Annotated in this window: 97 protein-coding genes, 3 tRNA genes and 1 pseudogene (2 of these 101 running past the window's edge); 55 read left to right on the top strand and 46 right to left on the bottom strand. The window is 67.1% G+C overall.

Features of this window, described 5'->3' with window-relative positions; all coding sequences use genetic code 11:
* A protein-coding gene (locus M9979_RS02440) for a TonB-dependent receptor (protein WP_254287742.1) crosses the window boundary here: on the top strand, positions 1-1,101 show its end. 1,809 nt of this gene lie to the left of the window's left edge; only the last 1,101 of its 2,910 coding nucleotides appear in the window; its start codon lies beyond the left edge, outside the window; it ends in the stop codon at positions 1,099-1,101.
* Between the two features lie 73 nt (positions 1,102-1,174).
* Positions 1,175-2,677: a tryptophan halogenase family protein gene (locus M9979_RS02435; RefSeq protein ID WP_254287741.1), complete on the top strand. Its 1,503-nt coding sequence runs from the start codon at positions 1,175-1,177 to the stop codon at positions 2,675-2,677.
* A gap of 109 nt (positions 2,678-2,786) precedes the next feature.
* Here the strand turns inward: M9979_RS02435 and M9979_RS02430 are convergent, their stop codons facing one another.
* The gene (locus tag M9979_RS02430; protein WP_254287740.1) at positions 2,787-3,839 is read right to left on the bottom strand and encodes a LacI family DNA-binding transcriptional regulator; all 1,053 of its coding nucleotides are present in this window, start codon (positions 3,837-3,839) and stop codon (positions 2,787-2,789) included.
* Positions 3,840-3,985: 146 nt separating this feature from the next.
* Between M9979_RS02430 and M9979_RS02425 the strand changes: the two genes are divergently transcribed.
* From M9979_RS02425 to M9979_RS02395, 7 genes are all read left to right on the top strand, one after another.
* A complete protein-coding gene (locus tag M9979_RS02425) occupies positions 3,986-5,821 on the top strand; it encodes an alpha-amylase family glycosyl hydrolase (protein WP_254287739.1) in 1,836 nt (611 codons plus the stop codon).
* Complete coding sequence (locus M9979_RS02420; RefSeq protein ID WP_254287738.1) at positions 5,818-7,425, top strand: alpha-amylase family glycosyl hydrolase; 1,608 nt, start codon at positions 5,818-5,820, stop codon at positions 7,423-7,425. The genes M9979_RS02425 and M9979_RS02420 overlap by 4 nt, the downstream gene beginning before the upstream one ends.
* The gene (locus M9979_RS02415) at positions 7,422-9,515 is read left to right on the top strand and encodes a glycoside hydrolase family 97 protein (protein WP_254287737.1); all 2,094 of its coding nucleotides are present in this window, start codon (positions 7,422-7,424) and stop codon (positions 9,513-9,515) included. Before M9979_RS02420 ends, M9979_RS02415 begins: the two co-directional genes overlap by 4 nt.
* Before the next feature lie 140 nt (positions 9,516-9,655).
* On the top strand, positions 9,656-11,137 hold the full coding sequence (locus M9979_RS02410) for a tryptophan halogenase family protein (RefSeq protein ID WP_254287736.1): 1,482 nt from the start codon (positions 9,656-9,658) through the stop codon (positions 11,135-11,137).
* A complete protein-coding gene (locus M9979_RS02405) occupies positions 11,134-12,645 on the top strand; it encodes an MFS transporter (protein WP_254287735.1) in 1,512 nt (503 codons plus the stop codon). The genes M9979_RS02410 and M9979_RS02405 overlap by 4 nt, the downstream gene beginning before the upstream one ends.
* A 35-nt stretch (positions 12,646-12,680) precedes the next feature.
* Positions 12,681-13,682 carry an NAD-dependent epimerase/dehydratase family protein gene (locus tag M9979_RS02400; RefSeq protein ID WP_254287776.1) on the top strand — a complete coding sequence of 334 codons (1,002 nt, stop codon included), beginning with the start codon at positions 12,681-12,683 and terminating at the stop codon, positions 13,680-13,682.
* Positions 13,683-13,804: 122 nt separating this feature from the next.
* Positions 13,805-14,503, top strand: a complete 699-nt coding sequence (locus tag M9979_RS02395; protein WP_254287734.1) for a pirin family protein — start codon at positions 13,805-13,807, stop codon at positions 14,501-14,503.
* A 97-nt stretch (positions 14,504-14,600) separates the two neighbouring features.
* On the opposite strand, the gene M9979_RS02390 is transcribed toward M9979_RS02395, so the two are convergent.
* On the bottom strand, positions 14,601-16,691 hold the full coding sequence (locus M9979_RS02390; RefSeq protein WP_254287733.1) for a malate synthase G: 2,091 nt from the start codon (positions 16,689-16,691) through the stop codon (positions 14,601-14,603).
* Positions 16,692-16,787: 96 nt separating this feature from the next.
* Here M9979_RS02390 and M9979_RS02385 point away from each other — a divergent pair, with 96 nt between their 5' ends.
* Positions 16,788-17,678: a LysR family transcriptional regulator gene (locus tag M9979_RS02385; protein WP_254287732.1), complete on the top strand. Its 891-nt coding sequence runs from the start codon at positions 16,788-16,790 to the stop codon at positions 17,676-17,678.
* Positions 17,679-17,704: 26 nt separating this feature from the next.
* Positions 17,705-18,043 (top strand): annotated as a pseudogene (locus M9979_RS02380) (PAS domain S-box protein); the annotation flags it as partial.
* Positions 18,044-18,423: 380 nt separating this feature from the next.
* On the opposite strand, the gene M9979_RS02375 reads toward M9979_RS02380, so the two are convergent.
* A complete protein-coding gene (locus tag M9979_RS02375) occupies positions 18,424-19,788 on the bottom strand; it encodes a cryptochrome/photolyase family protein (protein WP_254287731.1) in 1,365 nt (454 codons plus the stop codon).
* A gap of 426 nt (positions 19,789-20,214) precedes the next feature.
* On the opposite strand from M9979_RS02375, the gene M9979_RS02370 reads away from it, so the two are divergent.
* The gene (locus M9979_RS02370; protein ID WP_254287730.1) at positions 20,215-20,562 is read left to right on the top strand and encodes a hypothetical protein; all 348 of its coding nucleotides are present in this window, start codon (positions 20,215-20,217) and stop codon (positions 20,560-20,562) included.
* Positions 20,563-20,815: 253 nt separating this feature from the next.
* On the opposite strand, the gene paoC is transcribed toward M9979_RS02370, so the two are convergent.
* From paoC to M9979_RS02335, 7 genes are all read right to left on the bottom strand, one after another.
* Positions 20,816-23,023: an aldehyde oxidoreductase molybdenum-binding subunit PaoC gene (gene paoC / locus M9979_RS02365; RefSeq protein ID WP_254287729.1), complete on the bottom strand. Its 2,208-nt coding sequence runs from the start codon at positions 23,021-23,023 to the stop codon at positions 20,816-20,818.
* Positions 23,020-23,976, bottom strand: coding sequence for an FAD binding domain-containing protein (locus tag M9979_RS02360; RefSeq protein ID WP_254287728.1), 957 nt, complete (start codon positions 23,974-23,976; stop codon positions 23,020-23,022). Before M9979_RS02360 ends, paoC begins: the two co-directional genes overlap by 4 nt.
* Entirely contained in the window at positions 23,973-24,608 is a 636-nt protein-coding gene (gene paoA / locus M9979_RS02355; RefSeq protein WP_254287727.1) for an aldehyde dehydrogenase iron-sulfur subunit PaoA, read from the bottom strand. Before paoA ends, M9979_RS02360 begins: the two co-directional genes overlap by 4 nt.
* A 171-nt stretch (positions 24,609-24,779) precedes the next feature.
* A complete protein-coding gene (locus M9979_RS02350; RefSeq protein ID WP_254287726.1) occupies positions 24,780-26,081 on the bottom strand; it encodes an OmpP1/FadL family transporter in 1,302 nt (433 codons plus the stop codon).
* 147 nt (positions 26,082-26,228) lie between these two features.
* Positions 26,229-26,639 carry a DUF2147 domain-containing protein gene (locus M9979_RS02345; RefSeq protein WP_254287725.1) on the bottom strand — a complete coding sequence of 137 codons (411 nt, stop codon included), beginning with the start codon at positions 26,637-26,639 and terminating at the stop codon, positions 26,229-26,231.
* Positions 26,640-27,069: 430 nt separating this feature from the next.
* The gene (locus M9979_RS02340; RefSeq protein WP_254287724.1) at positions 27,070-29,388 is read right to left on the bottom strand and encodes a 3-hydroxyacyl-CoA dehydrogenase/enoyl-CoA hydratase family protein; all 2,319 of its coding nucleotides are present in this window, start codon (positions 29,386-29,388) and stop codon (positions 27,070-27,072) included.
* A gap of 1 nt (position 29,389) precedes the next feature.
* Positions 29,390-30,526, bottom strand: a complete 1,137-nt coding sequence (locus tag M9979_RS02335) for a thiolase family protein (protein ID WP_254287723.1) — start codon at positions 30,524-30,526, stop codon at positions 29,390-29,392.
* A 125-nt stretch (positions 30,527-30,651) separates the two neighbouring features.
* On the opposite strand from M9979_RS02335, the gene M9979_RS02330 reads away from it, so the two are divergent.
* The 10 genes from M9979_RS02330 (at position 30,652) to M9979_RS02285 (ending at position 39,166) form a co-directional block, all read left to right on the top strand.
* On the top strand, positions 30,652-32,337 hold the full coding sequence (locus tag M9979_RS02330; RefSeq protein WP_254287722.1) for a long-chain-fatty-acid--CoA ligase: 1,686 nt from the start codon (positions 30,652-30,654) through the stop codon (positions 32,335-32,337).
* Positions 32,338-32,356: 19 nt separating this feature from the next.
* Complete coding sequence (locus tag M9979_RS02325; protein ID WP_277998353.1) at positions 32,357-32,779, top strand: MerR family transcriptional regulator; 423 nt, start codon at positions 32,357-32,359, stop codon at positions 32,777-32,779.
* Positions 32,780-32,983: 204 nt separating this feature from the next.
* Positions 32,984-33,274, top strand: a complete 291-nt coding sequence (locus M9979_RS02320; RefSeq protein WP_254287721.1) for a glycosyltransferase — start codon at positions 32,984-32,986, stop codon at positions 33,272-33,274.
* A gap of 80 nt (positions 33,275-33,354) precedes the next feature.
* A complete protein-coding gene (locus M9979_RS02315; protein ID WP_254287720.1) occupies positions 33,355-34,095 on the top strand; it encodes a hypothetical protein in 741 nt (246 codons plus the stop codon).
* Between the two features lie 24 nt (positions 34,096-34,119).
* Positions 34,120-34,944: a hypothetical protein gene (locus M9979_RS02310; RefSeq protein WP_254287719.1), complete on the top strand. Its 825-nt coding sequence runs from the start codon at positions 34,120-34,122 to the stop codon at positions 34,942-34,944.
* Between the two features lie 333 nt (positions 34,945-35,277).
* A complete protein-coding gene (locus M9979_RS02305) occupies positions 35,278-35,727 on the top strand; it encodes a hypothetical protein (RefSeq protein WP_254287718.1) in 450 nt (149 codons plus the stop codon).
* A gap of 302 nt (positions 35,728-36,029) precedes the next feature.
* Positions 36,030-36,389 (top strand): phosphoribosyl-AMP cyclohydrolase, encoded by a 360-nt coding sequence (gene hisI / locus M9979_RS02300; protein ID WP_254287717.1) that lies wholly within the window; start codon positions 36,030-36,032, stop codon positions 36,387-36,389.
* The gene (locus M9979_RS02295; RefSeq protein ID WP_254287716.1) at positions 36,386-36,883 is read left to right on the top strand and encodes a hypothetical protein; all 498 of its coding nucleotides are present in this window, start codon (positions 36,386-36,388) and stop codon (positions 36,881-36,883) included. Before hisI ends, M9979_RS02295 begins: the two co-directional genes overlap by 4 nt.
* A gap of 36 nt (positions 36,884-36,919) precedes the next feature.
* Positions 36,920-37,345, top strand: coding sequence for a MerR family transcriptional regulator (locus M9979_RS02290; RefSeq protein WP_254287715.1), 426 nt, complete (start codon positions 36,920-36,922; stop codon positions 37,343-37,345).
* A gap of 18 nt (positions 37,346-37,363) precedes the next feature.
* Positions 37,364-39,166, top strand: a complete 1,803-nt coding sequence (locus tag M9979_RS02285; protein ID WP_254287714.1) for an acyl-CoA dehydrogenase C-terminal domain-containing protein — start codon at positions 37,364-37,366, stop codon at positions 39,164-39,166.
* Positions 39,167-39,403: 237 nt separating this feature from the next.
* On the opposite strand, the gene M9979_RS02280 is transcribed toward M9979_RS02285, so the two are convergent.
* Genes M9979_RS02280 through M9979_RS02270 form a run of 3 tightly spaced genes read right to left on the bottom strand, consistent with a single transcriptional unit; the run spans position 39,404 to position 40,938 of the window.
* Complete coding sequence (locus M9979_RS02280) at positions 39,404-39,637, bottom strand: hypothetical protein (RefSeq protein ID WP_254287713.1); 234 nt, start codon at positions 39,635-39,637, stop codon at positions 39,404-39,406.
* Complete coding sequence (locus tag M9979_RS02275; RefSeq protein WP_254287712.1) at positions 39,634-39,903, bottom strand: hypothetical protein; 270 nt, start codon at positions 39,901-39,903, stop codon at positions 39,634-39,636. The genes M9979_RS02280 and M9979_RS02275 overlap by 4 nt, the downstream gene beginning before the upstream one ends.
* A 27-nt stretch (positions 39,904-39,930) precedes the next feature.
* Positions 39,931-40,938, bottom strand: a complete 1,008-nt coding sequence (locus M9979_RS02270; RefSeq protein WP_254287711.1) for an SDR family oxidoreductase — start codon at positions 40,936-40,938, stop codon at positions 39,931-39,933.
* A gap of 115 nt (positions 40,939-41,053) precedes the next feature.
* On the opposite strand from M9979_RS02270, the gene M9979_RS02265 reads away from it, so the two are divergent.
* The 10 genes from M9979_RS02265 to lpdA all read left to right on the top strand — a co-directional run bounded on the left by M9979_RS02265 (position 41,054) and on the right by lpdA (position 52,530).
* Positions 41,054-41,635 carry a ClpP family protease gene (locus M9979_RS02265; RefSeq protein ID WP_254287710.1) on the top strand — a complete coding sequence of 194 codons (582 nt, stop codon included), beginning with the start codon at positions 41,054-41,056 and terminating at the stop codon, positions 41,633-41,635.
* 73 nt (positions 41,636-41,708) lie between these two features.
* Entirely contained in the window at positions 41,709-42,494 is a 786-nt protein-coding gene (locus M9979_RS02260; RefSeq protein ID WP_254287709.1) for a succinate dehydrogenase iron-sulfur subunit, read from the top strand.
* Positions 42,495-42,500: 6 nt separating this feature from the next.
* The gene (locus M9979_RS02255; protein ID WP_254287708.1) at positions 42,501-42,962 is read left to right on the top strand and encodes a PaaI family thioesterase; all 462 of its coding nucleotides are present in this window, start codon (positions 42,501-42,503) and stop codon (positions 42,960-42,962) included.
* 158 nt (positions 42,963-43,120) lie between these two features.
* Entirely contained in the window at positions 43,121-44,221 is a 1,101-nt protein-coding gene (zapE, locus tag M9979_RS02250) for a cell division protein ZapE (RefSeq protein WP_254287707.1), read from the top strand.
* A gap of 121 nt (positions 44,222-44,342) precedes the next feature.
* Complete coding sequence (gene mdh / locus M9979_RS02245) at positions 44,343-45,305, top strand: malate dehydrogenase (RefSeq protein WP_254287706.1); 963 nt, start codon at positions 44,343-44,345, stop codon at positions 45,303-45,305.
* 54 nt (positions 45,306-45,359) lie between these two features.
* Positions 45,360-45,656, top strand: coding sequence for a GIY-YIG nuclease family protein (locus tag M9979_RS02240; protein WP_254287774.1), 297 nt, complete (start codon positions 45,360-45,362; stop codon positions 45,654-45,656).
* Between the two features lie 55 nt (positions 45,657-45,711).
* Positions 45,712-46,596: a succinate--CoA ligase subunit alpha gene (gene sucD, locus M9979_RS02235; protein WP_254287705.1), complete on the top strand. Its 885-nt coding sequence runs from the start codon at positions 45,712-45,714 to the stop codon at positions 46,594-46,596.
* A gap of 147 nt (positions 46,597-46,743) precedes the next feature.
* The gene (locus M9979_RS02230) at positions 46,744-49,719 is read left to right on the top strand and encodes a 2-oxoglutarate dehydrogenase E1 component (RefSeq protein WP_254287704.1); all 2,976 of its coding nucleotides are present in this window, start codon (positions 46,744-46,746) and stop codon (positions 49,717-49,719) included.
* Between the two features lie 47 nt (positions 49,720-49,766).
* Positions 49,767-51,005 carry a 2-oxoglutarate dehydrogenase complex dihydrolipoyllysine-residue succinyltransferase gene (gene odhB, locus M9979_RS02225; protein WP_254287703.1) on the top strand — a complete coding sequence of 413 codons (1,239 nt, stop codon included), beginning with the start codon at positions 49,767-49,769 and terminating at the stop codon, positions 51,003-51,005.
* Between the two features lie 130 nt (positions 51,006-51,135).
* Positions 51,136-52,530: a dihydrolipoyl dehydrogenase gene (gene lpdA / locus M9979_RS02220; RefSeq protein ID WP_254287702.1), complete on the top strand. Its 1,395-nt coding sequence runs from the start codon at positions 51,136-51,138 to the stop codon at positions 52,528-52,530.
* 152 nt (positions 52,531-52,682) lie between these two features.
* Here lpdA and M9979_RS02215 read toward each other — a convergent pair whose 3' ends face one another.
* The 11 genes from M9979_RS02215 to M9979_RS02165 form a co-directional block, all read right to left on the bottom strand.
* Complete coding sequence (locus tag M9979_RS02215) at positions 52,683-54,296, bottom strand: choline dehydrogenase (protein ID WP_254287701.1); 1,614 nt, start codon at positions 54,294-54,296, stop codon at positions 52,683-52,685.
* Entirely contained in the window at positions 54,263-54,898 is a 636-nt protein-coding gene (locus tag M9979_RS02210; RefSeq protein ID WP_254287700.1) for a TetR/AcrR family transcriptional regulator, read from the bottom strand. The genes M9979_RS02215 and M9979_RS02210 overlap by 34 nt, the downstream gene beginning before the upstream one ends.
* Positions 54,879-56,453, bottom strand: coding sequence for an alpha,alpha-trehalase TreA (gene treA, locus M9979_RS02205; RefSeq protein ID WP_254287699.1), 1,575 nt, complete (start codon positions 56,451-56,453; stop codon positions 54,879-54,881). The genes M9979_RS02210 and treA overlap by 20 nt, the downstream gene beginning before the upstream one ends.
* Complete coding sequence (locus M9979_RS02200; protein WP_254287698.1) at positions 56,450-58,393, bottom strand: glycogen debranching protein; 1,944 nt, start codon at positions 58,391-58,393, stop codon at positions 56,450-56,452. The genes treA and M9979_RS02200 overlap by 4 nt, the downstream gene beginning before the upstream one ends.
* Positions 58,390-60,009, bottom strand: coding sequence for an alpha-D-glucose phosphate-specific phosphoglucomutase (locus tag M9979_RS02195; RefSeq protein ID WP_254287697.1), 1,620 nt, complete (start codon positions 60,007-60,009; stop codon positions 58,390-58,392). Before M9979_RS02195 ends, M9979_RS02200 begins: the two co-directional genes overlap by 4 nt.
* Entirely contained in the window at positions 60,006-61,439 is a 1,434-nt protein-coding gene (glgA, locus tag M9979_RS02190) for a glycogen synthase GlgA (RefSeq protein WP_254287773.1), read from the bottom strand. The genes M9979_RS02195 and glgA overlap by 4 nt, the downstream gene beginning before the upstream one ends.
* A gap of 8 nt (positions 61,440-61,447) precedes the next feature.
* Positions 61,448-62,710 carry a glucose-1-phosphate adenylyltransferase gene (gene glgC, locus M9979_RS02185; protein WP_254287696.1) on the bottom strand — a complete coding sequence of 421 codons (1,263 nt, stop codon included), beginning with the start codon at positions 62,708-62,710 and terminating at the stop codon, positions 61,448-61,450.
* Positions 62,711-62,755: 45 nt separating this feature from the next.
* The gene (gene glgB, locus M9979_RS02180; protein ID WP_254287695.1) at positions 62,756-64,921 is read right to left on the bottom strand and encodes a 1,4-alpha-glucan branching protein GlgB; all 2,166 of its coding nucleotides are present in this window, start codon (positions 64,919-64,921) and stop codon (positions 62,756-62,758) included.
* Positions 64,918-67,341 (bottom strand): glycogen/starch/alpha-glucan phosphorylase, encoded by a 2,424-nt coding sequence (locus tag M9979_RS02175; protein WP_254287694.1) that lies wholly within the window; start codon positions 67,339-67,341, stop codon positions 64,918-64,920. Before M9979_RS02175 ends, glgB begins: the two co-directional genes overlap by 4 nt.
* An 85-nt stretch (positions 67,342-67,426) precedes the next feature.
* Positions 67,427-68,758: an Nramp family divalent metal transporter gene (locus M9979_RS02170; protein ID WP_254287693.1), complete on the bottom strand. Its 1,332-nt coding sequence runs from the start codon at positions 68,756-68,758 to the stop codon at positions 67,427-67,429.
* 583 nt (positions 68,759-69,341) lie between these two features.
* Entirely contained in the window at positions 69,342-69,986 is a 645-nt protein-coding gene (locus tag M9979_RS02165; RefSeq protein ID WP_254287692.1) for a DNA-3-methyladenine glycosylase family protein, read from the bottom strand.
* 72 nt (positions 69,987-70,058) lie between these two features.
* Between M9979_RS02165 and M9979_RS02160 the strand changes: the two genes are divergently transcribed.
* Complete coding sequence (locus tag M9979_RS02160; protein ID WP_254287691.1) at positions 70,059-70,376, top strand: 2Fe-2S iron-sulfur cluster-binding protein; 318 nt, start codon at positions 70,059-70,061, stop codon at positions 70,374-70,376.
* Between the two features lie 202 nt (positions 70,377-70,578).
* Here M9979_RS02160 and rlmB read toward each other — a convergent pair whose 3' ends face one another.
* Positions 70,579-71,322 carry a 23S rRNA (guanosine(2251)-2'-O)-methyltransferase RlmB gene (gene rlmB / locus M9979_RS02155; protein WP_254287690.1) on the bottom strand — a complete coding sequence of 248 codons (744 nt, stop codon included), beginning with the start codon at positions 71,320-71,322 and terminating at the stop codon, positions 70,579-70,581.
* 165 nt (positions 71,323-71,487) lie between these two features.
* Between rlmB and M9979_RS02150 the strand changes: the two genes are divergently transcribed.
* From M9979_RS02150 to M9979_RS02135, 4 genes are all read left to right on the top strand, one after another.
* Positions 71,488-71,573, top strand: a tRNA-Tyr gene (locus tag M9979_RS02150).
* Positions 71,574-71,750: 177 nt separating this feature from the next.
* Positions 71,751-72,326 (top strand): SRPBCC family protein, encoded by a 576-nt coding sequence (locus tag M9979_RS02145; RefSeq protein WP_254287689.1) that lies wholly within the window; start codon positions 71,751-71,753, stop codon positions 72,324-72,326.
* Positions 72,323-73,507, top strand: coding sequence for a zinc-dependent alcohol dehydrogenase (locus M9979_RS02140; RefSeq protein ID WP_254287688.1), 1,185 nt, complete (start codon positions 72,323-72,325; stop codon positions 73,505-73,507). Before M9979_RS02145 ends, M9979_RS02140 begins: the two co-directional genes overlap by 4 nt.
* 11 nt (positions 73,508-73,518) lie before the next feature.
* The gene (locus M9979_RS02135) at positions 73,519-74,304 is read left to right on the top strand and encodes an SDR family NAD(P)-dependent oxidoreductase (protein ID WP_254287687.1); all 786 of its coding nucleotides are present in this window, start codon (positions 73,519-73,521) and stop codon (positions 74,302-74,304) included.
* Positions 74,305-74,346: 42 nt separating this feature from the next.
* On the opposite strand, the gene M9979_RS02130 is transcribed toward M9979_RS02135, so the two are convergent.
* A complete protein-coding gene (locus M9979_RS02130) occupies positions 74,347-74,538 on the bottom strand; it encodes a hypothetical protein (RefSeq protein WP_254287686.1) in 192 nt (63 codons plus the stop codon).
* Between the two features lie 62 nt (positions 74,539-74,600).
* Positions 74,601-74,674 (bottom strand) — tRNA-Gly (locus M9979_RS02125).
* 106 nt (positions 74,675-74,780) lie between these two features.
* On the opposite strand from M9979_RS02125, the gene M9979_RS02120 reads away from it, so the two are divergent.
* Positions 74,781-76,055: a methyltransferase family protein gene (locus tag M9979_RS02120; protein WP_254287685.1), complete on the top strand. Its 1,275-nt coding sequence runs from the start codon at positions 74,781-74,783 to the stop codon at positions 76,053-76,055.
* Positions 76,056-76,155: 100 nt separating this feature from the next.
* Here M9979_RS02120 and M9979_RS02115 read toward each other — a convergent pair whose 3' ends face one another.
* From M9979_RS02115 to purM, 4 genes are read right to left on the bottom strand one after another with little or no spacing between them, the layout of a single operon-like run.
* The gene (locus M9979_RS02115) at positions 76,156-76,746 is read right to left on the bottom strand and encodes a hypothetical protein (protein WP_254287684.1); all 591 of its coding nucleotides are present in this window, start codon (positions 76,744-76,746) and stop codon (positions 76,156-76,158) included.
* Positions 76,743-77,102, bottom strand: coding sequence for an MmcQ/YjbR family DNA-binding protein (locus tag M9979_RS02110; protein ID WP_254287683.1), 360 nt, complete (start codon positions 77,100-77,102; stop codon positions 76,743-76,745). Before M9979_RS02110 ends, M9979_RS02115 begins: the two co-directional genes overlap by 4 nt.
* Positions 77,099-77,644 (bottom strand): phosphoribosylglycinamide formyltransferase, encoded by a 546-nt coding sequence (gene purN / locus M9979_RS02105; RefSeq protein ID WP_254287682.1) that lies wholly within the window; start codon positions 77,642-77,644, stop codon positions 77,099-77,101. The genes M9979_RS02110 and purN overlap by 4 nt, the downstream gene beginning before the upstream one ends.
* Before the next feature lie 6 nt (positions 77,645-77,650).
* Positions 77,651-78,763 carry a phosphoribosylformylglycinamidine cyclo-ligase gene (gene purM, locus M9979_RS02100; RefSeq protein ID WP_254287681.1) on the bottom strand — a complete coding sequence of 371 codons (1,113 nt, stop codon included), beginning with the start codon at positions 78,761-78,763 and terminating at the stop codon, positions 77,651-77,653.
* Positions 78,764-79,025: 262 nt separating this feature from the next.
* Here purM and M9979_RS02095 point away from each other — a divergent pair, with 262 nt between their 5' ends.
* The 4 genes from M9979_RS02095 to M9979_RS02080 all read left to right on the top strand — a co-directional run bounded on the left by M9979_RS02095 (position 79,026) and on the right by M9979_RS02080 (position 84,754).
* A complete protein-coding gene (locus M9979_RS02095) occupies positions 79,026-80,279 on the top strand; it encodes a heavy-metal-associated domain-containing protein (protein ID WP_254287680.1) in 1,254 nt (417 codons plus the stop codon).
* 3 nt (positions 80,280-80,282) lie between these two features.
* The gene (locus M9979_RS02090; RefSeq protein WP_254287679.1) at positions 80,283-80,915 is read left to right on the top strand and encodes a P-loop NTPase family protein; all 633 of its coding nucleotides are present in this window, start codon (positions 80,283-80,285) and stop codon (positions 80,913-80,915) included.
* 2 nt (positions 80,916-80,917) lie between these two features.
* Positions 80,918-83,083: an RNA degradosome polyphosphate kinase gene (locus M9979_RS02085; RefSeq protein WP_254287678.1), complete on the top strand. Its 2,166-nt coding sequence runs from the start codon at positions 80,918-80,920 to the stop codon at positions 83,081-83,083.
* 213 nt (positions 83,084-83,296) lie between these two features.
* The gene (locus tag M9979_RS02080; RefSeq protein WP_254287677.1) at positions 83,297-84,754 is read left to right on the top strand and encodes a Ppx/GppA family phosphatase; all 1,458 of its coding nucleotides are present in this window, start codon (positions 83,297-83,299) and stop codon (positions 84,752-84,754) included.
* A 142-nt stretch (positions 84,755-84,896) separates the two neighbouring features.
* Here the strand turns inward: M9979_RS02080 and M9979_RS02075 are convergent, their stop codons facing one another.
* Both M9979_RS02075 and rnd read right to left on the bottom strand, forming a co-directional pair.
* Positions 84,897-85,187, bottom strand: coding sequence for an I78 family peptidase inhibitor (locus M9979_RS02075; RefSeq protein WP_254287676.1), 291 nt, complete (start codon positions 85,185-85,187; stop codon positions 84,897-84,899).
* A complete protein-coding gene (gene rnd / locus M9979_RS02070; RefSeq protein ID WP_254287675.1) occupies positions 85,184-86,359 on the bottom strand; it encodes a ribonuclease D in 1,176 nt (391 codons plus the stop codon). Before rnd ends, M9979_RS02075 begins: the two co-directional genes overlap by 4 nt.
* 172 nt (positions 86,360-86,531) lie before the next feature.
* Between rnd and aspS the strand changes: the two genes are divergently transcribed.
* From aspS to M9979_RS02055, 3 genes are all read left to right on the top strand, one after another.
* On the top strand, positions 86,532-88,355 hold the full coding sequence (gene aspS, locus M9979_RS02065; protein WP_254287674.1) for an aspartate--tRNA ligase: 1,824 nt from the start codon (positions 86,532-86,534) through the stop codon (positions 88,353-88,355).
* Positions 88,356-88,698: 343 nt separating this feature from the next.
* Positions 88,699-90,090: an APC family permease gene (locus M9979_RS02060; RefSeq protein WP_254287673.1), complete on the top strand. Its 1,392-nt coding sequence runs from the start codon at positions 88,699-88,701 to the stop codon at positions 90,088-90,090.
* Positions 90,091-90,101: 11 nt separating this feature from the next.
* The gene (locus tag M9979_RS02055; RefSeq protein ID WP_254287672.1) at positions 90,102-90,875 is read left to right on the top strand and encodes a polyphosphate kinase 2 family protein; all 774 of its coding nucleotides are present in this window, start codon (positions 90,102-90,104) and stop codon (positions 90,873-90,875) included.
* 105 nt (positions 90,876-90,980) lie between these two features.
* Here the strand turns inward: M9979_RS02055 and M9979_RS02050 are convergent, their stop codons facing one another.
* The 3 genes from M9979_RS02050 to M9979_RS02040 are packed head-to-tail and all read right to left on the bottom strand — an operon-like array spanning position 90,981 to position 93,314.
* Entirely contained in the window at positions 90,981-92,354 is a 1,374-nt protein-coding gene (locus M9979_RS02050; RefSeq protein ID WP_254287671.1) for a glutamate--cysteine ligase, read from the bottom strand.
* 46 nt (positions 92,355-92,400) lie between these two features.
* On the bottom strand, positions 92,401-93,141 hold the full coding sequence (locus M9979_RS02045) for a 16S rRNA (uracil(1498)-N(3))-methyltransferase (protein ID WP_254287670.1): 741 nt from the start codon (positions 93,139-93,141) through the stop codon (positions 92,401-92,403).
* On the bottom strand, positions 93,138-93,314 hold the full coding sequence (locus tag M9979_RS02040; protein ID WP_254287669.1) for a hypothetical protein: 177 nt from the start codon (positions 93,312-93,314) through the stop codon (positions 93,138-93,140). The genes M9979_RS02045 and M9979_RS02040 overlap by 4 nt, the downstream gene beginning before the upstream one ends.
* Positions 93,315-93,422: 108 nt before the next feature.
* Here M9979_RS02040 and ubiA point away from each other — a divergent pair, with 108 nt between their 5' ends.
* The 5 genes from ubiA (at position 93,423) to M9979_RS02015 (ending at position 97,751) form a co-directional block, all read left to right on the top strand.
* The gene (gene ubiA / locus M9979_RS02035) at positions 93,423-94,334 is read left to right on the top strand and encodes a 4-hydroxybenzoate octaprenyltransferase (RefSeq protein ID WP_254287668.1); all 912 of its coding nucleotides are present in this window, start codon (positions 93,423-93,425) and stop codon (positions 94,332-94,334) included.
* An 8-nt stretch (positions 94,335-94,342) separates the two neighbouring features.
* On the top strand, positions 94,343-95,008 hold the full coding sequence (locus M9979_RS02030) for a hypothetical protein (protein ID WP_254287667.1): 666 nt from the start codon (positions 94,343-94,345) through the stop codon (positions 95,006-95,008).
* A 365-nt stretch (positions 95,009-95,373) separates the two neighbouring features.
* Positions 95,374-96,723 (top strand): TldD/PmbA family protein, encoded by a 1,350-nt coding sequence (locus tag M9979_RS02025; protein ID WP_254287666.1) that lies wholly within the window; start codon positions 95,374-95,376, stop codon positions 96,721-96,723.
* Entirely contained in the window at positions 96,716-97,504 is a 789-nt protein-coding gene (locus M9979_RS02020) for a 3'(2'),5'-bisphosphate nucleotidase CysQ (protein WP_340689038.1), read from the top strand. The genes M9979_RS02025 and M9979_RS02020 overlap by 8 nt, the downstream gene beginning before the upstream one ends.
* A 100-nt stretch (positions 97,505-97,604) precedes the next feature.
* Entirely contained in the window at positions 97,605-97,751 is a 147-nt protein-coding gene (locus M9979_RS02015; RefSeq protein ID WP_198352245.1) for a lmo0937 family membrane protein, read from the top strand.
* A gap of 36 nt (positions 97,752-97,787) precedes the next feature.
* On the opposite strand, the gene M9979_RS02010 is transcribed toward M9979_RS02015, so the two are convergent.
* From M9979_RS02010 to ligA, 4 genes are all read right to left on the bottom strand, one after another.
* A complete protein-coding gene (locus tag M9979_RS02010) occupies positions 97,788-98,594 on the bottom strand; it encodes a LytR/AlgR family response regulator transcription factor (RefSeq protein WP_254287665.1) in 807 nt (268 codons plus the stop codon).
* A complete protein-coding gene (locus tag M9979_RS02005) occupies positions 98,591-99,703 on the bottom strand; it encodes a sensor histidine kinase (protein ID WP_254287664.1) in 1,113 nt (370 codons plus the stop codon). The genes M9979_RS02010 and M9979_RS02005 overlap by 4 nt, the downstream gene beginning before the upstream one ends.
* 100 nt (positions 99,704-99,803) lie before the next feature.
* Entirely contained in the window at positions 99,804-102,581 is a 2,778-nt protein-coding gene (locus tag M9979_RS02000) for a TonB-dependent receptor (RefSeq protein WP_422921418.1), read from the bottom strand.
* A 174-nt stretch (positions 102,582-102,755) separates the two neighbouring features.
* On the bottom strand, positions 102,756-104,885 hold the full coding sequence (gene ligA / locus M9979_RS01995; RefSeq protein WP_254287662.1) for an NAD-dependent DNA ligase LigA: 2,130 nt from the start codon (positions 104,883-104,885) through the stop codon (positions 102,756-102,758).
* 262 nt (positions 104,886-105,147) lie between these two features.
* On the opposite strand from ligA, the gene M9979_RS01990 reads away from it, so the two are divergent.
* Entirely contained in the window at positions 105,148-106,128 is a 981-nt protein-coding gene (locus M9979_RS01990) for an SDR family oxidoreductase (RefSeq protein WP_254287661.1), read from the top strand.
* 19 nt (positions 106,129-106,147) lie between these two features.
* Here the strand turns inward: M9979_RS01990 and recN are convergent, their stop codons facing one another.
* Entirely contained in the window at positions 106,148-107,806 is a 1,659-nt protein-coding gene (gene recN / locus M9979_RS01985; RefSeq protein WP_254287660.1) for a DNA repair protein RecN, read from the bottom strand.
* Between the two features lie 70 nt (positions 107,807-107,876).
* The gene (locus tag M9979_RS01980) at positions 107,877-108,845 is read right to left on the bottom strand and encodes an outer membrane protein assembly factor BamD (protein WP_254287659.1); all 969 of its coding nucleotides are present in this window, start codon (positions 108,843-108,845) and stop codon (positions 107,877-107,879) included.
* Between the two features lie 91 nt (positions 108,846-108,936).
* Here M9979_RS01980 and M9979_RS01975 point away from each other — a divergent pair, with 91 nt between their 5' ends.
* Together M9979_RS01975 and M9979_RS01970 are read left to right on the top strand one after the other, a co-directional pair.
* Complete coding sequence (locus M9979_RS01975; protein WP_254287658.1) at positions 108,937-109,761, top strand: class I mannose-6-phosphate isomerase; 825 nt, start codon at positions 108,937-108,939, stop codon at positions 109,759-109,761.
* A 66-nt stretch (positions 109,762-109,827) separates the two neighbouring features.
* Positions 109,828-111,033, top strand: a complete 1,206-nt coding sequence (locus tag M9979_RS01970) for a glycosyltransferase (RefSeq protein WP_254287657.1) — start codon at positions 109,828-109,830, stop codon at positions 111,031-111,033.
* Here M9979_RS01970 and M9979_RS01965 read toward each other — a convergent pair.
* The 4 genes from M9979_RS01965 to yajC all read right to left on the bottom strand — a co-directional run bounded on the left by M9979_RS01965 (position 111,015) and on the right by yajC (position 114,389).
* Positions 111,015-111,380 carry an Mth938-like domain-containing protein gene (locus M9979_RS01965; RefSeq protein ID WP_254287656.1) on the bottom strand — a complete coding sequence of 122 codons (366 nt, stop codon included), beginning with the start codon at positions 111,378-111,380 and terminating at the stop codon, positions 111,015-111,017. The genes M9979_RS01970 and M9979_RS01965 overlap by 19 nt on opposite strands.
* Positions 111,381-111,389: 9 nt before the next feature.
* A complete protein-coding gene (gene secF, locus M9979_RS01960; RefSeq protein ID WP_254287655.1) occupies positions 111,390-112,364 on the bottom strand; it encodes a protein translocase subunit SecF in 975 nt (324 codons plus the stop codon).
* A gap of 85 nt (positions 112,365-112,449) precedes the next feature.
* On the bottom strand, positions 112,450-114,051 hold the full coding sequence (gene secD / locus M9979_RS01955) for a protein translocase subunit SecD (protein ID WP_254287654.1): 1,602 nt from the start codon (positions 114,049-114,051) through the stop codon (positions 112,450-112,452).
* Positions 114,051-114,389 carry a preprotein translocase subunit YajC gene (gene yajC / locus M9979_RS01950; protein ID WP_254287653.1) on the bottom strand — a complete coding sequence of 113 codons (339 nt, stop codon included), beginning with the start codon at positions 114,387-114,389 and terminating at the stop codon, positions 114,051-114,053. The genes secD and yajC overlap by 1 nt, the downstream gene beginning before the upstream one ends.
* Positions 114,390-114,593: 204 nt before the next feature.
* Here yajC and M9979_RS01945 point away from each other — a divergent pair.
* Both M9979_RS01945 and M9979_RS01940 read left to right on the top strand, forming a co-directional pair.
* A tRNA-Pro gene (locus tag M9979_RS01945) sits at positions 114,594-114,670 on the top strand.
* A gap of 132 nt (positions 114,671-114,802) precedes the next feature.
* Positions 114,803-115,343 carry the 5' portion of a spore coat protein U domain-containing protein gene (locus tag M9979_RS01940; protein WP_254287652.1) on the top strand. 503 nt of this gene lie beyond the right edge of the window, so 541 of the gene's 1,044 nt are visible here — the first part of the coding sequence; the start codon lies at positions 114,803-114,805; its stop codon lies beyond the right edge, outside the window.

Genomic DNA, 115,343 nt, shown 5'->3' with positions numbered 1-115,343 from the left:
ATCGAGAACGTCTACACCGGCTACGCCAAGCTCAACATCGACGGCGAGCTCGGCGGCAAGGCGATCAAGGGCGCGCTCGGCGTGCAGGTCATCCGTTCGGAACAGCGTTCGGTCGGCCAGATCGCCAGCCTCGTCGGTTCGACCGTCGTCGTCGCGCCGGCCGACCAGACCGAAAAGTACACCAACGTCCTGCCGTCGGCGACCTTCTCGGTCGAGCTCGTCGACAACGGCTACGTCAAGATGGGCGCATCGCAGACGATGGTCCGCCCGCGTCTCGACCAGGAGCGCGTGACGCAGGACGTGTCGGTCAACCCGGCCAATATCGGCATCCGTCCGATCGCCAGCAACCCGGTCTTCACCTCGACCGGTGGCAACGTCGCGCTGCGTCCGTACCAGTCGACCAACATCGATCTGTCGTTCGAAAAGTATTTCGACGGCGGCGGCTATGTCGCGCTGTCGGGCTATTTCAAAAACCTGACCGACTTCGTCGATCCCAACAACAGCCTGCCGTACGACTTCAGCGGCCTGCTCGCCACGCTCACCCCGGCGCAGCAGCAGGCGGTGATCGCCAACGGCCAGCAGATCGGCGTCGTCAGCACGCCGGCGAACACCGGCCGCGGCAACATCCTGGGCGTCGAGGCGACGATCTCGCTGCCGTTCAAGGCGATCACCAGCGCGCTCGACGGCTTCGGCATCTTCGCGAGCGGCAACTACACCGACTCGACGATCCGCTATGCCAACAGCCCTGCGGCGATCACGCTCCCCGGCCTGTCCGACTGGACCGGCAGCGGCACGATCTACTTCGAAAAGTGGGGCTTTCAGGCGCGCGCCAACTACCGCTACCGCTCGTCGTTCCTCGCCGAGATCGCCGGCCTGTCGGCCAACCCGGAATATCGCACCTCGAAGGCCGAAGGCATCCTCGATGCGCAGGTCGGCTACGAATTCCAGGAAGGCTTCCTGCAGGGCCTGTCGATCCTCGCGCAGGCGAAGAACCTGACCGACCGTCCGTTCATCACCTACCAGAACGGCGACGAACGCCAGATCCGCGACTATCAGCGCTACGGCCGCGACTATTACATCGGCGTCACCTACAAGTTCTAAGACCGGTTCCTTACCGGGACCTTGCGGGCTGTCGTCCTGTGACGGCAGCCCGTTTTGTTGATAGGCGACAGGCATGTCCGACCAACGCGTTACCACGATCGTCATCGCCGGCGGCGGCACCGCGGGCTGGATGGCGGCGGCGACCTTCGGCCGCTTCCTCGAAAGCGGCTATCGCATCCGCCTGATCGAATCGGAGGAGATCGGCACGGTCGGCGTCGGCGAGGCGACGATCCCGCAGATCCGCCTGTTCAACCAGGCATTGGGGCTCGACGAGGACGCCTTCCTCCGCGCCACCGGCGGCACGTTCAAGCTCGGCATCGCCTTCGACGGCTGGCGTGAGCCCGGCCACAGCTACATGCACGCCTTCGGCGACGTCGGCCGCGACGTCGGGCTGATCGCCTTCCAGCATTACTGGCTGCGCGCGAAAGCGCTGGGGCTGGCCAAGCCGCTCGACGCCTATGCGCTCAACGAGGTCGCCGCGCGCGCCGGTCGCATGCATCGTGGCGGGCCGCTCACCGCGGCGACGATCCCGGCGATGCCCTACGCCTTTCACTTCGACGCAGGATTGTATGCGGCGTACCTCCGCCGTTTCGCGGTCAACCGCGGCGTCGAACGCACCGAAGGCCGCATCGACCGCATCGAGCGCGACGGCGAGAGCGGCGACCTCGCCGCGCTGGTCCTCGCGTCCGGCGAACGGATCGAAGGCGACCTGTTCCTCGACTGCACCGGCTTTCGCGGCCTGCTGATCGAGGGCGCGCTGGAGACGGGCTACGAGGACTGGACCCACTGGCTCCCCTGCGACCGCGCGATCGCGGTGCCGAGCGCCAACGTCGGCGCGCCGCTGCCCTATACCCGCGCGATCGCACGCGAGGCGGGGTGGCAGTGGCGCATCCCGCTCCAGCACCGCACCGGCAATGGCCATGTCTATTGCAGCGCCTTCACCAGCGACGATGCCGCCACCGACACCTTGCTCTCGAACATCGAGGGCGAGCCGCAGGCCGAGCCCCGCCGCCTGCGCTTCGTCACCGGCCGCCGCAAGCGCGCATGGAACCGCAACGTCGTCGCGATGGGGCTGGCCAGCGGCTTCCTAGAACCGCTCGAATCGACCAGCATCCACCTCATCCAGGCAGCGATCGCCCGCCTCATCAAGCTGCTCCCGACGCTTCCCGTGGCGGCGGCGGTGCGCGACGAATACAACCGCCAGACCGATTTCGAGATCGAGCGCATCCGCGACTTCCTGATCCTCCATTACTGGGCGAACGGGCGGCCGGAGCCCTTCTGGCAGTCCTGCCGCGCGATGGAACTGCCCGACACGCTCAAGGCCAAGATCGAACTCTGGCAACAGGCCGGCACGATCGTCCGCGAGCACGAGGAACTGTTCACCGAGGACGGCTGGCTACAGGTGCTGGCCGGGCAGGGGGTCGAGGCGCACGCGCACCATCCCCTCGCCGACCAGATCGCGACCGGCGACCTCGCCGAGTATATGGAAACGCTCGAGCTGCTCTACCGGCGCGAGGCGAACGCGATGCCGACGCATGCGGCGTTCATCGCGCAGCATTGCGCCGCGCGGAGTTAAGGCGCGCTACCTTTCCACCGTTCGTGCTGAGCCTGTCGAAGTACGATGAGACTCAGGGTCCTTCGACAAGCTCAGGGCGAACGGCGGTGGGTCGATCGCGGTCCATTGCTCAACTCGACCCCCGCACGATCAGCCGCGGCTGCAGCAACGCCGTATCCGTCGGTTCCTCGGCGATCCGGCGCAGCAGCGTATCGACCAGCACCTCGCCCGCCTTGCGGTAATCCTGCGCGATCGTCGTCAGCGGCGGCTGCGTCGTCGCCGCGGCGGGGATGTCGTCGAAGCCGATGATCGCGACGTCCTGCGGCACGCGGAGCTGCGCCTCGGTCAACGCCCGCGCCGCGCCGAGCGCGATGACGTCGGATGCGGCGAACAGCGCGTCGAAGGGCAGGTCGCGCGCGATCAGCCGCCGCGTCGCGTCATAGCCGGATTGCTCGACGCTCAGCGCATCGACGTGCAGCCCGGGATGCACCGGCAACCCCGCCTCGCGCAGCGTCGCGCACAGGCCGCAATAACGGTCGCGGAATTCGGGATAATGGTCGTTGGCCTCGCCGACGAACGCGATGCGCTTCGCCCCGCGCGCGATCAGATGTTCCCCCGCCATCCGCCCGCCCGCGACATTGTCGCAGCCGATGGTGACGCCCAGATTGTCGGGATCGACCGATCCCCAGCGGACGAAATGCGTCCCCTGCGCGACCAGCGCCTCCAGCCGCGCCTTGTACAGCTCGTAATCGCCATAGCCGAGCAGGATGATCCCGTCCGCCTTGCGGCTGTCCTCGAAATCGCGGTGCCAGTTCGCCGACAGCTGCTGGAACGAGGTGAGCAGGTCGTAGCCCCGCGCCGCACAGGTGCGCAGGATCGATCCCAGCATCGACAGGAAGAACGGGTTGATGAAGCTGCCGTCGTCGAGCGGGTCCTCGAAGAACAGCAGCGCCAGCGTCATGCTCTGCCCGCGACGCAGCGAGGAGGCGTTCTTGTCGACCTTGTAATTGAGCTGGCGCGCGATCGCCTCGATCCGCATCCGCGTCGCGCTGCTGACCGTGCGGTCGCCGCGCAGCGCCCGGCTGACGGTGGGCTGCGACACGCCGGCGAGCGCGGCGATATCGAACGAGGTCGGCTTGTCGCTCGCCCCCGCTGCCCCCCGCCTTCTGCTCTTCACGGCCATCGGCAGAGCTTTACCGCAGCCCGGGCCGGGGCGATAGCGCGTTTGAATACGTATGCCCTATCCTTGGCTTGGCGGTCCCGCGCCCGCACAACGGCGGCTCGGACGCGGCCGGCGAAGGATCGGACGCGCGACACCCCGGGGGATGCATGCTGAAGCTCGCCACACGAACCGCGACCGCGCTGGCGCTGCTCCTCGCGGCCCCCGCCGCGTCGGCCCAGTCCATGTCGGCAACCGCGGATTATCGCGCGCGCCTGCCGCAGGACGAGGTGATCTATTTCCTGCTCCCCGATCGCTTCGAGAACGGCGACACCGCCAACGACAACGGCGGTTTGAAGGGGGATCGCAGCGTTACCGGCTTCGATCCCACCGCCAAGGGCTTCTACCACGGCGGCGACCTGAAGGGGCTGACGCAGCGCCTCGACTATATCCAGTCACTCGGCGCGACCGCGATCTGGGTCGGGCCGATCTTCAGGAACAAGCCGGTGCAGGGCGGCCCCGGCCAGCTGTCCGCGGGCTATCACGGCTATTGGATCACCGACTTCACGTCAGTCGATCCGCACCTCGGCACCAACGCCGATTTCGACGCGCTGGTGAAGGCGGCGCACGCGCGGGGGATGAAGGTCTATATGGACATCATCGTCAACCACACCGCCGACGTGATCCAGTATCGCGAATGCGTCGGCCAGCGGGAATGCCCCTATCGCAGGCGCGCCGATTACCCCTATCAGCGCCAGCTCGGCGTGAACGGCAAGCCGATCAACCCGGGGTTCGCGGGCGACGACGTCCGCACGCCGGAGAATTTCGCGCGGCTCACCGACCCGGCCTACGCCTACACCCCGTTCGTCCCCGCCGCCGAGCGGAACGTGAAGGTGCCGGCATGGCTCAACGACGTCACGCTCTACCACAATCGCGGCGACACGACCTATCGCAACGAAAGCTCGACGATGGGCGACTTCGTCGGCCTCGACGACCTGATGACCGAGAACCCGAAGGTGGTCGCCGGGATGATTGACATCTTCGGCGGCTGGATTGACCGCTACGGCGTCGACGGCTTCCGCATCGACACCGCCCGCCACGTCAACCCGGCATTCTGGGCGCAGTTCGTCCCCGCGATGGAAGCACGCGCCAAGGCGAAGGGTATCCCCAACTTCCACATCTTCGGCGAAGTGTCGGACCACGACGTCCGCCCCGCGGTGCTCGCGCAGCACACGATCGTCGACAAGCTGCCCGCGGTGCTCGACTTCTCGTTCCGGCAGGCGGTGGTGGAAACCGTCGCCGGCACGCGCGGCACCGATGCGTTTGAAGCGCTGTTCGACGGCGACGCGCTGTATGCGAAGGGCTTCGACACCGCGGTGCAATTGCCGACCTTCACCGGCAACCACGACGACGGCCGCTTCGCCACCTTCGTGCGCAAGGCGTTCCCGCAGGCCAGCGACGCGGAGGTCCTCCGGCGCGTCATGCTGTCCAACGCAATGCTGCTGACGCTGCGTGGCGTCCCGACGATCTATTCGGGCGACGAACAGGGCTTCGTCAGCGACGGCAACGATCAGGACGCGCGCGAGGACATGTTCGCCAGCCGCGTCGCGGTCTACAACGACAACCGCCTGCTCGGCACGAGCACGACCACTGCGACCGCGCACTTCGGCCAGGACAATCCGCTGTTCAAACAGACTGCGATGCTGGCCAAGCTGCGCACCGCGACGCCGGCGCTGACCCGCGGTCGGCAACAGCTGCGCGCGCGCGAAGAGACACCGGGCCTGCTCGCCATCTCGCGCTTCGACCCGACAACCGGCGCGGAAATCCTCCTCGCCTTCAACACCTCAACGGCGCCGCTGACGCGGCAGGTCGAGGTCGGAGTCGGCGCGACCGCCGCGACGACGCTCGCCGGCACCGGCTGCGGCGCGGTCGCCGCACCGGGCAGCCTGACGATCACGCTTCCTCCCCTCGGCTATGCCGTCTGCGCACTCAAGGCCACGCAATGACCTCTCTCGAACGCCCGTGGTGGCACGGCGCGACCATCTACCAAATCTACCCGCGCAGCTTCGCCGATTCGAACGGCGACGGCGTCGGCGACCTCGCCGGCATCACCGCGCATCTCGACCATGTCGCCAGCCTGGGCGTCGAGGCGATCTGGCTGTCGCCCTTCTTCACGTCGCCGATGGCCGATTTCGGCTATGACGTATCCGATTATTGCGACGTCGATCCGATCTTCGGCACGCTCGCCGATTTCGACGCGCTGGTCGTCCGCGCGCATACGCTCGGCCTCAAGGTCATCGTCGATCAGGTCTGGGCGCACACCAGCGACCGGCACCCCTGGTTCGAGGAAAGCCGCTCGAGCCGCGACAACCCGCGCGCCGACTGGTACGTCTGGCGCGATCCCAAGCCGGAAGGGTCGCCACCGAACAACTGGCAGTCGGTCTTCGGCGGCCCGGCCTGGACGTGGGACGCGCGCCGCGGCCAATATTACATGCACAATTTCCTGAAGGAGCAGCCGCAGGTCAACGGCCATCATCCAGCGGTGCAGCAGGCGTTCCTCGACGTCGCGCGCTTCTGGCTGGAGCGCGGCGTCGACGGCTTCCGCATCGACGCGATCAACTTCATGATGTTCGACCCCGATCTGCGCGACAACCCGCCCGCGCCGCTCGACGACGGTGTGCCCCGCACCCGCCCGTTCGATTTCCAGCTGCACCAATACAACCAGAGCCACGACGCGATCCCCGGCTTCCTCGAACGAGTCCGCGCGCTGTTCGACAGCTACGAGGCGCGCTTCACCGTGGCGGAGGTCGGCGGTGCCGACAGCGACCGCGAGATGAAGCTGTTCACCGCCGAGGGGCGCCGCCTCAACAGCGCCTATGGCTTCGACTTCCTCTACGCACCCGAGCTGACGCCGGCGGTGGTCGCCGACGCGATCGAAAAATGGCCTGAGCAGGACGGCGTCGGCTGGCCGAGCTGGGCGTTCGAGAACCACGACGCGCCGCGCGCCATCTCGCGCTGGGTCGCGGAGGACCGGCGCGAGGCGTTCGCGCGGATGAAGATGCTGCTGCTCGCCGCGCTCCGCGGCAACATCTTCCTCTATTACGGCGAGGAACTGGGACTGACGCAGGTCGACGTGGCGTTCGAGGACCTGCAGGACCCCGAAGCGATCGCCAACTGGCCGCGCACGCTGTCGCGCGACGGCGCACGCACGCCGATGCCGTGGGTCGCCGATGCGCCCAACCTCGGCTTCTCGGATGCCAAGCCGTGGCTGCCGATCGGCGCCGATCACGCCGCGCTCGCGGTCGATCGCCAGGAAGCCGACCCGCACGCGCTGATCCACTGGACGCGCGACGTGCTCCGCTTGCGCAAGCGCCACCCGGCGCTGCTCACCGGCGACATCCGCGTCGTCGCGGCGGACGATGCGATGCTCGCGATCGAGCGGCGCGGGGGGGGCGAGACCCTGCTCTGCGTATTCAACCTGTCGCCCGAGCCGCAGCGCTGGGCGCCCGACCAGCCCGATGCGTGGCAGCCGGTCGCCGGCACCGCGACGCAGGGCTGGCATTTCGACGGATATGGCGCATTCATCGCGCAACATACGGGAGAGGCATGATGACACACTTCAGGATCGGCGCCGCGATGGCGCTGGCACTGGTCGCGACCGCTGGGTACGCGCAGACCGATCCCAATGCGGTCGCGCAAATCCCCACCACCGCGTTCAAGCCGGTCGCCACGGCGACCTCGCCCGACAAGTCGCTGGTCGTCACCATCGCCTTCGACAACGACGGCCGCCCGACCTATGCGGTGGCCCGCAAAGGCAAGGCGATCCTCAACCCGGGCAAGCTCGGCGTGATGTTCACCGACGCGCCCAAGATCGAGCGCAACCTCGAACTGATCGGCAAGTCGACCGACAGCAGCGACAGCAGCTGGACGCAGCCGTTCGGCGAATGGAAGACGATCCGCGACCGCCACAACGAACTCACGCTGCGCTTCCGCGAGAAGGCAGGCCTGAAGCGCGAAATGGACGTCGTCTTCCGCATCTTCGACGACGGCATCGGCTTCCGCTACAATTTCCCCGATCAGCCCAATCTGCATCAGGCGAACATCAGCGACGAGCTGACCGAATTCGCCTTCGCGCAGAACGGCACCGCCTGGTGGAAGCCGGCGTACCAGTGGAACCGCGAGGAATACCTCTACAACAAGACCTCGCTCGATGCGGTGAGCACGGCGCAGACGGTGATGACGGTCAAGCTCGCCGACGGCACCCACGCCGCGCTGCACGAAGCGGCGCTGGTCGATTATGCCGCGATGAACCTCGCGCGCAGCGAGGGCAACACGCTGAAGGCCTCGCTGACCCCGGGCGCGGGCGCGCCCAAGGTTACGCGCATGGCGCCCTTCGCCTCGCCGTGGCGGACGGTGATCCTGTCCGACGACGCCCCCGGCCTGTACATGAGCCACCTCGAGCTCAACCTCAACGAACCCAACAAATTGGGCGACGTCAGCTGGATCAAGCCCGCCAAGTTCGTCGGCGTGTGGTGGAACATGATCAAGGGCGACTGGAGCTGGGCGACCGGCCCGATCCACGGCGCCACCACCGCCAACGTCAAGAAATACATCGACTTCGCCGCCGCCAACCGCATCCCCGGCGTGCTGGTCGAGGGGTGGAACGTCGGCTGGGACGGCGACTGGTTCGGTAACGGCAACGCCATGCAGTTCGACCAGCCGACCCCCGATTTCGACGCGGCGGAACTCTACCGCTACGCCAGGGCGAAGGGCGTGCATCTCGTCGGCCATAACGAGACCGGCGGCTCGGCGAGCCATTACGACAGCCAGCTCGATCGTGCGTTCAGCTACGCGCGCGACCACGGCATCCCGGTGGTCAAGACCGGTTATGTCACCGACGCCGGCCAGATCGAGCGCGTCGATGCCGACGGCACCAAGAAGCGCGAATGGCACGAGGGCCAGTGGATGGTGAACCACTATCTCCGCGTCGTGCAGACCGCGGCGAAGTACAAGGTTGGCATCGACAGCCACGAACCCGTCAAGGACACCGGCCTCCGCCGTACCTATCCCAACTGGCTGGCGCGCGAGGGCGGACGCGGCATGGAATACAACAGCTGGCCGGGCAAGAACCCGCCCAACCACGAAGCCAACATGTTCTTCACGCAGTGGCTCGGCGGCCCGATGGACTTCACGCCCGGCGTGCTGAGCCTCGAAGGGCAGGGCGGCAGCGCGATCCTGTCGACCGAGGCGAAGCAGCTGGCGCTATACGTCGTCATCTACTCCCCGGTGCAGATGGCCGCGGACACGCCGGAAAATTACGCAAAGCACATGAACGCCTTCCAGTTCATCCGCGACGTGCCGGTCGACTGGTCGGAAACGCGCGTACTCAACGGCGAGGTCGGCGAATACGTCACCGTGGCGCGCAAGGACCGCGCCGGCGACGACTGGTATCTCGGCAGCATCACCAACGAGGAACCGCGGACGCTCAACGTCGCGCTGGATTTCCTCGATGCCGGGCGCAGCTACACCGCCGAAGTCTACCGCGATGGCGCGGGGGCGGACTACCGGACGTCGGCGCGCCATTCCATCGCGATCGAGAAGCGCGTGGTGAAGAAGGGCGATACGCTCAGCCTGGCGCTGGCGCCCGGCGGTGGCCAGGCGATCCGCTTCGCCGCCACCGGCCAGGCGCGCCGGCGGTAAGTGTTCCGCAGGTCGCCCCACACCCGGCGTCACCCCGGACTTGTTCCGGGGTCCACGGTGCCACATATCCTCCGACCGCTGGTTACGAGGACGGGTGGACCCCGGAACAAGTCCGGGGTGACGAGGGGAGGGTGGCGAGGGTGACGACCCAGCCACCTCCTGCCTCGATTGCGATCCTCGGCGGGGGCACCGCCGGCTGGATGGCCGCGTGCCTGATGGCGCGCGCGTGGCCGAGCACGCGCATCACCGTCATCGAGTCCCCCGAGATCGGCATCGTCGGCGTCGGCGAGGGCTCCACCCCGCAACTAAAGGCGCTGTTCGACACGCTCGGCATCGCCGAGGCGGACTGGATGCCGGCGGCGGACGCGACCTACAAGGCCGGCATCGCCTTCCACGGCTGGGCGGACGATACGCCGTCCTATTTCCACCCCTTCGCCGGCCAGATCGACCTTCACACGCAGGGCGCCTTCTTCGCCAGTACGCGCGCGCGCCGGCTCGGCGCGGACGTGGGGGCGCATCCCGATCGCTTCTTTCTCAATGCGCGACTCGCCGCGGCGGGAAGGGCACCGCTTGCGGCAGCGAACTTCCCGTTCCGCATCGGCTACGGCTATCACTTCGACGCGCACAAGGTCGGAGCGGTGCTGCGCGATCACGCTCTCACCCGCGGTGTCGGCCATCTGCCGCGGCGGGTGACTGAGGTCGTCGTTGGCGATGACGGCAACGTCGCGCGGCTGATGCTCGACGCGGGCGACGCTGTCACCGCCGAGCTGTTCGTCGACGCCAGCGGCTTCCGTTCGGTGATCGCGCAAGGTGCGCTTTGCGTGCCGTTCCGTTCCTTCGCCAACAATCTGTTCGCCGACCGGGCGGTGGTGCTGCCGACGCCGCGCGGCGAGACGCTGCCGGTACAGACCAAGGCGACCGCACTGTCGGCAGGCTGGGCGTGGGACATCCCGCTGACCACGCGCACCGGCAACGGCTACGTCTATTCCTCGCGCCACCTGTCGGCGGACGCGGCCGAAACCGAGCTGCGCGCCCACTTGAGGCTGCTTGACGCCGACGTCGCCGCGCGGCACCTGACGATGAAGGTCGGCCGCGTCGAAACGAGCTGGACCGCCAACTGCCTCGCCATCGGATTGGCGCAGGGCTTCATCGAACCGCTCGAAGCGACCGCACTCCACATCGTCCAGGCGACGATAGAAGACTTCATCGCCGCGCAAAGCAAGGGCGAGCGCGACACCTTCAACGCCGCGATCGCACGCCGCTACGAAGGCATACGCGACTATATCGTCGCCCACTACCGGCTGAACCGCCGCCGGGGCGCCTTCTGGCTGGAGAATGCGGCGAACGGCGATCTGTCGGACGATCTCAAGGCGATCATGACCGCCTGGTTCACCGGCCGCGACGTCGCAGAGGTGATCGCCGCGCGCGACCTCGCCGGTTATTACGCGCCGATGTCGTGGGAGGTGCTGTTCGCCGGCTACGGCCACTTCCCCGACGCCGCCCGGCTACGATCATCGCCGCCGGTCGCCGATCTTGGCGCGGTGGATGTGTTCCTCGACGGCTGCCTGCTCAATTTCCCAGACCATCAAGCGGCGCCAGACCGCACCCGGAGGATGCCATGACGACCGCCACCACCCGCCCGCGGCAGAGCTGGGCGGGGCTATGGAACATCTCGTTCGGCTTCTTCGGCATCCAGATCGGCTTCGCGCTGCAGAACGCCAATATGAGCCGCATCTTCCAGTCGCTCGGCACCAGCCTCGACGATCTGCCCGCCCTGTGGGTGGCAGCACCGCTGACCGGGCTGCTGGTACAGCCGATCATCGGCCACATGAGCGACCGAACCTGGCTCGGCCGGCTTGGGCGGCGACGGCCGTATTTCCTCGCCGGATCGGTGCTCGCGGCGATCGCGCTGCTGCTGATGCCGGAAAGCCCGGGGCTGCTGATGGCGGCGATGCTCTTGTGGGTGCTCGACGCCTCGCTCAACGTGTCGATGGAGCCGTTCCGCGCCTTCGTCGGCGACATGCTCGACAAGGACCAGCATGCCGCGGGCTATGCGGTGCAGACCGCCTTCATCGGCGCGGGCGCGGTGTTCGGGTCGATCTTTCCGTGGCTGCTCGAACATCTCGGCGTATCGAACGTCGCGAGCGGCGGCGGCATCCCCGATACGGTGCGCTTTGCCTTCTGGTTCGGCGGCGCGGCCTTGTTCCTCGCGGTGCTGTGGACGGTGCTGACGACGCGCGAATATTCACCCGACGAGATGGCGGCGTTCCACGGTGCCGCCGACGAGGACCACGGCCACACCATGCGCGTCCTTGCCGCGCGGAGCTATACGAGCAGCCTCGTCTGGATCGGTGCGGGTATCGTCGTGATCGCCGCAGTCGCTGCGCTGGGGCTGGAGAAGGAGGTATACCTGCTCGGTGCCCTCCTCGTCGGCTACGGGCTTGCCAGCATCGTCGCGATCGCGCGGGCGCGCAGCGGCAGCCCGGCAGGGATGCTCGGCCACATCGTCGGCGATTTCGGCGGCATGCCGCCGTTGATGAAGCGGCTCGCGGTCGCGCAGTTCTTCAGCTGGTCGGCGCTCTTCATCATGTGGATCAACACCACGCCGATCGTCGCCGGCGCCTTCTACGCCGCGCCCGATGCGCAAAGCCCGCTCTACCAGCAGGCGGGCAATTGGGTCGACGTGCTGTTCGCGACCTACAACGGCGTCGCCGCATTGGCGGCCCTCACGCTGCTGCCGCTGCTGGCGAAACGGATCGGGCAGGCGAAGACGCATATCGTCGGCCTGCTCTGCGGCGCGGCCGGGTTCGCGAGCTTCTTCGTCGTCACCGATCCCAAATGGCTGCTCGCCAGCGAGGTCGGCATCGGCATCGCTTGGGCGTCGATCCTCGCCATGCCGTACGCGATCCTCGCCTCCAGCCTGCCGCAACGCAAGCTCGGTATCTACATGGGCCTGTTCAACGTCTTCGTCGTCGTGCCGCAGCTGCTGGTGGCGACGGTGATGGGGTCGATCACCAAGCATTTCTTTCCGACCGCGCCGATCTGGACGCTGGCCTTCGCCGCCGGCGCGCTGCTGCTCGCCGCGGTGGCGATGACGCGGGTGATCGCCAAGCCGGACGCCAGCGCCTAGAGAACGGCGGAGAGCAACCGCCGGGACATGCGATGATGCCGACGACATTGGTGACGGGCGCGGCGGGCTTCATCGGCATGCATACCGCCGATGCGCTGCTCGCGCGGGGCAGGCGGGTGATCGGGATCGATTCGCTCAACGCCTATTACGACCCGGCTTTGAAGCACGCGCGGCTCGCCCAGCTGACCGAGCGGCACGGCGATCGCTTCACCTTCCTGCCCATCGATTTCGCCGATGCCGGCGCATTGCACGCGGCGCTGGAGGGGCGCGACTTCGACCGCATCGTCCATCTCGGCGCACAGGCGGGGGTGCGCTATTCGATCGAGAATCCGCAAGCCTATGGCCAGTCGAACCTCGTCGGCCACCTCAACATCCTCGAACTCGCGCGGGCGCGGCGGGTGGCGCATTGCGTCTATGCTTCCTCGTCGTCGGTCTATGGCGGCAACACCTCGGTGCCGTTCCGCGTCGAGGATCGCGTCGATCGACCGGTGTCGCTCTACGCTGCGACCAAGCGCGCCAACGAGGTGATGAGCGAAAGCTATGCGCACCTCTATCGCCTGCCGCTGACGGGCCTGCGCTTCTTCACCGTCTATGGCCCGTGGGGACGGCCGGACATGATGCTGTGGATCTTCACGCGTGCGATGTTCGCCGGCGAGCCGATCCCGGTGTTCAACCATGGCCGGATGGAGCGCGACTTCACCTTCATAAACGACATCGTCGCGGGCGTCGTCGCGGCGCATGACAATCCGCCCCCCGACGACGGCGCGGAGAAAGCGGGCGGCAGCGTCTCGCCGCACCGGCTCTACAATATCGGCAACAACCGGTCGGAACCGCTCGGGCGCGTGATCGATCTGCTGGAAGCGGCGACCGGCCGGCCGGCGGTACGCAACTATCTGCCGATCCAGCCCGGCGACGTGGTGCGGACGGCGGCCGACATCGATGCAATCGCCCGCGATCTGGGCTATCGGCCGACCACGTCGATCGACGTCGGCGTGCCGCGCTTCGTGGACTGGTATCGCGCCTATCACGGCCTGTGACGCCGCTGCGGCGATCGTCACATTTTCGGCACCGCAGCGATGCCGTTCCTGCCCTTCCGCCGGCGCACCATCATGCGCATCTTGGCGGCAACCGGGCCGTTGTTGCCCACAGGAGATACGCCATGATCGAACGTCGCCCCTTCGCCAGCCTCGGCGGTGCCAACCACGGCTGGCTCGATGCCAAGCACCATTTCTCGTTCGCCAATTACTATGATCCCAAGCGGATGGGCTGGGGCCCGATCCGCGTGTGGAACGACGACGTCATCGCCGCGGGCACCGGCTTTCCGCCGCACCCGCATGCCGACATGGAGATCGTCACCTACGTCCGCAGCGGCGCGATCACGCATCAGGACAGCCTGGGCAACACCGGCCGCACCGAGGCGGGAGACGTGCAGGTGATGAGCGCCGGATCGGGCGTCCGCCATGCCGAATACAATCGCGAATCCGACGCGACGACGCTGTTCCAGATCTGGATCGAGCCCAAGGCGCGAGGCGGTGCGCCGTCCTGGGGTGCCAAGCCGTTCCCCAAGGGCGAGCGTTCGGGCAGGTTCGTGACGCTGGCGAGCGGCTTCGCCGAGGATACCGACGCGCTGCCGATCCGCACCGACGCCCGCGTCGTCGCCGCGACGATCAAGGCGGGCGAGACGGCGGACTATGCGCTCGGCGCCGGACGGCACGCCTATCTGGTGCCGGCGACGGGCGCGATCGAGGTCAACGGCGTCGCGCTGAACGCGCGCGACGGCGCGGCGATCGTCGACGAGCCGGTGCTGCGCGTGACCGCGCGCGAGGATGCCGAGATCGTGCTGGTCGACGCGGGCTAACGCCCCGCAACCCGACCGTTCGTGCTGAGCCTGTCGAAGCACAGGTGAGACTCAGGCCCTTCGACAGGCTCAGGGCGAACGGCGGGGATGAGTTAGCCTAAGCCATTGCATCCGCCGCTTTCCGCTCCGCGCGGAAGCGGTGGAGCAGGGGTTCGGTATAGCCATTGGGTTGCTCCACCCCTTCGAACACCAGCGCACGTGCCGCCCGATAGGCGAGGCTGTCGTCGGCATGCCCGCTCATCGGCCGATAGAGCGGGTCGCCTTCGTTCTGCCCGTCGACCTTGGCCGCCATGCGGGTGAAGGCGGCGTCGACCTCCGCCGGCGTCGCGACACCGTGGAGCAGCCAGTTGGCGATATGCTGCGACGAGATGCGCAGCGTCGCGCGATCCTCCATCAGCCCGATGTCGTGGATATCGGGGACCTTGGAACACCCCACCCCCTGATCGATCCAGCGCACGACATAGCCGAGGATCCCCTGCGCATTGTTGTCGAGTTCGGCGCGGACCTCGTCGGGCTGCCAGTTGCGTCCCGCCGCGGCGACCGGGATGGTCAGCAGGTCGGCAAGGCTCGCCACCGGTTCGGCGCCACGCTCGCGCTGGCGAGCGAAGACGTCGACGCGGTGGTAATGCGTCGCGTGCAGCGTCGCCGCGGTGGGCGAGGGCACCCAGGCTGTATTGGCGCCGGTCTGCGGATGACCGATCTTCTGGTCGAGCATGTCCGCCATCCGGTCGGGCGCCGCCCACATCCCCTTGCCGATCTGCGCCTTGCCCGACAGGCCGCAGGCGAGGCCGATCTGGACGTTGCGGTTCTCGTAGGCCGCGATCCAGGCGCTCGCCTTCATGTCCGCCTTGGGGATCATCGGGCCGGCGCGCATCGACGTGTGCATCTCGTCGCCAGTGCGGTCGAGGAACCCGGTGTTGATGAAGACCAGCCGGTGACGCAGCGCATGGATGCACGCGGCGAGATTGGCGCTGGTGCGTCGCTCCTCGTCCATCAGCCCGACCTTGATCGTGTGGCGCGGCAGGCGGAGCAGGTCCTCGACCGCGTCGAACAGGCGGTTGGTGAAGGCAGCCTCGTCCGGCCCGTGCATCTTGGGTTTGACGATATAGACCGATCCGGCGCGGCTGTTACGGCGCGGGCCGTTGACGTCGTGCAGCGCGATCAGGCTGGTGACGATCGCGTCGAGGATCCCCTCCGGCGCCTCGCTGCCGTCGGGAAGGCGGATCGCGGGATTGGTCATCAGATGGCCGACGTTGCGGACGAACAACAGGCTGCGCCCGGGCAGCGTCAGCGTGCCGCCGTCGGGCGCGGTATAGCTGCGGTCGCCCTCCAGCGTGCGGGTCAGCGTTCGGCCGCCCTTGTCGAAACTGGCGGACAGATCGCCCCGCATCAGCCCGAGCCAATTGGCATAGGCCGCGACCTTGTCCCCGGCATCGACCGCCGCGACCGAATCCTCAAGGTCGCAGATCGTGGTCAGCGCGGATTCGAGGATGACGTCGGCAATGCCGGCGGGATCGTCGCGGCCGATGCGATGGTCGCGGTCGATCACCACCTCGATGTGCAGGCCATGGTGCCGGAACAGCAGATTGTCGCCGTTGCGCCCGACCAGCTGCGCCGGGTCGGCGAGAGCGGGCGTACCGCCGGTCCAGTCGCTCCAGCTGCCGCCGGCGAGCGGGACGGCGGAATCGAGGAACGCCTTCGCCCAGGCGATCACCTGCGCACCGCGAGCGGGATCATAGCCGCCGGGTCGGGCCGTGCCGGGCAAGGCGTCGGTGCCGTACAGCGCGTCGTACAGGCTGCCCCAGCGTGCGTTGGCGGCGTTGAGCAGGAAGCGCGCGTTGAGGATCGGCACGACGAGCTGCGGCCCAGCCATCGTCGCGATCTCGGCGTCGACGTTCGCCGGGTCGATCGCGAACGGCGCCGGCTCGGCGACGAGGTAGCCGATATCGCGCAGGAACGCTTCGTAGGCGGTGGCATCGAAGGCGTTGTCGCGGTGCCAGCCATCGATCGCCGCCTGCAGCCGATCGCGCGTCGCGAGCAGATCGCGGTTCGCTGGCGTAAAATCGGCGAAGATCGCCGCGACGCCGGTCCAGAAGGCTGCGGGGTCGATGCCGGTGCCCGGCAGCGCACGTTCTTCGAGAAAGGTGGCGAGTTCGGGGGCGATGGATAGCCCGGCACGGTTCGTCATGACACATGATCCCTTGATGACGCACCATTACTAGACCCCCACGGATCATCGCGGTAGAGGCGAAGATGTTGAAACACCTTCTCCATACGGGCACGAATGGCACTCGATCCTGATTACGCCCTTTTCGTCGCGGTGGCCGACGGTGGCAGCCTGTCGGCAGCGGCACGGGCGCTCGGCCTGTCGCCGGCGATGGTGTCGAAGCGGTTGCAGCGGCTCGAACGGCGGCTGGGCGTGACGCTGATGCATCGCACGACGCGGCGGCTGGCGCTCAGCCCCGCGGGCGAGCGATTCCGCGACGATCTCGGCGGCATTCTGTCGGCGCTGGCCGAGGCGGAGGCGCGGGTGACCGGCGCGCGGGAAGCGCCGGCAGGGCGGCTCAAGGTCTCGGCGCCGACCTCGTTCGGGCGGCTGCACGTCGCGCCGCATCTGGGCGCGTTCCTTGCCGCCTATCCGGGAATCGCGCTGACCTTCGACCTCGACGACGGCTTCGTCGACCTGCTCGGGAAGCGGGTGGATTGCGCGATCCGCATCGCCGCCAACGTGCCGGCCGGGATCGCCGCGGAACGGCTGGGAACGAGCCGCCGCATCCTCTGCGCCGCCCCGGCCTATCTGGCGGCGCAGGGCATGCCGGCGTCGGTCGACGATCTCTCACGCCATCGCCTGCTCGCGGCGGAGGGCCAGATGCCATGGCGGCTGGTGTCCGCGACGCGCACGGCGGCGATCGACGGCACCAGCCACGTCCGCACCAATTCGAGCGAGATGGTACGCGAACTGGCGCTGGGCGGGGTGGGAATCGCGCTGCGCTCGCTGTGGGACGTCGGTGAGGCACTCCGCGACGGACGGCTGGTGCGGGTGCTGCCCGACTGGGAGGGGTCGAGCGACGTCGGCATCTATGCCGTGCATCTCGCGAGCGCGGCGGTGCCGGCCGCGGTGACTGCATTCGTACGGTTCCTGCAGGAGACGATCGATCCCGCCTACTGGGGCTGATGCTCGCCCAAGTCTTTGCTTAGGCAATGCTTTGTTGTAGCTTAACCCGCTCGGGGGACGCGATGACGGTTCGGGCGACGCCGCTGGCGCAATGTATCACGGACGAGCGCTGCACGATCGTCGCAGCGGACGACGCCTATCTCGAGCTCCTCCGCCGACCGCGGGGCGAGATCGTCGGGCGTTCGGCGCTCGATTTCACCGCGGCGGCGGATCGCACGCTCAACCACATGCTGCTGGCGAAGCTCAATCGCGAGGATCGCGGCTATGCGATGACCAAGCGCTACGTGCGCGGCGACGGCACGCTGCAATGGGTCAGCAGCCATATCTCGCCGGTCAGCGACGGCGTCGGCCCTCGCCGTATCCTCGCCACCTTCACCGTCGCGAGCGAGCCGGAGGTGATCCGTGACGTCGCGCATATCCGCCGTTGCGCGTTCGACGTCACCCGCGTGCTGACATCGGTGAAGCAGCGGTTCGGCGACGAATTGATCGGTGCGCCAGCGTTGGAAGCGCTGCTCCACCTGCATCTCGCCGAACTGGAGGGGCGATCGCTGACGCCGCGGTGCATAGCCGCGCTGATCGGCCAGAGCGAACGCACGACGCTGCGCTGGATCGGCGTGCTCGAACAGCGCCGCCTCGTCGAGGTGGAACGAGTCGGCTTGCTCGACCTTGCGGCACCGCTGCGCATTTCGCTGCTCGCACAACAGACGATGGAGGACGTCGTCGCGCCCTTCGGCACCGCACCCCGTCAGCGTAGCGTCGCCGCGGCGGCAAGCGCCCGCTCGCGCCCTTCGCGATGCCCGACGATCTTGGCGGGATACCCGCGCGGGCGCACGCCATGCGCGTCGGGATCGTGGATCGTCGTATCGGACAGGCCGGAAAGCTCGGGCACCCAGTCGCGGATATAATCCGCCGCGTCGAACTTCTCTGACTGGCCGAGCGGCGCCATGATCCGTCCGAACATGTTGGCATCGACGCCGGTGCCGGCGACCCACTGCCAATTGACCGAATTGTTGCCGTAGTCGGCATCGATCAGGCAGTCCCAGAACCAGCGCTCGCCCGCGCGCCAGTCGATCAGCAGATGCTTGACCAGGAAGCTGGCGGTAATCATCCGCACGCGATTGTGCATCCAGCCGGTCGCCCACAATTGGCGCATGCCGGCATCGACGATCGGATAGCCGGTGCGGCCCTGCTGCCATGCCTTCAGGTCGTGCTGCGCGTCGGCATCGTCGCGCCACGGCAAGGCGTCGTACCTGCGCCGGCCATTGACCGATCCGTAGTCGGGCAGCGCGAGCAGCACGCCGGCAGTGAAATCGCGCCAGGCAAGTTCGCGCAGGAAGGCGGCGGACGCCGCATCGTGGCCGAGCGCATGATAGATCGTGGCCGACGAAACCTCGCCATGGTGCAAATGCGGCGACAGGCGCGACGTGCCCTCTTCGGACGGCAGATTGCGGCGCCGGTCGTAGGCGGCGACCTCCTTGGGCCAGTCCTTCGCCTTGCCCAGCGCCTCGGCCTCGCCCGGGATCCAGTCCTCGGCAAAGCGCGTCGCCCAGTCGGGTTTGTGCGGCAGCAATCGCCAGTCGGCGAGCGCATCGCTGGCAGGCCATGAAGCCGGTGCATGAATCGCCCGTGGCACGGCAAGCGGCTCGGGCGGCGGGAGGTGCGACTGCAACGCCTTCCAGAACGACGAGAAGACCTTGAACGGCGTGCCGGCACCGGTGGTGACGTCCTCGATCCGGGCGAGGCGGTTGCCGTCGTGCAGCACGATCCGGTCGGCGAGCGCATCCTCCGCCTTGCGCCACCAGGGCTCGTAATGACGGATCGCATGGATCTGGCCGGCACCGGTCTCGTCGAGCAGCTGTTGCAGTACATCGACAGTCTTGCCCCGGCGCAGGATCAGGCGGCTATGCTTGGCCTTCAGGCGCACGTCCAACGCGGCGAGGCTATGGTGCAGCCACCACCGCTGTGCGCCGCCGATCGCCCATGGCCCGGGTGCGTCGTCGTCGAGGATATAGACCGGGATCACCGGCCCTTCGTGACTGGCGGCGACGAGGGCGGGCTGGTCGTGGAGGCGCAGGTCCTGACGGAGCCACAACAGGTTCGGTACGGTCATCGCCGATCCAAGCGTTCGGGCGCGCTGCGCGGTTCCGTTCGGGCAACGCAACTGCCGGTGGAGAAGGCTGTTCGTCCCCCACAATTCCGCTTAATTAAATCGATCGCTGGTGGGGCGAGGGAGCGTGCTACACACCACCGTCACCCCGGACTTGTTCCGGGGTCCACTCGACCACAGGCTCAAACGCTCGCGGCACGGTGGATGCCGGAACAAGTCCGGCATGACGGGTGAGGTGGGCAGAGGCCTTGCACTCCCCTGAAGCGATGGTTGGGTTTCCGCTTCATAGACGTGCTACGGCCCTGTCCTATGAAGGACGTAGCGCTCAAACGAGTCATAATCGCAGCGGCACTGCTCGGCGCCTGTTCGCCATCGGCACCCGACCCCGCAGCGCCACGACTGCCGGTCCCGATCCGCGGATCGGAACAGATGACACTCGTCCGTGGCACGGCGCTCGAACAGCTGGTGCGTGGCAGCTTGCAAACACGTCGCGGCGCAGTACCGCCGGTCGAACGGTTCGCCGCGGTCGGCGACGACTATACGCTGCGCTTCAACGACAGACCGGATTCGGCCGGCCGCTATCGGGTGACGCCCGATCGCATATGCCTGCGCTTCGAAGGGGATCGCAGCAGCTACTGCCGCTTCTACCTGACCGATCGCACAGGCAAGGTCTGGATGGCGGAGGACGATCGCGACTATCCGCTGCATGTCGCAGAGGTGACGGTGGCGCGGGATACCCAAACCGCTGTCCGTGCCGAGCCTCTCGAAACACCTTAACGCAGAACGAAGAGGCCGGGCGCGACGGACCTTGGACGTCAAGATGCCCCGCATACCGAAGATGATTTACGCGGAGGGCGCGGAGGGCGCGGAGGGCGCGGAGGTGTATCGCGCGGACAGCGTAGCTCTTTGATCGTCATCGCCTGATGGTGAACGTGACCGACGCAGCAAGCCCAACATCTCTGCGTCCTCCGCGCCTCCGCGTGAACAAGATCACTTCTTTTTCAATATGTTTCGCTGATGTCGGAGAATATCACGCCACCATCGCGGTGCCGGCGATGACCTTGTCGAGCGTGATGGGATATTCGCGGATGCGCACGCCGCTGGCATTGTAGATCGCATTGGCGATCGCCGCGCCGACGCCGCACAGGCCGAGCTCGCCGACACCTTTCGCCTTCATCGGCGACGACATCGGATCGACCTCCTCGAGGAAGATCACCTCCTGATGCGGAATGTCGGCATGCACCGGCACCTCGTAGCTGGCGAGATCGTGATTGACGAAGAAGCCGAAGCGCTTGTCGATCGCGAGCTCTTCCATCAGCGCGGCGCCGACGCCCATCGTCATCGCACCGATCACCTGGCTGCGCGCCGACTTGGGGTTCAGGATGCGCCCCGCCGCACACACCGCGAGCATGCGGCGGATGCGAATCTCGCCGGTATAGGCATCGACGCCGACCTCGACGAAATGGCCGGCGAAGGTCGATTGCTGTTCCTTCTTGGCGAGATCGCCGAACTCGATGCTGTCCTCGGCGGACAGGCCTGCGTCGCCCGCCGCCTGCGCCAACGGCACGCTGCGGTTGCCCGAGCGGACCTTGCCATCGGCGAATTCGACGTCGGCGGAATTGAAGCCGAGCTTTTGCGCCACCGCCTCGCGCAGCTTCATGCACGCCGCATAGACGCCCGCGGTCGAGCTGTTGGCGCCCCATTGGCCGCCCGACCCGGCGGCGACGGGGAAGCTGCTGTCGCCGAGCAGCACGTTCACCTTCTCCAGCGGCACACCCATCACCTCGGCAGCGGTCTGCGCAATGATCGTATAGGTGCCGGTGCCGATATCGGTCATGTCGGTGGCGACGGTGACCATGCCCTTCTTGTCGATGCCGACCCGCGCGCCCGACTTCATCGTGATGTTGTTGCGGAAGCCGCTGGCGACCCCCATGCCGACCAGCCAGCGCCCGTCGCGGACGGAACGCGGCTTCGCATTGCGCTGCGACCAGCCGAATTTGTCGGCCCCCATGCGCAGACATTCGACCAGCTGACGCTGCGAGAATTTGCGGCCCGGCTTTTCGGGATCGACCTGCGTATCGTTGACGATGCGGAACTGGACCGGGTCCATGTTCAGCTTTTCCGCCATCTCGTCCATCGCGACCTCGAGCGCCATCAGCCCGGGCGCTTCGCCGGGCGCGCGCATCGCATTGCCCTCGGGCAGGTCGAGCACCGCGAGCCGCATCGACGTCAGGCGGTTGGCGCCGGCATAGAGCAACCGGGTCTGCGACACCGCGGTCTCGGGGCCACCACCGGGCAGATCGCCCGATCCGCTCTCATGCGCGATCGCGGTCAACTTGCCGTCCTCGCCCGCGCCGAGGCGGATGCGCTGGCGTGTCGCCGGCCGGTGCGTCGTATTGTTGATCATCAGTGGGCGTTGCAGCGCCACCTTGACCGGCCGGCCCGCCTGTTTCGCGCCCAGCGCGGCGAGGATCGCATCGGCGCGGACGAACAGCTTCCCGCCGAAACCGCCGCCGATATAGGGCGAAATCAGCCGGACATCGTCCTTGGGAATGCCGAGCGTCTTGGCGACGTCGCCCTTGCCCCAGGCGATCATCTGGTTCGACGTCCACAGCGTCAGCTTGTCGCCCGCCCACGACGCGATCGAGGCATGCGGCTCCATCATCGCGTGGCTCTGGTCGGGCGTTTCGTACAAAGCGTCGAGCTTGATCGGTGCGGCGGCGAACGCCTTCTCGAAATCGCCGACGCGATGGACTGGGGGCGCCTTGTCGTCGTCGCCCTTCAGCGGCGCGGTCTTGAGCGCGGTGTCGAGGTCGAAGCGGCCCTTGTCGCGCGCATAATCGACACGGATCAGCGCTGCGGCGGCACGCGCCTGTTCGAACGTCTCCGCGACGACCAGCGCGACCGCCTGATGGTAATGATCGATCGCCGGGCCGCCGAGCAGCTTGGCGGTATTGAAATCGCCCTTCACCAGCGGTCCGGCCGTATCGGCGGTGACGATCGCCAGCACGCCGGGTGCGGCCTTGGCGGCGGTGAGGTCCATCGCGGTGATCCGCCCCTTGGCGATCCCCGCCCCGACGACATAACCGTACGCCGCATCGGGCGCGGCGTCGTGGCGCTCATAGGCATAGGGCGCGGTGCCGGTCGTCTTGAACTTGCCGTCGATGCGGTTCGTCGGCTTGCCGATGACCTTCAACTGGTCGATCGGGTTCTGGCCCGCAGGCTGGTCGAACTTCATGCTGCGTCTTTCGCTTGTGCGATCACCGCGGCGAGCGTGCGCTCGACGAGGGGCACTTTGAAGGCATTGTCCGGGCGGGGGCGGGCACCGGCGAGCAGCCGGGTCGCGACCGCCTTGGCGCCCTGCGGCAGCGCGGCTTCCGCCGCCTCGACGCGCCACGGCTTGGGGGCGATACCACCGATCGCGACATGACCGCTGCCGTCGCGCTGCAGGATCGCCGCCACGGAAACGAGGGCGTAGGCATAGGAAGCGCGGTCGCGGACCTTGTGATAGATGTGCGTACCGCCGACGGGCTTGGGCAGCGTCACTGCAGTAATGAGCTCGCCCGGCTGCAGATTTGTATCGATGTGCGGCGTATCACCCCACACGCGGTGGAAGTCGGCGATCGGGATGTGCCGCGTGCTGCCGGAGGGCTGGACCGTCTCCACCGTCGCGTCGAGCACGCGCATCGCCACCGCCATGTCGCCCGGGTAGGTGGCGATGCAGGCATCGCTTGTGCCGATGATGCCGAGCTGGCGGCTATAACCACCGATCGCGGCGCAACCCGAGCCGGGCTTGCGCTTGTTGCAGGGTTGGTTGGTGTCGTAGAAATAGGGGCAGCGGGTGCGCTGGAGCAGATTGCCTGCTGTTGTGGCCTTGTTGCGCAACTGGCCGCTGGCGCCGGCGACGATCGCTCGGGTGAGCACGCCATAGTCGCGACGGACGCGTTCGTCGGCGGCGAGGTCGGTGTTGCGCACCAGCGCGCCGATGCGCAGGCCGCCATCGGGCGTCGGCTCGATCTTGTCGAGCGCGAGGCGGTTGACGTCGACGAGGTGGACGGGCTCCTCGATCTGTAGCTTCATCAGGTCGAGCAGGTTGGTGCCGCCGGCGATGAACTTGGCGCCGGGCCTGGCGGCGACGGCAGCCGCTGCCGCGGCGGGGCTTTCGGCGCGTTCGTAGGTGAAGGCCTTCATGCTTTGGTCCCCGCCACTTCGCTCATCGCGTCGATGATGTTGGAATAGGCGCCGCAGCGGCAGATATTGCCACTCATCCGTTCGCGCATTTCGACGGCGGTCGGCGACGCGCCCGCGGTGATGTCGGCCTGAACATGGCTGGGTACGCCGCGCTTGATCTCGTCGAGTACCGCCACCGCCGAGCAGATCTGCCCCGGCGTGCAATAGCCGCACTGATAGCCGTCGTGCTTGATGAAAGCCGCCTGCATCGGGTGCAGGTCGTCGGGCTTGCCGAGGCCTTCGATCGTGGTGATCTCGTCACCGTCGTGCATCACCGCCAGCGTCAGGCACGAGTTAATCCGGCGGCCATCGACCAGCACGGTACAGGCACCGCACTGGCCGTGGTCGCAGCCCTTCTTGGTGCCGGTCAGCTTCCAATGTTCGCGCAGGGCGTCGAGCAACGTGGTGCGGGTGTCGAGGTCGAGGCGGCTGGTGCGGCCGTTGACCTTCAGCGTCACCGGCATCGTCGGGGTCATCGCGCGGTCCTGCAGCGGCGGCGTCGCGGCCTCGGCGGGCAGCGCCGTCGCGGCAACGCCGACGGTCCCGGCCGCGATCACGCCGCGGCGGGACAGTTGGAATTCGTTCTGACTCATAAGGAAGCCCCCGTGATGCTGTCGAGCCCCGGGACCTTCACGATCCCGATCGCCGATCGGCTCTGGACGGGGCTTACCGCGCCTTATCCAACCAGAGCAAACGCTTGGGGAAGAGTACGCGGCAAGGCAGGCCCGGGTTCCACCGTTCGCGACGGAACCCGGATCGCAGGATCAGAAACCGACGTGCGCGCCGGCCGAGACGACCACGGCATGGGCGCCCTCAAGCCGCCCGTTGGTCAGGATGTTGGTCTGTGCCGCGGTGCCGACATAGGCCGCGGTGCGGCGGTCGATCGTCGTATCCTCGAAGTCGACGTAGTTTGCCGCCAGATCGATGCCGAACTTCGGCGTGATCTGGAAGGTGCCGCCGGCGCCATAGTTCCAGCGGTTGGCATCCGGCACGCGCGCGTCGCGCAGGCCATCCTGCGTCGGCGTCGTCGCGCGCTGCACGCCCGCACGCAGCGTCAGCTGCGGCGAAACGGCATAATCGAGGCCGCCTGCCAGACTGTAGCTGTCACGATAATTTTCCGGCAGCGCACTGTTGAGCGGCGCGCCGAGGCGGATCGCGTCGAACTTGCTCCAGTTGTAGCGCACCGCCTGGCCGTTGAGCGTCAGCGCGGGGGTGGCGCGGATGCGGGCGCCGACGATCGTCTGCGCGGGGGTGTAGAAGCTCGCCTCGATATCGTTGAGCGTGCGGTTCTGCGTCGCGAGCGGCCCGACGAGGCCCTCGACGAGCAGGTCGCCCTTCAGCGTATGCTCGATCCGCGACTTGTAGCTGATGCCTACGGTCGCCCAGTCGTTGTGCAGCTGCACGCCCGCGCTCCAGCCGAGATCCCAGCCGTCGCCTTCCAGCCGCTGGCGGCCGTCGGGCAGCGCCGCCGACAAATTGGGCAGCGCATTGCCGAGGCTGGCATAGACGTGCTCGACGTTGGCGGCACCGCCAACGCGCAGCCAGTCGGTCAGCGCGATGGCGATCGACGGCTGGATGTCGATCGTCTGCAGCTTGGTGCGGGTCGCGCTGTAGCGGGTCCAGCTGGTCGAATCGTAATCGGTGGTAAAGCTGTAGGGCGACGTCACCGCGAGGCCGATCGCGACCGGGCCGAACGGCATGGCGATCGCGCCCGACGGCAGCAGGCCCTTGTCGATCGGGTTGCGCGACACCTGATCGCCACCGACGGCGGCATATTGGCCGGCGGGCGTGCGCTGAATCAGCGTGCCGTTGTTGACGACCTTGCCCTTGGGCAGGATGCCCGAGGCGTTGATCGCGGCTTCGCCACGCTCCATGCCGGCGATCGACGCCGGGTTCCACCACAGCGACTGAGGGCCGGTGTCGGCCACTTCGCCCGAGAAGGCGCGACCGGCGCCGCGCGCCGACTGTTCCTGAAGGTAAAAGGCCTGGGCGTGCGCGACGGTCGCGAAGCCGAACGAGCCGAGGACGGCGGTGGCGAGCAGGGGAGCCTTGAAGCGAAGGGACATAGCGGTTTTCCTAAAGCGTTACTGGGAAGGGGGCGGGGGGGGCGGTTTCACACCGTTCGTGCCGAGCTTGTCGAAATACGATGAGTCTCAATGCCCTTCGACAGGCTGAGGGCGAACGGGCGGGCGCGGGTCACGCGGATCGAGGGTTCAGCGCACGCGGGTCCAGGTCTGCGTCTTGCAGAGCGGCACGAACACGCAGCCGCGGACCTTCAGCGTATTGGCGTCGGTCGGCGTGACCTTCGCCTTGTAGGTCTTGCCGTCGTCGGGGTTGTAGATCTGCCCGCCGGCCCAGGCATCACCGTCGGCGGTGAAGCCGCTGATGAGCAGCAGGCCCTTGAGCGGGCGCCCACGCTGCGCGGCGTTCTGGTTGTTGGCGTCCTTCAGGTCGGGACGCTGACGGAGCAGGTCGGACGAGAGCAGGCGACCGCAGATCGACGCGCCGCAGCGCTGGATTTCGACGATGCCGTTCTTGGTTTCGGTCTTCCAGCGGCCGATCGCGGTGTCGGCGGCGGGCGCGGGCGCCGCGGCGAGCAGGGCACCGAGCAGAAGCAGCGACATGAAAAATCTCCTCTCCGAGTGATGCGCGCTAACAGCTGCGCGCATCGAACAGTCCACGGTAACGGCGCGCCGTATGCGTACGGTCACGGGGTGTCGCCATCATGACCGTTCCAAGATGAACGGTTACCTAACCGCGAGCACATTGCCGTATACGGCAACTTGCGGCCCGACTAGCCTGATGGCGTGATGTGTCAAGTGTCGTGTCATAGTTGGCGATGGCTCGAAGCCTGGCGTTCGCCGTATCCGTCATGGCCGCGGCGCGCTTGCCAGCAATACGCCGTCACCCCGGACTTGTTCCGGGGTCCACTCTGCGGCGAGGCGCAGGGCTCGAGGCGCGAGCGCTTCGCCGGCGGAACGGTGGACCCCGGAACGAGTCCGGGGTGACGGGGTGAGTGGGGCCCATGCCGGGGCCCCATTCACCGGTCGCGCATCAGTTGCGCAGCGGCTTGCCCGTGGTCAGCATCTGCTGGACGCGGGCCTGCGTCCGCGGGTCCTTTACCGCGTCGATGAACGCCTCGCGCTCCAGCGTGAGCAGGTCGTCCTCCTGCACGATATCGACCAGATCGGCCTCGCCGCCGGTCAGCACGGTGGCGAGGCGGCCCGAGACGACCTCGTCATATTCGGTCGCGATGCCCCGCTTGCGGAAACCATCGACGACGCCGGCGATGCCGACGCGGCCGCTCTCGCCGGGCAGGCGGAAGGTCGGCTTCTCCGGCGCGACATAGCCGTCGACCAGCGACAGGGCCTTGGCCTTGGCGTCGGCCAGCAGGCGGTCGCGGTTCATCGTGATGCCGTCGGTCGGGCGCAGGAACATCATCTCCTTCGCCAGCGCCGCCGACTTGGACACCTGCGCGGTCGAGATCGTCTCGAACGCCTTGGCGACCGCGGGCATCGGGCCGCGCGGCATCATCGGTGCTTTCGCCATGCGGTCGAGCATCTCGCCATTGCCGCCCCAGCCAGGGAGCAGCCCGACGCCGCATTCGACGAGGCCGATGTAGCTTTCCGCATGCGCCTGCACCGCGTCGGAATGGAGCAGTACCTCACACCCGCCGCCCAATGCCATGCCGGCGGGCGCCGACACGACGGGGAAGGGGGCGTATTTCAGCGCCTTCAACGCCTGCTGCCCGCCAGCGATCAGCTTCTCGATCTCGCCCCACATGCCCGCGGCAACGGCGAACATCGCCATGCCGAGGTTGGCGCCCGCCGAGAAGTTCGACCCTTCGTTGTAGATCACCAGCGCCTTGAAGCGATCCTGCACCAGCGGGATCGCCTGCTGGATCAGGCCCATGATCTCGCCGTCGAGCGCGTTCATCTTGGTGGTGAATTCGAGCGCGACGACGCCGTCGCCGATATCCCACAGCGCCGCCGAGGCGTTGCTGACGATCGGCTCGGCACCGAGCTTGATATCCTCGAGCAGCACGACGCCCTCGCCGCGCACGACATCCAGATACTCGCCCGCGAGCGTGAGGAACTGGCGCTTGCCATCGACGACGCGGTAGAAGGGACGATCGCCCGCCGTGTCGAGGATCGCGGGTACGCTGCGGCCCTCGTCGCGCAGACGCGCGGCGAATGTGGCGGCGCCGATCTTGTCGATCAGCTCGAACGGCCCGAACTTCCAATTGTAGCCGAGCTTCATCGCGTCATCGATCGCCACGACGTCGTCGGCGGCTTCGCCAACCAGCATCGCGGCATAGGCGAGCGTCTTGCCGAGGATCTCCCAGGCGTAATCGCCGACCTTGCCCGGCACCGCGATCAGCGCGGCGAGGTCCTTTTCCGCCTTGGGCGGCAGCGCGGCGGGCTTGATCCCTTCGCGATAGTCGCCGGTGGCGAGGTCGAGCGCGAGCTTGGTCCTGGTCGCCTTGTCGAAGCGGTAGAAGCCGCCCTTGCCCTTGCGGCCGGTGAAGCCCTCGGCGATCATCCTGTCGACGAGCGGCATTGGCCGCACGGTGTCGAAATAGGGATCGCCCTGCGGCAGGGTCGACGACAGGCTTTTCGACAGCAACGGCATCAGGTCGACGCCGACGAGATCGACGAGGCCGAAGATACCCGTCTTCGGCACGCCCATCGGCCGGCCGCCGATCTGGTCGGCCTCTTCGACGGTCAGCCCCTGATCCATCGCCGCGTTGATCGCGACGGCGAGCCAATAGGTGCCGATGCGGTTGGCGATGAAGCCCGGCGTATCCTTGGCGCGGACGATGCGCTTGCCCATGAAGCGGTCGACGAAATCCTCGACCCGCTCCGCCACGGCGGCGTCGGTGTGTGCGCCACGGACGATCTCGATCAGCCGCATGTAGCGCGGCGGATTGAAGAAGTGGGTGATGAGGAAATCGGCCTTGAACTGGTCCGAGCGCCCCTCGACCAGATGGCCCAAGGGAATCGTCGAGGTGTTCGACGACACCGCCGTGCCGGGACGCTTCAATGCCTCCAGCTTGGCGTAGAGCGCCTGCTTGATATCGAGCCGCTCGACGATCGCCTCGACGATCCAGTCGCATTCGGCGACGCGACCGAGATGATCGTCGATATTGCCCGTCTCGACCAGCTTCGCCGCACCCTTCGACATGAAGGGCGCGGGATCGGTCTTGAGCATCTTCGCCACCGCGCCCTTGGCGACCGCATCGCGATCGTCGCCCTCACGGGGCACGATGTCGAGCAGCAGCACGGGGATACCGGCGTTGGCGACCTGTGCGGCGATGCCGGCGCCCATCACGCCGGCACCGATCACGCACACCTTCTTGATTGCGTCGCTCATGTTATACGCGCTCCAGCACCGTGGCGATACCCTGGCCACCGCCGATACACTGGGTCGCCAGCGCATAGCGGCCGCCCTCACGCTCGAGCAGCGCCGCGGCCTTGCCGACGATGCGCGCGCCCGTCGCGCCGAGCGGATGACCGATCGCGATCGCGCCGCCATCGAGGTTGATCGTCTCCGGCTTCAGGCCGAGGTCGCGGATGCAGGCGATCGCCTGGCTGGCGAAGGCTTCGTTGATCTCGACCACGTCGAGGTCGGCGACCGAGACGCCGGCGCGCGCCAGCGCCTTCTGCGACGCGCTGATCGGCCCAAGGCCCATCGTCTCGGGCTCGATCCCCGACACGCCCACCGCCTTGATGCGGGCGAGGATCTTGAGGCCGTGCTTCTGCGCGAACTCCTCGGAGGTGACGAGCACCGCCGAGGCGCCGTCGGTCAGCGGCGACGAGGTGCCGGCAGTCACCGATCCCTCCTGGCTGAACGCGGGCTTGAGGTTGCCGAGCGCTTCGACGGTGGTGTCGGGACGGATCGTGCCGTCCTCGCTGACCGTGCCGGCCTTGGTGGTGATCGGGACGATCTCGTCGGTCAGGCGACCATCGGCGCGGGCGGCGGCGGCCTTCTGCTGGCTGGTCACCGCGAAGGCATCCTGCTCGCCGCGCGTGATCTGGTATTTGGTCGCGACGTTCTCCGCCGTCTCGCCCATGCCCATGTATGCGCCCGGGTTCGCCTTGGCGAGCGCCGGGTTGGGCAGGGGGTTGTAGCCGCCCATCGGGATGCGGCTCATCGATTCGAGGCCCGCGCAGATGAACGCCTCGCCCGCGCCGATCTGGATCTGGCCCATCGCGATATGGATCGCGCTCATCGACGATCCGCAGAAGCGGTTGACCGTCATGCCGCCGACCGACAGCGGCAGGTCGGCGAGCAACCCGATGAGGCGGGCGACGTTGAGGCCCTGTTCCCCTTCCGGGAAGGCGCAGCCGAGGATGATGTCCTCGATTTGCGCCGCATCGACGCCGGTCTTCTCGATCAGCCCGCGGATCGTCTGCGCGGCGAGATCGTCGGGGCGGACGCGGGCGAGCGCGCCCTTGCCGGCGAGGTGGAAGGGCGAGCGCGCGTATCCGGCGATGACGACGTTGGTCATGAAATCCTCTCTAACTTCACGCATCCGCACTTGCGGGATGCCGTATAGGTGCGATACCTTCCCATTACGTCAAGTGGCATAAGCCGACAATATGCTTGATGACGAGAGTTCGAGAGGAAGCACGGATGAGCGACACCGCCAACATCGACACGGGCGTGCATGCGCCGCTGGCGATCAAGCAGGGTCTGCCGTTGCCGAGCCATCCGCGCCTGCTCGGCGACCTGCTCGACCGATCGGTGGCCCGCTTTCCAGACCGCGCGGCGATCGACTTCATGGGACGGATCACGTCCTGGAGCGAACTGGGGGTGGCGGTCGATCGTGCCGCGGCGGGATTGCAGGCGCTGGGCGTGGTGAAGGGCACGCGCGTCGCGCTCTGCCTGCCCAACACGCCGTATTATCCGATCCTGTTCTATGCGACGCTGAAGGCGGGCGGCATCGTCGTCAACGTCAACCCGCTCTACGTCGAGCGCGAGCTGACGCATCTGATCGCCGATTCGGGCGCGGAGATCATCGTCACCGCCGACGTCGCGGAGATCCAGGCGCGCGTGCTCAAGGTCGCGGGCGAGACGGGCATCCGCCACGTCGTCAGCTGCCCGATCGCCGACGTGCTGCCCGCGCTCAAGCGGTTCGGCTACAGGCTCTTCAAGCGCAAGGAGATCGGCCGCGCGCGCGCCACGCCGCAGCATCTCTATTTCGCCGACTTCATGAAGCTGCGGCGCTCGCCGACCCCGGTGCCGGTCGCGCCGGACGAGGTCGCGGTGCTGCAATATACCGGCGGCACCACCGGCGTGCCCAAGGCGGCGATGCTGTCCCATGCCAATATCGTCGCCAATACCGATGCGATGCTGATCCATGTCGGCGGCGAGACCCCGGATCAGGATCGCGTGCTCGGCGTGCTGCCGCTGTTCCACGTCTTCGCGCTGACCAACGTGCTGACCTTCTCGACTCTTGTCGGAGCGGAGATGATCCTGCTCCCGCGCTTCGAGCTGACGCAGTTGCTCGCCACGCTGAAGCGCACCCGGCCGACCTATTTCCCCGCGGTCCCGACGATCTACAACGCGCTCGCCAATCTCGGGCCCGACGAGCGGCCCGACCTGTCGACGATCAAGGTGTGCATCTCGGGCGGTGCGCCGCTGCCCGCCGAGGTGCGCCATGCGTTCGAGGCGAATGCGGGTGCCAAGCTGGTCGAGGGCTATGGCCTGTCGGAGGCGTCGCCGATCATCACCTGCAACCCGTTCGAAGGGGTCAACAAGGAAGGCTCGGCGGGGCTGCCGTTTCCCGGCACGACGATCGAGATCCGCGACCGCGAGGATCCGAGCCGGATCGTGCCGGCGGGGGAGAAGGGCGAGATCTGCGCGCGCGGGCCGCAGGTGATGGCGGGATATTGGCACAAGCCCGCCGAGACCGAGGCGGCGTTCGCGGACGGCGCGCTGCGCACCGGCGACGTCGGCTATCTCGACGCGGACGGCTATCTGTTCATCGTCGACCGGATCAAGGACATGATCCTGTGCGGCGGCTACAACGTCTATCCGCGCGTGATCGAGGAGGCGCTGTACGAGCACCCCGCGGTGGTCGAGGCGGTGGCGATCGGCGTCCCCGACGCGCATCGCGGCCAGGCGCCCAAGGCGTTCGTCGTGGTCAACGACCCCGCGGTGACCGGCACCGTGCTGCGTGACTTCCTGCGCGACAAGATCAGCAAGATCGAGCTTCCCCGCGAGGTCGAAATCCGCGACACTCTCCCCAAGACCTTGATCGGCAAGCTTTCCAAGAAGGAACTGGTCGAGGAGGAACTGCGCAAAGCCGCGCGCTAAGCCGCGGCGGGAGAGGGTGATGAACGGGGCCGGGGAAGACAGGGGGGAACTGCAGGGAATCCAGGAGGTGGCCGACATGCTCGGCATCACGCCCAGGACGCTGCGCTTCTACGAGGACAAGGGGCTGATCGAGCCGTGCCGGATCGGCACGACGCGCGTCTATCGCCGGCGCGAGATCGCGCGGATGCAGCTGATCCTGCGCGGCAAACGGCTGGGTTTCTCGCTGACCGATATCGCCGAGTTCCTCGATCTGTACGACGCCGATCCGCAGCATCTGGAACAGATGCGCGCGCTCGCCGAACGCGTGCGGATGCGGATCGACGAACTGGAGGCGCAACGCGACGCGCTCGACCAGACGCTGGGCGAACTGGCGAAGCTGGAGGGCGAGGCGCTGGCGCGGGTGCATGCGCATGAGCCGGAGGCGAAGCGAGCGGTGGGGTGAGGCTGCGCTACGCATGCGTCATTTCCAGATAACAGGCCTAAAGGCTGTGAGGATCTACCTGCCGGCCGATCACCCAGCTGTGAAAGCAGTCATCGCGGCATTCAAATCTTCAACCGTCAAAGTCGAAGCGTACTGCGGGGGTAAAGTCATCGAGGGAGCCGGATCCATTCCGTCTCCGATGCTCCTCTCGATCTGTCCGGCCTCATGGCCACCACGCGCGTGTTCGTCCACCACGGCGGAACGGGGGCGGCGAGCCACGCACTTCTTCATGGCATCCCACAGATCATCCTGCCGACCGATCTGGAGAAGGACATCGCATGCAGTGCCCTGTCAAAGGCGGGCGTCGGTTTGTGCCTCCCTCCACATTGCGGCCCAGCTGAAATCCACGCGGCGTTTCAAGCCGCAGATTCCGATCTTTCACGTCGGCGGATCCGCCCGCTGATCAGAGGGCCCGCCGCCATGGAAGAACTCCGGAAAATATGCCGCAATCGCTGATCGCCGACCTCTGCAGCACCGCATGTCGAATCCAGCACAGTCGTCAAAAGGGGGGCGCTATGTCCATACGAGGAATCCTGATGGCCGCATGTCTCGGCCTGACGGTCGTAGCGGCGGCGTGCGCGCTTTCGAACAACCGAGCGACCGCCAACTATCGCGTGACGGTGTCGTTGTTGGTGGACGGCAAGCCACGTACAGGAAGCGCCGTTTGGTCCGCTTCCGTATGGCGACCCACGATACCGCTGGTAAGTCGCTATGAAGGTGCTTTTCATGGCGATGCCATCCCCATCGAAATCGGCCCCAACCATTACATATTCGCAATGCTTCTAGACTCGCTGCCCGGTCGGAGTTCGCTCGCCTTTCAAAGTCCGACGCTCGGCGCAGGTAGTCTGCCTCGCGTTCTATTTTCAGATATCGCACCCTATAAAGGACGTGACGAAGTAGAATTACTCAGGTCAATTTCAACCATCAGAGACATTCCCGGTAAACTTGTTTGCGAAGGAAACGGACGCCCCATCGTCGGATGGACGTCAGATCACAAGGCTCGCAAGGCCTTATTTTGCTTTACCTTCTCGGAATCAAATGGATCCGGCGATCCCCGCAAACTTTCATTGATCGATGCAGATCGCGTATACTTTGATAGGTCTAACAGAATTCACTTTCTCGACGCGACCGTTCAAATGACAGATCATCCAGTTACAGAAGATCTAAAAAGGATTCTACCGTTGATGAAGGGTAAGCTGGACTTCTCGGATAGAATAGACGACCGCGCAGCTTCGGCCGAACATCTTCCTTTTTTCATATATGCGATGAGGAGATAGACCCATGACCGCTCCATCCAATCGTTGATCGCCGACCTCTACGGCGCCGCATGTCGAATCCAGCACAGTGATCAAAAGAGGACCGCTATGTCCATACGACGAAACCTGATGGGCGCATGTCTCGGCCTGACGGTCGCAACGACGGCGTGCGCGCTTTCAAACAACCGGGCGACAGCCAACTATCGCGTGACGGTGTCGTTGTTGGTGGACGGCAAGCCACGTACAGGAAGCGCCGTTTGGTCCGCTTCCGTCTCACGGCCCATGATACCGCTGGTAAGTCGCTATGAAGGTGCCTTTCATGGCGATGCCATCCCCATCGAAATCGGCCCCAACCATTACATATTCGCAATGCTTCACAGCTCACCGCCCGGCAGGAGTTCGACCTCCTTTCGAAATCCGACGCTCGGCGCAGGTAATCTGCCTCGAGTTCTATTTGCGGATATCTCGCCATATAAGGGCCGGGACGAAGTGGAATTACTCAGGTCAATTTCAACCATCAGAGACATTCCTGGCAAACTTGTTTGCGAAGGAAACGGACGACCCATCGTCGGATGGACGTCCGATCACAAGGCTCGCAAGGCGCTGTTCTGCTTTACCTTCTCGGAATCAAATGGATCCGGCGATCCCCGCAAACTTTCATTGATCGACGCAGATCGCGTATACTTTGATAGGTCTAACAGAATTCGCTTTCTCGACGCGACCCTTCAAATGACGGATCATCCGGTTACAGAAGATCTAAAAAGGATTCTACCGTTGATGAAGGGTAAGCTGGACTTCTCGGATAGAATAGACGACCGCGCAGCCTCGGCCGAACATCTTCCTTTTTTCATATATGCGATGAGGAGATAGACCAATGACCGCTCCATCTACAAATCAAAAAAGCCTCGACCTAGCCTTACTTGCGATGGAATCTTACAACATCGGAAGTTCCCTGCACGTATTGAACCGTGATCTCGATGCCACATTCAAGCCACTAATTTTGGAAGGGCATTCAACAAATTTCGTCGACCTCGCCGATGGGTTTGTCGCAGCAACCTACACGTACGGTAACCACGTAGTCATAGGTTTTCGCTGAACCCATTTCAGCGGTATCGACGCCGTGCATGATGTAAGCTATGGAGAGCCTCTAGACGACCCCGGTAGTTGCAACGAAAGTCGGCTATGAAAAATCAGATATCTTTCATGGCGCTGTCAATGTGCCCGGCTCAGCTACTTATGCTGAGCATGGTGATGTCTTGCTCAGAAAGTCCAAGAGAGATTCGCATTCCATTACAGGAAAGCGATGCTCAGATAAAATGGCAAATTGCTACGCCAGGACTTTCCGACGGAAAATACTCCTTGGTTGTTTCATCAAGGCAAATTGAGCGAAAGTATCCCATGTGGGAGGACTGGGGTCCGGCACAGCAGGCTCGCTTTTATATCGATCATGACGACAGGGGGCTGTTAGTTTTAGGGGCGGGGGCAGATATAATGATCGATCTTACTCATAACAAAATTACTTCATTACCAATGAATAGACACGACATCGATATGAAGGGATGGTGTTTCGTGGGGAAAGTGGATGGCCCGCCACCCGTTCATTTTGAAAAGAATAACGATCTAAAATTGTGCGATGAGAAGACAGGCACTTAATTGACTACAGTATTAAGGTCAGGGCCCATCGATATGAGCGTCGTGGCCTGCTCGCGGGAAATCATGCCATTGGTCTGTTAACTCGGCAGATGGAGACGAGCGACGCGACGTTTTAGCACACCGTTCGTGCTGAGCCTGTCGAAGTACGATGAGTCTTACCTGCCACTCGACAGTGAGCAGGTGAAACGTCCCCCGGACGATTCAGTCGAGGCCGGGGGCCTCGACGACCTGCTCACCAGGGCAAACGGGAGGGGAGTTCGCGGGGATGACGAATGGGGTGTGGGACGTGTAGGACCCCCCTCATGCCCGATCCTCGCGAAACCGAGCTTGTCCTCCACCCAAAATACGATGCCGCTGGCCTTATCACCGCGGTCGTCACCGACCGCAAAGGCGCGCTGTTGATGGTCGCGCATATGAATGCCGAGGCGCTGGCCCTGACGCAGGCGAGCGGCGAGGCGACCTTCTGGTCGCGCAGCCGCGGGCGGTTGTGGAAGAAGGGGGAGACCAGTGGCAACGTGCTGCGCGTCGTCGAACTGCGCATCGACTGCGATCAGGACGCGCTGTGGGTGATCGCCGATCCCGCCGGGCCGGCGTGCCATACCGGCGCGGCGAGCTGTTTCTATCGCAAGGTCGAGGGCGACCGGTTGCAGCGGATCGCATGAGGGCGCCGCTCGCGGTGGTGGTGCTGCTCGCGGGTTGCGGATCGCCGCAACGCCAGCCTGCCGCCGATACGCCCGGCGCGCGGCTGGAGGCGGCGGCGGTGCAAGTGGGGCTGGTCGGCGATCCTGCCAAGGCGAGCGTCGTCGGGTCATGGGCGCGCGATACCGATCGGCTGTGCGTCGTGCCGGGGGAGGGCGACCGGCTGCGCATCGGGGCGCTGATCGATTATGGCGAGGGGCAGGGCTGCGCCGCCGCCGGCACCGCGCAGCGTCGCGGGGCGAGCGTCGCGGTCGATTTCGGCGCGTGCCGCTTCGACGCGGCGTTCGATGGCGAGCGAATCGTGTTTCCGGCCGAGCTGCCGGCGGCGTGCGACCGGCTGTGCACCGGGCGCGCCTCGCTCGCGGCGCTGACCGTCGAGCATCTCAGCCCCTCGACGTCCGAGGCGGAAACGCTGCGCACACCGGCGGGGAAATTGCTTTGTGGGACGGCGAGGTAGGTTGACGTTGACGTAAACGTGACGTAACTGACGCACATGGCCTCGACACCCGCTTACGCCGTGATCGAACATCGCCACGATCGCGACGCCTTCACCATTTCCGACCTGTCCGACGAGTTCGGCGTCACCGCGCGTGCGCTGCGCTTCTACGAGGACGAGGGGCTGATCGCGCCCGAACGCCGCGGCACGCAACGCATCTATTCGCATCGAGACCGTGCTCGGCTGGCGTGGATCCTGCGCGGCAAGCGCGTCGGATTCTCGCTGGGCGAGATCCGCGAGATGATCGACCTGTACGATCTGGGCGACGGGCGCCGCGTGCAGCGGCAGGTGTCGATCGACCGCTGCCGCGCGCGCATCGCGCTGCTCGAACGGCAGAAGCAGGACATCGACGCCGCCATCGCCGAACTTCACGAGTTCGTGGGGGCCGTCGAGGCCGTCCACACCGCCGACCCACACGCCTGATCTTTTAGGGATAACCCGATGCCCCAATATACGCCCCCCGTCCGCGACACGCGCTTCATCCTGGAGCATGTCGTCGGCCTGCAAAAATATGCGAACCTGCCCGGGTTCGACGCCGCGACCCCCGACGTGGTCGAAGCGGTGCTGGAGGAAGGCGGCCGTTTCGTCGCCGACGTGCTGTTTCCGCTCAACCTGTCGGGCGATCAGGAAGGCTGCACGCGGCATGAGGACGGCAGCGTCACCACGCCCAAGGGCTTCAAGGACGCCTACGACCGTTATGTCGAGAGCGGCTGGGCGACGCTGGGCAATGCGCCCGAGTACGGCGGGCAGGGCATGCCGCACGTCGTGTCGATCGCCTTCCAGGAATATATGATCTCGTCGAACATGGCGTTCGCCATGTACCCCGGCCTGACGCATGGCGCGATCGCCGCGCTGATCGCCAAGGGGTCGCCCGAGCAGCAGCAGATGTACGTGCCGAAGATGGTGTCGGGCGAATGGGGCGGCACGATGAACCTGACGGAGCCGCAGTGTGGCACCGACCTGGGCCTGATCCGCACCAAGGCGGAGCCGCAGGCGGACGGGTCGTATGCGATCACCGGCACCAAGATTTTCATCTCGGCGGGCGAGCACGACCTGACCGACAATATCATCCACCTCGTGCTCGCCAAGACGCCGGGCGCGCCCGACAGTTCGAAGGGCATTTCGCTGTTCGTGGTGCCGAAGGTGCTGGTCAACGCCGACGGGTCGCTGGGTGAGCGCAACGCGGTGACCTGCGGTTCGATCGAGCACAAGATGGGCATCCACGCCAATTCGACCTGCGTCATGAACTATGACGGCGCCAAGGGCTGGCTGGTCGGCGAGGAGATGAAGGGCCTCGCCGCGATGTTCATCATGATGAACGCCGCGCGGCTCGGCGTCGGCCTGCAGGGGCTCGGTATCGCCGAGGTCGCCTACCAGAACGCCGTCCAGTACGCCGAGGACCGTCGTCAGGGCCGTGCGCTGACCGGCGCCAAGGAGCCGGGCGAGAAGGCGGACACGCTGTTCGTCCACCCCGACATCCGCCGCATGCTGATGGAAGCCAAGGCGTGGACGGAGGGCCTGCGTGCCCTGTGCCTGTGGGGGGCGCTGCAGGTCGATCTCGAGCACAATGCCGGGACCGAGGAAGAGCGCGAGATGGCGGGCGACCTGATCGGCCTGCTGACCCCGGTCATCAAGGGCGTCGGCACCGACAAGGGCTATGAGGTCGCGACCAACGCGCAGCAGGTCTATGGCGGCCACGGCTATATCGCCGAATGGGGCATGGAACAGTATGTCCGCGATGCCCGGATCGCGATGATCTACGAAGGCACCAATGGCGTGCAGGCGATGGACCTCGTCGGCCGCAAGCTCGCCACCAAGGGCGGGCGCGCGGTGCAGGCGCTCTTCAAGATCGTGATGGAGGAGACCGCGGCGGCCGAGGGCGTCGAGGCGACAGCGCAGATCGCCACCGCGCTCAAGAAGGCGCTCGGCGAGCTTCAGGCGGCGACGATGTGGTTCATGGCCAACGGCATGAAGAACCCGGAGAACGTCGGCGCCGGCGCGGTGCCGTACATGCACCTGATGGGCATCGTCGCCACCGGCCTGATGTGGCTGCGCATGGCGAAGGCGGCGGCCGAGCTGAAGGCGGCGGGAGAGGGCGATACCGCGTTCCTCGACGCCAAGCTGGTGACCGCGCGCTTCTTCGCCGAGCGGATCGTGCCGGACGCGGGCGCGCTGCGGCGGAAGATCGAGGGCGGTGCGGAGAGCCTGATGGCGCTGCCGCCGGAGATGTTCCGGGCGGCGTAATCTTTCCGGTTTGGATGGGAAGAAAAGGCTATGGAGGAGAGCAGCGTCGTGGGTGTTACGACGCTGCTTCCAAACTCCTCCGTCACCCCGGACTTGTTCCGGGGTCCACTCTGCGGCGAGGCGTGTCGCTCGCATCGGGAGCGTCGCGCTTGCGGATCGGTGGACCCCGGAGCAAGTCCGGGGTGACGAGGGAAGTGGGGCAGCCGGCCAGCGCGCCCCACGTCGGTCGCTGATCGATCAGCCCAGCCGCTCCGCCAACCCCCGGATCGCCTGGCCCTCGAACGCCGTCACCGTCTCGCCGTCCACCACCACGGCGTGCTCGGGGCGCAGCACGGCCTCGTTCTGCAACCCGTTGTCGAGCGCCAGCCACGCGCGCACCGCGTCGCCGAGGTTGGTCACCTCGGGCACCTCGTTGCCGCCGCGCGTCACGTTGGCGAGCGCGGCGCTCATGCTCCAGTCGATGCTGCTCATGCGAGGTCGTTCTCGCTGATGACGATCAGCTCCTGGTCGGGATCGCGGGCGAGCGCGTCGGCGGCGAGCGTCTGGACGCGCGCCTGATGCTGGCGGAACAGCGGCAGCGGGTCGATCGACATGCTCCCCGCCAGCGCCTCCAGCACATCGTAGCGCAGCGCGAAGGCATAGCGTTCGCCACTGGCTTCGCCGGTGAACTCGATCTGGCGTTCGTCGACATTGTCGAACAGGGTGGCGGTGTCGATGGTGACGCGGTCTTCGGCCATGTCGCAGGCTCCTTTCGCTGTGATCGATCAGGCGCGTTCGCTGCGCCCGTAAAAAAAGGCGCCGATGCCCGCCGCGAATGCCGCGGCAACGGTCGTCGCGATGACGGAATGCAGCACGGCGGCGGTGTAGATGCTGGTGCGCCGCGCGGCGGGATGCTCGCCCGACCGGACCTCTCCGGTGCGGGCGCTGGCGAACAGGTTGCTCGGCCGCGGCTGTTCCTTCGCCGGATCGACGAAGGCGACCGCCGCCTTGGGGGCGAGCCGGTCGAACAGGCCCGGGAAATGCGCTGCGAACAGCGCCTGCGCGCGGCCCGCGCCGCCGACGGTGATGTCGCGCTTGCGATGCGTCGCGCAGAACAGGATCGCGTCGGCGACCAGTTCGGGATCGTAGGCGGGCGGCGGGATCTGCGCTTCGCCCGGTTCGTGGTTCGCGGCGTGTTGGGCGATCGGCGTGTCGATGCCCGACGGCTTCACCAGCGTCACCGTCACCGGCACGTCGTCCGCGGCCAGCTCCATGCGCAGCGTATCGATATAGGCCTTCGTCGCGTGCTTGGTCGCGGCATAGGCGCCCATCAGCGGGCTCGGCATGTCGGACGCGACCGAGCCGACGGTGATGAGCGCGCCGCCGCTGTCGCGCAGATGCGGGATCGCGGCGAGGCAGCCGTGCACCACCCCGAAATAATTGGTCTGGAACAGCTGGCGATGCTCGTCGTCGGGGACGTCGACCAGCTTGCCGTAGATCGCGGTGCCGGCATCGTTGACCCAGGTGTCGATCCGCCCGAACCGCTGCCGCGCATGCGCCGCGGCGGCAACCACCGCATCGGCGTCGCCGACGTCGGCGGCATAGGCATCGGCGATACCCCCCGCGGCGGTGATGTCGGCGACGATCCCGCGCAACCCCGCCTCGTCGCGCGACACCAGCAGCACGCGCGCGCCCCTGGTGGCGGCGCGGCGCGCGGTGGCGAGGCCGATCCCCGAACTGGCGCCGGTGATGACGATCACCTGTTGCGAAAGGGGCTTGAGCGCAGGCGTCATGGCGGCATCGTCTCCGGTCGCGGGACATGCCAAGCGCGCCAGGTCCGGCGGCGGTTCCCGACGGCTTTGGTGCGTGGCGGGGGAACTTGCTGCGCCGCGGAAGGTTCGCCGCGCCATGACCGATCTTCATGCCGCCAACATCGCCAGCAAATATCCGTTGCTCGCGCTCCCGCATATCCAGCTGCACGGCGCCGTCGACGACATGATGTACGCGCGCTTCAAGACGCAGCTGGCGGGCGCGCCGCAGGACGGGCCGCTCGTCGTGTCGATCACGACGCTGGGCGGCGACCCGGAGATGGGCCGCGCGATGGGCGACGACATCCGCCTGCTGCGCAACTACACCGGCCGCGAGACGCTGTTCCTCGGCAAGGTCGCGGTCTATTCCGCTGGCGCCACTTTCATGGCGGCGTTCCCCGTCGAGAAGCGCTTCCTGACCCGCGGCACGCGGCTGATGCTGCACGAGCGGCTGATGACGAGCAGCGTCCAGCTGTCCGGCCCGCTCACTACGCTGCCCGCGGTGCTCAAGGCCAAGCTGCATGAGATCGAGGAATCGGTGAAGATCCAGGAGGAGGGCTTCCGCGATATCGTGCGCGGTTCGTCGGTGACGTTCGAGGAATTGCGCAGCAAGGCGCCGACCAACTGGTATATCGAGGCGGAGGAGGCGCTCGCCCGCGGATTGGTGCTCGACGTGATCTGATGCACGCGGGGGTTGCACTCGCCCGGCGAAAGGCATAGCCGCAGGCGCAGCATTGATTAGGAGCGTTGCGGCGATGGCCGAGTTCACCCTGCCCAAGAACAGCAAGGTCAAGGCGAAGGGCAAGGTCCACAAGGCGACCGGGGACGCCAAGCGGATCAAGACCTTCAAGGTCTATCGCTACGACCCCGATACCGCCGAAAACCCGCGCTACGACACGTTCGAGATCAACCTCGACGAATGCGGGCCGATGGTACTCGACGCGCTCATCAAGATGAAGGCGGAGCAGGACAGCTCGCTCACCTTCCGCCGCTCGTGCCGCGAGGGCATCTGCGGGTCGTGCTCGATGAACATCGACGGGCGCAACGGCCTTGCCTGCACCACCGCGATCGAGGACGTGAAGGGCGAGGTGAAGATCACGCCGCTGCCGGCGATGGACGTCATCAAGGATCTGGTCCCCGATTTCACGCATTTCTACGCGCAGTACAGCTCGATCAAGCCGTGGATGCAGACGGTCAGCCCGCCGCCGTCGGGCAAGGAGCGGCTGCAGTCGCCGGAGGACCGCGCCAAGCTCGACGGCCTGTACGAGTGCATCCTCTGCGCGTGCTGCTCGACATCGTGCCCCAGCTATTGGTGGAATGCGGACAAGTTCCTGGGACCGGCGATCCTGCTCCAGGCGTATCGCTGGCTCGCCGACAGCCGCGACGAGATGACCGGCGAGCGGCTCGACGATCTGGAGGATCCGTTCCGCCTGTATCGCTGCCACACGATCATGAACTGCGCGAACACCTGTCCCAAGGGCCTCAACCCGGCCAAGGCGATCGCCGAGGTCAAGAAGATGGAAGCCGAGCGTATCCTGTAACGGCGCGTGACGGACCAGCCTTCCCCGGTCTTCAGTTATGAGGACGATTCCGACCTGCCGGGGTGGAAACGCTGGCAGGTTCGCGATGCCACGCGCTACAATGCGTTCATCGAACCGCTGCACGTCCGCGTCGAGGGTGACATCGCCCGCGTGCGGATGATGCCGCGGCACGATCATTCCAACATGCGCAATCAGGTCCATGGCGGCGCGCTGCTCGGCTTCATGGACGTCGCGCTGTTCGCCGCGGCGCGCGGCTTCGGCGTGATCGGGGCAGGGGGCGCGGTGACGCTCGACCTGTCGGCGCAGTTCATCGGCGGCGGCGCGATCGGCGAGCCGCTGGAGGCACGGATCGAGCTGTTGCGCGAGACGGGCCGCATGCTGTTCCTGCGCGGGCTGGTGGTGCAGGACGGGTCGCCGACGATCGCGAGCTTTACGGCCACGCTGCGCAAGGTGACCGAGCGGGGCTGATCCACCGACCGATCGCTCTCAACCTCACCCATCGGTCGCTTCGCGACCTCATCCCTCTCCCGGCGGGAGAGGGATAGACGCCGAAGGCGGCGCTGGGTGAGGGTGAGGGCAATGCGTCTGTTACCGCCACGAACGCCCTTGCGTTCGCAGGAGTACGAATGACCAAAGTCCTCAACGCCTATGACGCGCTCGTCGCCGCGGGCGAACTGCGCACCGACCCCGAACAGCGTGCCGCCGCGATCCGCCTCGACGCGCTCGCCGCCCAGCTCGAAGCGCCGAGGAAGACCGGCCTGCTTGCCCGCCTGACCCGCCGCGGCGGCATGCCCCCGCGCGGTGTCTACATGTTCGGCGACGTCGGGCGCGGCAAGTCGATGATGATGGACCTGTTCTTCGCCAACGTCGCCGTCGCGAAGAAGCGTCGCGTCCATTTCAGCGAATTCATGATCGAGGTTCACGGCCGGATCGCGATCGAACGGCGCAAGGAGGCGGGTGATCCGATCGCCCCGGTCGCCGCGGCACTCGCCGAGGAAACGCGGCTGCTCGCGTTCGACGAGATGATGGTCACCAACTCTCCCGACGCGATGATCCTCAGCCGGCTGTTCACCGCGCTGCTGGAGGCGGGGGTGACGATGGTCACCACCTCGAACCGCGCGCCGGCCGATCTCTACAAGAACGGCCTCAACCGCGAGCATTTCCTGCCCTTCATCGCACTGATCGAGAGCCGGCTCGACGTGGTGACGCTGAACGGCCCGATCGACTATCGCCGCGACCGGCTGGGCCAGCAGAACACCTGGCTCGTCCCCAACGGCCCCGAGGCGACCAAGGACCTGTCCGCCGCCTTCTTCCGCCTGACCGATCACGAGGTGACCGAGCCGATCCCGGCGGAGGACTTGGTGGTGCAGGGCCGCACGCTCCATGTCCCCAAGACGCTGAAGGGCGTCGCCGTCTTCTCGTTCAGGAAGCTGTGCGGCGAGGCGCGGGGGGCGGCGGACTATCTTGCGGTGGCGCGCCGCTATCACACCGTGATCCTCGTCGGCATACCGAAACTCGGTCCCGAGAACCGCAACGAGGCGGCGCGCTTCGTCGCGCTGATCGATGCGCTGTACGAGCATAAGGTCAAGCTGCTCGCCGCCGCCGATGCCGAGCCCGACGCGCTCTACCCGGAGGGCGACGGCCGCTTCGAGTTCCAGCGCACCGTCAGCCGGCTGGAGGAAATGCGCTCCGAGGACTATCTAGCGCAAGGGCATGGCACGGCTTAATGCACCTGCGAACCATTATCATATAAAGTCTTAATCCTCACCGTTTAGCGGTTGCCGCGCGCCGAAAAGGGGCGTAACCGGCGTGGCCAATCACGACCTGCCTGTAACGGAGATGGATTGGATGGCTCGCAAGAAGATCGCGCTGATCGGCGCCGGTAACATCGGCGGCACGCTCGCGCACCTCGCGGCGTTGAAGGGCCTGGGCGACATCGTCCTGTTCGACGTCGTCGAAGGCGTGCCGCAGGGCAAGGCGCTCGACCTGTCGCAGTGCGGCCCGGTCGAAGGCTTCGACGCGACGATCACCGGTTCGAACGATTATGCCGATATCGCCGGTGCCGACGTCATCATCGTCACCGCCGGTGTCGCGCGCAAGCCCGGCATGAGCCGCGACGACCTGCTCGGCATCAACCTCAAGGTGATGAAGGCGGTGGGCGAGGGCATCAAGGCGAACGCCCCCGACGCCTTCGTGATCTGCATCACCAACCCGCTCGACGCGATGGTCTGGGCGCTGCGCGAATTCTCCGGCCTGCCGCACAACAAGGTCGTCGGCATGGCCGGCGTGCTCGACAGCGCGCGCTTCAGCCACTTCCTCGCCGACGAGTTCCAGGTTTCGGTCAAGGACGTCACCAGCTTCGTGCTCGGCGGCCACGGCGACACGATGGTGCCGGTCATCAGCTATTCGACCGTCTCGGGCATCCCGGTTCCCGACCTCATCAAGATGGGCCGCTCGACGCAGGAGAAGATCGACGCGATCGTCAAGCGCACGCGCGGTGGCGGTGGCGAGATCGTCGGCCTGCTCAAAACCGGCTCGGCCTATTATGCGCCCGCGACCAGCGGCATCGCGATGGCGGAAGCGTATCTGTACGACCAGAAGCGCGTCCTGCCCGCAGCAGCCTATGTCGATGGCCAGTATGGCGTGAACGACCTGTACGTCGGCGTGCCGGTGGTGATCGGTGCCGGCGGCGTCGAGCAGATCGTCGAGATCGCGCTCGACGACGAGGCGAAGGCGAACCTCACCGTCTCGGTCGATGCGGTCAAGGAACTGCTCGAGGCGTGCAAGGGGATCGACAGCTCGCTGAATTGAGGACTGTGAAACCCACCCCGGCGAAGGCCGGGGTCCAGTTGCGAGGGCTTCGTGTTGGACCAGTCCGCTTCCGTCTACATCATGGCGAGCGGCCGTAACGGCACCCTCTATATCGGATCGGCGCTTAATCTGGCGAAGCGGGTGTGGGAACATCGCAACGCCGTGGTCGATGGGTTCACGAAGACATATGGTTGCCACCTCCTCGTCTGGTATGAGGTCTGCGGTAGCCTGGAAGTCGCCCGGCAGCGCGAGCTGCAGATGAAACAATGGAAGCGAGCTTGGAAACTGCGTGAGATCGAAGGTTTGAACCCGAACTGGGACGACCTGTACGACCGGATCGCACTACCCTGACCGCCTTCCCAACTGGACCCCGGCCTGCGCCGGGGTGGACAGGACTGGAGATCCAATGAGCATCCTCGTCAACAAGAACACCAAGGTCATCACGCAAGGGATGACCGGCGAAACCGGCAGCTTCCATACCAAGGCGGCGCTGGAATATGGCACGCAGATGGTCGGCGGCGTGACGCCGGGCAAGGGCGGCACCGAGCATCTCGGCCTGCCGGTGTACAACACCGTCGCCGAAGCCAAGTCGAAGACCGGTGCGGACGCGTCGGTGATCTACGTGCCGCCGCCCTTCGCCGCGGATTCGATCCTCGAGGCGATCGATGCCGAGATCCCGCTGATCGTGACGATCACCGAAGGCATTCCGGTGCTCGACATGGTCCGCGTCAAGCGCGCGCTGTCGGGCAGCAAGTCGCGGCTGATCGGGCCGAACTGCCCGGGCGTGCTGACGCCGGGCGAGTGCAAGATCGGCATCATGCCGGGCAGCATCTTCAAGCAGGGTTCGGTCGGCGTCGTCTCGCGCTCGGGCACGCTGACCTATGAGGCGGTGTTCCAGACCTCGAACGCGGGCCTCGGCCAGACCACCGCGGTCGGCATCGGCGGCGATCCGGTCAACGGCACCAACTTCATCGACGTGCTCGAACTGTTCCTGGCCGACGAGGCGACGCAGTCGATCATCATGATCGGCGAGATCGGCGGCGATGCCGAGGAGCAGGCCGCGCAATTCCTGATCGACGAGGCCAAGCGTGGCCGAAGCAAGCCGATGGCCGGCTTCATCGCGGGCCGTACCGCGCCTCCCGGGCGTCGCATGGGCCATGCCGGCGCGATCGTCTCGGGCGGCAAGGGCGATGCGGAAAGCAAGATCGCGGCGATGGAAGCGGCCGGGATCAAGGTTGCGGCTTCCCCCAGCGAGCTGGGTTCGACGCTGCTGGAAGTGTTGAACGGTTGATTGTCTTCCCTCTCCCATCGGGAGAGGGAGGGAGCGCCGGAGGCGCGGAAGGGTGAGGGTGATGAGCCGCTCGCCCTCATCCTCCCACCCGCTGACGCGGGCGGGCCCCTCCTTCTCCCGATGGGAGAAGGGTCAAGGAAGCAGACCATGGGCTACGAAGGTCAGGATTTCGGCGACATCGCATCCGGCGTGTCGCCTGCGTTCATCGAAGCGCTCTACGCCAAGTATCAGGCCGACCAGTCGTCGGTGGATCTGGGCTGGCGCGGGTTCTTCGAGGGGCTGGAGGCCGGCACCGGCGGGCCGAGCTGGACCAACGCGCGCTGGCCGCTGTCGACCACCGACGACCTGACCGCGGGGCTCGACCCCACGCAGATGGAGCCCGCGCCCAAGCCCGCCAAGGGCGGCAAGCCCGCCGCGGCACCTTCTTCGGCCGCGCCCTCCAAGGACGACATCATCAAGGCCGCCGGCGACGCGATCCGCGCGCAGATGCTGGTCCGCACCTATCGCGTCCGCGGCCATCTTGCCGCCAACCTCGATCCGCTGGGGCTGTCGCATCGCGACATGCCCGAGGATCTGCGCACCGAATATCACGGCTTCACCGACGCCGATCTCGACCGGCCGATCTACCTCGGCGGCACGCTGGGGTTCGAATGGGCGACCGTCCGCGAGCTGGTCGATACGTTGCGTCGCAATTATTGCGGCAACGTCGGCCTCGAATTCATGCACATCGTCGACGTCGAGGAGCGCCGCTTCCTGCAGGACCGCATGGAGGGCAAGGACAAGGCGATCGAGTTCAGCACCGACGGCAAGCGCGCGATCCTCAGCAAGGTCATCGAGGCCGAGCAATGGGAGAAGTTCCTCGGCAAGAAGTATGTCGGGACGAAACGCTTCGGGCTCGACGGCGGTGAATCGATGATCCCGGCGCTGGAAAGCGTCATCAAATACGGCGGCCAGGCCGGCGTACGCGAGATCGTCTATGGCATGGCGCATCGCGGCCGGCTGAACGTGCTCGCCAACGTGATGGCCAAGCCGCTGCGCGTGATCTTCCACGAATTCGCCGGCGGTTCGGCCAACCCGGACGACATCGGCGGCTCGGGTGACGTGAAGTATCACCTCGGTACCTCGACCGACCGTGAGTTCGACGGGCACAAGGTGCATATGTCGCTCGTCGCCAATCCGTCGCATCTCGAGGCGGCAGACCCGGTGGTGCTCGGCAAGACGCGCGCGATCCAGACGATCGCCAACGATCTGGTCGAACATACCGGCGCGCTGCCGGTGCTGATCCACGGCGACGCGGCGTTCGCGGGGCAGGGGATCGTGTGGGAATGCCTCGGCTTCTCCGGCATCCGCGGCTACAATACCGGTGGCTGCGTCCACTTCATCATCAACAACCAGGTCGGCTTCACCACGAGCCCGCAGTTCGCGCGATCGTCGCCCTATCCATCGGACGTGGCGAAGGGCGTGCAGGCGCCGGTGTTCCACGTCAACGGCGACGATCCCGAGGCGGTGACCTTCGCCACCAAGATGGCGATCGAATTCCGCCAGAAGTTCCACCGCGACATCGTCATCGACATGTGGTGCTATCGCCGCTTCGGCCATAACGAGGGCGACGAGCCGGGCTTCACCCAGCCGCTGATGTACAACACGATCCGTTCGCACCCGGGGGTCAGCGAAATCTATGCCAAGCGGCTGATTTCGGAAGGCGTGATCGATCAGGCGTGGCTGGACGCCAAGGTCCATCAGTTCACCACGCTGCTGGAAGGCGAGTTCGAGGCGGGCGCGAGCTACAAGCCGAACAAGGCGGACTGGTTCGCCGGCCGCTGGTCGGGCCTGTCGGCGCCGACCGATGGCGGCAGCGAACGGCGCAACGTCGAGACGGGCATCGAGCTCAAGCTGTTCGATGCGCTCGGCCGCACCCTGACGACGGTGCCGGAGGGCATCCAGATCCACAAGACGCTCGCCCGTGTGCTCGACGCCAAGCGCCAGATGTTCAAGACCGGCGCGAATTTCGACTGGGCGACCGGCGAGGCCCTGGCCTTCGGATCGTTGCTGTCGGAGGGCTATGGCGTGCGCCTGTCGGGGCAGGACTCCGGCCGCGGCACCTTCTCGCAGCGGCACGCGGTGTGGGTCGACCAGACCGACGAGCATAAATACGTGCCGCTGACCACCGTCGAGCACGGCCGGTTCGAGGTGCTCGACAGCCCCTTGAGCGAATATGGCGTGCTGGGCTTCGAATATGGCTATGCGCTCGCCGATCCCAAGACGCTGGTGATGTGGGAGGCGCAGTTCGGCGATTTCGTCAACGGCGCGCAGATCATGATCGACCAGTTCATCACCAGCGGCGAGGCCAAGTGGCTGCGCGCCAACGGCCTCGTGATGCTGCTGCCGCATGGTTACGAGGGGCAGGGCCCCGAGCATAGCTCGGCGCGTCCCGAGCGTTTCCTGCAGAGCTGCGCGCAGGACAATATCCAGGTCGCGAACTGCACCACGCCGGCGAACTATTTCCACCTGCTCCGCCGGCAGATGCATCGCAATTTCCGTAAACCCCTGATCGTGATGACGCCCAAGTCGCTGCTCCGCCACAAGCTGGCGGTGTCGGCCGCGGCGGACTTCCAGGGTGACAGCCACTTCAAGCGTATCCTGTCCGACACCAACGGCGCCGCGGACGCGGAGACGAAGCGGCTGGTGCTGTGCACCGGCAAGGTCGCCTACGATCTGATCGAGGCGCGCAACGCCGCGGGCGACACGGGGACGCAGATCGTGCGGATCGAGCAGCTCTATCCGTTCCCGGGCGATGCGCTGGCGCGCAGGATCGCGCGGATGCCCAACCTCGAGGACGTGGTCTGGGCGCAGGAAGAGCCGAAGAACAACGGTTACTGGTTCTTCGTCGAGCCGCTGATCGAGGACTCGCTGAAGGCCGCCGAGTGCGCGGTCAAGCGGCCGCGGTATGCCGGCCGTCAGGCGGCGGCGTCGCCGGCGACGGGCCTGATGAAGCGGCACACCGCCGAACAGGGTGCGCTGGTCGCCGATGCGCTGGGCCATAACGTCCGCGAGGAAATCCGCCGCACCCGCAGCGAAGGCTCGACCACCACCGCCCGGCCCGCACAGGCGCCGAGCAGCTAATATCCCCGATTGAGAAGACCCCCTCCCCGGGGAGAAGGATGCAAGAGATGGCAACCGAAGTCACCGTTCCCGTTCTGGGCGAATCGATCAGCGAAGCGACCTTGGGCGAATGGCTCAAGCAGCCCGGCGATCCCGTGAAGGCCGATGAGCCGATCGCCAGCCTCGAGACCGACAAGGTCTCGGTCGAGGTGCCGTCCCCCGTCGCCGGCGTGATGGGCGCGCATGCGGTGCAGGTCGGCGACACGGTGCAGGTCGGCGCGATGCTCGCGACGATCGACGCGGGTGACGGTTCGCCCGCCGCCGCGCCTGCACCTGCCGCGCCGGCTCCGGCGGCCGCCCCGGCAGCGACGCCCGCGCCGGCTCCCGCCGCGCAGCCCGAAGCGTCGAGCGATTCGCCTGCGGCGCTGTCGCCTTCGGTGCGCCGTGCGGTGCTGGAATATGGCCTCGATCCGTCGTCGATCACCGGCACCGGCAAGGACGGCCGCATCACCAAGGAGGACGTCGCGACCGCCGCCGCGTCCAAGCCCGCGACGCAGCAGGCGCCTGCCGCCGCGGCGCCGGCACCGGCCGCTGCCCCCGTGGGCGGCCGCAAGGAAGAGCGCGTCAAGATGACGCGCCTGCGCCAGACGATCGCCAAGCGCCTGAAGGAGGCGCAAAACACCGCCGCGATGCTGACGACGTTTAACGACGTCGACATGACCGCGGTGATCGAGGCGCGCGCCAAGTACAAGGACCTGTTCGAGAAGAAGCATGGCGTGCGGCTGGGCTTCATGGGCTTCTTCGTGAAGGCCGCGACGATGGCGCTGAAGGACATCCCGTCGGTCAACGCCTCGATCGAGGGCGACGAGATCGTCTATCACGATTACGCCGATATCTCGGTCGCGGTCAGCGCGCCCAACGGCCTCGTCGTCCCGGTGATCCGCGATGCGCAGGACCTGTCGGTCGCCGGCATCGAGAAGACGATCGGCGATTTCGGCCGCCGTGCCAAGGACGGCACGCTGAAGATGGACGAGATGAAGGGCGGCACCTTCACCATCTCCAACGGCGGCGTGTTCGGCAGCCTGATGTCGACCCCGATCATCAACCCGCCGCAGGCGGCGGTGCTCGGCCTGCACCGGATCGAGGATCGCCCGGTCGTCGTCAACGGCCAGGTCGTGGTGCGCCCGATGATGTATCTGGCGCTCAGCTACGATCATCGCCTGATCGACGGCCGCGAGGCGGTGACCTTCCTCGTCGCGCTCAAGAACGCGATCGAGGATCCGACGCGCATCCTGATCGACCTGTAACGCCCGCCAACGTACCAACCACCCCGGCGGAGGCCGGGGTCCAGTTGGGAAGGTGGTGGTGACGAAGCGCCACGCTCTTCCCATATGTTCCCCAACTGGGCCCGGCCTCCGCCGGGGATGTGAGAAGATCATGGCAGATACCTACGACTATGACGTCCTCGTGATCGGCGCCGGCCCCGGCGGTTATGTCGCGGCGATCCGCGCGGCGCAGCTCGGGCTGAAGACCGCGTGCGCCGAAAGCCGCGAGACGCTGGGCGGCACCTGCCTCAACGTCGGCTGCATCCCGTCGAAGGCGATGCTGCACGCGTCGGAATATTACGACGCCGCCGCCAACGGCACGATGGCCAAGATGGGCATCAAGGTGACGGCGGAGCTCGACCTCGACACGATGCATGGCCAGCGCCGCGATGCGGTCAAGCAGCTGACCGGCGGCATCGAATATCTGTTCAAGAAGAACAAGGTCGAATGGCTGAAGGGCCGCGCCGCGTTCACCGGCAAGGACAGCGTGGAGGTCGCCGGCAAGACGGTGCGCGCAAAGAACATCGTCATCGCCACGGGATCGTCGGTCACCCCGCTGCCCGGCGTCGAGGTCGACCAGAAGGTCGTCGTCGACAGCACCGGCGCGCTGGAGCTGGCCAAGGTGCCGCAGCATCTGGTCGTCATCGGCGGGGGAGTGATCGGGCTGGAGCTCGGCAGCGTCTGGCGACGGTTGGGCGCGAAGGTCACCGTGGTCGAATATCTCGACCAGATCCTGCCCGGCTTCGACGGCGACGTCCGCAAGGAAGCGCATAAGATCTTCAAGAAGCAGGGCCTCGAGTTCAAGTTGTCGACCAAGGTCACCGGCGTAGTGGTGAACGGCGAGGCTGCAACGCTGACCGTCGAGCCAGCCGCAGGCGGCACGGCCGAGACGATCGAGGCAGACGCGGTGCTGCTCGCGATCGGTCGCAAGCCGAACACCGACGGCCTCAACCTCGAGGCGGCCGGCCTGTCGGTCAACGCGCGCGGGCAGGTCGAGATCGACCATGACTTCGCCACCAGCGTCCCCGGCATCTGGGCGATCGGGGACGTCGCACCCGGCCTGATGCTCGCGCACAAGGCCGAGGACGAAGGCATCGCGGTCGCCGAGAACATCGCCGGCCTGACGGGGATCGTGAACCACGACATCATCCCGAGCGTCGTCTATACGATGCCAGAATTCGCCGGCGTCGGCCTCACCGAGGAAGCGGCGAAGGCGAAAGGCGAGATCAAGGTCGGCAAGTTCCCGATGATGGCGAACAGCCGCGCCAAGACCAACCACGAGCCCGACGGTTTCGTGAAGATCATCGCCGACGCCAAGACCGATCGCGTCGTCGGCGTCTGGGCGATCGCCAGCGTCGCGGGCACGATGATCGCGCAGGCGGCGCAGGCGATGGAGTTCGGCGCGACCAGCGAGGACATCGCCTACACCTGCCACGCCCATCCGACGCATTCGGAGGCGATCAAGGAAGCGGCGATGGCGGTGACGGGCAAGCCGATTCACATCTGACTGTGGCCGACCCCTGAGTTGGGCTCCCGCCGAAGCGGGAGCCCAGGGTTTCGCGCACCATCAGACGTGGCTCTGCTTGGCCCTGGGTTCCCACCTGCACGTGACAAGTGCCGACAGGCGCGGAAGCGAACGCGTGCTGACGGCATTGCGCCTCAGGCCGCCGATGTCGCTCCCTTGCGGATCATGTCGGCGGCCTTTTCGGCGATCATGATCGTCGGCGCGTTGGTGTTGCCGCTGACGAGGCTGGGCATCACCGACGCGTCCACCACGCGCAGGCCGGATAGCCCGCGTACACGCAACGTTCCGTCGACCACCGCGGCGGGATCGTCCGCCATGCCCATCCGGCAGGTGCCGACCGGGTGGTAGATCGTCTCGGCGGTCTGCCGGACCCAGGCGTCGATCGCGGCATCGCCCTGCACCTCCGGCCCCGGCGCCAATTCGGCATCGCGATACGGATCGAGCGCCGCCTGCGCCGCGACGTCGCGGCCGATCTTCACCGCCTCGCGCAGCACGCGGCGGTCCTCCGCGGTGCTCAGATAGTTCGCCTCGATCAGCGGATCGGCGAAGGGATCGGCGGATTGCAGGCCGATCCGCCCGCGGCTTTCCGGGCGCAGCTGGCACAGGTGCAGCGAGAAGCCGTCCTCGGTCGCCTTCACCTTGCCGTGGTCGCGCATCATCGCGAGCACAGCGTGGATCTGGATATCGGGATGGTCCAGCCCCTCGCGCGAGGGGATAAAGGCGCCCGCTTCGAGGAAATTCTGTCGCCCGATGCCCTTGCCGGTGAAGGCGTAGCGCAGGCCGACGCCCAATTGCCGCAACCCCTTCACCTCGCTGAACACGGTGCGCAGGCCGCGGCTGCGCCAGTTCATGATGACGTCGAGATGATCCTGCAGATTGATGCCGACGCCGGGCAAATCGTGGGTCGCCACCACGCCGACGGCGCGGAGCCGTTCGGGATCGCCGATTCCCGACAGCTGCAACAGCTGAGGCGACTGCACCGCGCCCGCCGCAAGCAACACCTCGCTGCGCGCCTCGGCCCGATGTTCGCGCCGGCCGACGACATAATCGGCGCCGACCGCGCGGCCGCCCTGCAAACGGATGCGGGTCGTGCGCGCGTCGGTGGCGATCGTCAGATTGGGGCGGGCGAGGGCAGGGACCAGATACGCCTCCGCCGCGGTCCAGCGCCGGCCATCGGCGATCGTCAGGTCGTACGGCCCGAACCCTTCCGGCTGCGCGCCATTGAAATCGTCGGTGACGGGATAGCCGGCCTGTCGCCCGGCTTCGATGACGGCGGCGTTGAACGGGCTGTCGCTCTCGCCCGCCGAGACACGCAAGGGGCCGCTCTGGCCGTGGAGGTCGCCGCCGCGGTGATGCCCCTCCAGCTTGCGGAACCAGGGGAGGACGTCGTCCCAGCCCCAGCCGGCGAGCCCAGACTGGCGCCAGCGGTCGTAATCGCGTGGATGGCCGCGCGAATAGACCATGCCGTTGATCGCCGAGCTGCCGCCCAGACCCCGCCCGCGCGGCCACCACAGCCGCCGTCCGTCGAGATGCGGTTCGGGCGCGGTCCAGAAACCCCAATTGTGCTTGCTTTTCGCCTTGATGAGCTCGCCGACGCCCGCGGGCATCCGCACCAGCAACTCGCGGTTGCGCCCGCCCGCCTCGATCAACAGCACGCTCGCCGCCGGGTCTTCCGACAGGCGCGCGGCGAGCACGCAGCCCGCCGATCCGCCGCCTATGACGATATAGTCGTAGCTTCCCTCCGGCATGGCCTCTCCTGTTCCGCGGCCGTTGCGGCCGTCGTGTCGGTCGGGTGGCAGAGGAGGACGATCATCTCCTCCATCAGCGTCGCGCGATCGAGTTCGGGGGCGTGGACCTTGCTCAACCCCAGCGTCATCAGCGCATAGCTGCGCACCATGGCGTCGTGCCGCGTGAAGCCCGCGGCCTGCAGGCAGCTCGCGAGGAACCCGAGCACCTGTTCGTCGTGCCGCTCGACCGCGAGGCGCGCGCGCGGATCGCTTTCGGCCCAGGCGCGCATCGCGATCGACAGCCGGGAAAGGCCGCGTCGGCGGACCACCTGCGCGAGCAGCCGGATGCGTGCGACGGGATCGGGTTCCGCCTGCGCGATCGCACCGAGCAGGTCGGCGATCTGCGCGCCGGCGAAATCCTCCGCCAGCCGACCCTGATATTCGTCGAAATCGCCAAAATGATGGTAGAAGCTGCCGGTCGACACGCGCAGCTCCGCCGCCAGCGGGCGCAGCTTCAGCGCGCGCAGGCCGCCGCGGCGCAGCAGCGATTGCCCCGCCTCCAGCCAGTCGCGGGGGTTGAGGTCTGCGCTACGCGCGATCGTATCAGTGGCGGCGCCGACCATGACGAATGTTATGCCGCCCGCCGTCCGCCGTAAAGCCTTGCGCGAGCAGCGCGCGCGTCACGCCGTTGGTCCAGCCGAACCCGTCCTGCAGCGGATATTCGCCGCCGCCGCCAGGCAGCCGCGCGACGACGTTGTACTTTTCGAGCAATTTGCCGCTGGCGTCATATTCGCGGGTTACCGTCGCGAGCCAGCGGGTGGCGATCCGCCGGGCGAACGCGTCCTCGCGATAGCGCTTCAGGCCCTGCACCGCGATCCATTGGAGCGGCGCCCAGCCGTTGGGATCGTCCCATTGCTGCCCGGTGTCGACCAGGGTCGTGCGCAGCCCACCGTCGCCGACCAAAGCCTCCAATGCTTTCGCGGTCGATGCCGCCCGCTCCGGCGCTGCGAGACCGGCGAACAGCGGGAACGCCATAGCCGCCGTCCGTCCATCGGCGACCTTGCGCGCGTCGAGGTCGTAGTCGGCATAATAGCCGGCGGGGTTCCATAGATGCGTCGCGATCGCCTTGGCCCTCGCATCCGCCGCCGTGGCGTAGTGTGACGTGCACGCGGTATCGCGCAGCGCGCGGCAAGCGTCGGCGATGCTGCGCTCCAGCCCGTAGATCAGGCTGTTGAGGTCGACCGGCACGATCCGCGTCGTGCGGATCGTCGCCAGCGTCCGGCCGTCACCGAGCCAGCGCGAGCTGAAGTCCCAGCCGCTCTCCGCGCCGGCGCGCAGGTCGCGGTACATCGCCCTGGCGTCGCGACCCGGCGTGGCGGCGACGAGGCGCGCGTCCTCGCGATAGCTTTCGTCGCGCGGATCGTCGCGATCGTCCCAATAGCGGTTGAGCAGCGACCCGTCAGCCAGCCGTACGACGCGGGCATGCTCGCCGCCGGGCCGCAGGTCCGCGGCGCCCGCCATCCAGAAATCATGCTCGGCGCGCAGCCAGCGGGTGCGCTGCGCCAGTGTCTTGGGGTCGCGCGACAGGCCGGCGATCAGGTATAGGAAGGGCGGTTGCGAGCGGCTGAGATAATAACTGCGCGTGCCGTTGGGGATGCGGCCGTAGCGGTCGATCAGGCTGCCGAAATCGACGATCATGTCCTCGACCAGATCCTGCCGCCCCGATACCTGCAGCCCCAGCATCGTGAACCAGCTGTCCCAATAATACATCTCGCGGAACCGCCCGCCCGGCACGACGAAGCGGCGCGGCAGCGACAGCGCCGACGACCCCGCCGGCACGCTGGGGAGCGTCCGGGTGAGCTGCGGCCAGAGCGCGTCGATATGCGCGGGCAGGGTCAGCTTGCGCGACGGTGGCGGCGCGGCGGGGGTCACCGGCAGCGTGAAGTTCGCCAGTACGAACGCCTTGAGCGCCGTGTCGTCCTTGCAGTCGCAGCGGCGATAGGCGGCGAGGATCGCGGCGTCGTCGCGCCGCGGCTCGGCATCGGCGAAGGTCTTCGAATCGGGGAAGATCCCGCCCATCTGCACGTCGCGGAACAGCGGCCCGAAACGCTGCGCCGGGGACAGCGGCGTGGCGGCGACAAGCAGTCCGGCGAGGGCGAGGATAATGGCACGGATCATCGGCGGCTCTCCACGGCGGCGACTTCGAGCAAGGCGACGCGGCGGGCGCGGCGATCGATGCGTACCGCGACATAGCCGCGGGCACGCGGCAGGCGCAACTCGACGCCCTCGGCACTGTGCCAGTCGTCGGCGGTCATCGGCTCGCCTGCGAGCGTGCTCCATTCGGGCGCGGCATAGGGCGTGACGGCATCCAGCCGGTGGGTGGCGCGGAAGTCCGCCAGCTGCGCGACGAAATCCTCCAGATCGCGGTCGCGCGCCGCCCAGTCGACCCAGCCGATCGCATTGTCCTGCGCATAGGCGTTGTTGTTGCCCTGCTGCGTCCGGCCGAATTCGTCACCGGCGGTCAGCATGATCGTGCCGCGCGAGGCGAACAGCGTCGCGAGCAGTGCGCGCGCATCCGCATCGCGACGGGCGCGGACGGCGGGATCGTCGCTCGGCCCCTCGACGCCGTTGTTCCAGCTGTGGTTGTCGCCATGGCCGTCGCAATTGTCCTCGCCGTTGCCGTGGTTGTGCCGCTCGGCATAGGCGACCGTGTCGGCAAGCGTGAAGCCGTCATGTGCGGCGATGAAGTTGACGGTGCGCGTGTCGCCATGGCCGAACACGTCGTCCGATCCCGCCAGCCGCGTCGCCAATGCGCCGATCCCTTCGTCACCGCGCCAGAAGCGGCGGACGTCGTCGCGATAGCGGTCGTTCCATTCCAGCCAGCCGGCGGGAAACTGCCCCAGCCGATAGCCGCCGGGGCCGATGTCCCACGGCTCAGCGATCATGATCCGGTCGGCGAGCAGCGGATCGGCGGCGATCTCCGCGAAGATCGGCGCATCCGCCGCGAAGCCCGGCCCGCGCGCCAGCACGGTGGCGAGGTCGAAGCGGAAGCCGTCGACGCCCAGCGCCGCGAAATGGCGCAAGCTGGCGAGGATCAGCGCGCGCACCTCCGTCCGGCTGCAATCGAGCGTGTTGCCGGTGCCGGTGTCGTTGATGAGACTGCCGTCGGGCGCGTGCGCATAATAGAGCCGCTCGTCGAGCCCGCGCATCGACAGCGTCGGGCCGTGGACGTCGCTCTCGCCGGTGTGGTTGAACACCAGGTCGAGGATCACGCCGATCCCCGCCGCGTGTAGTGCCGCGACCGTGTCGCGCAACTCGGCGACCCCGCCCGGCGCCAGCCGCGGCTCGAGCGCCATCGGGACGACCGGATTATACCCCCAGGCGTTGCTCAGCCCGAGCTGCGGCAGGTGGCGTTCGTCGATCCAGGCGACGATCGGCATCAGCTCGACCGCAGCGACGCGCAGCCGTTGCAGGTGGGCGATGACAGCCGGGTGCGCCAGCGCCGCGATCGTGCCGCGCTGTGCCGCGGGCACGTCGGGGTGCAGCATGGTGAAGCCGCGGACGTTGAGCTCGTAGATCAGGCCGCCAGGGGTGAAGAGGGGTGGAACCACACCGACTTCGTCACCCCGGACTTGTTCCGGGGTCCACTCATCCAGAGGCCGTCCGCTATCGGTTCCTGCCGTGATCTCCTCGAGCGGCTGGCCCGACTCCGGTCTGCCATCGGTCGCGGCGGGCGACGCGGCACGGTGGACCCCGGAACAAGTCCGGGGTGACGGCGGAATGGACGTGAACGCCACCACGCCCCACGGCACCAGTCCGCCCGTCTCGACCCCCGGCTCGCCCAACCGCGGATCGTACGCGAACGGTCGGTCCAGCTCGACGGCATAAGGATCGACCAGCAGCTTCGCCGAGTCCGCCGCCACGCGGTAGCCGTAGCGCTGACCCGGCCCGACGCCGGTTACATCGACCGACCAGATGCCGTCGACACCCGTCATCGCTACGCGTCGTTCGTGTATCCCGTCGAACAGGCACAAGGTCACCGCACTCGCCGCTCGCACTGCGAACCGCGTGCCGCCATCATGCACCACGGCGCCCAGCACCGGCGGCGTCTCGCTCAAGTGATGACGTCCGGTGCGGTCCTTGCCGTGTGCCGCACGATCCCTGCGATCGCGTCCGCCGCGGCGACGATGTCGGCGAGCATCTCGTCCGTCTCGCGATCAAGGTCCTCGCCCGCCGGCTCGTAGCGTTCCAGATAGACGCGCAGCGTCGCGCCGCTGGTGCCAGTCCCCGACAGGCGGAAGACGACGCGGCTGCCGCCTTCGAACAGGATGCGCACGCCCTGGTTGCGGCTGACCGAACCGTCGGTCGGGTCGGTGTAGGCGAAATCGTCCGCTTCCGCGATCGTCAGGCCGGCGACGGTCGTGCCGGGCAGGTCGGCGAGTTTCCCGCGCAGTTCCGCCATCAGCGCATCGGCGCGATCGCTCTCGACGCCCTCGTAGTCGTGGCGGGCATAGTAATTGCGGCCATAGGTCGCCCAATGGTCGCGCGCGATCGCATCGACCGATTCCCCGCGCGCGGCGAGGATGTTGAGCCACAGCAGCACCGCCCACACCCCGTCCTTCTCGCGGACGTGATCCGATCCGGTGCCGGCGCTCTCCTCGCCGCAGATCGTCGCCATGCCGGCGTCGAGCAGATTGCCGAAGAACTTCCACCCGGTCGGCGTCTCGAAGATCGGCAGACCGAGCTTCTCTGCCACCCGATCCGCCGCCGCGCTGGTCGGCATCGAGCGGGCGATGCCCTTGAGGCCCTCCTTGTAGCCCGGCGCGAGATGCGCGTTCGCCGCCAGCATCGCGAGGCTGTCCGACGGTGTCACGAAGCGGTGGCGCCCGATGATGAGGTTGCGGTCGCCGTCGCCATCCGATGCCGCACCGAAGTCGGGCGCATCCGCTGCCATCATCGTTTCGTACAATTCGTGCGCGTGGACGAGGTTGGGATCGGGATGATGGCCGCCGAAATCCTCCAGTGGCGTGCCGTTGCGCACCGTGCCCTTGGCGAAGCCCAGCCGGTTTTCGAGGATCTCGGTTGCGTAGGGGCCGGTCACCGCGCTCATCGCGTCGAACGCCATCGTCAGCCCCGCGGCGCGGATCGCCGGGAAGTCGAACAATTCCTCCATCAGCGCGGCGTAATCGGCGACGGAATCGACCACCTCGACCGTCATGCCGCCGACGCGCACCTCGCCGAGCGTGTCGAGATCGACATCGTCGGCATCGACCGTCAGCCAGCGGTCGATCGTCTTCGTCCGTGCGTAGAGTGCATCGGTGACCTGTTCGGGGGCGGGGCCGCCGTTGGCGATATTGTACTTGATGCCGAAATCCTCGGTCGGGCCGCCGGGATTGTGGCTCGCCGACAGCACCAGCCCGCCGAGCGCCTTGCGGATGCGGATCATGTGGCTCGCCGCGGGGGTCGACAGGATGCCGCCGCGCCCGACGACGACGCGCCCGAAGCCGTTCGCCGCGGCGATGCGGATCGCCTTCTGGATCACCGCGCGGTTGAGGAAGCGGCCGTCGCCGCCAATGACCAAGGTCGCGCCCTGCTTGCCGTCGATGACGTCGAACACCGACTGGATGAAATTCTCGGCATAGTTCGGCTGCTGGAAGACCGTCACCTTCTTGCGCAGGCCCGACGTGCCGGGCTTCTGGTCGGTATGGGGCGTGGTCGCGACGGTACGGGTCATGCTGCTCCTGTCAGGCTCTTGTAGAGATCGGCGTAGCGGCGGCCGCTTTCCGCCCATGAAAAGTCGGCGCGCATGCCGTTGCGCTGCAGCGTGCACCACAGATCGGGTCGCGCGTAGGCAGCGATCGCGCGGCGGATCGCATGCGCGAGCGTGTGATAGCCCGTCTCGCCATGCTGGAAGCCGGTCGCGACGCCGGCGGCCAGCGCCGCCTCGTTGGCGTCGATCACCGTATCGGCGAGTCCGCCGGTACGCGCGACGATCGGCACGCAGCCGTAGGCGAGGCCGTATAACTGGGTCAGCCCGCACGGTTCGAACCGCGACGGGATCAGGATGGCGTCGGCGCCGCCCTGCAACAGATGCGACAGAGGCTCGTCATAGCCAATCGTCACGCCGATCCGCCCGGGATGCCGTGCCGCCGCGGCGAAGAACGCCGCCTCGAGCGGCGCATCGCCCGACCCGAGCAGCGCCAGCCGCCCCCCCAATGCCACCAGCTCGTCGAGGCACTGGACGAGCACGTCCATCCCCTTCTGCCAGGTCAGCCGGCTGATGACGGTGAAGATGGGGCCATCACCCGTCTCCAGCCCGAACATCGCCTCTACCGCGCGCTTGTTCGCCCTGCGCCGCCCGAGCGCACGCGCGGTGTAGCGGCTGCGCAGCGCGGGATCGGTCTCGGGGTTCCACACCGCCGGGTCGATGCCGTTGACGATGCCGTGGACGCGCCCGCGCCGGCTTTCGATCAGCCCCTCCAGCCCCATGCCGAACCGGCCTTCGCGGATTTCGGCGGCATAGGTCGGACTGACCGTGGTGATCGCATCGGCGGTCTCCAACCCGCCCTTCAGGAAGCCGACGCCGCCGTAATATTCGACGCCATCGATCGCAAAGGCATCCGCGGGCAGGCCCAGCGCCGGAAAGATCTCGGCGCCGAACTGCCCCTGGAACGCGATATTGTGGACCGTCATCACGCTGGCGACCGGCGGCGCCTTGGCGTCGCGGAAGCGGAGGTAAGCCGGCGCCAGTCCCGCCTGCCAATCGTGCGCGTGGAGCAGGTCGAAGCGCAACCCCGGCACAGCCCCGCCCGCGATCTCCGCCGCCGCCTGCGACAGCGCCGCGAACCGCCGCCAGTCGTCGGCGTGGCCGTACAGGCCGCCGGCGCGCGCGAACAGGGCAGGGGCGTCGAGCACCAGCAACGGATGCTCGCCGATCCGCGCCGACAGCAGCCGCGCCTCGACGTCCATCAGTTTCGCCCAGCGATGGACGACGCGCGTGCCCTTCACCGCCTTGCCGACCGCGGGATAGCCGGGGATCAGCGTCGTCGTCGCGACGCCATGGGGCATGAGCGCATCGGGCAGCGCGCCAACGACGTCGGCCAGCCCGCCGGTCTTGACCAGCGGGAACGCCTCCGACGCGACCGACAGGACGTTGAGCGTCATCGGCGTGGTCACTGTGCCAGGCGGTCGATCATCGGCTGGGTGATGAGGCAGATGCCCTTGTCGGTGCGGCGGAAGCGGCGGGTATCCAGCTCCGGGTCCTCGCCGACGATCAGCCCGTCGGGGATGACGACGCCGCGGTCGATCACCACCCGGCTGAGCCGCGCGCCGCGGCCGATGTTGCAATAGGGTAGCACCACGGCTTCATCCAGCGACGAGAAGCTGTGCGCGCGTACGCCGGTCGACAACAGGCTGCGGTGGATCGCCGATCCCGACACGATGCAATTGCCCGACACCAGGCTCGACACCGCCGACCCGCGGCGGCCATCCTCGTCATGGACGAACTTGGCGGGCGGGGTGATCTCCGAATAGGTCCACAGCGGCCATTCGTGGTCGTAGACGTCGAGCTGCGGGATGATGTCGGTGAGGTCGATATTCGCCTCCCAATAGGCGTCCACCGTGCCGACATCGCGCCAATAGGCCGCCGGCTCCTCGCTAGTGCGCACGCAGCTCTTCGAGAAACGGTGCGCCTGCGCGGTGCCGTGCTCGACGAGGTAGGGGATGATGTCCTTGCCGAAATCGCGCGCCGATCCTTCGGTCGCGGCATCGCGCTTCAGCTGTTCGATCAGGAACTTGGTGCGGAAGACGTAGATGCCGAGGCTGGCGAGCGCGGTGTCGGGCTGGCCCGGGATGGCGGGCGGATCGGCGGGCTTCTCGACGAAGTCGATGATCCGGTCGGTTTCGTCGACGTGCATCACGCCGAACGCAACCGCTTCCATCCGCGGCACCTCCATGCAGGCGACGGTGACGTCGGCGCCACTGTCGCAATGCTGCTGGAGCATGATCTCGTAATCCATCTTGTAGATATGATCCCCGGCAAGGATCACCATATATTCGACGTTGTAGGATTCGATGATGTCGATGTTCTGGAACACCGCATCGGCGGTGCCCTCATACCATTGAAACTCGGACACGCGCTGCGAGGCGGGCAGGATGTCGAAGCTCTCGTTGCGTTCGGGGCGCAGGAAGTTCCAGCCGCGCTGCAGGTGGCGGATCAGCGAATGCGCCTTGTACTGTGTCGCGACGCCAATGCGGCGGATGCCGGAGTTGATCGCGTTGGACAGCGCGAAATCGATGATCCGGCTCTTACCGCCGAAATAGACCGCGGGCTTGGCACGCGTGTCGGTCAGCTCCATCAGCCGGCTGCCGCGGCCGCCCGCCAGCACGTATGCCATCGCATCGCGCGAAAGCGGCTGTCCTCGTCTGTCTACCATCGGCTCCCTCCTGTTTCTTGTCGTTCGATCCCGGCGCGTCAGGGATCAGCCGTCATATTCCAGCATGATCGTCGCCAGCGGCGGCAGGCTGACCCAGGCGGCGCCTTCCCTGGCCTCGACCCCGCCCAGATTGCCCAGCCCCGATCCCCAATAATCATGCGCGTCGGAATTGATGATCTCACGCCAGCGCCCGTCGTGGGGCAGGGGGATGCGATACGGCGCGCGCGCCACCGGCGTCAGGTTGGCGATCACCGCCACCGGCTTCGCGCCGGGCGCCTTGCGCAGCCAAGCGAAGACCGAATTGGCGGCATCGTCGCCGATCAGCCATTCGAACCCCTCCGCCTCGCAATCGCGCGCATGCAGCGCGGGCGTATCGCGATAGAGGCGGTTGAGATCGCGGACGAGCTTGCGCACGCCCTCATGCGCCATCGAACAGCGCAGATCCCAGTCGAGCGCGCGATCCTCGCTCCACTCGCGCCGCTGCGCGAACTCCTGTCCCATGAACAACAGCTTCTTGCCGGGATAGCCCCACATGAAGGCGTAAAGGCTGCGCAGATTGGCGAACTGTTGCCAGTCGTCGCCCGGCATCTTCGCGATCAGCGATCCCTTGCCGTGGACGACCTCGTCATGACTGAGGGGCAGCACGAAATTCTCGTCGAAGGCATAGACGAAACCGAAGGTGATCTCGCCATGATGATGGCGGCGATGGATCGGCTCACGCGCGAAATACTGGAGCGTGTCGTGCATCCAGCCCATGTTCCACTTGAAGCCGAAGCCGAGGTTTTCGCGTGGCCCTTCGGCGAAGGCCGGCATCGACACGCCGGGCCAGCTGGTCGATTCCTCGGCGATGGTCACGACGCCGGCCTGCTGGCCGTAGACCGCGCGGTTCATCTCGCGCAGGAAGTGGACCGCCTCCCAATTCTCGCGCCCGCCCTCGTCGTTGGGGATCCACTCGCCCGCCTCGCGGCTGTAGTCGCGGTAGAGCATCGAGGCGACGGCATCGACGCGCAGACCGTCGACATGATAGCGCTCGGGCCAGAACAGCGCGTTGTTGATGAGGAACGAGCGCACTTCGCGCCGCCCGAAATTGTAGATTGCGGTGTTCCAGTCGGGATGGAAACCGAGCCGCGGGTCCTCATGCTCGTACAGCGCGGTGCCGTCGAAGCGGGTCAGGCCATGCGCATCCACCGGGAAATGCGCCGGCACCCAATCGAGCAGCACCCCGATCCCGGCACGGTGCGCGCCATCGACGAAGCGTGCGAAGCCATCGGGATCGCCGAAGCGTGCCGAGGGCGCGTACAGGCCGGTCGTCTGATAGCCCCATGACGGATCATAAGGGTGTTCGCTGATCGGCATGAACTCGATATGGGTAAAGCCCATGTCGACGACGTACGGGATCAGCCGGTCGGCGAGCGCGTCCCACGACAGATACCAGCCGTTCGCGTCGCGGTCCCAGCTGCCAGCGTGCACCTCGTAGATGCTCATCGGCACGCGGCGTGGGTCGAGCTTCGCCCAGCTTTCGCGATGCGCATCGTCGCCCCAGACGTGCGTGGGCGGGGCGGTGGTGATCGACGCGGTCTTGGGCCGCAGCTCGGCCGCGAAGGCGAAGGGGTCGGCCTTCAGCGGTTGCAGCGTGCCGTCGGGACCGACAATCGCAAACTTGTAGCTGCGGCCTGCACCGATATCGGGCAGGAAGATTTCCCAGACGCCGACGTCGCTGCGCCGGCGCATGACGTGACGGGTGTCGTTCCAGTCGTTGAAGTCGCCGACCACCGACACGCGGCGGGCATTGGGCGCCCAGACGGCGAAATGCATGCCGCTCGCGCCGTCATGCTCGATCAGATGCGCGCCCATCTTGTCGTAGAGGCGGAAATGCGACCCCTCGGCTATCAGGTAATCGTCGGTCGGGCCCAGCACGGGACCGAAGCTGTACGGATCGGTCACCCACCATTCGGCGCCATAGCCCTGCGCCTTGTACTTCACCGGCCGGGGCGTGCCGGTCACCATCCCCTCGAACAGCCCGGCATCGTCGACGCGCTCCAGCGTCCCGAGCGACGTCCCAGCCAGATCGTAAGCCTCCGCCGTCTCCGCACCGGGGATCAGCGTGCGTGCGAACGTGCCGTCGGGACCGGCAAAGACGCCGAGCAGCGAAAAGGGATCGTCGTGGCGTCCGGCCAGCAGAGCGGCGATGGCGCCACGCGGTGGCTTCACATCACACCCCAGATCTGCCGCGCATATTCGCCGATCGTGCGATCGGACGAGAACCAGCCCATGTTGGCGACGTTGAGCACCGCCGACCGGCCCCAGGCGTCGGACATGCCCCAGCGCGCATCGACGGCACGCTGCGCGGCCGCATAGGCGTCGAAGTCGGCGGCGAGCATGAACCAGTCGTGGTCGCGGATTCCGTCCATAAGCCCCCTGTATCGCGCCGGATCGTCAGGAGAGAACACACCGGACGCGATTGCGTTCACCGCCTGCGCCAATTCTGCCGACCGGTCGATCGCATCGGTGCCGCGATAGCCGCTGCCTCGCTTCTCGGCGACCTCGTCCACGGTGAGGCCGAAGATGAAGATGTTGGCGTCGCCGACGTGATCCTTGATCTCGATATTCGCGCCGTCGAGCGTCCCGATGGTCAGCGCGCCATTCAATGCGAACTTCATGTTGCCGGTGCCCGACGCCTCCATGCCCGCGGTCGAAATCTGTTCGGACAGATCGGCGGCGGGGATGATCCGTTCGGCCAGGCTGACGTTGTAATTGGGGACGAACGCGACCTTGAGCAGGTCGCCGACCGCGGGATCGGCGTTGATCCTTTTGGCGATGTCGCCCGCCAGTTTGATGATGAGCTTGGCGTTGTGATAGCTCGACGCCGCCTTGCCCGCGAACAGCTTCACGCGCGGCGTCCAGTCGCGTTCGGGATGGCTGCGGATCTGGTCGTAGAGCGCGACGGTCTCGACCAGCCCCAGCAGCTGGCGCTTGTATTCGTGGATGCGCTTGATCTGCACGTCGAAGATCGCATCGGGGTTGAGCCGCAGCCCCATCGCGTCCTTGAGATAATCGGCAAGCGCCACCTTGTTCGCGCGCTTCACCGCGGCGAAGCGCTCGCGGAAGGCGGCATCGTCGGCGAAGGGAGCGAGCGCGGTCAGCTTCGCCGCATCGTCGCGGAAATCCTCGCCGATCGCCTCGCTTAGCAGGTTGGTAAGACCCGGATTGCACTGTTGCAGCCAGCGGCGCGGGGTGATGCCGTTGGTCTTGTTGTTGATCCGGTCGGGATAGAGATGGTGGAGATCGGCGAAGACCGTCTTCTTCATCAATTCGGTATGCAGCGCGGCGACGCCGTTGACGCTGTGGCTGCCGGCGAAGGCGAGGTTGGCCATGCGGACGCGCCGCTCGCCGCCCTCGTCGATCAGGCTGATCGCAGCGATCGCGCGGCCATCGATCCCCTCGACCTTCGCCGCCTCGCGCAGCAGCTTGGCGTTGATCGCATAGACGATCTGCATGTGCCGCGGCAGCAGCCGCTCGAACAGCGGCAGCGGCCAGCTTTCCAGCGCCTCGGGCAGCAGCGTATGGTTGGTGTAGCCGAACGTCGCGCGCGTGACGTCCCACGCCGCGTCGAACGAGAGTTCGTGGAAATCGGTGAGCAATCGCATCAGTTCGGCGACCGATACCGCCGGATGCGTATCGTTCAGCTGGATCGCCGCCTTGTCGGGCAGCGTGCGGATATCGCCGAAATACTGGATGTGCCGGCGGACGATGTCCTGGATCGAGGCGGACGAGAAGAAATATTCCTGCCGCAGCCGCAATTCCTGGCCCGCCGCGGTGCTGTCGTTGGGATAGAGCACGCGGGTCAGCGTCTCGGCGCGCGTCTGCCCCGCCAGCGCGCCCTCGAAATCGCCGGCGTTGAACTGGTCGAGCTTGATCGGATCGAAGGCGCGGGCGTTCCATAGCCGCAGCGTGTTGACGCGCTTGCCGCGCCAGCCGACCATCGGCGTGTCATAGGCGACCGCCTCGACCGCCTCGGCCGGTGACCAATGGCTGCGCCCGTCGGCGGTCGCCGTCACCTCGCCGCCGAAGCCGACGAAATAGGCGCTCTCGCGCCGCTCGAACTCCCAGGGGTTGCCGTGCGCGAGCCAGTTCTCGGGCAGCTCGACCTGCCAGCCGTCGTCCAATCGCTGGCGGAACATGCCGTTCACGTAGCGGATGCCATAGCCGTAGGCGGGCAGGTCGAGGCTGGCGAGACTCTCCATGAAGCACGCCGCCAGCCGCCCGAGACCACCGTTGCCGAGCGCGGCGTCGGGTTCGATCTCCTCGATCTCGGCGAGATCGACGCCGAGCGTCGCCAGCGCCTCGGCCACCTCGTCGTTGTGGCGCAGGTTCGACAGCGCATCGCGCAGCAGCCGGCCGATCAGGAATTCGAGGCTGAGGTAATAGACCCGCTTCGCGCCGGCTGCATGCGCACGCTTGGTCGATTCCATCCAGCGTTCGATGATCTCGTTACGCAGCGTGAAGATCGTCGCCGCCAGCCAGTCATGCGGCCGCGCCGCCTGCGCATCCTTGCCGATGCGGTGGACGAGCGTGTCGACGATAGCGGAGGCGAGCGCACGGGCCGGCGCGGAAGCGGTTGGTTCGGTCACGGCATGTCCGGGGAGAGGAACAGAAGGCCGGCAGTAAACGATACCGATACCCGAATGTCACTCGCCTAAATGGACGCTTACGGAATTACATCATGCCGTAGAGCAAAGTGAGGTTGAGGCCGATGATGACCGCGGCGATCCCCCAGGCGAGGACGCGCAGCCAGACCGGGCTGACGAACCGCCCCATCACCCGCGTCTGGCCGGTGAACAGCACCAATGGCACGACGGCGAAGGGCAGCTGCAGGCTGAGGATCACCTGGCTCAGCACCAGCAATTGCGTCGCGCCGCTGTCGCCCGACGCGCCGACGACGATCACCGCCGGGATGATCGCCAGCAGCCGCGTGACCAGCCGCCGCAGCCAGATCGGCAGGCGCAGGTGCAGGAACCCCTCCATCACGATCTGCCCGGCGAGCGTCCCCGTCACGGTCGAATTCTGGCCCGAGGCGAGCAGCGCGACGCCGAACACGACGCTCGCCGCGCCGACGCCCATCATCGGCGCGAGCAGGCGATAGGCTTCGTCGATATCGGCGACCTCGGTACGGCCGGCGGTGTGGAAGACCGCGGCGGCGACGATCAGGATCGCGGCGTTGATGAAGAAAGCGAGGCCCAGCGCGATCGTTCCGTCGATCGTCGCGAGCTTCGCGGCTTCCGCCTTGCCCGCATCGGTCGGCTCGAACGCGCGGGTCTGCACGATCGAGGAATGGAGGTACAGATTATGCGGCATCACCGTCGCGCCGAGGATGCCGATCGCGAGGTAGAGCTTGGCCGGGTCGGTGACGATGCCGGTGGTCGGCACGAAGCCCGCGAGCACGTCGCCGATGTCGGGCTTCGCATAGAACAGCTCGAACGCGAAGCAGCCGGCGATGATGAGCAGCAGCGCGATGATGAACGCTTCGATCTTGCGGAAGCCGAAGCGCTGGAGCGCGAGGATCAGGAACACGTCCGCCGCGGTGACGACGACGCCCCAGACGAGCGGCACGCCGAACAGCAGTTTGAGCGCGATCGCGGTGCCGAGCACCTCGGCGAGGTCGCACGCGATGATCGCGATCTCGGCGAGCACCCACAGCGCGAAGGACACCGGTCGCGCATAATAGGCGCGGCACGCCTGCGCGAGGTCGAGCCCCGCGGCGACGCCCAGTCGCGCCGACAATGCCTGCAGCACGATCGCCATCAGATTCGACAGCAGGATGACCGACAGCAACGTATAGCCGAACGCCGACCCGCCGGCGATGTCGGTCGCCCAGTTGCCCGGGTCCATATAGCCGACCGCGACCAGGAATCCCGGCCCCATGAACGCCGCCAGCCGCCGCCAGCCGGTGGTCCCTGCGGGCAACGCGACGCTGCGATACGTCTCGCCGAGCGAGCCGGACTGGGCCGCGGAAGGGAAGAGGGTCTCTGTCGTCGTGGCGGGCGGCATGGCCGCGACGTGTGGCGGATCGTGCGCAGCGGGGCAAATCGAAAAATGCGCGAACGGGAACCGTTCGAAGCGAGCGCGGGCAACACCGCCCCACCCCAACCGCCGACCCCACCCCGTGCCGTTCGCCCCGAGCCTGTCGAAGGGCAGGTAAGTCTCAATGCGCTTCGACAGACGCAGCACGAACGTTTCGTTATAGTCCTGGGATCGATCGGCATTCGGAAGGGTGAACGACGACACGTCCTCCCCCGCCACGACAGGGCTATCGCTTATGGCCGCGTGACGAACCGGCAGCCCGGAATAGTTCGTCACCCCGGACGTGTTCCGGGGTCCACCGCGCCGCAAGCGTCGAAAAAGAGCCTCGAAACGACGAGTTCGCCGAACCGTGGACCCCGGAACAAGTCCGGGGTGACGAAGGCATTGGGGAGCCGCGGACCCTTCCCCTACCGTTCGCCCTGAGCCTGTCGAAGGGCTGTTCTCCGCAGGCAACGTCTTCTCTTGTGGAAGCGCGTGCTTCGACAAGCTCAGCACGAACGCGTCTTAATATGGTGACGGCGGCAAGGACGAACAGGCCGACGGTCCCCCCTTACACCGGCGCGGCATCCTTGGGCGGCGTGTCCGGCCCGGCGCCATAATGGTGCCAGGTGAAGATCGCGAGCGCACCGCGATGCGGCCGCCACGCCTCGGCGAGGCTGCGCGTCAGCTTTTCCGACGGCCGTTCGTCATGGCCGAGCAGGCGGCCGATCTCGATCTGCACGGCGAGATCGCCGGCAGGCCAGACGTCCTGCCGGCCTTCGGCGAACAGCAGATAGATTTCCGCCGACCAGCGGCCGATCCCCTTCACGCGCACGAGCGCGGCGATCGCCTCCTCGTCGTCCTCGGGCAGGGCATCGAGGTCGAGGCGCCCGCTCGTCACCTCCTCGGCGAGGCTGCGGACGTAGGAGGCCTTCTGCCGCGAGAGGCCGGCGGCGCGCAGGATCTCGTCGCTCGCGGCGAGGATGGTGTGCGGGTCGTTCGGGTTGCCGACGAGCGATTCGAGCTTGCGATACACCGCCGCAGCGGACGCGACGCTGACCTGCTGGCCCAGGATCGTGCGCAACAGCGTCGCATAGCCGCGTTCGCGCAGCCGCGGCGGCGGATAGCCGACGCGTGACAGGCCGGCGGCGAACGCCGGTTCTGTCGCGGCGAGCGCATCCATCGCGACGCGGATCTGTTCGGCGCTCAGGCCCATGCGCGATCTCCCCAAGCTTGATCCTTGTCGAAACGCACGGCATGGCCGGGCCTACATTCAGCGGAGAACATCATGCCAAAGCTTATCGTCGTGACGCGCGAGGGGGAAGAACGCGAAATCGACGGCGAGGCCGGCCTGTCGGTCATGGAGGTGATCCGCGACGCCGGCATCGACGAACTGCTGGCGTTGTGCGGCGGTTGCTGCAGCTGCGCCACCTGCCACGTCCATGTCGATCCCGCCTTCGCCGACGCGCTGCCGGCAATGGGCCCGGACGAGGACGACCTGCTGGATTCGAGCGACGAGCGCAACGCGACGTCGCGTCTGTCGTGCCAGCTGCCGTTCACCGACGCGCTCGACGGGCTGAAGGTGACGATCGCCGGCGAGGATTGACCGGCTGGGGGCGTTCGACCGACTGCCACATACCTGTCGTCACCCCGGACGTGTTTCGGGGTCCACGGTGCGGCGGGCGCAATACCCGATCTTTTGCCGATACGCTTGTCGAACGGTGGACCCCGGAACACGTCCGGGGTGACGTAGGAGTGTTGGCGGGCGCGGCGGGCGACATCGGTTCGCCAGCCGGTGGTGGCCGGATCTAACGCGCCGCCACCGCGTACAGCGCGATCGCCGCGGCGTTCGACACGTTCAAACTCTCCACCTTGTCGCTGATCGGCAGTTTGGCGAGTTCGTCGCAATGCGCCTCGGTATTCTGGCGCATGCCTTCGCCTTCCGCGCCCAGCACGATGCAGATGCGCTGCGTCCCCATCGCCTGCGCCAGCGTCTGGTCGGCATGGCCGGTGAGCCCGATCCGCCAGAAGCCCGCTTCGGCGATCTCCTCCAGCGCACGGGCGAGGTTGACGACGCGGCACCACGGCACCGTCTCCAGCGCGCCAGAGGCGGCGCGTGCCACCGTGCCGCTTTCGGGCGGCGCGTGGCGGTCCTGCGTGACGATGCCTAGCGCGTCGAATGCCGCCGCCGAGCGCAGGATCGCGCCGACATTGTGCGGATCGGTGACCTGGTCGAGCACCACCAGCGGCCGCTGGTCGTCCTTGCCCGCGATCAGCAGGTCGGCAAGCCACATCTCTTCCAGCGGCTCGACCTCGGCGACAAGGCCCTGGTGCGGCGCGTCGGAGGGCACCAGCCGGCCGAGATCGGCGACATCGGCATAGACGACCGGCAGGGTCGAGGGGATGTCGAGCGACGCCAGCGCCTCACGCGTGCCCCAGATCTTGCGGACGGTGCGGTTCGGATTGGCGAGCGCCGCCGTCACCGGGTGGCGGCCCCAGAACTTCGGGCGGTTGGCGGTGCCCGTCGACGGGCGGTGGCCACGGCGCGCCATCAGCGGGTGCCGCCGGCGGGGAGGAAGAAGAGAAGGTCGGTCATGGCCGGCGTGCTAGGCGGCGCCCGCCTTTCGCGCAAGCGCGGCGCTTTCTTGGGGAAGGTGCGTTGACAGCCGCGTTTCGCTTCGCCAATAGGCCGCCTCGCTTCGGCGAAGCTCCCATCTGGACAGGTGGCCGAGTGGTTAAAGGCAGCAGACTGTAAATCTGCCCGTGCAAGCGTACGCTGGTTCGAATCCAGCCCTGTCCACCACCTCCCCGCCACGGCGGGGAAGTCCCGCCCCGCGGGCGACCTTCCCCCCTCGATCGATCCGGCCCGGCGTCGCGGCGTCGGTAAAAATCGGCTTTATCTATTTGAATCCGTACGCGTAACGATTGGAACGGGTGCGACTCCCGGCGGGTTAGGGCGGTCTTGCGAAGGGAGACCGCCATGACCGACCGACGCGATGACGCGCCTGTTTCTACGGCCAAGCACGGCGACGCCGCCGACCTGACGACCGCCACGCTCGCCGAAGGCAAGGGCGGTTCCGTCGCCGGCCGTTCGGTGACGATCAATCGCCCGGCCAGCGAACTCTACGGCTATTTCCGCGATTTCACGAACCTGCCGCATTTCATGGAGAACGTCGTCTCGATCGATGTGCGCGACGCGACGGTGTCGCATTGGGTGGTGAAGGCACCCGCGGGCGCGACAGTGGAATGGGACGCGCGGATCACGCAGGAACAGCCCGACCGGCTGATCGAATGGACGTCCGAACCCGGCGCCGACGTCGCCAATTCGGGGCGGATCGAATTCCGCGATGCCGGCGCGCGCGGCACGGTGGTCACCGCCACCATCGCCTATGACCCGCCCGGCGGCGCGATCGGCAAACTGATCGCCAAGATGTTCCAGCGCGAACCCGCGATCCAGGCGCGACGCGACCTCAGGCGCTTCAAGCAGCTGATGGAAACCGGCGAGATCGCCACGCCCGCGATGAACCCCAAGCAGTTCGAGGAGATGGGCCTGTGAAAGCGCTCGCATGGCACGGCAAGCACGACGTCCGCATCGACACCGTCGATGACCCGGAGATCGTCAATCCGCGCGACTGCATCATCAAGGTCACCTCGACCGCGATCTGCGGTTCGGACCTCCACCTGTACGACGGCTACATCCCTACGATGCAAGCGGGCGACATCCTCGGCCACGAATTCATGGGCGAGGTGGTCGAGGTCGGCGCGAAGTCGACGCTGAAGAAGGGCCAGCGCGTCGTGGTGCCGTTCACGATCGCCTGCGGCAGCTGCTACCACTGTAACAAGCATCAATATTCCGCCTGTCCCAATGGCTTGCCCGCGGACAATCAGGATATCGCGCAAGAACTCTACGGCCACGAAATGTCTGGCCTGTTCGGCTACAGCCACATGACCGGCGGCTATGCGGGCGGTCAGGCAGAATATGTCCGCGTGCCGTTCAGCGACGTCGGCCCGATCGTCATTCCCGACGGCGTCGCGGACGACAAGGTGCTGTTCCTCAGCGACATCCTGCCCACCGGCTGGCAGGCGGCCGAATATGCGCAGATCGAACCGGGCGACACCGTCGCGGTCTGGGGCTGCGGCCCCGTGGGGCTGTTCGCGGTGCAATCGGCGTTCCTGATGGGCGCCGAGCGCGTCATCGCGATCGATCACTTCCCGCACCGGCTGGAGCTGGCGAAGAAGTTCGGCGCCGAGACGATCAACTTCGAGGAAAGCGCGACCTACGAGGCGCTGATGGAGATGACCGGCGGCATCGGTCCCGACGCGGTGATCGACGCGGTGGGCCTCGAGGCGCACGGCATGTTCGTCGACAACATCATCGACCAGATCAAGGCGTCGACCTTCCTCGGCACCGATCGCCCGCATTCGATCCGCCAGGCGATCATCGCCTGCCGCAAGGGCGGGCGCGTATCGATGCCGGCGGTCTATGGCGGCTTCGTCGATAAATTCCCGCTCGGCGCGTTCATGGAAAAGGGGCTGACGCTCAAAACCGGCCAGACCCACGTCCAGCATTACATGCCGGCCCTCCTGAACGCGATCATGGAGGACAAGATTGATACCGAGTTCCTGATCTCGCACCGCATGCCGCTGACCGACGCGCCCAAGGGCTACGACCTGTTCAAGAACCACCAGAACGAGACGACCAAGATCGTGCTGAAACCCGGCATGACGGCCGCCTGAGGAGAGATACGATGGCTGACAAATTCGCGATCATCACCGGTGCCTCGACCGGCATCGGCTTCGAACTCGCCACGCTGGCGGCGAAGGACGGGTACGATATCCTCGTCGTCGCCGACGAACCGCTGATCGATGCCGCCGCAGCGGACTTCAAGCAGTTCGGCACCGACGTCCAGTCGGTCGAGGCGGACCTGTCGACGATCGACGGCGTCGACCGGCTGCTCGCCGCGGCCGGCGGGCGGCAGGTCGACCTGCTTTGCGCCAACGCCGGTCACGGGCTGGGCCACGCGTTCCTCGATCAGGACCTGAAAGACTGGCGTCATGTCGTCGATACCAACATCGTCGGCACCGCCTATCTGTTGCAGAAGGTGCTGAAACCGATGGTCGCGCGCAACGCGGGCAAGGTGCTCGTGACGGGATCGATCGCCGGCTATATCCCCGGCGCGTTCCAGGCGGTGTACAACGGCACCAAGGCGTTCGTGGACAGCTTCGTCGCCGCGCTCCAGAACGAGATCAGGGACGCCGACGGGGTGACGCTCACCAACCTGATGCCGGGGCCGGTCGACACGGAATTCTTCGCGCGTGGCGACATGCTCGACACGTCGGTCGGCGCCGATCCCAAGAAGAGCGATCCGGCGGATGTCGCCAGGGATGGCTGGGACGCGGTGATGGCCGGCAAGGCATCGGTCGTGTCGGGGTGGAAGAACAAGATCCAGTCGGCAGTCGCCAACGTCACGCCGAACGCGGTGCTGGCGGAGCAGCACCGCAAGATGGCCGAGCCGGGTACGGCCAACACGTGATTGCGACGGGCGCCGAAAAACGCAGGCGCCCGTCCCCGTCGCCTATCCAATGTTCTCGATCGCGGGAGCAACGGCGGGCTCCCGTCCGGCGATCATGTCGTTCCATATCACGACGTCCATGGCGTGCTGCACCTCCCGATCGCGGCGACGCACGCGGCGTCGATATGTTCGATGCACGCTCCAGCCGCCAAACCCTATCGCCATCGCCCCGATGCCTATCGCCGCTGCCATCATGATCGTACTCCAATCGTACCATCAGGAGCAGCGCCACATCGGCGTAACAGTCAAGGAAAGGCTGGAGCGGGTAACGGGAATCGAACCCGTGTATTCAGCTTGGAAGGCTGCTGCACTACCATTGTGCTATACCCGCGCATGGTGCGTCAGCGCCATTACCGCCGTCGCTGGACAGGTGCAAGCGTCCGTATCTCCCGCATGGTTCACGACTTGCTTACCGGTGCCGCGCTAGACCGGCACGCATGTACCATGATCCCGCGCTCGCCGCGCAAGCAGCCGCCGATCCGCGCCCCGCATCCGCCGTGAGCCATGGCGTCGGGCTGGTCGGCCTTGCGGGACTGCTCGTCTGGCTGGCCACGGCCTACGCGATCGGGATGGACGGGCCCTATGCCGCGCTGTGCGGGCTGCTCGCCTGCGCGCTGCCGATGGTCGGCTGGTCGCTGCTGGTCGACAAGGTCCATCGCAGCGCCAGCACCGGGATCGACTGGCATGCCCCCAAGCCGCTGATCGAGACGCGCGACGCCAGCCTGACCAAGCTTGCCGGGCTGTTCGTCACATGGGGCGGGATCGCGGTGATCTATGGCCTCGGACCTTTCTATTGGGAGGGTAATTTCGCCTTCGCCATGTGGTGTTTCAGCTGGGCGGTGCCGGTCGTCGCGGTGATCGCGGTGCCGTACGTATTGTGGCTCGACCGCTATCTCGTCGAACCGCGCGATGGCGCGTGGCACGTCGGCGCGTGGCTGACCGGGCAGGGGGGTGTCGATCCGCGGGCGATCCACGACCATCTGCGCAACTGGGCGGTGAAGGGCTTCTTCCTCGCCTTCATGCTCGCGGTGGTGCCGGGCAATTATGCGGGGTTCATCCGTACGCCGCCGGCGACGCTGACCGATCCGGTCGCCATCGCGCAATGGCTGATCGCGCTGATGTTCGTCATCGACGTCGCCTTCGCCACCGTCGGCTATATCCTGACGCTGCGCCCGCTCGACGCGCATATCCGCAGCGCCAATCCCTTTGCCGCCGCGTGGACCGCGGCGCTGATGTGCTATCCGCCGTTCATCCTGATGGATGGCGGAGGGCCGCTCGACTATCATCGCGGCACGCAGGAATGGATGGACTGGTTCGCCGGCCATCCGCTGCTGCTGGGAGCGTGGGGTGCAATGCTGGTCGTGTTGACCGCGATCTACGCCTGGGCGACGGTGGCGTTCGGCCTGCGCTTTTCCAACCTGACGCATCGCGGCATCCTGACGCACGGACCCTATGCCTGGTCGCGGCACCCGGCGTATCTGTCGAAGAACCTGTTCTGGTGGCTGTCGACGCTGCCGATCCTGACGACGGGCTCGCTGACCGACGCGGTGCGTGCTACGCTGCTGATGGCGGTGGTGAGCGGCGTCTATTACTGGCGCGCGCGTACCGAGGAGCGGCACCTGGGTCTCGACCCGGCGTATCGGGTGTATAGCGACTGGATGACGCGGCGGGGGGCGGTGCCGCGCTTCGGGCGGTGGCTGGTGGGGTGGTAGTGACCGACAACTCCCCGTTCGTGCTGAGCCTGTCGAAGCACCTTTAGACTCAGGCCCTTCGACAGGCTCAGGGCGAACGGAGGAACGGCGACCCGGCCGTTCAGGCCGCCGGCCGGTCCTTCGCCCACAAGGCATCGACCCGCTGCTGACTACCCCCGCTTTCGCGCAGGCGCAGGTCGAGCAGTTCGACCTTGCGGCCCTGGAACCGCTGCCCGCGCGTCTGCCAGACGATGTCGTAGATCGCCTGCCGCGTCGTCGGCACGTCGTCGGTAAAATAGGTGTAGCGGATCAGTACCGGCAACCGCCCGGTCAGATCGTCCGCGCCGCCATCGGTCGCCTTGCGCAGGCCGTCGTCGAACCAGTCCGCCTCGATCGTCTGCTTGACCGAATCCTGCGGCGATACGCCGAGCCCGGTCGGAAACGTGACGCGGATATCGCCGAGCGGATGCGCTTCGCTCCGCGCCAGCACGATCGCGCGCTTGTCGTCGTCGGGCGTGCCACGCAGCTGGAAGCGTGTCTTGTCGCGCGTCGCGCTCGCCGCCGCGACCGCCTTGTCGGCGGCGGCCTCGCGCCGGTCCTGCCAGTTGCTGTAGAGCGTCAGCGCCGCGATCACGACGCCCGCCACCGCCACCACCTCGGCCAGCGTGATCCAGCGGCGGCGCGTCTGCGCCTGATCGCGCGTCTCGCTCATCGCCCGCCCGCTTCGAGCAGCCGGCGCGGCGCGGCGAGCTCCCAGCTGCGCGCGATCCGATCCTCAATCAGCGTCCAGTCGGGATCGCCGGCAAGGTTCACCGCGACCCAGCCCGACGGGCCGAGATAGGCGGGCCTGCTATACGTCTCCGGCGCCGTCTCGATCAGCATCGCCTGTTCGTCGTCGCCGCTGGTCCGCACGCAGACGACGTGGCGGCCATCGCCGTGATGATCGTCGCGGACCTGCGCGAACTGCTTGCCGGCGACGAAGAAGGTCGGCTGGCCATGGCTCGGCCGCTCCTCCACCTCGGGCAACAGCAGCGCGATGGCGCGGACGCGTTCCAGAATCTCGGTCATCGGCTGGCGAACTCCTTCAGGACCTGCGGATAGAGGCGATGTTCGGCAGCCAGCACGCGCGCGGCGAGCGTGTCGGGGGTGTCGCCCGCCAGTATCGGCACCTCCGCTTGGCCGAGCAACGCGCCCGCATCCAGCTCTTCGGTGACGACATGCACCGAACAGCCCGCCACCGCATCGCCGGCGGCGATCGCGCGGGCATGCGTGTCGAGGCCCTTGTACTTGGGCAACAGCGACGGGTGGATATTGACGATCCGCCCGCGCCACGCCGCGACGAAGTCGTCCGACAGCAGCCGCATATAACCGGCGAGTGCGATCAGCTCGCACCCCGCCTCGCGCAGCGCCGCATCGACCTCGGCCTCGTACGCCGCCTTGCCGATCCCCCTGGGCGACAGCGCGAAGGTCGCCAGTCCCCGCTCGCGCGCCCAGCCGAGCCCCGGCGCATCGGGCTTGTCAGAGGCGACGAGGCCGACCGGAATCCCCGCCTCGACCAGCGCCATCATGTTCGATCCGCGGCCGGAGATCAGGATGCCGACGGTCTTCATGCGGACTCAGCCATGATCGTGCGTCGCGGTCCAGTCGGCGCGCGCGCTCCACGTCTCGGTCGATCCGCGCACGGTGCAGCCGCGCGTCCCCGCCTCGACCCGGCCGATCGTGTGGACCGTCTCGCCCGCCGCGGTCAGCGCGGTGGCGACCGTCTCGGCCTCGTCCGCCGCGACGACCACGGCCATGCCGATCCCGCAATTGAAGGTCCGCGCCATCTCCTCGGGTTCGATGCCGCCCTGCGCCTGCAGGAACGCCATCAGCCGCGGCTGTTCCCACGCGTCGGCGTCGATTACCGCATGCACGCCGTCGGGCAGTACGCGCGGGATATTTTCGAGCAGGCCACCGCCGGTGATATGCGCCAGCCCTTTGATCCGGCTTTCGCGCAGCAACGGCAGCAGCGCGGCAACATAGATGCGCGTCGGCGCCATCAGCGTATCGATCAGCAGCCGATCCGAATCGAACAGCGCCGGGCGGTCCAGCTTCCACCCGCGATCCGCCGCCAGCCGCCGGACCAGCGAGAAGCCGTTGGAATGCACCCCCGACGAGGCGAGGCCGAGGATCACGTCGCCCGCGGCGATGCTCTGCCCGGTCAGCACCTGCGTCCGCTCGACCGCACCGACGCAGAAACCGGCGAGGTCGTAGTCGCCTGTCGCATACATGCCCGGCATCTCTGCGGTCTCGCCGCCGATCAGCGCGCAGCCGGCCTGACGGCAGCCTTCCGCGATCGAGGCGACGACGCGCTCGGCGATGGCGTTGTCGAGCTTGGCGGTGGCGTAATAATCGAGGAAGAACAGCGGCTCGGCGCCCTGCACGATCAGATCGTTGGCGCACATCGCGACGAGGTCGATGCCGACGCCTTCGTGCCGGTCCCATTCGATCGCGAGCTTCAGCTTGGTGCCGACGCCGTCGTTGGCGGCGACGAGCAGCGGATCGATGAACCCCGCCGCCTTCAGGTCGAACATGCCGCCGAACCCGCCGAGATCCGCATCCGCCCCCGGTCGCCGCGTCGCCTTGGCGAGCGGCCCGATCGCGCGGACGAGCGCGTTGCCCGCGGCGATCGACACGCCGGCATCGGCATAGGTGTAGGGCTGGTCGGACGGGGAGGGGGGCGTGCTCATCCGGCCAGCCTGCTACGGTTTGGGGAAGCCGGTGGCAATGGCTGACCGACCGTGAAGGGCGTACACGTTCCCGACGCTGCGCCCACCTCTCCCGTCACCCCGGACTTGTTCCGGGGTCCACCGTTCCGCGGGCGCATCGCTTCGATCACATGGCGGTTCGCCTCGCCGCAGAGTGGACCCCGGAACAAGTCCGGGGTGACGAAGACCTTGAGGCACACATCCCGCTTGGCATCCTCCGCCCGCTTCGCCAAAAGGCATCCCCATGCGTGTCCGTACCCTGTTCTCGTCGCTGGCCGGTGCCGCATTGCTGCTCGGCGCGGGTGCGTTCGCGCAGATCGAGGGCGGGCGCGGGGTCGCGCCGGTCGACAGCTCGGGCGATTTCGAGGTCAGCGGCGTCGCCGTCGACGTCGCCGCGAAGACTGCGGACGCCGCGCGCCTCGGCGGCTGGCGGCTGGCGCAGCGCAAGGCGTGGGTACAGCTCTCGCGCCGGCTGGGCGGGGGCGGCGGGCTGATCTCCGACGGGACGCTCGACCAGATCGTGTCGGGCATCGTCGTCGAGAACGAACAGATCGGCCCCAGCCGCTATATCGCCAAGCTCGGCGTGCTGTTCGACCGCGGCCGCGCCGCGTCGATCCTCGGCATCAGCGCCTATTCCGACCGCTCGCGCCCGATGCTGGTCGTGCCGCTGCAGGTGTCGGGCGGGGTCGAGACCGTCTTCGAACAGCGCAACGACTGGCAGGAGGCGTGGGCGCGCTTCCGCACCGGCAACAGCACGCTCGATTATGTCCGCCCGTCGGGCAATGGCGCCGATTCGCTGCTGCTCAACGCCGGCCAGATCGCGCGGCCGGGGCGGGGCTGGTGGCGGACAGTCATCGACCAATATGGCGCGTCGGACATCCTGATCCCCGTCGTGCGCCTGTACCGCAGCTATCCCGGCGGGCCGATCATCGGCGTGTTCCAGGCGCGTCACGGTCCCGACAACAGCCTGATCGGCAGCTTCACGCTGCGCGTCGGCAGCGCCGCCGGGCTGACGCAGCTGCTCGACACCGGCGTCACCCGGATGGACGCGCTGTACCAGCAGGCGCTGCGCAGCGGTGCGCTCGGCTTCGATCCCACGCTCGCCCCGCCGCCTGCGCCCGAGCCGGAGGTCGCACCCGATACCGCGACCGACGATGCGGGCGGCGAGACGCTGGCGGAGATCGTGGGCGATACCGCCCCTGCCAACGCCGGCATCCCGGTGACGCTCCAGTTCGACACGCCGAGCGCCAGCTCGGTCGCCAATACCGAGGCATTGGTCCGCGGCATCCCCGGCGTGCGCGGAGCGAGCACCACCAGCCTGGCATTGGGCGGCCTGTCGCTGATGCGCGTCACCTATGACGGCGATCCCGACGCGCTGCGTGCGGCGCTGGAGGTGCGCGGGCTGCAGGTGACCGGATCGGGCCAGACGCTGCGCATCCGCCGCGCGCCGCAGCTGCTGCCGCCCAATTTGCCGTCCGACACCAATCCGACGGGCTGAGGCATGAGCAACCAGCTCGCGCTGCCGCTCGGCTGGCCGGCGGACCCCCGGGACGACGCCTTCCTCGTCACGCCTTCCAACGCCCGCGCCGCGCACACGCTGGAACATTGGGCGACGTGGCCGGTGATGACAGCGGTGCTCACCGGCCCGCGCAAGTCGGGGCGCAGCCTGCTCGCGCGCATCTTCGCCGCCAAGAGCCACGGCACGATCATCGACGACGCCGAAACCGTGCCCGAAGCGCAGATCTTCCACGCCTGGAACCAGGCGCAAGCCGAGCACCGGCCGCTGGTCATCGTCGCCGATGCGCTGCCGCCGTTATGGGCGGTGCGGCTGCCCGACCTGCGCTCGCGCCTCGCCGCCAGCCCGCATGCCGCGATCCAGCCGCCCGACGACGAACTGATCGCGGCATTGCTCGCGCATCTGTTCCACCGCCGCGGCCTCGATGCGCGGCCCGACCTCGTCGCATGGCTCAGCACCCGGATCGAGCGCAGCCATATCGTCGTCCAGCGCGTCGTCGATGCGCTAGACCAGGAGGTGCTGGAGAGCCGCAAGCGGCTGTCGATCGCGCTCGCCCGCACCGTTTTGACCGCGGCAGGGATCGTCACGCAACCGCAACCGTTGCTGCCTATGACCTGATTATGACACGCCCAGCCCACCTTTCGCATCTGTCCGCCGCCGACGACGATCCCTTCGTCCCCGAGGTCAACGACCGCTATTTCAATCGCGAACTGTCGTGGCTGGCGTTCAATCGCCGCGTGCTCGAAGAGGCGTGCAATCCGTCGCATCCCCTGCTCGAGCGCCTCCGCTTCCTCTCGATCTCGGGCAACAACCTCGACGAATTCTTCATGGTCCGCGTCGCCGGCCTGAAGGGCCAGCAGATGAAGGACGTCGATCGCCGCTCGTCCGACGGCCTGACGCCGGGACAGCAGCTCGCCGCGATCACGCAGGAGGCCGACGCGCTGATGGCCAGCCAGCAGGCGGTGTGGGGCGACCTGCGCACGCTGCTCGACGAAGCCGGCCTCCACGTCCTGCGCCGCGACGAGGTCGATGCCGCCGACGCCGAATGGCTGGAGGCGCATTTTCGCGAACAGATCTTCCCGATCCTCACCCCCCAGGCGCTCGATCCCGCGCATCCCTTCCCGTTCATCCCCAACAAGGGCATGTCGGTGATGTTCGACGTTGTCCGCGATTCGGACGGCGAGCCGGTGCGCGAGCTGGTGATGATCCCGGCGAGCGCGCCGCGCTTCGTCCGCCTGCCGGGCGAGCCCGCGCGCTACGTGTCGATCGAGGCGCTGCTCAAGCGTTTCGCCCCCGTCCTCTTCCCCGGATACACGCTGGTCGGTGCCGCCGCCTTCCGCGTGCTGCGCGACAGCGACATCGAGATCGACGAGGAGGCCGAGGACCTCGTCCGCTATTTCGCCAACGCCATCAAGCGCCGCCGCCGCGGCCGCGTCATCCGGCTGGAGCTGGAGACGGGGATGCCCGACGCGCTCGCCGACGTGCTGCGCACCGAACTGGGCGGCGCCGATGCGACGATCACCGAGAGCGGCAATTTGCTCAGCATCGGCGACCTCGACGCGGTGATCGACGAGGATCGCCCCGACCTCAAATTCCTGCCCTTCGTCCCGCGCTTCCCGGAGCGCATCCGCGAATTCGGCGGCGACTGTTTCGCCGCGATCCGGGCGAAGGACATCGTCGTCCATCACCCGTACGAGACGTTCGACGTCGTGCTCGCCTTCCTGAAGCAGGCGGCGCAGGACCCCGACGTCATCGCGATCAAGCAGACGCTGTACCGCGCCGGCAAGCAGCCCGCGGTCATCAACGCGCTGATCGCCGCCGCCGAAGCCGGCAAATCGGTCACCGCGGTCGTCGAGCTGCGCGCACGCTTCGACGAGGAGCAGAATATCCTCTGGGCCAGCGCGCTCGAACGCGCCGGGGTGCAGGTCGTCTACGGCTTCCTCGAATGGAAGACGCACGCCAAGGTGTCGATGGTCGTCCGCCGCGAAGGCGGGCAGTTCCGCACCTATTGCCACTTCGGCACGGGCAACTACCATCCGGTGACGGCGCGCATCTATACCGACCTCAGCTTCTTCACCGCCGACGCGCGGATGGGGCGCGATGCGGCGCAGATGTTCAATTACGTCACGGGTTACGTCGAGCCGACCGACATCACCAAGCTGAGCCTCAGCCCCCGCAACCTGCGCCAGAAGCTGCTCGACCTGATCGACGTCGAGATCGCCAATGCGCGCGCCGGCAAGGCGGGCGCGGTCTGGGCGAAGATGAACAGCCTCGTCGACCCCGCGATCATCGACAAATTGTACGAGGCAAGCGGCGCTGGCGTCGAGGTCGAGCTCATCATCCGCGGTATCTGCTGCCTGCGCCCCGGCGTGCCGGGCATGTCGGACAACATCCGCGTCAAGTCGATCGTCGGCCGCTTCCTCGAACACAGCCGCATCTTCTGCTTCGGCAACGGCGCGGCGCTGCCCAACGACGGTGCACGCGTCTTCATCTCGTCGGCGGACTGGATGCCGCGCAACTTCGACCGTCGCGTCGAATACATGCTGCCGATCGAGAACCCGACGGTGCACGATCAGGTGCTCGATCAGGTGATGGTGGCCAATCTGATCGACAGCGAACAGAGCTGGGAGCTGCAACCCGACGGCCGCTACATCCGCGACGAGCCGGGCGAGAAGCCGTTCAACCTGCACCGGTATTTCATGATAAACCCGTCGCTGTCGGGCCGCGGTGCGGCGCTGGCGGAAAGCGACGCGGTGCCGACGCTGGCGCTGCGACGGCGGCGATAGCGGGTTGTTGCGCATCCTTGAACCCGCCACAGTCCGGCGCATGATGTTCCGCCGCCCGCCTCGAACACCCCGTCACCCCGGACGTGTTCCGGGGCCCACTCTGCGGCGAGGCGGACGACATGATGTTGGAGCGATGCGCTCGCGGCCCGGTGGACCCCGGAACAAGTCCGGGGTGACGAGGGATGTAGGGCACGCGTCGGTGGCCCACACCCGATGACCGATTACCCCCGCACCGGCATCATCGACATCGGTTCCAACTCCGTCCGCCTCGTCGTGTACCAGGGCCATCCGCGCATCCCCGCGACGCTGTTCAACGAAAAGGTCATGGCCGGCCTCGGCCGCAGCCTCGCCGCGACCGGAGCGATCGATGCCGACAGCATGACGCTGGCGATCGGCGCGCTGCGCCGCTTCGCCGCGGTCGCGCGCGAGATGGACGCGCAGGTGCGCACCGTCGCCACCGCCGCGGTGCGCGACGCCTCCAACGGTGCCGACTTCCTTGTCGCCGCCAAGGACCTCGGGCTCGCCGTCGAACTGCTGTCGGGCGAGCAGGAGGCGACCGCGGCGGGCATGGGCGTGCTGTCGGCGATCCCCGATGCCGACGGCATCGTCGGCGATCTCGGCGGCGGCAGCCTGGAGCTGGTGCGCGTCGTCGCCGGCACGGTCACCGACCGCGTGTCCTTCCCGCTGGGCGTGCTGCGCATCGCCGCCTTGCGCGAAAGCCGCACGTTCGACCGCCACGTCAGCGCGATGATCCGCAACGCCGGCTGGACCGGGCGGGGCAGGGGCCTGCCGCTCTACATGGTCGGTGGGTCGTGGCGCGCGCTGGCGCGGCTCGACATGAGCCTGACGCATTATCCGCTGCCGATCATCCACGGCTATGCGCTCGCGCCCGAGACGGTCGCGCGGCTGGGGCGCAGCATCGCGCATCTGTCGAAACAGCGCCTGCGCGCCGTCCCTGGCATGTCCGCGGTACGCGCCGGCCAGCTCGGCGATGCCACCGCCTTGCTGTCGCTGACGATGCGCGAGCTGGGATCGACCAGCGCGATCGCCTCCACCTTTGGGCTGCGCGAGGGGTTGCTGTTCGCGGCGCTCGACCGGCCGACGCGCGCGCTCGACCCGCTGATCGTCGCCGCGCGCGAGGAGGGGCGGCTGCTCGGCCGGTTCGCGGAGCATGGCGACCTGCTCGCCGACTGGATCGCGCCCTTGTTCCCCGACGATGCGCCGCACCTCGCGCGCATCCGCCACGCCGCCTGCCTGCTCGCCGACACTGGCTGGCGCGCTAACCCGGAGTTTCGCGACGAACGCGGGTTCGAGGTCGCGCTGCACGGCAATTGGGTGGCGATCGAGGCGTCCGAACGCGCGATGCTGTCGCAGGCGCTGCACACCAGTCTGGGCGGTGGCACCACGCCGCATCCGCTGCTCTTCGGCCTCGCCAATGCCGGGCAGATCGCGCTGGCGATCGGCTGGGGCCTCGCGATCCGGCTGGGCCAGCGGTTCAGCGGCGGCCTCGCCGGCCCGCTGCAACGCGCCGGCCTGTCGTTGACGGCCGGGCAGGTGGTGCTGGAGCTGACCGACGCCGACCGCGCGCTCTATGCGGAAACGGTCGAACGCCGCCACGCCGCGCTGGCGACGGCGCTCAGGCGCAAGCCCGCGCTGTCGTGGCGGGGCTGACCAAACGACCGTTCGTGCCGAGCCTGTCGAAGCACCTTGAGTCTCATCTGCCCTTCGACAGTGAGCAGGTGAAACGTCCCCCGGGCGTTTCAGTCGAGGCCGGGGGCCTCGACGACCTGCTCACCAGGGCGAACGGAACAGGTCAGCCGCAGCGCAACCCTTCGATCTGGTTGCCATCGTCGAGCACGATATTGAGCCGGTCGGGCCGGAAATCCATCGTCGCCGCATCGCCGCGATGCAGGACCCGCGACGTCCGCGCATGCGCCGTCCGCTCGATCTCGCTACGCAGCCGCTCGCGGAACTTGACCCCGGCATAGCGCATCTGCAACTCCTGCGAGATCACGCACGGCCCCGCCGGCGCCGGCGGCTCCGCCATCGTCGTGCATCCCGCCGCCATCACCGGCAGCATCATCAGCCACGCCTTGCGCATCATGCCGCATCCTCCGTCCGCGTCATCTTGAGCTTGCCGCCCTTGACGGCGAATCCCAGTCGCCCCTCGACCAGATCCAGCGCATCGCGTCCGAACTGATCGAACCGCCACCCCTCCAGCATCGGCAGCCCCGTCCGCACGCCCGATGCCAGCGCCTCCAGCTCGTCCGATCGCGCCAGCAGCCGCGAGGCGACGTCGATATCGCGCGAGCGGATCTTGAGGAGCAGCTTGAGCAGATCGGCGACCAGCGCGCCATCCTTGCCGAGCCCCGGCTTGCGATCGTCGCGCGGCGGCAGTTCATCGGCGCCCAGCGGCACCGCCGCCTCGATCGCCGCCATCAGCCGCCCGCCGATATCGTTCGACGCCCAGGTCGCCGACAGCCCGCGCACCTTGGCGAGGTCGGCCTGCTTGCGCGGCGGATGGCCGGCGATATCACCCAACGTCTCGTCCTTGACGATGCGGCCGCGCGGCAGGTCCTTGCCCTGCGCCTCGAGCTCGCGCCAGCGCGCCAGCGCCTTCAATCGTCCCAATACCTCCGGTTTGCGGCCGGAGATGCGCACGCGTTTCCACGCCTGATCGGGGTCGTTGGCGTAATTGGCGGGATCGGACAATCGCTCCATCTCCTGATCCAGCCACACGCCGCGCCCGGTCTTGCGCAGCCGCTCGAGCATCTTGGGGAAGATCACCGCGAGGTGCGTGACGTCGCCGATCGCATATTCGATCTGGCGCGCGTCGAGCGGCCGCCGCGCCCAGTCGGTGAAGCGCGCGCCCTTGTCGACCTGGATGCCGAGCCAGCTGTCGACGAGGTTCGAATAACCGATCTGCTCGCCTTGACCCAGCGCCATCGCCGCGACCTGCGTATCGAACAGCGGATGCGGCGTCTTGCCGGTCAGGTTGTAGATGATCTCGATATCCTGCCCGCCCGCGTGGACGACCTTCAGCACGTCCTCGTTCTCGGTCAGCAGGTCGAGCAGCGGCGTCATGTCGAGCCCCGGCGCCATCGGGTCGATCGCCGCCGCCTCGTTCACGTCGGCGATCTGGATCAGGCACAGTTCGGGGTAATAGGTACTCTCCCGCATGAATTCGGTGTCGACGGTCACGAAGTCGGCCTGGGCGAGGCGGGCACACAGATTGGCGAGGCTGGCGCTGTCTGTAATCAACGGGTGGATATGCATCGCCCGTCCATAGCCACACCCGCGCGGGTTGACAAAGAGGGGATGGAAAGGGGAGGGCGCACCGTAACCACAACCCGTCACCCCAGCGAAAGCTGGGGTCTTTCTCCGCAGGCCTCGCGCCCGCGGCCGGAGATCCCAGCCTACGCTGGGATGACGTATTTCGAGAATAGTCATGCACGCCTACCGTACCCACACCTGCGCCGCGCTGACCGCGAGCAACGTCGGCGACACCGTCCGCCTGTCGGGCTGGGTCCATCGCAAGCGCGATCATGGCGGCGTGCTGTTCGTCGATCTGCGCGACCATTACGGCATCACCCAGATCGTCGCCGACAGCGATTCGCCGGCGTTGGCGACGCTCGAAGCGCTGCGCGTCGAATCGGTGGTGACGATCGACGGCCTCGTGAAGGCGCGCTCGGACGCGACGGTGAACCCCAACCTCGCCACCGGTGCGGTGGAGATCTTCGCGCAGGCCGCGACCGTGCAGAGCCACGCGCAGGAACTGCCGATGCCGGTCGCGGGCGATCAGGAGTACCCTGAGGATATCCGCCTGCGCTATCGCTTCCTCGACCTGCGCCGCGAACGCCTGCACCAGAACATCATGCTGCGCTCGAAGGTCATCTCCTCGATCCGACAACGCATGATCGGGCAGGGCTTCACCGAATTCCAGACCCCGATCCTGACCGCTTCGTCGCCCGAGGGCGCGCGCGATTACCTGGTCCCCAGCCGCGTCCATCCGGGCAAGTTCTACGCGCTGCCGCAGGCGCCTCAGATGTTCAAGCAGCTGCTGATGGTCGCCGGCTTCGACCGTTATTTCCAGATCGCGCCGTGCTTCCGCGACGAGGATGCGCGCGCCGACCGCTCCCCCGGCGAATTCTACCAGCTCGATTTCGAGATGAGCTACGTCACGCAGGAAGACGTCTTCCAGGCGATCGAGCCCGTCCTGCATGGCGTGTTCGAGGAATTCGCCGACTGGCAGGGCAAGGGTCGCACCGTCTCGGCGCTCCCCTTCAAGCGTATCCCCTACCGCGAATCGATGCTGAAATACGGCAACGACAAGCCCGATCTGCGCAACCCGATCCTCATCAGCGACGTCTCCGACCATTTCGTCGGATCGGGCTTCGGTCGCTTCGCCTCGATCGTCGAGGCCGGCGACGTCGTCCGCGCGATCCCCGCGCCGGGCACCGCTGACCGCAGTCGCAAGTTCTTCGACGACATGAACGCCTGGGCGCAGTCCGAAGGGTTCGCCGGCCTCGGCTATGCCACGCGCAAGGGCGGCGAATGGGGCGGTCCGATCGCCAAGAACCACGGCGAGGACAAGATGACCGCGATGGCCGACGCGCTCGGCCTCGGCCCCGACGACGGCCTGTTCTTCGCCGCGGGCAAGGAAGGCCAGGCGGCCAAGCTCGCCGGCCTCGCCCGCACCCGGGTGGCTGAAACCCTCGGCCTGATCGACCAGAGCCGCTTCGAATTCTGCTGGATCGTCGATTTCCCGATGTTCGAGTACGACGAGGACAACAAGAAGGTCGACTTCAGCCACAACCCCTTCTCGATGCCGCAGGGCGAGATGGAGGCACTGGAGACCAAGGACCCGCTCGACATCCTTGCCTATCAGTATGACATCGTCTGCAATGGCGTCGAACTGTCGTCGGGCGCGATCCGCAACCATCGCCCCGAGATCATGTACAAGGCGTTCGAGATCGCCGGTTACACGCAGGCCGACGTCGACACCAATTTCGCCGGCATGATCAACGCCTTCAAGTTCGGCGCCCCGCCGCACGGCGGCTCGGCGCCGGGCATCGACCGCATCGTCATGCTGCTCGCCGACGAACCCAATATCCGCGAGGTCATCGTCTTCCCGATGACGCAGAAGGCGGAAGACCTGATGATGGGCGCCCCCAATTTCGCGACGCCCAAGCAGTTGAAGGAGCTCAACCTGCGCGTCGCGCCGCAGGTTGGCGCCGACGTAGCCAAGGCGGTCGCGCCCGAGGCGGGCTGAGATGGCGCATTCCTCCCTCGCGTTAGCGGGGGAGGGGGCCTGCATATGTTTGCGTGACCAACGGGCGGCCTGGAGTACTTCGTCACCCCGAACGTGTTCCGGGGTCCACCGTGCCGCAAGCGTCGCAAAAAGAGCCTCGAAACGACACGTTCGCCGAACCGTGGCCCCCCGAACACGTCCGGGGTGACGATGGAATTGGGCGCGCGCCAGGCAATCACTCATAAGCGATGCCCCTGCCTTGGCGGGGGAGGACTTGGGGTTTGGGTTGACGACCGCTTCCCCACGCCCTTTTCCCCCGGCGTTAACCATGCCACTACCCCCGTGGGGCTAGACGCGGGGGATAATGTTAGACGATCAGTTGCTTCCGGCACCACCGACGCCGCTTGTCCGCAGTCTGGGGGTGATGGGCGTCCTGTTCCTGACGCTGTCGGTCGCGACGCCTGCGTCTTCGGTCTTCGTCATCATCCCGGGCATGCTGCAGGTCGCGGGCACCGGTGCGATCTGGGCGTTGATCCTCGCCGGGATCGTCTGCGTCGCCACCGCCTTCGTCTATGCCGAACTGTCGAGCGCGTGGCCGGTGGCGGGGGGCGAATATGTCGCGGTCGCCAAGACGCTGGGACCGCTCGCCGGGTTCGTGATGCTCGGCGTCAACGTCTTCAACAATCTGTTCTTCCCGCCGGTCGCGGCGCTGGGAATCAGCGCGGTGCTGGCGACCGTCTACCCCGGATTGCCGACGGTGCCGGTCGCGATTGCGGTGGTCGCCGCCTCGACTTTGGTCGCGCTGCTCCAGATCCGCGTCAACGCCTGGGTCACCGGGTTCTTCCTCGCCGGCGAGGTGCTGGCGCTGGTCGTCATCGTCGTGCTCGGCTGGTCGGACATCGTCCGTCCGTTCGCCGGCTTCCTGACCGCGCCCGTCATGCCGCTGGAGGGCATGTTGGTGCCGGCGTCGCCCGCGTCGATCGGGCTCGCCACCTCGATCGCGATCTTTGCGCTCAACGGCTATGGCGCCGCGGTCTATTTCGGCGAGGAGATGCGCGAGCCGTCGCGGCTGATCGCGCGCGCGATCCTCGCCAGCCTCGTCCTGACGCTGGCGTTCGAGATAGTGCCGACGATCGCCGTACTGATGGGCGCGCCCGACCTCCACGCGCTGGTCACCGCGGACGATCCGTTCGGGCTGATCGCACGGATGCGCGGCGATGGCTGGCTGGCGGATGCGGTCGCGATCGGCGTCGTCATCGCGATCGTCAACGCGATCATCGCCTGCATCCTCGCCTGCTCGCGTTTCTTCTACGGCACCGCGCGCGACAACAGCTGGGGGCGGCCGCTCGACCAGTTGATGACGCGCATCCATCCGCGCTTCGGGTCGCCGTGGATCGGCACGCTGATCGTCGGTGGCATCGGGGTGGCGTGCTGTTTCCTGCCGCTGACCCTGCTGCTGGTGCTGAGCGGCACCGGGCTCGTCGCCATCTACGCCGGGATCGCCGTCGCCGCGATGGTCGGGCGCCGCAGCGGCGCGACCGCGCACGCGCGCTATCGCATGCCGCTCTATCCCGCCGCACCGATCGTCACGCTGATCGCGCTCGGCTATGTCGTGTGGACGAGCTGGCTCGACCCGGCCGAGGGACGCCCCGGGCTCATCATGACCGCGGCGCAGATTCTGCTGTCGGCGGGCTATTACTGGTTCGTCCTGCGTCGCCGCGGCGGCTGGAGCGTTCATATCCCCGACGAGGGATGAAGGAGCCGCGCGTGATCGACCTCAACGACCATGACAAGACCAAGCCGTACAAGGGCCATTACAAGCGCGACCTCGCCGCGCTGCAGGACCGGCTCGAACGCATCCTCGTCGCGCATATCATCCACGGCCGCCGCGCGGTCGTGATGTTCGAAGGGTGGGACGCAGCGGGCAAGGGCGGCATCATCCAGCGCCTGACCGCGACATGGGACCCGCGCCATTTCGAAGTCTATCCGATCTCCGCGCCGAGCGCCGAGGAGAAGGCGCACGATTTCCTCTGGCGCTTCCGCACCCGTCTGCCGCAGCCTGGCAACGTCACCGTCTTCGACCGCAGCTGGTACGGCCGCGTCCTCGTCGAGCGGGTCGAACGCTATGCGAGCGAGGAGGAATGGCGCCGCGCCTATGACGAGATCAACGCCTTCGAGGCGGAACTGGTCGAAGGCGGCACGACACTGGTCAAGCTGTTCGTCCACATCTCGCAAGCCGAACAGGACAAACGGCTGGAGGCCCGGCTGGACGATCCCTGGAAACGCTGGAAGACCGGGCTCGACGATTACCGCAACCGCTCGCGGCGCGAGGACTATCTGGCCGCGATGCACGACATGTTCGCGCGCACCGACACCGGCGGCGCGCCCTGGATCGTGGTCAACGGCAACGACAAGAAGGCGGCGCGCATCCACGCGCTGACCGCGATCGCGGATCACCTGGAGGCGAACGTCGACATGACGCCGCCGCCGCTTGATCCGGAACTGGAGCGGGTGGCGAAGGCGGCGTTGGGGCTGGACTAAACGACTTTCGCCCTCACCCTTCCGGCGCTACGCGCCTCCCTCCCTCTCCCACCGGGAGAGGGAAGGGGCCCGCCCGGCGCAGCCGGGTGGGAAGGGTGAGGGCGATCAGAAGCTCGCCTCGTCGTACACGCGATCCAGATCGCCCGCCCACGCACCATTGTAGCGGTCGAGCAGCACCTGTGCCGGCACCTTCCCCGTCCGCACGATCTCGCGCAGCGGATCGAGGAACCCGGTCTCGTCATCCCCCGCGCCATTGCCCCGCGCCCGCGCCGCGAGCCCCGCATGCGCGATGTCGAGCACCCGGCCCGCAATATCGCCGAGCCGTCCGCCACCCGGCAACGGCGCGTCGAGGGCCAGCTTCGGCACCGCCGAGCGCAGCGCCTCGCGATCCTCCATCGACCAGTCCTTGACGAGGTCCCACGCCGCATCGAGCGCTTGGCTGTCGTACAGCAGTCCGACCCAGAACGCCGGCAGCGCGCAGATCTTGTTCCACGGCCCGCCATCCGCCCCGCGCATCTCGAGGAAGGTCTTGAGCCTTACCTCGGGGAAGGCGGTCGACAGATGGTCGTTCCAGTCGTCGAGTGTCGGCTTTTCGCCGGGCAGGACGGTCAATTCGCCCTTCAGGAAGTCGCGGAAGGACAACCCCGCGGCGTCGATATATCTGCCATCGCGATAGACGAAGTACATCGGCACATCGAGCATATAGTCGGCGTAGCGTTCGTAGCCGAAGCCGTCCTCGAACACGAACGGCAGCATGCCGGTGCGCGCCGGATCGGTGTCCGACCAGATATGGCTGCGGTACGACAGGAAGCCGTTGGGCTTGCCTTCGGTGAACGGCGAATTGGCGAACAGTGCGGTGGCGAGCGGCTGCAGCGCCAGCCCGACGCGGAACTTCTTCACCATGTCGGCCTCGGACGCATAGTCGAGGTTGACCTGGATCGTGCAGGTGCGCAGCATCATGTCGAGCCCCATGCTGCCGACCCGCGGCATATGGCGCAGCATGATCGCATAGCGGCCCTTGGGCATGATCGGCAGTTCGTCGCGCCGCTTGTCCGGCCACATGCCGAGGCCGAGGAAGCCGATCCCCAGTTTCTCGCCCGCGGCCTTCACCTGATCGAGGTGGCGTCCCGTTTCGGCACAGGTCTGGTGCAGGTTATCGAGCGGCGCGCCCGACAGCTCGAACTGCCCCGCCGGCTCAAGGCTGACGCTGCCGTCGGCGCCATTGAGCGCGATGATCTTGCCGCCCTCCTCGACCGGCTGCCACCCATGTTGCTGCAGCTCGACGAGCAGGTCGCGGATGCCGCCGGGCTCGTCCCAGCTCGGCGCGCCGTGATCGGCGGTGCGATAGACGAACTTCTCGTGCTCGGTGCCGATCCGCCAGCGCTCGGGCGGCTTTTCGCCGCGCGCGAAGCTGGCGATCAACTGGTCCCGCGATTCGATGATCGGGGAATCCGTGGCGCTGTCGGTCTTGGTCGTCATGAGCGCGCCCTTACGCGCGGATGAACGGACTTGCCAGCAAGCTTTCCTACCAGTCTCCGGCCGCCGCCATCCACAGCGACACCGCCGCCGCCGCCGCCGTATCGGCACGCAGGATGCGGGGACCCAGGCCGACGCCGATCGCCTGGCGACAGGCACGGATCGCGTCGCGTTCCTCGGCCGTGAAGCCGCCCTCCGGCCCGATCAGGATCGCCGCGGGCCCGCGATGCGCGCGCATCGCCGCGAGCGCCGGCACGCCCCCGGTTTCGTCGGCGAAGAACAGCGCGCGATTCTCCGGCCAGTCGCGCAGCAGCGCGGCCAGCTTCACCGGTTCGGCAAGCGAGGGCAGGGCGGTCCGCGCGCATTGCTCCGCCGCCTCGATCATATGCGCGCGCAGCCGGTCGGCCTTGAGCTTGTCGACGACGGTGCGGCTGGTCAGTACGGGGACGAGCCGGTCGACGCCCAACTCGCACGCCTTTTCCGCCAGCCAGTCGACCCGCCCCTTCTTGAGCGGTGCGGCGCACAGCCACAGGTCGGGCACCGGCTCGCGCTCGCGCAACCGCGTCGACACATCGACGGTCAGGTCGCGCCTGCCGACCTGCGCCGCGGTCGCCAGCCACTCGCCGGTGACGTCGTCGAACAGCTTCACCGGATCGCCCGGCGCCATCCGCATCACCGAGACGAGATAATGCGCCGCCGGCCCGTCGATGCGCAGCGGCCCCGGCGCGAGCTCGTGCTCAACGAACAATCGCGGCGCCGATTGCGGCGGCCAGGCGGGGGTGGCGGTCACGGGCGGTCCTTGAGGCGCTTCTGCCGCGCCCACAATTTGCGCAGCACGATCCAGACGAGCAACGCCGCCACCGCCGCCGCGACGACCGCGACCGTCACCACGCCCGCCACGCGCAGGATCGCCCAGAACAGCGCCTCCACGAAGCGGCCCACGGCCACCGACAGCCCGATCATGCCCCCAATCCGATCATCACTCGCGATTGCCGGAACTTCGCGGCGATAGCGAGGCAAAAGCGGGTGCGCCCTTGCCCGATGCCGCGTCGCTGCGGCAAGGACCATGGCATGACAGCCGAGATCGTCCCCGACAGCGAACACCGCGGCCTCGTCGGCCGCCTGCCGCCGCGCATCCGCGGGCTGGCGCTGCTCGCCCGGCTCGACCGGCCGATCGGCTGGTGGCTGCTGTTCTGGCCCGGCGCCTGGGGGATCGCGCTGGCGGGCGGCGCGATCGCGCGCTGGCCGTTGCTGCTCTGGGTCCTCGTCGGCAGTATCGCGATGCGCGGTGCGGGCTGCGTCTACAACGATATCGTCGATCGCGACCTCGACGCGCAGGTCGCCCGCACCCGCGCCCGGCCGATCCCCAGCGGGCTGGTGTCGATCAAGCTCGCCTGGGTGTGGCTGCTGGCGCTGTGCCTCGTCGGTCTGATCGTACTGGTCCAGCTGAACCTGCTCGCGGCGGGCGTCGCGCTCGCCAGCCTCGCGCCGGTCGCCGCCTATCCTTTCATGAAGCGGATCACCTGGTGGCCGCAGGCGTGGCTCGGCCTCGTGTTCTCCTGGGCGGCGCTGGTCGGCTGGAGCGAGGTGGCGCGCGCGCTGTCGGCGCCGATGTGGCTGCTCTACGCCGGCTGCATCGCCTGGGTCATCGGCTACGACACGATCTACGCCCTGCAGGACCGCGAGGACGACGCACTGATCGGCGTCCGCTCCTCGGCGCTGCGCATGGGCGCCCATGTGAAGGGCGGCACCGCGATCTTTTACACGCTCGCCATCGCCTTCTGGGCAGCCGCGCTCTGGCAAGTCCGCCCCGACCCCCTAGCGCTGCTCGCGCTGCTCCCGGTCGCCGCTCACCTGATCTGGCAGGTCGCAACCCTCGTCCCCGACGACGGCGCCAACGCCCTTGCCCGCTTCAGAAGCAACCGCTTCGCCGGCCTGCTGATGTTTCTGGCCAGCGCGGTGGTGGGAACGTCGGCGATCTGACGCAAGACGTGGCGATCGAAGTCATGACGTGGGATGTCGTGAAGTGGTGGAAAGCTGACGTTCGTTCCAGCGAGTCGATCCGACCAGAGAGGGTATCCGACACGCGGGATTTGTGCGAATTTCAGCGGAGGCGTGACGAAGCGTGGTCAGCAATGCAACGGCTAGATGGGCAAGATTACGACTTCTTCGCCGGAATAAAGCTACGGGATAAGGTATTTGGCTGGGCTATAATTTTTACGCCAGTTTTGGTGATGTTGATTCTGTTGAAGCTGTTTTATCAGCCAGAGTCCATTGAAGCTCGTTACGTCTATGGCTGTTACTCGAGCAATTCTGGCCCGCGCCTGCTAATAAACACGAAAACTATCATGTTCGACCAGTCTGGCGTTCGTCCGACAGGCTACGTAGTACGACAAGAAAAGCAGGGCTACTCGATCTACCCGAAAGCAAACATCATCCTTGATCGAACAATAGATGGTCAATTTGCGTTTGTGATATCATCTTATGGTACGTGGTTTCCGCTGTTGCCCGAGCACTACGACGATCCACGACGCCTTCGTCATTTGAGAGAATTTAGTGGTAGATTTTACACTTTCTCACGCCAGGCGGATAAGGTGGTCTACTCGCGAATAACGCCGAGGGGCGCCTGCTTCACGCAATCGAATGCCCGCAAGTAGGCGTGAGCGGAATAGCCGCTGCCGCATGGTTGCCGTCGCTGTCCTACATGGGATGACTTGGGTATGATGCTGGGAGCAGTCCGACTGCCCGCTCTTTCCCTCGTGTACCTCGACAAACCCATGCGGCGTTGGCGCCGAGTCGCTGACCTGCCTGTTGGAAACGTGGCCGTGCGGACGCGTCCGAACAAAAAATATTGCGCCCATTTCCCGAAACGATGGATGCGTGATCGTTTCCATCAAGGTGTCCAACTTGTCCATGTTGCGATCCGCCGCGTGCCCGGGACGCAGATGGAAAAAGCCGGACACGGTCGAACCACCGCCGGCACGCCCTAGCATCCCGCCGCGCACGCCCCTAAGTCGGGCCGATGCTGACCCCCGACCAGGCGCGCGATCGCGCCGCCGATATCGTCGCCCGTGCCGCCCGCGCCGGGGCGGACGCCGCCGATGCCGTTTTTGCCGCCGATGCCTCGCTCGACGTGTCCGTTCGGCTCGGCGCGCTGGAGGACGTCGGCCGGTCGGAGAGCGAGGAACTGGGCCTGCGCGTCTTCGTCGGACAGCGGTCAGCGAGCGTCTCGACCTCCGATCTCTCCGCCGATGCCGTCGCCGCTTTGGTCGAGCGCGCCGTGGCGATGGCGCGCGAGGCGCCGGAGGATCGCTGGGCCGGGCTCGCCCCGCAGGAGCGGCTGATGCACGGCGCGCCGCCGCTGCTCGACCTCGACGACGGTGGCACGATCGCCCCCGCCGAGCTGCGCGAGATGGCGCTCGCCGCGGAAGATGCGGCACGCGCGGTGCCCGGCGTCACCAACAGCGAAGGCGGCGGCGCCAGCGCGTCGCGATCGGTCTGGGCGCTGGCGACCAGCCACGGCTTCGCCGGCGCCTATGCCGCCACCGCCTACAGCCTGTCGGCCAGCGTCCTCGCCGGCGACGTGGCGAGCGGCATGGAGCGCGACTATGCGCATCACGCCGCCCGCAAGCGCGCGCATCTCGAGCCCGCGGAGGTAATCGGCCGCCGCGCCGGCGAGCGCGCGGTCGCCCGGATCAATCCCGGCCGTGTCTCCAGCGGGCCGATGCCCGTCGTGTTCGACCCGCGCGTCGGATCGTCGCTGCTCGGCCACCTGATCGGATCGATCGCGGGGCAGGCGATCGCGCGCAAGACCAGCTTCCTGCTCGATGCGCTCGGCACGAAGGTCTTCGCCGCCGGCGTGACCATCTGCGACGATCCGCACCGTCCGCACGGCCTGCGCTCGCGTCCCTTCGACGGCGAGGGGCTGCCAGTCTCGCCGGTATCGATCGTCGAGGACGGCATGCTCGAAATCTGGCTGCTCGACAGCGGCTCGGCGCGGCAATTGGGGCTGGAACCTACCGGCCATGCCGCGCGCGGCGTCGGCGGCGGCCCGGGCGTATCGCCCAGCAATTTGTTCATGCAGCCCGGCATCGTCCCCGTCGCGACGCTGATCGAGGACATCGCCGACGGCGTCTACGTCACCGAGCTGATCGGGCAGGGAGTCAACGGCGTCACCGGCGATTACAGCCGCGGCGCCGCGGGCTTCCGCATCGTCGGTGGCGCGATCGCCGGGCCGGTGGCGGAGTTCACGATCGCGGGCAACCTCAAGGACATGTTCCTCGCGCTCACCCCCGCCAACGACCTGGAATTCCGCCATGGCACCAACGTACCGACGCTGCGCGTCGACAGCATGACCGTCGCGAGTGGCTGACGCCGACACCGCACTGACCGCGGCGGTCGCTTTGATCGCGCAGGAAGCGGGGGAGATGGCGCTTGCCCGCTGGCGCACCGATTTCGCACGCTGGGAAAAGATCCCGGGCAGCCCGGTGTGCGAGGTCGACCTCGACGTCGACCGGATGCTTCGTGCGCGGCTGGAGGGGCTGCTTCCCGACGCCGGCTGGCTGTCCGAGGAAACGGTCGACAATGCCGATCGCCTTGCCCGACGCCGCGTCTGGGTGGTCGATCCGATCGACGGCACCCGCGACTATATCCGCGGTCGCGAAGGCTGGGCGGTGTCGATCGCGCTGGTCGAGGACGGGCGGCCGCTGCTCGGCGTGCTCGACGCACCCGCACGGCGCGAACGCTGGGCGGGGACGCGGGGAATCGGCGCCTGGCGCAACGGCGTCGCGTTGCATGCCGGTGACCGGACGGAGCTGACCGGCGCGCGCGTGCCGACCGATGCGCTGCCCAAGGTCGACCGGCATCTGACCATCGTCCACAAGCCCAATTCGATCGCGCTGCGCATGGCAATGGTCGCCGCCGACGAGGCCGATCTCGTCGCGACGCTGCGCTGGGGCAACGAATGGGACATTGCGGCAGCGGCCCTGATCGCCGCAGAGGCGGGGGCAGGGGTCAGCGATGCCCTCGGCGCGCCGCTGCGCTACAACAAGCCCGATCCGACCGCGTTCGGAGTAATGGTCACCGCACCCGGCATCCACACCGCCGCGGTGGAATGGCTCAGTGATCGTGCGAAGGCCGTGCTCGGCGGCTGATCGTCAGGCTTTGCAACATCCGCGGAACACGAACCGGTTCCGTAACGTTTTGTTGCCGATGGTCGGCCCGGTGGCCGATCGCTGGAGAGGATGCCTGACCATGTTGTGGACGATCGCCGTAATCCTGCTGATCCTGTGGCTGCTCGGCTTTTCGCTGCATATCGCAGGCGGGCTGATCCACATCCTGCTGGTCATCGCGATCATCGTCGGCCTGATCCAGCTGTTCACCGGCCGCCGCGCGATATAGCCGGACGGAGCGGCCCCCGCGGGGGCCGCTACCCGATCAGTGGACGAAGCGCGCGACGACGTCGCGATAACTGCGGCTGACCTTCACGCTGGCGCCCGAATTGAGCACCAGGAAGCATTCGCCGTTGGTATGCGGCTTGACCTGCTTGACGAGGTCGAGGTTGACGATCGTCGAGCGATGCACGCGCTGGAAACGGCGTGGATCGAGCCGCTTTTCCAGATCCTTCATCGTCTCGCGCAGGATCAGCGTGTTGTCGCCGGTATAGATGCACATGTAATCGCCCGCCGCGTCGATCCGCTCGATCGTATCGACGTCGACGCGGAAGATCTGGCCGCGATCCTTGATGTTGATGAGCTTCTCGAACCGGTTCGCGCTGACCGTATCGCCGCCGCTACCATCCGCCATGTCGGCCGCCGCCTCGGGCGCGTGCTCGGCGAGCACCTCCTTCAGCTTCTCGACCTCCTCGACACCGCGCTTCTCGCTGAGCCTTTGCCGGACCCGTTCGATCGTATCGGCGAGCCGTGCCTCCTCGACCGGCTTCATCAGATAATCGACCGCCTGCGCCTCGAACGCGCGTAGCGCATGGTCGCCGTAGGCGGTGACGAACACGAACAGCGGCGGCTCGACCTCCATCAGTCCCTGCACGACCGAAAAGCCGTCGAACCCCGGCATCTGGATATCGAGGAAGACGAGGTCGGGCTTGTGCGTCTTGATCGCCCGGATCGCCTCGCGGCCGTTGGAGCATTTCTCGATGATCTCGATGTCATCATGCGCCTGGAGCCGAAGCTCCAATCCCTGGATCGCGAGCGGTTCGTCGTCCACCAGGATGGTTCTGATCGTCATGCGGCCTCTCTACTCAGATCGTCGAGCTGGAAGGGGATTTCGATCTCCACCGAAAAGCCTCCAGCCGGCGCGGTACGCGTCTCGAAACGGTGGTCCGGACCATAAGCCTGCACCAGCCGCTCCCTAATATTGGGGAGACCCACGCCGGTTGAAAGGCTTGGCAGCGCACGACCGTCCTGCAAACCCGGTCCGGTGTCCGATACGCCGATCTGCACGCGATCCCCGGCGAGCCGCACGCGCACGCAGATTTCGGCGCCTTCCTCCTGCGTGCTGACCGCATATTTGATCGCATTCTCGACGAGCGGCTGCAGCAGCAGCGAGGGCAGGCGGGCGCGCTCGGCCGCCTGGTCGATCTCGAACACGGGCCGCAGCCGCTCCTCGAACCGCATCTTCTCGATCTCGAGATACAGCTTCAGCGTCTCGACCTCCTGCGCTACGGTGACGTGCGCGGTCGGCTCGTTGGCGAGCGTGTAGCGGAGGAACGACGACAGCCGGCTCAGCATCGCATTCGCCCGCTCGGTCTGCTTGAGCAGCACCAGCGTCGAGATCGAATTGAGCGTGTTGAACAGGAAATGCGGGTTCAGCTGATAACGCAGCATGGCCAGCTGAGCCGACGAGGCCTGACTCTCCAGATGCTGCATCTGGTCGATCTGGTCCTCGACGATCAGGTAGAAATTGATGCCGAAATACAATGCGGACCAGCCGAACAGCGCGGTCGAGGTGACGTAGAAGGACACCAGCATGCGCGGCAGCGTCACGCCGGGCTGTCCGTTCTGGATCAGCGACCAGGTGAAGGCGTCGAGGAACGCGGACAGCACCGTCGCCACCGCGAAGGCGATGATCGTCAGCACCAGTCCGGGCGCACGCGGCAGGCCACGGAAATAGCCGTAGAGCGTCGAGAGCAGCAGCGTCACGCAATAGCCGACGATCGCTTCGAAGATCACCGGGATGATGACGTCGAGCGACAGGTTGGTCAGCGTCGAGGCGCCGCGCAGCAGCAGATAGCCGGTCCAGCCGACCGCCTGCAGCGTCCAGAAGGCACGGCTCTTGTTCTCGAAGAACGGACGCACGTTGAGCGCCGGGCGGGGTGGGGCGGGAAGCGTCGCCATGTCGTGGCGGTCTCTACACGCGCACGTCCGGCGGTGCAAAAAAGAAGGACCGCCGTTCCCGATGGAACGGCGGCCCCTTTGATCGACCAGTTCAGACCGATCAGATGCCGACGTTCAGCGACATGATGAACGCCCGCGGGCTGCCGATCTGGACGAACGGGATGGTGTTGTTGACGCTGAGCGTCTGACCACCGGTGAAGCCGCCGACGTAGAACTTGTTGAAGGCGTTCACGACGTTGAACTGCAGGTAGGTCTTGTTCTTGCCGCCGATGCCGGTCCAGTCGAGCGACAGGCGAGCGTCGAAATCGACGACGGTGTAGCCCGATGCGAAGGCATCGTAGGTCTGGTACTGGATACCGCGCGTGCCGGTATAGGCCGCCGACACGTTGGCGACCGTCGGGCAGACGTTGTTCACCAGCGCGACCGTGCAGGCGAAGTTGCCGAGGTTCTGGTCGTTGACGTAGCGGCGTCCGGTACGCTTGGCCTGGGCGCCCAGTTCGAGCGGACCCAGCGTCGCCTGCACCCGGCCACCGAAGGTGTAGACCGGGGCACCCGATTCACGCATGCCGGCGGTCTGCGCGAGGATCGGCGCGCCGGCGACCGTGCAATTGGCGGTGGTGTTGGCGGCGGTCAGCACCGTCGGGCAACGGCCGATCTCGACGTTCGTCTTGATCTCCGACTTCAGGTACGAACCATAGACGTAGAACAGCAGCTCGTTGATCGGGCGATACGCGACGCTGGCATCGACGCCATACTTATCGACGCGACCCAGGTTGCGGTAGATCGTCTGCTGCGTGTCGATGTCATAGGCGCTCGCCAGACGGTTCTGGAAGCGCGTGTACCACGGCCCCACCGACGCCTGAACGCGGCCGCTGGCATAACGGATGCCGGCGTCGAAATTGTCGGTGGTTTCCGGCGTCGGGTTCGCGGGCGTGGTGTTCTGCGGATAGTAGAACGCCTGGTACAGATTGTCCGTACCCGGGACCTGAATGCCCTTCGAGTAATTGCCGAAGATCGAGAGCGCACCGCTGACCGTGTAGGTCAGGCCGCCGGCGGGAAGCAGCTTGTCGTACTTGTAGGTGCGCTGCTGCGGCGCTGCATAACCGGTGATCGTCGGAACCGCGGTGGTACCGCCGACGACATAGGGGTTGGCGCTGGCATAGGCCGCATTCGACCCCTCGGTGGCAAGGCAGTCGAGGTTGCCGTTGGCCGCCGTGACGAAGCAATAGTTGGTCAGGTCACGCTTGAACCACTTGCCGGTCAGCGACGCCTCGATGCGCAGCTTGTCTTCGAAGAAGTTGCCGATGTACTGCGCGAAGCCCTGGTTCAGGATCGCCTTCGACAGGCGGTTACGCTTCTGGATGATGCCGCCGTTGACCGCGGCGATGCCGTTGTTGACCGGGAAGACATCGAACGGAACGCCATTGGCCTGCAGGAAGCCGGTCTCGCCGGTCTGGCGATGGCGTCCGTAGTCCAGCGTGTAGCCGACGCGGATGCTCTGCGAGTCCGAGAAGTCGTAGCGCAGCGATGCGATCACGCCATAACGACGCGTCTGCGTCTGGCTCGGCGCGAGCACGGTCACCTGATCCAGCGTATCGCCGTCACCGTTGATATCGCGGCCGAAATAATATTGGCCGCCGATGAAGCCGTACTGCGGCGTCGCGATCGGCACGCCCGTGGTGCGGGTGAAGCCGGTTTCACGTGCGGTCACCGTGCCGCCGCCGTTCGCCTTGGTATACTGGTAGCTCGGATCGACGAACAGCGTCAGCTTGTCGCCCAGCGAGAAGCGCGAGTTGATGCGGATGTTGGCCGTGTTCGACGGGTTGGCACGCTCGTCGAAGCTGGTGCCGCAGCCGCTGCCGTTGTTCGACGCGCCCGGCGCGTTGACGAGGGCGGGGGTGTCGGCGACGCCGGCGCGCGGCGTGGCGATCTGGCAACGCGCGATCGAATAGGGCAGCTCGTCGCGGCTGTTCGGGAAGCGATTGAGGCTGCCGGTGCCGGCGGTGCGGACGGCGCCCGTGTTCAGCGTCGGAGCGGCCGCATTGGCGCCCGTGCCGCCGGTCGAGGTAAAGACGTTGGTGTCATAGCGCAGCGGCGCCGAACCGAAGAAGTTGTTGCGGTTCTGGTTATAGTGGCCGGAGATCGAGATGAAATCCTTGCCGCTGCCGATCGGCTGATAGATTTTGCCGTTATACTGCTGCTTGTTGATCTTGCCGAAATTGTTGAACACGACGTCGTTGGTCGCGCTCGAGCCCGAGAACCAGGCCTTGGTGCCGAACGACGTCAGCACGCCGGTGTTGACCAGACCGAAGACGCGGAAGAAGCTGTAGTCGCCGACCGAGCCGATCATCCGGGCACCGAAGTCGTCGGTAGGGATCAGCGTGCGATAGTTCACCGTCGAACCCGACGCCGATGCGGTGGGCGAATCGGGGTCGGTCGAACCGAGGTTGACGTTGACCTGCTCGATCAGCTCGGGGTCGAGCTGCTGGTTCGAATAGATCGCATAATTGCCGGTGTCGTTGAGCGGGATGCCGTCGAACGTCTGGCTGATGCGGCTGCCGTCGAAGCCGCGGATGGTGAGCGTGCCGCCCGCCGAACCGAACGGATCGTTGTTCTGGAAGCTGACGCCGGGCAGCTGGTTGATGATGTCGTTGACCGTCTGACCAGGCGTCTGGCGCGAGATGAAGGTCTGGTTGAGGACCTGCTTGTTCTTCGACGTGTTGGGGACATCGACGCCGCCGACACCGGCTTCGCGCGCGCCGGTGACGACGATGTCCGTCGTGCCGACGTTGTCGGCTTCGGCCGAACCGGTCGACTGGGCGAAAGCGGTGGTGGGGAGCATCAGCGCAGCAGCCGCCACCCCCAACATCAGGTTCATACGCATCGAAAATTCCCCTTAGAGCTTTTGCTCGGATCGCGGCGCGTCGTTATGCCGTTGCCGCGGGCCATGGGTGCTAAATATTGCGAGTTTGTGACATTGGCGAGGCGGGAAACAGGGCGCCGTCGCTTCCCTTTTGTGCGTTGCAAAAAAGCCACGCCGCGGGCGATGAGCTCATGCCGTTTCGGCCACGATTTCAGCCCATTGCGCCTCGCTGACCACCTCGACGCCCAGTTCGGCCGCCTTCTTCAGCTTCGAACCGGCGTCCGCGCCGGCGACGACGAGGTCGGTTTTTGCCGATACCGATCCCGACACGCGTGCGCCCAGCGCCTCGGCCTGCGCCTTGGCTTCGTCGCGACTCAGGGTTTCGAGCTTGCCGGTGAAGACGACCGTCTTGCCACTGACCCGCGAGGCGCGCGTTTCCCACACGACGTCGGTGGGCCGGACCTGGCGGAGCAGGTCGAAGACGACCGCGCGGTTGTGGCGTTCGGCGCAGAAGCCGACCAGCGCGCCGGCGACTTCCGGCCCGATGCCCGGGGTCTCGATCGCGGCGACGAGCAGGCGGTCGCGGCGTAGCACGAACTTGCGGTCGGTCTCGCCGATGACGGGCTGCGTCTGGTGGTGGAGGAAGACGGCGTGGCGCAGCACCGCGCCGAGCGCTCGTGCCGATCGGTAGCGGCGGGCGAGGTCGCGCGCGGTGATCTCGCCGACGTGGCGGATGCCGAGCGCGAACAGGAAGCGATCGAGCGGCGGCTGCCGCTTCGCATCGATCGCCGCGGTCAGGTCTGCCGCCGATTTTTCCGTCCACCGCGGCGGTTGGTGGGCCGGATTTCGCACCCGCAGCCGCTCGATCGCTTCGTTGCCGACGCGCACCCGACCGATCAGATCGTCGGCCCTGAGCCGAAAGATATCGGCAGGTGTTCGCACGATGCCGTCATCCAACAGGCGGTCGATCGTCGTGTCACCGAGGCCGCCGATATCCAGCGCGTTGCGTGAGACGAAATGCCTGAGGCGCTCAAGACGCTGCGCCGGACAGATCAGTCCGCCTGTACAACGATAGACGACCTCGCCCTCCTCGCGCTCGACCGCCGATCCGCATTCGGGGCAAGTGCGCGGGAAGGGCCATGCCGGTCGGTCGGCGTCGGGCGTCAGGTTCTGGACGATCTGCGGAATGACGTCGCCCGCGCGCTGCACGACGACGCGGTCGCCCTCGCGCACGCCGAGCCGCTCGATCTCGTCGGCATTGTGCAGCGTCGCATTGGTGACGACGACGCCGCCGACGGTCACCGGCGCGAGTCGCGCGACCGGGGTGAGCGCGCCGGTCCGCCCAACCTGGATATCGATCCGCTCGAGCGTCGTCTGCGCCTGTTCGGCGGGGAACTTGTGCGCAATCGCCCAGCGGGGAGCCTTTGCGACCTGGCCCAGCCGCGCCTGCCAATCGAGGCGGTCGACCTTGTAGACAACGCCATCGATGTCGAACGGCAGATCGGCGCGCGCCGCCTCGATCGCGCGATAGGCAGCGAGCGCCTGATCGACCGTGATGGTACGAACGAAGCCGTCGGCGATGGGTAGACCCCAGTTGCGGATGGTCGCCACCACGCCGGCCTGCGTCTCGGCAGGGAGGGCGGAGGTTTCGCCCCAACCATGCGCGAAGAAACGCAGTGGACGGCTCTCGGTCACGCCGGGGTCTTTCTGCCGCAGCGATCCGGCGGCTGCGTTGCGCGGGTTGGCGAACTGGCGCGCCTTGGCGGGATCGCCCGCCTCAGCCAGCAGTCGGGCGTTGAGCGCGACGAAATCCGCCTTCGCCATGTAAACCTCGCCGCGGATTTCGAACACGTCCGGGCTGTCGCCGTGCAGGCGTCCGGGAATGTCGGCAATGGTGCGGACGTTGGCAGTGACGTCCTCGCCTGTCGTGCCGTCACCACGGGTCAGCGCCTGCACCAGCCGCCCGCCTTCGTAGCGCAGCGAACAGGACAGGCCATCGATTTTGGTTTCCGCGGTCAGCGCGACGGGCGTATCGTCGTCCAGCTGCAGATAGCGGCGCACGCGCGCGACGAATTCGGCGACGTCGGCGTCGGAAAAAGCATTGTCGAGGCTCATCATCGGCCGCGCATGCGGCACCTTGCGAAGATGCGCAGCGGGCGACCCCGCAACCGCTGCGGTCGGATCGAACAGGTCGCGCAGATCGGGATTGTCGCGCTCCAGATCGCGCAGCTGTCGTTTCAGATCGTCGTATTCGGCGTCGCTGATCGTCGGATCGTCATGAACATAATAGCGATCGTCATGCATCGCGATCGCCTGCATGATCCGCGAATGCGAAGCCTGCGCTTCAGGCGGCACAAGAGGCAGGTGGCTTGTATCGATCTTTCTGCGGCGCTTGCTGGTGGTCATGGTGGTATCCGATCGACAGATGCGGGCCGTCGGCCTGAGTGGTCATGCAGTGGCGCCAATTGCCGCGTTCGCCGGCACGAGGCAATGGGTGCGGTGTCAAGCGATTGATGTGTCGTGAACAGATGGAGCGCTCGCGGGTTCATCGTGCGCGCGCTATATCAGAAGGACACACCGCATGACCGACCAGACCAATCGCCGCGACCTGTTCAAGGGCGCCGCCGTCGCCGGTGCCGCGGTCGCGGCCGGCCCGGCCTTCGCGCAGGCGACGGCGGCGCCCGCGTTGACCGATCCGCAGAGCAAATACACCAGCCAGCCCTTCCCCGAGCAGCGCCAGAAATGGCCGGCGCTCCAGCGCGAGATGAAGCCGGTGCCCGACAGCGGCGAGGCGAGCTATCGCGGATCGGGGCGGCTGGCCGGACGCAAGGCGCTGGTGACGGGGGGCGATTCGGGCATCGGCCGCGCCGCGGTGATCGCCTTCGCGCGCGAAGGAGCGGACGTCGCGATCAACTATTACCCGAGCGAGGAGCCCGATGCGCAGGATGTCGCCCGGCTGCTCCGCGGCGAGGGGCGCAAGGTCGTGCTGATCCCGGGCGACCTGACCGACGAAAAATTCTGCCGCGATCTGGTCGTGCGCGCCAATCGCGAGCTCGGCGGGCTCGACATCCTGGTCAACAACGCCGCCTATCAGCAGTCGAAGGCGTCGATCGCGGAGATCACCGCGGAACAGTTCGACCGGACGATGAAGACCAACGTCTATGCGATGTTCCATATCTGCAAGGCGGCGATCCCGCTGATGAAGCCGGGGTCGGCGATCATCAACACCGGGTCGGTCAATTCGGTGAACCCCGGCGAGGAACTGCTCGACTATGCGACGACCAAGGGCGCGATCCTGATCTTCACCAAGGGGCTGGCGAAACAGCTCGGCAAACAGGGCATCCGGGTCAACATGGTCGCGCCGGGGCCGATCTGGACGCCGTTGCAGGTCGCCGGCGGGCAGCTGCCGGGCAAGATGGGCGAATTCGGGCAGGATACACCGCTCGGCCGCGCCGGGCAGCCGGCGGAACTCGCCGGTCTGTACGTCGCGCTGGCGGAGGGCGGCAACAGCTTCACCACCGGCAGCGCGTTCGGTGCCAACGGCGGCACCGGCGCGATCTAACCGACCGGGCGACGGCGCGTCAGGCGGTTTCGAGCAGCCGTTCCGCCTGCGCGCGCGCCTCGTCGGTGACGGTGGCGCCAGACAGCATGCGCGCGATCTCCTCGCGCCGTTCCGCCTCGCCGAGGACGCGTACGCCGGTGCGGGTCACCGTACCGTCGTGGCTCTTGGCGATCAGCAGATGTTCGGCGCCGCGTGCCGCAACCTGCGGCGAATGGGTGACGACGAGCAATTGCGTATGTTCGGCGAGTCGCGCGAGGCGTTCGCCGATCGCGCTCGCCACCGCGCCGCCGACGCCGCGGTCGATCTCGTCGAAGATCATCGTCGCCGCGCCGCCTTCCTCCGCCAGCGCGACCTTGAGCGCGAGGATGAAGCGTGACAATTCGCCCCCCGAGGCGATCTTGGCGAGCGGTGCGAACGGCGCGCCGGGGTTGGTGGCGATCTCGAACTCGACGCGGTCCTTGCCGTGCGACGACCAGCTGCCCGCATCGACCGTCGCGACGACGGTGCGGAAGCGCGCCGCGTCGAGCTTCAACGGCGCCAGTTCGCCGGCCACCGCGGCATCGAGTCGTTCGGCGGCGGCATGGCGGCGCTGCGTCAGGGTGTCGGCGGCAGCATCATAATCGGCGCGCGCGGCGGCGACCGCGGTTTCGAGCAGCGCGATCCCGTCCTCGCCCGCCTCGAGCCGTTCGAGCCGGGTGCGCAGTTCTTCCGTGAGTGCGGCCAGGTCGTCGGGCTGGACGCGATGCTTGCGCGCCATGCCGCGCAGCTCGAACAGGCGCGCCTCGTCCTCTTCCAGCGCGCGCGGGTCGAAGGCGAGTGCGCGGCGCGCATCGGCCAGTTGCTCTTCGGCGGCGGAGGCCTCGATCACAGCGCGATCGATCGCCGCCAGCGCCTCGCCGAGCGCGGGATGATCCTCCGCGATCCGTTCGAGCACGCGCGCCGCCTGGCGCAGCTGCGACAGGCCGCCGTTCGATCCTTCCAGATAGTCGTCGATCGCGGCGAGTTCGTCGGCGATCTTTTCGGCGCGCTGCATGCCGCGGCGCTTGTCGGCGAGCGTTTCTTCCTCGCCCGGTTCGGCGGCGAGCGCGGTCAGTTCGCCGACCGCATGCTCCAGCCATTCGCGATCGCGCGCCGCGGTTTCGATCTCCGCCTGCGCGGCGGCGAGACGGGTTTCGGCGGCGCGGTACGTCGCCCACGCCTTGGCGGTGTCGCCGGGATCGACGCGGCCGAAGGCGTCGAGTAGCGCGCGGTGGCCGCGGGGGTTGAGCAAGCCGCGGTCGTCGTGCTGGCCGTGGATCTCGACCAGCATCGGCGCCATCTCGCGCAGCAGGGCGGCACCGGCGGGCTGGTTGTTGACGAAACCGCGGCTGCCGCCGTCGGCCTTGACGATGCGGCGGACCAGCAAGGGTTCGCCGGGTTCGACCTCGACGCCATTGTCGTCGAGCAGCGCGGCGAGCGGTCCGGTGGGCGAATCGAAGGTGGCGGTGACCACCGCCTGCGTCGCGCCGTGGCGAACGAGCCCGGTCTCGCCGCGCCCGCCGAGCGCCAGCCCGAGCGCGTCGAGCAGGATCGACTTGCCCGCACCGGTTTCGCCGGTCAACACGTCGAGCCCGGCCCCGAATTCGAGGTCGAGCGCCTCGATCAGCACCACATCGCGAATGGATAGCGCGGTCAACATCGCCGCCGATATAGCGCGGCCGGCGGCGATGTTGATCCTTAAATGTTCTCGTCGGCTGGTAAAATGCCGATCAGGTGGTCGGCGTTTCCGTGCTGGGGGCCGGCGCGCCCGTCGTGCCGCCGCTCGGGGCGACCGGCGTCGGCGTGCCCGGTGCCTCCGCCTTGGGCGTCGCATTGCCCGCATCGCCCGGCAGCGACGCGCGCTGCGAACCCGGCGTGCCCACCGGCACGATCGGCTGGCCCGGCGGAATCGCCGCCACGGCCTGCGGCGGATGCTTCTGCATCAGCTTGTACGCCTGCTCGTACCAGTCGCTGCCCGGATAATTCGCGCCGAGCACCGCGGTCGCCTTCTGCGCCTCGTCGGGCAGGCCGAGCGACAGATAGCTTTCAGTGAGCCGCATCAGCGCCTCGGGCGTGTGGGTGGTCGTCTGGTATTTGTCGATCACGGTGCGGAAGCGCAGCGTGGCCGCCAACCACTGGCCGCGGGTTTCATAGAAACGACCGATCTCCATCTCCTTGCCGGCGAGATGGTCGTTGACGAGGTCGATCTTCAGCCGCGCGTCCGAGGCATAGCGCGTGTTGGGATAGCGGCGGGTCAGTTCGCCGAGCGCGTTGAGCGCTTGCAGCGTGATCTTCTGGTCGCGGGTGACGTCGCGGATCTGTTCGTAATAGCTCAGCGCGACGAGATAATAAGCGTACGGCGCGTCGCGGTTGCCGGGGTGGACCGACAGGAAGCGCTGCGCCGACTGGATGCTCTCGGTATAGTCGCGGTTGAGATAATAGCTGAACGCGCTCATCAGCTGCGCGCGGCGGGCCCAGATCGAATAGGGGTGCTGGCGCTCGACCTCGTCGAACAGCGCCGCCGCCTCCTTGTAGCGCCCCTGGTCGAGCCGCTTGCGCGCGGTCGAATAGAGCGTGCCGACGTCGCGGGCGACGTAAGGCAGGTCGGACTTCGCACGATTGCGGGCGCAGCCCGCGATGGGAAGCGCGAGGGTGGCGATCAGCGCTGCGGCAAGCGCCTTGGACTGGGGGATACGCATCGGCTAAGGCTCTTAGCGTAACCGCTGGCCCGCGAACAATCCCCCCTGTCGCACGTTGATGCCGGCTCGATACGAAGACGAAAGGACCCGCATGCCCGCTACGTTGCTCCACACCCATCGCGTCGAAAAGCCGTGGGGCCGGCACGATCTGGGCTTCGGGTTCGAGGACGCAGCCCGCGACGGCGATCCGATCGGCGAGATCTGGTTCCAGGAACCCGGCGACACGACGCCCGATCTGCTCATCAAATATCTGTTTACGGGCCAGAAACTGTCGGTGCAGGTCCATCCCGACGACGAACAGGCGCATGCCCGCGGGCTGCCGCGGGGCAAGGACGAATGCTGGACGATCCTGGCGGCGCGCCCCGATTCGACGATCGCACTGGGACCGAAGGCACCGATCACCGCCGAAAAACTGCGCGCCGACGCACAGGACGGCTCGATCGAGGGCGATCTCGACTGGGTGCCGGTGAAAGCGGGCGATTTCTACTATGCCCCCTCGGGCACGATCCACGCGATCGGCGGTGGACTGACGCTGATCGAGGTGCAGCAGAACAGCGAGACGACGTATCGCCTGTACGATTACGGCAGCGACCGCGAACTGCACCTCGACGATGGCGTCGCGGTGTCGCACCTGACGCCCTACCAGCCGATCGTCTCGCCGGGTGCGGCGGGCGAGGGGCGCGATATCCTGGTCGAGGGGCCGAAGTTCGTGCTGGAGCGCTGGTCCGGTGGCGAGCATCCGGTTCGTCTGGACGAGGGACAGACCGGCTGGATCGTCCCGATCAGCGGATCGGGCAGCGTCGCCGGCGTCGCATTCAAGGCGGGCGAGTGCGTCACGGTGACGGGCGACGAGACGGTCACGACCAGCGCCGATGCCGATTTGCTGTTCGCCTATCCGGGCACGCGGCGGCGGTGACGTTACATTTTGTGTACGCGGCGGATCGATGAAGGAGCGTTAACCGCGGCGCATTAGCCCGGTGCCATGCTCCGCGTCCTGACGCTCTCGACCCTGTTCCCGGATCGCAGCCGGCCCAATTTCGGCGTGTTCGTCGAACGGCAGACGTTGGGACTGGCCGCGGCGCCGGGGGTGGTGGTGAAGGTCGTCGCGCCGATCGGGCTGCCGCCGGGTCCGCTGGCGCTGATCCAGCATGGCGACAAGCTGACGCTGCCGCTGCGCGAGACGTGGCGGGGGCTGGACGTGCACCGGCCGCGCTTCACCGCGGTGCCCGGCGTCGGCGGGCGCTGGCACGCGCATCACCTGCTGCGCGCGCTGGAGCCGGTGCTGGATGCGATCCGCGACGGTTTCGCGTTCGACGTGATCGATGCATCCTTCTTCTTCCCCGACGGCCCCGCCGCGGTGGCGCTGGGCGCGCGTTACGGCGTACCCGTGTCGATCAAGGCGCGCGGCGCGGACGTGCATCATTGGGGCGCGATGGGGCCGACCGCGACGCAGGTGGTCGCCGCCGCGCATGCCGCCGACGGATTGCTCGCGGTCAGCGCCGCGATGCGCGCCGACATGATCGCGCTCGGCATGCCGGCGGACGCCATTCGCGTCCATCATACCGGGGTCGATCTGGAACGCTTCCGGCCGGGCGACCGGGATGCCGCCAAGGCGGCGCTGGGCATCGCGGGGGCGACGGTGCTGTCGCTTGGCGCGCTGATCCCGCGCAAGGGCCACGGCCTCGTCCTCGACGCCGTCGCGATGCTACCGGGCGTGACGCTGCTGATCGCCGGCGAAGGGCCGGATCGCCCGAAGCTGCTCGCCCGCGCCGAGGCATTGGGGATCGGCGATCGCGTCCGGCTGCTGGGGGCGGTGTCGCACGATCGGTTGCCGGAGCTGCTGGGTGCGGCGGACGTGATGGCGCTCGCCTCCACCTCGGAAGGGCTCGCCAATGCGTGGCTGGAGGCGCTGGCCTGCGGCACGCCGATCGTCATCTCCGCGGCGGGCGGCGCGCAGGAGGTGGTGACGTCACCCGCGGCGGGGCGCATCGCGATGGGCGATCCGCGCGCCTTCGCGCACGCCATCGCCGATGTGCTGCAACAAGGCGCCGATCCGCTGGCGGTACGGGCGACCGCGGCCCGCTTCACCTGGGGGGCGAATACGGCGGGGCTGGTCGATCACCTCTCAGGATTGGTCACGCGCGGCTGTCGCGTCGTGTCGCAGGCCGCTCAGGCGTCGAGCGGGTAGAGCGCGGCGGCGATCACGCGCCCCTCGCTGCGCAGCACGCCCCAGGCGCGCGCCGCGGCGCGGCTGTCCATCGCCTCGACCCCGATCCCGCGCGCGTCGAGCGCCTGCACCAGCGCGAGCGGAGGGCGGACCAATGCTGCGCCCGTGCCGATCAGCACGAACTCGGGCGCGGTGGCTGTCAACGTTGCGAGCGCATCCTCCCCCAGCGCGGCGAGCGGCGGAGGGGTCCATTCCGCCGCGCTGTCGGGGGTCAGCAGCAGCGCACGATAGACGAAATCGTCGACGCGGAAGCCGCTACCGGCGAAGCCGCGGACGATCGGGCCGCCGGCCTGGCCCTCACGCTCCATCCGCATCGCCTAGCGCTCGCGCGGGGCGACGCGCTCCGCATTGTCGATCGTCCCGCGCGCAGGCTTGTCGCTGGGCGCCGGCTCGGCGCGCAGGCCGAGCGTGATGAGCAGCGACGACGAAACGTAGATCGACGAATAGGTACCGACGACGATGCCGAGGATCATCGCCGCGGTGAAGCCGCGCAGCACATGGCCGCCGAGCAGCAGCATCGCGACCAGCGCGAGCAGGATCGTGACCGAGGTCATCACCGTGCGCGGCAGCGTCTCGTTGACCGACAGATTGATGATCTCGCGCATCTCCATCTTGCGATAGCGGCGCATGTTCTCGCGGATGCGGTCGTCGATGACGATCTTGTCGTTGATCGAATAGCCGATGATGGTGAGGACGGCGGCGATGATGTTGAGGTCGAATTCGAACTGGGTCAGCGCGAAGAAGCCTATCGTCATCAGAAGATCGTGCACGATCGCGACGATGGTCGAGACGCCGAACTGCCATTCGAAGCGCAGGATCGCGAACAGGCCGATGCCGAGCACCGCCAGCACCACGGCGAGGACGCCGTTGCGGATCAGCTCGCCCGACACCTTGCCCGACACAGTCGAATAGCGGCTGAACGTCGCGCCGGGGAAAGCCTGGCCCAGCGCGGTCTCGACCTTTTTGACGACGGCGTTGGTGGCCCCTTCGTCGGCGCCGCTCTGGACGGGCAGGCGGATGATGAGCGTCTGCGGCCCGCCCTGCTGCTGGAGCGAGGCTTCACCGACGCCGAGGTTGTCGACCACCGAGCGGACCTTGTTCTGGTCGGGCGTGGAGGCGAACTTTTCCTCGATCATCAGGCCGCCGACGAAGTCGACGCCGAAATTGAGGCCCTTGTAGACGGTCAGCCCGACCGCGAGCAGGCTGAGCGCGAGCGTCAGCCCGAACGCCCAGCCGCGCAGGCGGACGAAGTCGATGTTGGTGTTGTCGGGTACGATTTTCAGCAGTTTCATGGGCAAATTCCGTCACCCCGGCGCAGGCCGGGGTCTTTCTCCAAGGGGGAGACCCCGGCTTGCGCCGGGGTGACGCGCATAGACATCAGATATTGATCGTCTTGGGTTTCTCGCGCCGGATCCACTGCGCGACGAGCATGCGCGTGAAGGTGACGGCGGTGAAGACCGAGGTGACGATGCCGATGAGCAGCACGACCGCGAAACCCTTCACCGGGCCGGAGCCCAGCACGAACATGATGAGGCCCGAGATCGCGTGCGTCATATTGGCTTCGAAGATGGTGCGGCTGGCTTCCTTGTAACCCAGTTCGACCGCCTGCACGACCGAGCGGCCGCGGCGGCGTTCCTCGCGGATGCGTTCGTTGATGAGCACGTTGGCGTCGACCGCGGTGCCGATCGTCAGCACGAAGCCGGCGATGCCGGGCAGCGTCAGCGTGCCCTTGAGTAGCGCGAGCACGCCGAGGATGACGAACACGTTGATGACGACCGCGAGGTTCGCATAGAGGCCGAAGCGGCCGTAGGTCACGAACATGAAGGCGACGACCAGCGCGACCGCGACCGCCGAGGCGAGGATGCCCGCCCGGATCGAATCGGCACCGAGGTCGGGACCGACGGTCGATTCCTCGATCACCTTCAGCGCGACGGGCAGCTTGCCCGAGCGCAGCGCGATCGCGAGCTGGTTGGCGCTCTCGACGGTGAAGCCGCCGTTGATGACCGCGTTGCCGCCCAGAATCGGTTCGTTGATGTTGGGCGCCGAGATCACCTTGTTGTCGACGATCATCGCGAACGGCTTGCCGGTGTTCTGTTGCGTCACGCGCGCGAAGCGGTTGCCACCGACCGCGTTGAACGTGATCTGGACGTTCGGCTGGTTGGTCTGCTGGTCGAACGCCTGCCGCGAATCGGCAAGCTGGTCGCCCGAGATGATGACCGAGCGCTTGACCGCGATGAACGGCACGCCCGACGGATTGCCGGGGTAGGGGAGCACCTGGCTGCCGACCGGCGCGATCCCCTTGACGAGGTCCGCGGGGTTGGTGGCGGTGGTGTCGACGAGCTTGAACTCGAGGCGCGCGGTCTTGCCGAGCAGGTCCTTGAGCTGTTGCGGGTTCTGCAGGCCGGGGACCTGGACGAGGATGCGGTTGTCGCCCTGACGGACGATCGTGGGTTCGCGGGTGCCGAGTTCGTCGATGCGGCGGCGCACGACGTCGGTCGCGTCCTCCATCGCGGTCTTCACCGCCTGGGTCAGGCCGGCCTGCGTCGGCGTCAGCACGAAGCGGCTCGAATCGACGACCTGGATGTCCCATTCGCGCTGGCCGGTCATGCCCGCACCGCCGCCGGTGATGCCGAGCAGGCGTTCGCGCGCGGCATCGACCTGCGCCGAATCGCGCACCATGAAGCTGATCTGGTTGTTGCGCGTCGAGATGTCGCCGATCTGGATCCGCGGCGTGCCGTTGCGCATCGTCCCCTGGATCTGTTCGCGCAGCGCCTCGATCCGGGTGTTGGCGAGATCCTGCGTATCCGCCTCGAGCATCAGATAGCTGCCGCCGGCGAGATCGAGGCCCTTGTTGACGCGCGGGTGGAACGGCCAGTTCGCGGTCACGGATTCGGGCAGGAAGGTCGGGATCGCGAGCGCGCAGAGCAATGCGAGCACCGCCCAGATCGACGCCACCTTCCAACGCGGAAAGTCGAGCATCAGTCGTTCGCCGGCTTCGAGTTGAGCCCGGTCACCTCGGCGATCGTCGCCTTGACCACGCGGATGCGGGTGTTGGGCGCGATCTCGACCTCAACGAACGCGTCCTCCACCTTGGTGACCTTGCCGAGCACGCCGCCGGCGGTGACGACGCTGTCGCCCTTCTTCACCGCGGCGACTGCCTGTTGCAGCGCCTTCATCCGCGTCTGCTGCGGGCGAATCATCAGGAAGTAGAAGACGATGAAGATGAGCAGCAGCGGCGCGAAGCTGATGAGCGAGGCGAACCCGCCGGATTCAGCGGCGCCCGCGGCGGTCTGTGCATAGGCTGGGGAGATGAACATCTGATCCGTGCATGGCTGATCGGCGGAGGAAATCCCCCGCACTGGATGCGCCGCGCGCTAGCATCGCTGCCGGCCCGACGCAATGTCGCGCCGCTGTAACGGTGCGCTCCACCGCTGGCCGCGCAAAGGCCGCTTGCATCGTCCGGCGGACCCGCCTACAGGCCCGCCTCCGGGATCGGCGGCACGGCCGTTGGTCCCGTCGGTCGGGGCGTAGCGCAGCCTGGTAGCGCATCACACTGGGGGTGTGGGGGTCGCAGGTTCGAATCCTGTCGCCCCGACCATTTCATCCTGGCGGGCGACGACGCCGCAGGATCGGGGCCGCGACCCATGCGGTTACAACCAAAACGACTTCGTAAGATGCCATTTACCGCGCAGCCGTCATCTGCCGCCGCATGAATTGCGGCGAGGGTTGAATGACGTATCGGGGCTGGGTGTGGCGGATGGCGGCCTTGGCGGTCGCAGGGGGGCTGGCCGCGCCCGTGATGGCGGCGCCTGCCTGCGCGCCGACGGCGAAGGTCACGACCACGGCCGGGCCCTATTCGCCCGCAGCGATCAGCGCGGCGAAGGTGCCGGCGGTGCCGAATTCGGCCGGGCTGGTCTGCGACAGCACGCTCGTCGTCCTGTTCGGCAGCAATTCGGTCAAGGCGACGATCAGCAGCCTCAACGGCATGAAACTTGCCAACGGCGCCGCGCGGATCGCCTATATCGCGTCCGCCGACCCGGGGGGGACGGTGCCGCTGACCCCGGGTCAGCCGATCGAATATATGCAGAACAACGTGCTCAATGCGCTGGGGCTGCTCGGCGGCACGGCGGGGACGCTGCCGCTGTACGTCAAGCCGACCGGCGGCGCCGCGCCGGCGGTGGGGCGGTATACCGACACGATCACGATCACCTGGGACTGGCGCATCTGCAAGGGCATCTCGGCGCTCGTCTGCATCGGCGGCTATGACGTGC

It is taken from the genome of Sphingomonas liriopis, from assembly GCF_024211255.1.
Lineage (GTDB): Bacteria > Pseudomonadota > Alphaproteobacteria > Sphingomonadales > Sphingomonadaceae > Sphingomonas > Sphingomonas liriopis.
This window is presented reverse-complemented; position numbering and strand designations above follow the sequence as displayed.

Coding starts and splice junctions, on each gene's coding strand:
- M9979_RS02435 (WP_254287741.1), top strand. CDS start 1,175: ATGTCCGACCAACGCGTTACCACGATCGTCATCGCCGGCGGCGGCACC.
- M9979_RS02430 (WP_254287740.1), bottom strand. CDS start 3,839: ATGGCCGTGAAGAGCAGAAGGCGGGGGGCAGCGGGGGCGAGCGACAAG.
- M9979_RS02425 (WP_254287739.1), top strand. CDS start 3,986: ATGCTGAAGCTCGCCACACGAACCGCGACCGCGCTGGCGCTGCTCCTC.
- M9979_RS02420 (WP_254287738.1), top strand. CDS start 5,818: ATGACCTCTCTCGAACGCCCGTGGTGGCACGGCGCGACCATCTACCAA.
- M9979_RS02415 (WP_254287737.1), top strand. CDS start 7,422: ATGATGACACACTTCAGGATCGGCGCCGCGATGGCGCTGGCACTGGTC.
- M9979_RS02405 (WP_254287735.1), top strand. CDS start 11,134: ATGACGACCGCCACCACCCGCCCGCGGCAGAGCTGGGCGGGGCTATGG.
- M9979_RS02400 (WP_254287776.1), top strand. CDS start 12,681: ATGCCGACGACATTGGTGACGGGCGCGGCGGGCTTCATCGGCATGCAT.
- M9979_RS02395 (WP_254287734.1), top strand. CDS start 13,805: ATGATCGAACGTCGCCCCTTCGCCAGCCTCGGCGGTGCCAACCACGGC.
- M9979_RS02390 (WP_254287733.1), bottom strand. CDS start 16,691: ATGACGAACCGTGCCGGGCTATCCATCGCCCCCGAACTCGCCACCTTT.
- M9979_RS02385 (WP_254287732.1), top strand. CDS start 16,788: ATGGCACTCGATCCTGATTACGCCCTTTTCGTCGCGGTGGCCGACGGT.
- M9979_RS02375 (WP_254287731.1), bottom strand. CDS start 19,788: ATGACCGTACCGAACCTGTTGTGGCTCCGTCAGGACCTGCGCCTCCAC.
- M9979_RS02370 (WP_254287730.1), top strand. CDS start 20,215: ATGACACTCGTCCGTGGCACGGCGCTCGAACAGCTGGTGCGTGGCAGC.
- paoC (WP_254287729.1), bottom strand. CDS start 23,023: ATGAAGTTCGACCAGCCTGCGGGCCAGAACCCGATCGACCAGTTGAAG.
- M9979_RS02360 (WP_254287728.1), bottom strand. CDS start 23,976: ATGAAGGCCTTCACCTACGAACGCGCCGAAAGCCCCGCCGCGGCAGCG.
- paoA (WP_254287727.1), bottom strand. CDS start 24,608: ATGAGTCAGAACGAATTCCAACTGTCCCGCCGCGGCGTGATCGCGGCC.
- M9979_RS02350 (WP_254287726.1), bottom strand. CDS start 26,081: ATGTCCCTTCGCTTCAAGGCTCCCCTGCTCGCCACCGCCGTCCTCGGC.
- M9979_RS02345 (WP_254287725.1), bottom strand. CDS start 26,639: ATGTCGCTGCTTCTGCTCGGTGCCCTGCTCGCCGCGGCGCCCGCGCCC.
- M9979_RS02340 (WP_254287724.1), bottom strand. CDS start 29,388: ATGAGCGACGCAATCAAGAAGGTGTGCGTGATCGGTGCCGGCGTGATG.
- M9979_RS02335 (WP_254287723.1), bottom strand. CDS start 30,526: ATGACCAACGTCGTCATCGCCGGATACGCGCGCTCGCCCTTCCACCTC.
- M9979_RS02330 (WP_254287722.1), top strand. CDS start 30,652: ATGAGCGACACCGCCAACATCGACACGGGCGTGCATGCGCCGCTGGCG.
- M9979_RS02325 (WP_277998353.1), top strand. CDS start 32,357: ATGAACGGGGCCGGGGAAGACAGGGGGGAACTGCAGGGAATCCAGGAG.
- M9979_RS02320 (WP_254287721.1), top strand. CDS start 32,984: ATGGCCACCACGCGCGTGTTCGTCCACCACGGCGGAACGGGGGCGGCG.
- M9979_RS02315 (WP_254287720.1), top strand. CDS start 33,355: ATGGCCGCATGTCTCGGCCTGACGGTCGTAGCGGCGGCGTGCGCGCTT.
- M9979_RS02305 (WP_254287718.1), top strand. CDS start 35,278: ATGGCGCTGTCAATGTGCCCGGCTCAGCTACTTATGCTGAGCATGGTG.
- hisI (WP_254287717.1), top strand. CDS start 36,030: ATGCCCGATCCTCGCGAAACCGAGCTTGTCCTCCACCCAAAATACGAT.
- M9979_RS02295 (WP_254287716.1), top strand. CDS start 36,386: ATGAGGGCGCCGCTCGCGGTGGTGGTGCTGCTCGCGGGTTGCGGATCG.
- M9979_RS02290 (WP_254287715.1), top strand. CDS start 36,920: ATGGCCTCGACACCCGCTTACGCCGTGATCGAACATCGCCACGATCGC.
- M9979_RS02285 (WP_254287714.1), top strand. CDS start 37,364: ATGCCCCAATATACGCCCCCCGTCCGCGACACGCGCTTCATCCTGGAG.
- M9979_RS02280 (WP_254287713.1), bottom strand. CDS start 39,637: ATGAGCAGCATCGACTGGAGCATGAGCGCCGCGCTCGCCAACGTGACG.
- M9979_RS02275 (WP_254287712.1), bottom strand. CDS start 39,903: ATGGCCGAAGACCGCGTCACCATCGACACCGCCACCCTGTTCGACAAT.
- M9979_RS02270 (WP_254287711.1), bottom strand. CDS start 40,938: ATGACGCCTGCGCTCAAGCCCCTTTCGCAACAGGTGATCGTCATCACC.
- M9979_RS02265 (WP_254287710.1), top strand. CDS start 41,054: ATGACCGATCTTCATGCCGCCAACATCGCCAGCAAATATCCGTTGCTC.
- M9979_RS02260 (WP_254287709.1), top strand. CDS start 41,709: ATGGCCGAGTTCACCCTGCCCAAGAACAGCAAGGTCAAGGCGAAGGGC.
- zapE (WP_254287707.1), top strand. CDS start 43,121: ATGACCAAAGTCCTCAACGCCTATGACGCGCTCGTCGCCGCGGGCGAA.
- mdh (WP_254287706.1), top strand. CDS start 44,343: ATGGCTCGCAAGAAGATCGCGCTGATCGGCGCCGGTAACATCGGCGGC.
- sucD (WP_254287705.1), top strand. CDS start 45,712: ATGAGCATCCTCGTCAACAAGAACACCAAGGTCATCACGCAAGGGATG.
- M9979_RS02230 (WP_254287704.1), top strand. CDS start 46,744: ATGGGCTACGAAGGTCAGGATTTCGGCGACATCGCATCCGGCGTGTCG.
- odhB (WP_254287703.1), top strand. CDS start 49,767: ATGGCAACCGAAGTCACCGTTCCCGTTCTGGGCGAATCGATCAGCGAA.
- lpdA (WP_254287702.1), top strand. CDS start 51,136: ATGGCAGATACCTACGACTATGACGTCCTCGTGATCGGCGCCGGCCCC.
- M9979_RS02215 (WP_254287701.1), bottom strand. CDS start 54,296: ATGCCGGAGGGAAGCTACGACTATATCGTCATAGGCGGCGGATCGGCG.
- M9979_RS02210 (WP_254287700.1), bottom strand. CDS start 54,898: ATGGTCGGCGCCGCCACTGATACGATCGCGCGTAGCGCAGACCTCAAC.
- treA (WP_254287699.1), bottom strand. CDS start 56,453: ATGATCCGTGCCATTATCCTCGCCCTCGCCGGACTGCTTGTCGCCGCC.
- M9979_RS02195 (WP_254287697.1), bottom strand. CDS start 60,009: ATGACCCGTACCGTCGCGACCACGCCCCATACCGACCAGAAGCCCGGC.
- glgA (WP_254287773.1), bottom strand. CDS start 61,439: ATGACGCTCAACGTCCTGTCGGTCGCGTCGGAGGCGTTCCCGCTGGTC.
- glgC (WP_254287696.1), bottom strand. CDS start 62,710: ATGGTAGACAGACGAGGACAGCCGCTTTCGCGCGATGCGATGGCATAC.
- M9979_RS02170 (WP_254287693.1), bottom strand. CDS start 68,758: ATGCCGCCCGCCACGACGACAGAGACCCTCTTCCCTTCCGCGGCCCAG.
- M9979_RS02165 (WP_254287692.1), bottom strand. CDS start 69,986: ATGGGCCTGAGCGCCGAACAGATCCGCGTCGCGATGGATGCGCTCGCC.
- M9979_RS02160 (WP_254287691.1), top strand. CDS start 70,059: ATGCCAAAGCTTATCGTCGTGACGCGCGAGGGGGAAGAACGCGAAATC.
- rlmB (WP_254287690.1), bottom strand. CDS start 71,322: ATGGCGCGCCGTGGCCACCGCCCGTCGACGGGCACCGCCAACCGCCCG.
- M9979_RS02145 (WP_254287689.1), top strand. CDS start 71,751: ATGACCGACCGACGCGATGACGCGCCTGTTTCTACGGCCAAGCACGGC.
- M9979_RS02135 (WP_254287687.1), top strand. CDS start 73,519: ATGGCTGACAAATTCGCGATCATCACCGGTGCCTCGACCGGCATCGGC.
- M9979_RS02130 (WP_254287686.1), bottom strand. CDS start 74,538: ATGATGGCAGCGGCGATAGGCATCGGGGCGATGGCGATAGGGTTTGGC.
- M9979_RS02120 (WP_254287685.1), top strand. CDS start 74,781: ATGTACCATGATCCCGCGCTCGCCGCGCAAGCAGCCGCCGATCCGCGC.
- M9979_RS02115 (WP_254287684.1), bottom strand. CDS start 76,746: ATGAGCGAGACGCGCGATCAGGCGCAGACGCGCCGCCGCTGGATCACG.
- M9979_RS02110 (WP_254287683.1), bottom strand. CDS start 77,102: ATGACCGAGATTCTGGAACGCGTCCGCGCCATCGCGCTGCTGTTGCCC.
- purN (WP_254287682.1), bottom strand. CDS start 77,644: ATGAAGACCGTCGGCATCCTGATCTCCGGCCGCGGATCGAACATGATG.
- purM (WP_254287681.1), bottom strand. CDS start 78,763: ATGAGCACGCCCCCCTCCCCGTCCGACCAGCCCTACACCTATGCCGAT.
- M9979_RS02095 (WP_254287680.1), top strand. CDS start 79,026: ATGCGTGTCCGTACCCTGTTCTCGTCGCTGGCCGGTGCCGCATTGCTG.
- M9979_RS02090 (WP_254287679.1), top strand. CDS start 80,283: ATGAGCAACCAGCTCGCGCTGCCGCTCGGCTGGCCGGCGGACCCCCGG.
- M9979_RS02085 (WP_254287678.1), top strand. CDS start 80,918: ATGACACGCCCAGCCCACCTTTCGCATCTGTCCGCCGCCGACGACGAT.
- M9979_RS02080 (WP_254287677.1), top strand. CDS start 83,297: ATGACCGATTACCCCCGCACCGGCATCATCGACATCGGTTCCAACTCC.
- M9979_RS02075 (WP_254287676.1), bottom strand. CDS start 85,187: ATGATGCGCAAGGCGTGGCTGATGATGCTGCCGGTGATGGCGGCGGGA.
- rnd (WP_254287675.1), bottom strand. CDS start 86,359: ATGCATATCCACCCGTTGATTACAGACAGCGCCAGCCTCGCCAATCTG.
- aspS (WP_254287674.1), top strand. CDS start 86,532: ATGCACGCCTACCGTACCCACACCTGCGCCGCGCTGACCGCGAGCAAC.
- M9979_RS02060 (WP_254287673.1), top strand. CDS start 88,699: ATGTTAGACGATCAGTTGCTTCCGGCACCACCGACGCCGCTTGTCCGC.
- M9979_RS02050 (WP_254287671.1), bottom strand. CDS start 92,354: ATGACGACCAAGACCGACAGCGCCACGGATTCCCCGATCATCGAATCG.
- M9979_RS02040 (WP_254287669.1), bottom strand. CDS start 93,314: ATGATCGGGCTGTCGGTGGCCGTGGGCCGCTTCGTGGAGGCGCTGTTC.
- ubiA (WP_254287668.1), top strand. CDS start 93,423: ATGACAGCCGAGATCGTCCCCGACAGCGAACACCGCGGCCTCGTCGGC.
- M9979_RS02025 (WP_254287666.1), top strand. CDS start 95,374: ATGCTGACCCCCGACCAGGCGCGCGATCGCGCCGCCGATATCGTCGCC.
- M9979_RS02015 (WP_198352245.1), top strand. CDS start 97,605: ATGTTGTGGACGATCGCCGTAATCCTGCTGATCCTGTGGCTGCTCGGC.
- M9979_RS02010 (WP_254287665.1), bottom strand. CDS start 98,594: ATGACGATCAGAACCATCCTGGTGGACGACGAACCGCTCGCGATCCAG.
- M9979_RS02005 (WP_254287664.1), bottom strand. CDS start 99,703: ATGGCGACGCTTCCCGCCCCACCCCGCCCGGCGCTCAACGTGCGTCCG.
- M9979_RS02000 (WP_422921418.1), bottom strand. CDS start 102,581: ATGAACCTGATGTTGGGGGTGGCGGCTGCTGCGCTGATGCTCCCCACC.
- ligA (WP_254287662.1), bottom strand. CDS start 104,885: ATGCAGGCGATCGCGATGCATGACGATCGCTATTATGTTCATGACGAT.
- M9979_RS01990 (WP_254287661.1), top strand. CDS start 105,148: ATGACCGACCAGACCAATCGCCGCGACCTGTTCAAGGGCGCCGCCGTC.
- recN (WP_254287660.1), bottom strand. CDS start 107,806: ATGTTGACCGCGCTATCCATTCGCGATGTGGTGCTGATCGAGGCGCTC.
- M9979_RS01980 (WP_254287659.1), bottom strand. CDS start 108,845: ATGCGTATCCCCCAGTCCAAGGCGCTTGCCGCAGCGCTGATCGCCACC.
- M9979_RS01975 (WP_254287658.1), top strand. CDS start 108,937: ATGCCCGCTACGTTGCTCCACACCCATCGCGTCGAAAAGCCGTGGGGC.
- M9979_RS01970 (WP_254287657.1), top strand. CDS start 109,828: ATGCTCCGCGTCCTGACGCTCTCGACCCTGTTCCCGGATCGCAGCCGG.
- M9979_RS01965 (WP_254287656.1), bottom strand. CDS start 111,380: ATGGAGCGTGAGGGCCAGGCCGGCGGCCCGATCGTCCGCGGCTTCGCC.
- secF (WP_254287655.1), bottom strand. CDS start 112,364: ATGAAACTGCTGAAAATCGTACCCGACAACACCAACATCGACTTCGTC.
- secD (WP_254287654.1), bottom strand. CDS start 114,051: ATGCTCGACTTTCCGCGTTGGAAGGTGGCGTCGATCTGGGCGGTGCTC.
- yajC (WP_254287653.1), bottom strand. CDS start 114,389: ATGTTCATCTCCCCAGCCTATGCACAGACCGCCGCGGGCGCCGCTGAA.